This window comes from Bacteroidales bacterium (assembly GCA_035647615.1).
GTDB lineage: Bacteria > Bacteroidota > Bacteroidia > Bacteroidales > 4484-276 > SABY01.
Genome location: DASRND010000008.1, coordinates 1 through 115,343, shown reverse-complemented (window position 1 = coordinate 115,343; position 115,343 = coordinate 1). Strand labels below are relative to the sequence as shown.

At 46.4% G+C, this 115,343-nt stretch carries 93 protein-coding genes, 1 tRNA gene, 1 other RNA gene and 2 pseudogenes (1 of these 97 running past the window's edge); 51 read left to right on the top strand and 46 right to left on the bottom strand.

Annotated elements, in window-relative coordinates; translation table 11 throughout:
• The 3 genes from VFC92_04080 to VFC92_04070 form a co-directional block, all read right to left on the bottom strand.
• Positions 1-258, bottom strand: the 5' portion of a protein-coding gene (locus tag VFC92_04080) for a hypothetical protein (GenBank protein ID HZK07357.1). 159 nt of this gene lie to the left of the window's left edge; the window shows 258 of its 417 coding nt (coding positions 1-258); its start codon is at positions 256-258; the stop codon falls past the left edge of the window.
• Between the two features lie 625 nt (positions 259-883).
• On the bottom strand, positions 884-3,583 hold the full coding sequence (locus tag VFC92_04075; protein ID HZK07356.1) for an agmatine deiminase family protein: 2,700 nt from the start codon (positions 3,581-3,583) through the stop codon (positions 884-886).
• Positions 3,584-3,969: 386 nt separating this feature from the next.
• Positions 3,970-4,797 (bottom strand): TerB family tellurite resistance protein, encoded by an 828-nt coding sequence (locus VFC92_04070; GenBank protein ID HZK07355.1) that lies wholly within the window; start codon positions 4,795-4,797, stop codon positions 3,970-3,972.
• Positions 4,798-5,335: 538 nt separating this feature from the next.
• Between VFC92_04070 and VFC92_04065 the strand changes: the two genes are divergently transcribed.
• The 3 genes from VFC92_04065 to VFC92_04055 all read left to right on the top strand — a co-directional run bounded on the left by VFC92_04065 (position 5,336) and on the right by VFC92_04055 (position 12,054).
• Entirely contained in the window at positions 5,336-8,704 is a 3,369-nt protein-coding gene (locus tag VFC92_04065) for a methylmalonyl-CoA mutase family protein (GenBank protein ID HZK07354.1), read from the top strand.
• 509 nt (positions 8,705-9,213) lie between these two features.
• Positions 9,214-10,611, top strand: coding sequence for a T9SS type A sorting domain-containing protein (locus VFC92_04060; protein HZK07353.1), 1,398 nt, complete (start codon positions 9,214-9,216; stop codon positions 10,609-10,611).
• 36 nt (positions 10,612-10,647) lie between these two features.
• Positions 10,648-12,054, top strand: a complete 1,407-nt coding sequence (locus tag VFC92_04055; GenBank protein HZK07352.1) for a T9SS type A sorting domain-containing protein — start codon at positions 10,648-10,650, stop codon at positions 12,052-12,054.
• Positions 12,055-12,182: 128 nt separating this feature from the next.
• On the opposite strand, the gene VFC92_04050 is transcribed toward VFC92_04055, so the two are convergent.
• Positions 12,183-14,015 (bottom strand): DNA topoisomerase IV subunit B, encoded by a 1,833-nt coding sequence (locus VFC92_04050; protein HZK07351.1) that lies wholly within the window; start codon positions 14,013-14,015, stop codon positions 12,183-12,185.
• 345 nt (positions 14,016-14,360) lie between these two features.
• Between VFC92_04050 and VFC92_04045 the strand changes: the two genes are divergently transcribed.
• The 8 genes from VFC92_04045 to VFC92_04010 all read left to right on the top strand — a co-directional run bounded on the left by VFC92_04045 (position 14,361) and on the right by VFC92_04010 (position 22,463).
• Positions 14,361-14,978 carry a hypothetical protein gene (locus tag VFC92_04045; protein HZK07350.1) on the top strand — a complete coding sequence of 206 codons (618 nt, stop codon included), beginning with the start codon at positions 14,361-14,363 and terminating at the stop codon, positions 14,976-14,978.
• Position 14,979: 1 nt separating this feature from the next.
• Positions 14,980-15,831: a DUF2764 family protein gene (locus VFC92_04040; GenBank protein ID HZK07349.1), complete on the top strand. Its 852-nt coding sequence runs from the start codon at positions 14,980-14,982 to the stop codon at positions 15,829-15,831.
• Between the two features lie 41 nt (positions 15,832-15,872).
• A complete protein-coding gene (locus VFC92_04035; protein ID HZK07348.1) occupies positions 15,873-16,319 on the top strand; it encodes a DUF3332 domain-containing protein in 447 nt (148 codons plus the stop codon).
• A gap of 29 nt (positions 16,320-16,348) precedes the next feature.
• On the top strand, positions 16,349-18,115 hold the full coding sequence (locus VFC92_04030; protein HZK07347.1) for a V-type ATP synthase subunit A: 1,767 nt from the start codon (positions 16,349-16,351) through the stop codon (positions 18,113-18,115).
• A 35-nt stretch (positions 18,116-18,150) separates the two neighbouring features.
• A complete protein-coding gene (locus tag VFC92_04025) occupies positions 18,151-19,470 on the top strand; it encodes a V-type ATP synthase subunit B (protein ID HZK07346.1) in 1,320 nt (439 codons plus the stop codon).
• Positions 19,471-19,486: 16 nt separating this feature from the next.
• Positions 19,487-20,095 carry a V-type ATP synthase subunit D gene (locus tag VFC92_04020; protein HZK07345.1) on the top strand — a complete coding sequence of 203 codons (609 nt, stop codon included), beginning with the start codon at positions 19,487-19,489 and terminating at the stop codon, positions 20,093-20,095.
• An 8-nt stretch (positions 20,096-20,103) separates the two neighbouring features.
• Positions 20,104-21,930, top strand: a complete 1,827-nt coding sequence (locus tag VFC92_04015) for a hypothetical protein (GenBank protein HZK07344.1) — start codon at positions 20,104-20,106, stop codon at positions 21,928-21,930.
• Positions 21,931-22,001: 71 nt separating this feature from the next.
• Positions 22,002-22,463, top strand: a complete 462-nt coding sequence (locus tag VFC92_04010) for a V-type ATP synthase subunit K (protein HZK07343.1) — start codon at positions 22,002-22,004, stop codon at positions 22,461-22,463.
• 62 nt (positions 22,464-22,525) lie between these two features.
• On the opposite strand, the gene VFC92_04005 is transcribed toward VFC92_04010, so the two are convergent.
• Positions 22,526-24,046, bottom strand: coding sequence for an NAD(P)H-hydrate dehydratase (locus VFC92_04005; protein HZK07342.1), 1,521 nt, complete (start codon positions 24,044-24,046; stop codon positions 22,526-22,528).
• A 166-nt stretch (positions 24,047-24,212) separates the two neighbouring features.
• On the opposite strand from VFC92_04005, the gene VFC92_04000 reads away from it, so the two are divergent.
• Genes VFC92_04000 through VFC92_03990 form a run of 3 tightly spaced genes read left to right on the top strand, consistent with a single transcriptional unit; the run spans position 24,213 to position 28,754 of the window.
• Complete coding sequence (locus VFC92_04000; protein HZK07341.1) at positions 24,213-24,770, top strand: hypothetical protein; 558 nt, start codon at positions 24,213-24,215, stop codon at positions 24,768-24,770.
• Positions 24,767-25,651 (top strand): 4-hydroxy-tetrahydrodipicolinate synthase, encoded by an 885-nt coding sequence (gene dapA, locus VFC92_03995; GenBank protein ID HZK07340.1) that lies wholly within the window; start codon positions 24,767-24,769, stop codon positions 25,649-25,651. Before VFC92_04000 ends, dapA begins: the two co-directional genes overlap by 4 nt.
• Before the next feature lie 16 nt (positions 25,652-25,667).
• Positions 25,668-28,754, top strand: a complete 3,087-nt coding sequence (locus VFC92_03990; GenBank protein HZK07339.1) for a M14 family zinc carboxypeptidase — start codon at positions 25,668-25,670, stop codon at positions 28,752-28,754.
• A 202-nt stretch (positions 28,755-28,956) separates the two neighbouring features.
• Here VFC92_03990 and VFC92_03985 read toward each other — a convergent pair whose 3' ends face one another.
• Positions 28,957-29,883, bottom strand: a complete 927-nt coding sequence (locus VFC92_03985; GenBank protein ID HZK07338.1) for a DMT family transporter — start codon at positions 29,881-29,883, stop codon at positions 28,957-28,959.
• A 217-nt stretch (positions 29,884-30,100) separates the two neighbouring features.
• On the opposite strand from VFC92_03985, the gene VFC92_03980 reads away from it, so the two are divergent.
• Positions 30,101-30,358, top strand: a complete 258-nt coding sequence (locus VFC92_03980) for a hypothetical protein (GenBank protein HZK07337.1) — start codon at positions 30,101-30,103, stop codon at positions 30,356-30,358.
• Positions 30,359-30,463: 105 nt separating this feature from the next.
• Here VFC92_03980 and VFC92_03975 read toward each other — a convergent pair whose 3' ends face one another.
• Positions 30,464-31,492, bottom strand: a complete 1,029-nt coding sequence (locus VFC92_03975) for a DUF6340 family protein (protein ID HZK07336.1) — start codon at positions 31,490-31,492, stop codon at positions 30,464-30,466.
• A gap of 371 nt (positions 31,493-31,863) precedes the next feature.
• Between VFC92_03975 and VFC92_03970 the strand changes: the two are divergent.
• Both VFC92_03970 and VFC92_03965 read left to right on the top strand, forming a co-directional pair.
• Positions 31,864-32,298: pseudogene (locus tag VFC92_03970) on the top strand (flavin reductase family protein).
• 153 nt (positions 32,299-32,451) lie between these two features.
• Positions 32,452-32,613, top strand: coding sequence for a rubredoxin (locus tag VFC92_03965; GenBank protein ID HZK07335.1), 162 nt, complete (start codon positions 32,452-32,454; stop codon positions 32,611-32,613).
• A gap of 232 nt (positions 32,614-32,845) precedes the next feature.
• On the opposite strand, the gene VFC92_03960 is transcribed toward VFC92_03965, so the two are convergent.
• A complete protein-coding gene (locus tag VFC92_03960; GenBank protein ID HZK07334.1) occupies positions 32,846-33,556 on the bottom strand; it encodes a YceI family protein in 711 nt (236 codons plus the stop codon).
• 147 nt (positions 33,557-33,703) lie between these two features.
• On the opposite strand from VFC92_03960, the gene VFC92_03955 reads away from it, so the two are divergent.
• The 6 genes from VFC92_03955 to VFC92_03930 all read left to right on the top strand — a co-directional run bounded on the left by VFC92_03955 (position 33,704) and on the right by VFC92_03930 (position 39,972).
• The gene (locus VFC92_03955) at positions 33,704-33,907 is read left to right on the top strand and encodes a hypothetical protein (GenBank protein ID HZK07333.1); all 204 of its coding nucleotides are present in this window, start codon (positions 33,704-33,706) and stop codon (positions 33,905-33,907) included.
• A gap of 52 nt (positions 33,908-33,959) precedes the next feature.
• The gene (locus VFC92_03950; GenBank protein ID HZK07332.1) at positions 33,960-34,430 is read left to right on the top strand and encodes a GNAT family N-acetyltransferase; all 471 of its coding nucleotides are present in this window, start codon (positions 33,960-33,962) and stop codon (positions 34,428-34,430) included.
• Positions 34,431-34,454: 24 nt separating this feature from the next.
• Positions 34,455-35,606, top strand: a complete 1,152-nt coding sequence (alr, locus tag VFC92_03945) for an alanine racemase (GenBank protein ID HZK07331.1) — start codon at positions 34,455-34,457, stop codon at positions 35,604-35,606.
• Between the two features lie 131 nt (positions 35,607-35,737).
• Positions 35,738-36,808, top strand: a complete 1,071-nt coding sequence (locus tag VFC92_03940; GenBank protein HZK07330.1) for an alanine/ornithine racemase family PLP-dependent enzyme — start codon at positions 35,738-35,740, stop codon at positions 36,806-36,808.
• Positions 36,809-37,129: 321 nt separating this feature from the next.
• Positions 37,130-39,082, top strand: a complete 1,953-nt coding sequence (locus VFC92_03935) for a sulfatase-like hydrolase/transferase (GenBank protein HZK07329.1) — start codon at positions 37,130-37,132, stop codon at positions 39,080-39,082.
• On the top strand, positions 39,079-39,972 hold the full coding sequence (locus VFC92_03930; protein HZK07328.1) for a diacylglycerol kinase family protein: 894 nt from the start codon (positions 39,079-39,081) through the stop codon (positions 39,970-39,972). Before VFC92_03935 ends, VFC92_03930 begins: the two co-directional genes overlap by 4 nt.
• A gap of 98 nt (positions 39,973-40,070) precedes the next feature.
• Here the strand turns inward: VFC92_03930 and VFC92_03925 are convergent, their stop codons facing one another.
• Positions 40,071-40,547, bottom strand: a complete 477-nt coding sequence (locus VFC92_03925; protein HZK07327.1) for a PaaI family thioesterase — start codon at positions 40,545-40,547, stop codon at positions 40,071-40,073.
• Between the two features lie 218 nt (positions 40,548-40,765).
• Here VFC92_03925 and VFC92_03920 point away from each other — a divergent pair, with 218 nt between their 5' ends.
• On the top strand, positions 40,766-41,746 hold the full coding sequence (locus VFC92_03920) for an SDR family oxidoreductase (GenBank protein ID HZK07326.1): 981 nt from the start codon (positions 40,766-40,768) through the stop codon (positions 41,744-41,746).
• A 360-nt stretch (positions 41,747-42,106) separates the two neighbouring features.
• On the opposite strand, the gene VFC92_03915 is transcribed toward VFC92_03920, so the two are convergent.
• The 6 genes and pseudogenes from VFC92_03915 to mnmE all read right to left on the bottom strand — a co-directional run bounded on the left by VFC92_03915 (position 42,107) and on the right by mnmE (position 48,794).
• Positions 42,107-42,580 carry a GNAT family N-acetyltransferase gene (locus tag VFC92_03915; protein ID HZK07325.1) on the bottom strand — a complete coding sequence of 158 codons (474 nt, stop codon included), beginning with the start codon at positions 42,578-42,580 and terminating at the stop codon, positions 42,107-42,109.
• 172 nt (positions 42,581-42,752) lie between these two features.
• Positions 42,753-45,743 carry an FAD-linked oxidase C-terminal domain-containing protein gene (locus VFC92_03910; protein HZK07324.1) on the bottom strand — a complete coding sequence of 997 codons (2,991 nt, stop codon included), beginning with the start codon at positions 45,741-45,743 and terminating at the stop codon, positions 42,753-42,755.
• A 142-nt stretch (positions 45,744-45,885) separates the two neighbouring features.
• On the bottom strand, positions 45,886-46,560 hold the full coding sequence (locus VFC92_03905; protein HZK07323.1) for a phosphatase PAP2 family protein: 675 nt from the start codon (positions 46,558-46,560) through the stop codon (positions 45,886-45,888).
• Between the two features lie 58 nt (positions 46,561-46,618).
• Positions 46,619-46,831: pseudogene (locus VFC92_03900) on the bottom strand (ORF6N domain-containing protein).
• A 9-nt stretch (positions 46,832-46,840) separates the two neighbouring features.
• On the bottom strand, positions 46,841-47,344 hold the full coding sequence (locus VFC92_03895) for an ORF6N domain-containing protein (GenBank protein HZK07322.1): 504 nt from the start codon (positions 47,342-47,344) through the stop codon (positions 46,841-46,843).
• A 67-nt stretch (positions 47,345-47,411) separates the two neighbouring features.
• Complete coding sequence (gene mnmE, locus VFC92_03890; GenBank protein HZK07321.1) at positions 47,412-48,794, bottom strand: tRNA uridine-5-carboxymethylaminomethyl(34) synthesis GTPase MnmE; 1,383 nt, start codon at positions 48,792-48,794, stop codon at positions 47,412-47,414.
• A gap of 291 nt (positions 48,795-49,085) precedes the next feature.
• On the opposite strand from mnmE, the gene rpsF reads away from it, so the two are divergent.
• Genes rpsF through rplI form a run of 3 tightly spaced genes read left to right on the top strand, consistent with a single transcriptional unit; the run spans position 49,086 to position 50,208 of the window.
• Positions 49,086-49,448, top strand: a complete 363-nt coding sequence (gene rpsF / locus VFC92_03885; GenBank protein ID HZK07320.1) for a 30S ribosomal protein S6 — start codon at positions 49,086-49,088, stop codon at positions 49,446-49,448.
• 29 nt (positions 49,449-49,477) lie between these two features.
• Entirely contained in the window at positions 49,478-49,750 is a 273-nt protein-coding gene (rpsR, locus tag VFC92_03880; protein ID HZK07319.1) for a 30S ribosomal protein S18, read from the top strand.
• 11 nt (positions 49,751-49,761) lie between these two features.
• Positions 49,762-50,208 carry a 50S ribosomal protein L9 gene (rplI, locus tag VFC92_03875; protein HZK07318.1) on the top strand — a complete coding sequence of 149 codons (447 nt, stop codon included), beginning with the start codon at positions 49,762-49,764 and terminating at the stop codon, positions 50,206-50,208.
• A gap of 86 nt (positions 50,209-50,294) precedes the next feature.
• Here the strand turns inward: rplI and VFC92_03870 are convergent, their stop codons facing one another.
• The 5 genes from VFC92_03870 to VFC92_03850 form a co-directional block, all read right to left on the bottom strand.
• A complete protein-coding gene (locus VFC92_03870; protein ID HZK07317.1) occupies positions 50,295-51,308 on the bottom strand; it encodes an FAD:protein FMN transferase in 1,014 nt (337 codons plus the stop codon).
• Positions 51,309-51,644: 336 nt separating this feature from the next.
• Positions 51,645-52,688: a dehydrogenase gene (locus VFC92_03865; GenBank protein ID HZK07316.1), complete on the bottom strand. Its 1,044-nt coding sequence runs from the start codon at positions 52,686-52,688 to the stop codon at positions 51,645-51,647.
• A gap of 263 nt (positions 52,689-52,951) precedes the next feature.
• Positions 52,952-54,118 (bottom strand): glycosyltransferase, encoded by a 1,167-nt coding sequence (locus tag VFC92_03860; GenBank protein HZK07315.1) that lies wholly within the window; start codon positions 54,116-54,118, stop codon positions 52,952-52,954.
• Positions 54,108-55,070 carry a glycosyltransferase family 2 protein gene (locus VFC92_03855; GenBank protein HZK07314.1) on the bottom strand — a complete coding sequence of 321 codons (963 nt, stop codon included), beginning with the start codon at positions 55,068-55,070 and terminating at the stop codon, positions 54,108-54,110. The genes VFC92_03860 and VFC92_03855 overlap by 11 nt, the downstream gene beginning before the upstream one ends.
• Positions 55,071-55,076: 6 nt before the next feature.
• The gene (locus VFC92_03850; GenBank protein ID HZK07313.1) at positions 55,077-55,595 is read right to left on the bottom strand and encodes a DUF4199 domain-containing protein; all 519 of its coding nucleotides are present in this window, start codon (positions 55,593-55,595) and stop codon (positions 55,077-55,079) included.
• A gap of 340 nt (positions 55,596-55,935) precedes the next feature.
• On the opposite strand from VFC92_03850, the gene ffs reads away from it, so the two are divergent.
• An RNA gene (gene ffs, locus VFC92_03845) (signal recognition particle sRNA small type) lies at positions 55,936-56,035 on the top strand.
• An 87-nt stretch (positions 56,036-56,122) separates the two neighbouring features.
• Here ffs and folP read toward each other — a convergent pair.
• Positions 56,123-56,980, bottom strand: a complete 858-nt coding sequence (gene folP / locus VFC92_03840; GenBank protein HZK07312.1) for a dihydropteroate synthase — start codon at positions 56,978-56,980, stop codon at positions 56,123-56,125.
• A 104-nt stretch (positions 56,981-57,084) separates the two neighbouring features.
• Between folP and VFC92_03835 the strand changes: the two genes are divergently transcribed.
• From VFC92_03835 to VFC92_03825, 3 genes are all read left to right on the top strand, one after another.
• Positions 57,085-57,741: a hypothetical protein gene (locus VFC92_03835; protein HZK07311.1), complete on the top strand. Its 657-nt coding sequence runs from the start codon at positions 57,085-57,087 to the stop codon at positions 57,739-57,741.
• 144 nt (positions 57,742-57,885) lie between these two features.
• The gene (locus VFC92_03830; GenBank protein ID HZK07310.1) at positions 57,886-58,437 is read left to right on the top strand and encodes a DUF1599 domain-containing protein; all 552 of its coding nucleotides are present in this window, start codon (positions 57,886-57,888) and stop codon (positions 58,435-58,437) included.
• Positions 58,438-58,506: 69 nt separating this feature from the next.
• The gene (locus VFC92_03825; GenBank protein ID HZK07309.1) at positions 58,507-59,802 is read left to right on the top strand and encodes a BT_3928 family protein; all 1,296 of its coding nucleotides are present in this window, start codon (positions 58,507-58,509) and stop codon (positions 59,800-59,802) included.
• Between the two features lie 82 nt (positions 59,803-59,884).
• Here the strand turns inward: VFC92_03825 and VFC92_03820 are convergent, their stop codons facing one another.
• From VFC92_03820 to VFC92_03795, 6 genes are all read right to left on the bottom strand, one after another.
• Positions 59,885-60,943 carry an ABC transporter ATP-binding protein gene (locus VFC92_03820; protein HZK07308.1) on the bottom strand — a complete coding sequence of 353 codons (1,059 nt, stop codon included), beginning with the start codon at positions 60,941-60,943 and terminating at the stop codon, positions 59,885-59,887.
• Positions 60,930-61,733, bottom strand: coding sequence for an ABC transporter permease (locus VFC92_03815; protein HZK07307.1), 804 nt, complete (start codon positions 61,731-61,733; stop codon positions 60,930-60,932). Before VFC92_03815 ends, VFC92_03820 begins: the two co-directional genes overlap by 14 nt.
• Before the next feature lie 15 nt (positions 61,734-61,748).
• Positions 61,749-62,810, bottom strand: coding sequence for a hypothetical protein (locus tag VFC92_03810; protein ID HZK07306.1), 1,062 nt, complete (start codon positions 62,808-62,810; stop codon positions 61,749-61,751).
• Between the two features lie 233 nt (positions 62,811-63,043).
• Complete coding sequence (locus VFC92_03805; GenBank protein HZK07305.1) at positions 63,044-64,030, bottom strand: substrate-binding domain-containing protein; 987 nt, start codon at positions 64,028-64,030, stop codon at positions 63,044-63,046.
• Between the two features lie 144 nt (positions 64,031-64,174).
• The gene (locus VFC92_03800; GenBank protein HZK07304.1) at positions 64,175-65,470 is read right to left on the bottom strand and encodes a gliding motility-associated C-terminal domain-containing protein; all 1,296 of its coding nucleotides are present in this window, start codon (positions 65,468-65,470) and stop codon (positions 64,175-64,177) included.
• Positions 65,471-65,532: 62 nt separating this feature from the next.
• The gene (locus VFC92_03795) at positions 65,533-65,910 is read right to left on the bottom strand and encodes a CoA-binding protein (protein HZK07303.1); all 378 of its coding nucleotides are present in this window, start codon (positions 65,908-65,910) and stop codon (positions 65,533-65,535) included.
• A gap of 248 nt (positions 65,911-66,158) precedes the next feature.
• Between VFC92_03795 and clpB the strand changes: the two genes are divergently transcribed.
• Complete coding sequence (clpB, locus tag VFC92_03790) at positions 66,159-68,750, top strand: ATP-dependent chaperone ClpB (GenBank protein ID HZK07302.1); 2,592 nt, start codon at positions 66,159-66,161, stop codon at positions 68,748-68,750.
• 108 nt (positions 68,751-68,858) lie between these two features.
• Here clpB and VFC92_03785 read toward each other — a convergent pair whose 3' ends face one another.
• The gene (locus tag VFC92_03785; GenBank protein HZK07301.1) at positions 68,859-70,157 is read right to left on the bottom strand and encodes a T9SS type A sorting domain-containing protein; all 1,299 of its coding nucleotides are present in this window, start codon (positions 70,155-70,157) and stop codon (positions 68,859-68,861) included.
• A gap of 297 nt (positions 70,158-70,454) precedes the next feature.
• Here VFC92_03785 and VFC92_03780 point away from each other — a divergent pair, with 297 nt between their 5' ends.
• The 10 genes from VFC92_03780 to VFC92_03735 all read left to right on the top strand — a co-directional run bounded on the left by VFC92_03780 (position 70,455) and on the right by VFC92_03735 (position 83,581).
• Positions 70,455-71,543 carry an efflux RND transporter periplasmic adaptor subunit gene (locus VFC92_03780; GenBank protein HZK07300.1) on the top strand — a complete coding sequence of 363 codons (1,089 nt, stop codon included), beginning with the start codon at positions 70,455-70,457 and terminating at the stop codon, positions 71,541-71,543.
• An 11-nt stretch (positions 71,544-71,554) separates the two neighbouring features.
• A complete protein-coding gene (locus VFC92_03775; GenBank protein ID HZK07299.1) occupies positions 71,555-74,698 on the top strand; it encodes an efflux RND transporter permease subunit in 3,144 nt (1,047 codons plus the stop codon).
• A 35-nt stretch (positions 74,699-74,733) separates the two neighbouring features.
• Complete coding sequence (locus VFC92_03770; GenBank protein HZK07298.1) at positions 74,734-76,155, top strand: TolC family protein; 1,422 nt, start codon at positions 74,734-74,736, stop codon at positions 76,153-76,155.
• A gap of 59 nt (positions 76,156-76,214) precedes the next feature.
• Positions 76,215-77,027, top strand: a complete 813-nt coding sequence (locus VFC92_03765) for a LytTR family DNA-binding domain-containing protein (protein HZK07297.1) — start codon at positions 76,215-76,217, stop codon at positions 77,025-77,027.
• 13 nt (positions 77,028-77,040) lie between these two features.
• On the top strand, positions 77,041-78,087 hold the full coding sequence (locus VFC92_03760; protein ID HZK07296.1) for a histidine kinase: 1,047 nt from the start codon (positions 77,041-77,043) through the stop codon (positions 78,085-78,087).
• Between the two features lie 53 nt (positions 78,088-78,140).
• Positions 78,141-78,518, top strand: coding sequence for a co-chaperone GroES family protein (locus VFC92_03755; protein HZK07295.1), 378 nt, complete (start codon positions 78,141-78,143; stop codon positions 78,516-78,518).
• Positions 78,519-78,668: 150 nt separating this feature from the next.
• Complete coding sequence (locus VFC92_03750; protein ID HZK07294.1) at positions 78,669-79,832, top strand: ABC transporter substrate-binding protein; 1,164 nt, start codon at positions 78,669-78,671, stop codon at positions 79,830-79,832.
• Complete coding sequence (locus VFC92_03745; protein ID HZK07293.1) at positions 79,829-80,896, top strand: iron ABC transporter permease; 1,068 nt, start codon at positions 79,829-79,831, stop codon at positions 80,894-80,896. Before VFC92_03750 ends, VFC92_03745 begins: the two co-directional genes overlap by 4 nt.
• Positions 80,893-81,927: an ABC transporter ATP-binding protein gene (locus tag VFC92_03740; GenBank protein ID HZK07292.1), complete on the top strand. Its 1,035-nt coding sequence runs from the start codon at positions 80,893-80,895 to the stop codon at positions 81,925-81,927. The genes VFC92_03745 and VFC92_03740 overlap by 4 nt, the downstream gene beginning before the upstream one ends.
• Before the next feature lie 10 nt (positions 81,928-81,937).
• Entirely contained in the window at positions 81,938-83,581 is a 1,644-nt protein-coding gene (locus VFC92_03735; protein HZK07291.1) for an amidohydrolase, read from the top strand.
• A 276-nt stretch (positions 83,582-83,857) separates the two neighbouring features.
• On the opposite strand, the gene lysS is transcribed toward VFC92_03735, so the two are convergent.
• The 8 genes from lysS to VFC92_03695 all read right to left on the bottom strand — a co-directional run bounded on the left by lysS (position 83,858) and on the right by VFC92_03695 (position 91,966).
• A complete protein-coding gene (gene lysS / locus VFC92_03730) occupies positions 83,858-85,576 on the bottom strand; it encodes a lysine--tRNA ligase (protein HZK07290.1) in 1,719 nt (572 codons plus the stop codon).
• 87 nt (positions 85,577-85,663) lie between these two features.
• Positions 85,664-86,425 carry a patatin-like phospholipase family protein gene (locus tag VFC92_03725; GenBank protein HZK07289.1) on the bottom strand — a complete coding sequence of 254 codons (762 nt, stop codon included), beginning with the start codon at positions 86,423-86,425 and terminating at the stop codon, positions 85,664-85,666.
• Between the two features lie 201 nt (positions 86,426-86,626).
• The gene (locus VFC92_03720) at positions 86,627-87,040 is read right to left on the bottom strand and encodes a tetratricopeptide repeat protein (GenBank protein ID HZK07288.1); all 414 of its coding nucleotides are present in this window, start codon (positions 87,038-87,040) and stop codon (positions 86,627-86,629) included.
• 86 nt (positions 87,041-87,126) lie between these two features.
• The gene (locus VFC92_03715) at positions 87,127-87,948 is read right to left on the bottom strand and encodes a 3'-5' exonuclease (GenBank protein HZK07287.1); all 822 of its coding nucleotides are present in this window, start codon (positions 87,946-87,948) and stop codon (positions 87,127-87,129) included.
• A gap of 80 nt (positions 87,949-88,028) precedes the next feature.
• Positions 88,029-89,369, bottom strand: coding sequence for a dihydrolipoamide acetyltransferase family protein (locus VFC92_03710; GenBank protein HZK07286.1), 1,341 nt, complete (start codon positions 89,367-89,369; stop codon positions 88,029-88,031).
• A 423-nt stretch (positions 89,370-89,792) separates the two neighbouring features.
• On the bottom strand, positions 89,793-90,341 hold the full coding sequence (locus VFC92_03705) for a hypothetical protein (protein HZK07285.1): 549 nt from the start codon (positions 90,339-90,341) through the stop codon (positions 89,793-89,795).
• Between the two features lie 40 nt (positions 90,342-90,381).
• On the bottom strand, positions 90,382-90,948 hold the full coding sequence (locus VFC92_03700; protein ID HZK07284.1) for an exosortase/archaeosortase family protein: 567 nt from the start codon (positions 90,946-90,948) through the stop codon (positions 90,382-90,384).
• A 205-nt stretch (positions 90,949-91,153) separates the two neighbouring features.
• On the bottom strand, positions 91,154-91,966 hold the full coding sequence (locus VFC92_03695) for a hypothetical protein (GenBank protein ID HZK07283.1): 813 nt from the start codon (positions 91,964-91,966) through the stop codon (positions 91,154-91,156).
• 197 nt (positions 91,967-92,163) lie between these two features.
• Between VFC92_03695 and VFC92_03690 the strand changes: the two genes are divergently transcribed.
• Positions 92,164-92,349 (top strand): hypothetical protein, encoded by a 186-nt coding sequence (locus VFC92_03690; protein ID HZK07282.1) that lies wholly within the window; start codon positions 92,164-92,166, stop codon positions 92,347-92,349.
• Positions 92,350-92,475: 126 nt separating this feature from the next.
• Here VFC92_03690 and VFC92_03685 read toward each other — a convergent pair whose 3' ends face one another.
• Positions 92,476-94,542, bottom strand: coding sequence for a glycosyltransferase (locus VFC92_03685; GenBank protein ID HZK07281.1), 2,067 nt, complete (start codon positions 94,540-94,542; stop codon positions 92,476-92,478).
• 17 nt (positions 94,543-94,559) lie between these two features.
• On the opposite strand from VFC92_03685, the gene guaA reads away from it, so the two are divergent.
• Complete coding sequence (guaA, locus tag VFC92_03680) at positions 94,560-96,089, top strand: glutamine-hydrolyzing GMP synthase (GenBank protein ID HZK07280.1); 1,530 nt, start codon at positions 94,560-94,562, stop codon at positions 96,087-96,089.
• An 85-nt stretch (positions 96,090-96,174) separates the two neighbouring features.
• Positions 96,175-98,247 (top strand): LysM peptidoglycan-binding domain-containing protein, encoded by a 2,073-nt coding sequence (locus VFC92_03675; GenBank protein HZK07279.1) that lies wholly within the window; start codon positions 96,175-96,177, stop codon positions 98,245-98,247.
• A gap of 222 nt (positions 98,248-98,469) precedes the next feature.
• Here the strand turns inward: VFC92_03675 and VFC92_03670 are convergent, their stop codons facing one another.
• Positions 98,470-99,372 carry a lysophospholipid acyltransferase family protein gene (locus VFC92_03670; GenBank protein ID HZK07278.1) on the bottom strand — a complete coding sequence of 301 codons (903 nt, stop codon included), beginning with the start codon at positions 99,370-99,372 and terminating at the stop codon, positions 98,470-98,472.
• 163 nt (positions 99,373-99,535) lie between these two features.
• On the opposite strand from VFC92_03670, the gene VFC92_03665 reads away from it, so the two are divergent.
• Positions 99,536-100,765 (top strand): aldolase/citrate lyase family protein, encoded by a 1,230-nt coding sequence (locus VFC92_03665; GenBank protein HZK07277.1) that lies wholly within the window; start codon positions 99,536-99,538, stop codon positions 100,763-100,765.
• 68 nt (positions 100,766-100,833) lie between these two features.
• Positions 100,834-102,396, top strand: a complete 1,563-nt coding sequence (locus VFC92_03660) for a citrate lyase subunit alpha (GenBank protein ID HZK07276.1) — start codon at positions 100,834-100,836, stop codon at positions 102,394-102,396.
• Positions 102,397-102,731: 335 nt separating this feature from the next.
• On the opposite strand, the gene VFC92_03655 is transcribed toward VFC92_03660, so the two are convergent.
• From VFC92_03655 to VFC92_03625, 7 genes are all read right to left on the bottom strand, one after another.
• The gene (locus VFC92_03655) at positions 102,732-103,025 is read right to left on the bottom strand and encodes an RNA-binding protein (GenBank protein HZK07275.1); all 294 of its coding nucleotides are present in this window, start codon (positions 103,023-103,025) and stop codon (positions 102,732-102,734) included.
• A gap of 166 nt (positions 103,026-103,191) precedes the next feature.
• Entirely contained in the window at positions 103,192-104,760 is a 1,569-nt protein-coding gene (locus VFC92_03650) for a bifunctional GNAT family N-acetyltransferase/carbon-nitrogen hydrolase family protein (GenBank protein ID HZK07274.1), read from the bottom strand.
• A gap of 117 nt (positions 104,761-104,877) precedes the next feature.
• Complete coding sequence (locus VFC92_03645) at positions 104,878-105,798, bottom strand: cation diffusion facilitator family transporter (GenBank protein HZK07273.1); 921 nt, start codon at positions 105,796-105,798, stop codon at positions 104,878-104,880.
• Between the two features lie 59 nt (positions 105,799-105,857).
• Positions 105,858-106,265 carry a hydroxyisourate hydrolase gene (gene uraH, locus VFC92_03640; protein HZK07272.1) on the bottom strand — a complete coding sequence of 136 codons (408 nt, stop codon included), beginning with the start codon at positions 106,263-106,265 and terminating at the stop codon, positions 105,858-105,860.
• A 141-nt stretch (positions 106,266-106,406) separates the two neighbouring features.
• Complete coding sequence (locus VFC92_03635) at positions 106,407-108,272, bottom strand: Nramp family divalent metal transporter (GenBank protein ID HZK07271.1); 1,866 nt, start codon at positions 108,270-108,272, stop codon at positions 106,407-106,409.
• 61 nt (positions 108,273-108,333) lie between these two features.
• On the bottom strand, positions 108,334-108,837 hold the full coding sequence (locus VFC92_03630) for a thioredoxin family protein (protein HZK07270.1): 504 nt from the start codon (positions 108,835-108,837) through the stop codon (positions 108,334-108,336).
• Positions 108,838-108,854: 17 nt separating this feature from the next.
• Entirely contained in the window at positions 108,855-111,104 is a 2,250-nt protein-coding gene (locus tag VFC92_03625) for a TonB-dependent receptor (protein HZK07269.1), read from the bottom strand.
• A 187-nt stretch (positions 111,105-111,291) separates the two neighbouring features.
• Between VFC92_03625 and VFC92_03620 the strand changes: the two genes are divergently transcribed.
• On the top strand, positions 111,292-111,957 hold the full coding sequence (locus tag VFC92_03620) for a metal-dependent transcriptional regulator (GenBank protein HZK07268.1): 666 nt from the start codon (positions 111,292-111,294) through the stop codon (positions 111,955-111,957).
• Between the two features lie 108 nt (positions 111,958-112,065).
• Here VFC92_03620 and VFC92_03615 read toward each other — a convergent pair.
• Positions 112,066-112,139 (bottom strand) — tRNA-Arg (locus VFC92_03615).
• Between the two features lie 133 nt (positions 112,140-112,272).
• Between VFC92_03615 and VFC92_03610 the strand changes: the two genes are divergently transcribed.
• The 3 genes from VFC92_03610 to VFC92_03600 all read left to right on the top strand — a co-directional run bounded on the left by VFC92_03610 (position 112,273) and on the right by VFC92_03600 (position 115,193).
• Positions 112,273-113,577 carry a site-specific integrase gene (locus VFC92_03610; GenBank protein HZK07267.1) on the top strand — a complete coding sequence of 435 codons (1,305 nt, stop codon included), beginning with the start codon at positions 112,273-112,275 and terminating at the stop codon, positions 113,575-113,577.
• A gap of 321 nt (positions 113,578-113,898) precedes the next feature.
• On the top strand, positions 113,899-114,165 hold the full coding sequence (locus tag VFC92_03605; protein HZK07266.1) for a helix-turn-helix domain-containing protein: 267 nt from the start codon (positions 113,899-113,901) through the stop codon (positions 114,163-114,165).
• Positions 114,162-115,193: an AAA family ATPase gene (locus VFC92_03600; GenBank protein HZK07265.1), complete on the top strand. Its 1,032-nt coding sequence runs from the start codon at positions 114,162-114,164 to the stop codon at positions 115,191-115,193. Before VFC92_03605 ends, VFC92_03600 begins: the two co-directional genes overlap by 4 nt.
• The last annotated feature ends 150 nt before the right edge of the window (positions 115,194-115,343 follow it).

Sequence of the window (115,343 nt, the reverse complement as noted above, 5' to 3'; positions counted from 1 at the left end):
ATAGGCCGGATCTGATCCGGGGCCGGGAAAAGCAAAGTTTTGGATGAGTACCCGCGTGTCGTTCGAGGGATCGGCAACAATTAATGCTTCATAGTCGAGCCGCACACAGGATTCGTCGACCATCCATTTGCCAAGAAATTTTGTGCGGTCATTCGTCGGATTGTTGAGGTTCTCATCGTCGGTACAGCCTGCAAACTGAAGCACCATCAAAGCGAAGATTGCCATGACGATAGTCGTTATTTTTCGTTGTGTTTTCATGTTTTTAGGTATTAACAAAAAGATTGATAAATGCGATGTCAAAGATGACAAAAATTCGGCCATTGAAGAAGCCTGACTGAATTATTTTCACAAGATACCGCTCTTTACGTTTTGGTCTACTTGGAATTAAGTATGATTTCACAGAGTCACGGCTTGAGCTTGCCGAAAGGTAACACTGTGAAACTTATAAAAACAACACTTGCTCTGTGGTGGCTGTGGTGGCTGCGGTGGCTGCGGTGGCTGCGGTGGCTGAGCTTGTCGAAGCCAGCCTGTCGAAGCTCACAAAGAATAATTACACAGTGTTACTCTTTGTAAAACACGGTATTACACTATGAAATATTATTTTATAACAAACAAAAAAAACCTTCCGGACATACTGCCACGGAAGGTTTTTTTTCACTGGTGTCCGGTTAAAAACAATAGATTCTTCGCTGTGCTCAGAATGACAGTGGTTTGCGATGAATTGGGGGAGGGAGGGCTTAGTCGGAGGCGCAGCCTCCGACTAAGCCCTCCCAAGAACCCTAACAGCCTGTCATTCTGATCCGCCAACCGGCGGAGAAGAATCTATTTATGGAAAACTATGTTTGCCGGACAACAGTGGTTTTTTTTAAATGAATGCCGGACATTATTCCGTTTTTAATACTTTAAAGATTTCCTTTTTGCCATCTGAAGCTACTTCAACAAAATAAACTCCATTGGTAGCAATACCTGCAGAAGTGCGTGTATTCCATACCACTTTATTCTGCGAAAGCTCTTCCCTGGTAAACGTCTTAACAGTTTTACCATTAAAATCCAAAATGCGCACACTTTTGACGGCGCTGCTGTTGAGATCGATGGTGAGCCTGGAAGCAAAAGGATTGGGATAGCAACTGACGGATTTTGCAATCGGGTTATCGATGTTTATCATCAAATCCCAATCGATAGCAATATTCTGAATGACCACACCTTCAGAGGTGACGACGTTAAGATAATCATATACCATATTGACTTCCGGCATGATCACGTCTAACTTTACGTTGAACGTGAGTTGTTCCCCGGGCTGTATCGTATGGGGGAGCTCATCGGAGAGGTCTCTGATCGTCCAGTCGAGTTGACCCGAGCCGGTAATTTCCTCGATAGTGACCGAAGCACCCGAAGGATTGAATACGGTGGCAGTTACTCCTTCATAGAGTTGCTCTTCTTCAAGTATCCACAATGTGTCGGGCTGGCACACAGCATAGCCGGGCGCCAACACCTGAAGGGTGACAGGAATTATCAAGAGTGGGTGGATCGGGTCGTTGGAAGCAATATCCACGGAACCTTCATAAATTCCTGGCAACAAGTCGCCGGCATTGAAAGGTATAGAGATAGCAGCAATTTGTAGGGGACCTAAAGTTCCTTGTATCGGTCCTCCATAAATCCAGGGAAAAGTATTGACGTTGCTGGTGAAGGTGACCTCGATGTTGGTAGCCCGACAGCCGCCGTCGCCGTAGCTGTCTTCTATCCACATACGCCAGGTGCCGTCGCCCTGCTCATTCATAAAGTCAGAAACCATCTGCACGTAGTTGCCGCTTGGCTGTCCTGCTGCTACTACAGTATGGGTGCCTTGCGGCGACATCAGGTGCAGGCTGCCATCTTCGGGATGGTTGTCAGTAATCCAGTTATAACTTACTGTAACATCCTGTAGTATTTGGATTCCTTCTACTTGAAACTCTATCCAGCCAGACTCGTCCCAGGTGTTGTAATTGTAAGCTGTGGCCTGCGGACTGTCGGCAACTTCCACGGTCAAATCTTCAAACATTGCAGTGTTGGTGGTAAGGATGTAATTAAGAGGGATCTCACCGAGATTGATAATGTTTAGCGTTCTCTGGCAGGTGCCACCGGGAGGTAAAATTGCGCTGAGGCTATCCGGCGTCACACTTATTTGTGCAAAAGCCTGTTCATCCACAAAGAAAAAATGTGGGTCGGGTGCGCCGATAAAAGGATGTGTGATGCGGTTGTCGGCCTGATCAGCAGCGAAAAGATAGTATTCTATGAGGCTGCCCGAAGCAGCTTCAGGAATATCGCCACTCCACTGTTGTCCGCCGGTGTTGGTTATCGGTGTTGTTTCCCAGGCACCTTCGTTGGCACGATGAAAAATCAAAACCGAATCTGGATTTAGTTCGCTTCCGCTAAAAGCTTTTATTGTAGCATCGACGGTGTAGCTGTTTTGGTAAGGTAAGTTTCCCGAAAGCGGAACGTGGCGGATGTGTACCTGGTTGAGGTCTGCGAGGCCTTTGGTGCGGCAGTGCAAAGCATCGGTCGATTCCCAACTGCCCGTAAAACCCATCACTTCGTAGCCCGGCATGGCTTCCTGATAGCTGGCCAATGCCGCTGCATCCCATTGTGAATTCATAAAGGGCACATAAACGCGTTCGTTCAGAATCAAAGAATTGGAGTAGGGCTGATTGTTGGGTGTGTAAACCCTGTAAACCTCAAACGGTGTTCCGTATGAAGATATCTGTTGTGCAAAATAATCGGCAGCAGCTTCTATCGCATTGTATTGCGGATGGCTCGACGGCACCGAACGGATCATCACTTTGTTGACGTCGAGAAATTTCCCCCAGCAGTCGATGTGGTCGATGTAGGTATTGTTGGGATCATCCACCACATGGTACGTTTCGATACCAAGAAAATTCATAAAGATATCGTCGATTTGCTGGTGGGTGTATTGCGGATTTTCCTGCCATGTCAAATCTGTTGCGGCTGCGATGCCCATACCGTCGGACATATAGTTGCCACCACAGGTGCTGATGTTCATTGCAAAAAGGTTAACATCCATAAATTGCGCTACTTTGGCGGGAACTGCATTATCGTTGGGTCGGGGACGGTTGTAAGTAAAATCGACGATGCCCATCTCGTCGTTGCCATCAAAAACAAACCAGGGGCCGTAGTCGCGCGTCCAGTAGCTGTCGGAGGGAGCGATGATGAAATCGCAATTGTCCAGGTTGACGCCGTTCTGAATGTATTTGTTGGTGACGTAAGTTTGCAGGCTGTCATGGGCTATCAGTGTGGTCACCCCACATTTTTGCGACATAGCAGCTATCAGATTGTATGGGATTCCAAAGCTGTAGCGAATCAATACCGACTGCATTTTATCAAACTCGGCAATGTTGGTAACCGGTGCCGGTGGTGGGTCGGTAGCACGGGCGTCTTTCCCGATCAGATGCTTTAGTTTGGCCTCTTCCGGACCCATGTAGTGCTTCAGTGTGGCGGGTCTTTCTTTGTTTTGAGCTACTAAATTCTGTTGAACCATTACAAGCGGAAGCATCAGCAAGAGGAATGGCAGGAAGTAAAATCGTTTCATATAAAAATGAATTGTAGACTGTTAATTGTTAAAATTTGTTGCTGGCAAAATTAGGTAAAATATGGTTGTAGCTCGAAGCATTTGTGCGTTTGTGTTGGTTTTGAATAGCAGTTTGCAAAGAGCATGGCGCATGGCGCGGAGAGCAAGGTGTACAAAAAGTTTAGCATCTAATGTGAATGCTTTTGATTCTATTTCACGGGTGCCATGCGCCAAGCATTCAAAATCCGATAATCTGCGGTTCGATATTCAAATAATAATAGGATGCAGGGCTGTGAACCCACGGATAGGTTGCCAGCCCTGCAAGGAACCACGTGCTGTTTTCTTCACGCTATGCTCTTTGCTCTCCGCGCCATGCGCCATGCGCCAAGCGTCTTCCGCCTTGCGAACTATACAATCCCTCTCTCCTTACGCAGCTCGCTGTAGGCGTTGTTGAGTTCCTGGAATTTCCGTTTGGCGGCTTCCTGAATATCTTCGCCCAGATGTGCCACCTTGTCGGGATGATATTTCACAGCCATTTTGCGATAAGCTTTTTTGATCTCCTCATCGCTTGCGTCGGGGGTGATTTCAAGGATTGTAAAATTGCGATACTGATCCTTAACAAACATCGCCTTGATCGAGTCGAAATCGCTTTGGCTGATGCCCATGAGTTGGGCAATTCGCTGGATTACCTCTACTTCTTTAGGGTGACTATGGCCGTCGGCCTGAGCGATTCCAAACAGGAAGTGCAGCAGTTGCAATCGTGATGCCTGATCCATGAAGCGGCCTACCTGGCGTGCCACCGCCGAAAGATCATAATCAGTCTCTAAGATCCGGCGCAGCATTAGGATGTTTTGTTGCGTCACCTCTTCGCTGAACTGGCTGCGCAGGAAGCTGCGCACATACTCCAGCTCCGACTTCAACACGCGGTTGTCGGCCTTCATTACGGCGGCTGCCAGAATCATCAGACTCATCAGGAAGTCGCCGGTTTGTGTTTGTGGGCGTCCGTAAGTTTGCTGCCGGTAACCACCGGTCTGCGTGGAGGTTCCTTTACCGGGAGGTGGCAGCCAGCTTTCGGCGCCAGAGGTAGCACCGTCGAACATCGACCCAAATAAAAATCCTAACAAAGCGCCGATGGGGCCTCCCAAAGCCCAGCCCAGTCCACCGCCTATCCATTTTCCGTATTTTGCCATCTTAATTTTTATAATTTCGGTAACGGGCAAATGTAGGAAAATCATTTTTCTATCATCCGGGGTAAATTATTGTAAAGCTGCGAAAGCTCTGTAGCAAACAAATATTGGTAGAAAAAAACATCACCGGTAAGCAAGGCTCCGTAGGTGCGACACCTCGTTTTTATTGAGGTAAAATTAAAATTCAACAACCATAATGTCGCCTCCACGAGGCTATTAACCGGTTCGTTAATGGATTTCTACCATAATACCGCCTCTACGAGGCTGTTACCAACAAAAACCCATCACCGAGAATTTTAAAAGAAAAGCACCGTAGGAGCGACATTATGGTAGAACGGAATGTCCACGACAAACAAAGCTCCGTAGGAGCGACACCTCGTTTTTATTCAGTTTTGTAAAGACGTCCAATCTGGCGTCTCTAATTCAAATGGAACCAATTTTATTCAATATTGTAAAGACGTCCGATCTGGCGTCTTTTCTTCATGCGATTTGATTAATTACATTTTACCCATCCTGCATTCTGCCGACATTTCCTTTTTCAAATAAATTTATCTTTGTTCATTAATAACTTAAAAAACAACTTCAGATGCAACAATCCAAGACCTATAAACCCAAAAATAAAATCCGCATCGTTACAGCAGCTTCTTTGTTCGATGGACATGATGCCGCCATCAACGTTATGCGGCGCATCATCCAGGCTTCGGGTGCCGAGGTGATTCATCTCGGGCACGACCGCTCCGTGCAGGATATCGTAGACTGTGCCATTCAGGAAGATGCACAGGCAGTGGCCATCACTTCCTACCAGGGCGGCCACATGGAGTTTTTTAAATATATGTACGATCTTTTTAAAGAAAATGGTGCCGGTCATATCAAAATATTTGGCGGCGGCGGCGGTGTTATACTTCCCGAAGAAGCCGCTGAGCTACATGCTTATGGCATAACGCGCATCTATTCGCCCGACGAAGGACGCTCGATGGGCTTGCAGGGAATGATCAACGACCTGTTGCAAAAGTCGGATCATCCTACAGGAAAAAATGTGAAACCTGATATTGATAAAATCAAGCAGAAAGATGTGCTGCACATCTCGCAGGTTATTTCGGCTGTAGAAAACTTCCCGGAGAGCACCGTGAGTTTTCTTGAAGAAATCACGGCCGGATGCGACCAGACCACGCCTGTGCTGGGCATCACTGGCACTGGTGGTTCGGGCAAGTCGTCGCTTATCGATGAAATTGTACGGCGCTTTCTCGACGATTTCCCCGACAAAACCCTCGGCATCATCTCAGTCGATCCTTCCAAACGCAAGACCGGCGGTGCTCTGCTTGGCGACCGTATCCGCATGAACTCCATCAGCAATCCGCGCGTATATATGCGCTCCCTGGCCACGCGTCAAAGCAATCTCACACTTTCGCGCTATGTCCGCGACGCCGTTTGCATCTTGAAACTTGCCGGCTTCGATCTGATCTTCCTCGAAACTTCCGGCATCGGCCAAAGCGATACTTCAATTGTCGATCATAGCGATGTTTCGATGTACGTAATGACGCCCGAATATGGCGCAGCTACCCAGCTCGAAAAAATTGATATGCTCGATTTTGCCGACATCATCGCCCTCAATAAATTTGATAAACGCGGTGCCCCCGATGCTTTGCGCGATGTAAAAAAACAATACCAGCGCAACCACATGCGCTTCGACGAAAGTCCTGCCACCATGCCGGTTTACGGTTCTATTGCTTCTCAGTTCAACGATCCGGGCACCAACGAACTTTACCGCGCGTTGATGCACCTCATCGTCGAAAAGACTGGTGCTCCTTTGGAAACCAAAATGCAGGTAGGGCAGGAGATGTCGGAGAAAATCCACATCATCCCGCCGGCACGTGTACGCTATCTTTCTGAAATTTCGGAAACCGTTCGGCGGTATAATAAATGGGTCGAAAAGCAAGGCAACATTGCGCAACAGCTTTTTGCCTTTCACGAAAGCATTAGCATATTAAAACAAAAAGGTGATGAGGCTGCTGCCGAAAACCTTCAGAAGGTTTATGACGAAATCGATTTGAATCTCGATCCGCACAACAGAAAGGTTTTGGAAACATGGAGCGAAAAACGCAGGTTGTTGCGTGAAAAAATGTTCTGTTACACCGTTCGCGAAAGCGAAATATGCGTGGAGACGCACACCGAAACGCTGTCGCACCTGCAGGTGCCTAAAATTTCGCTGCCGCAATATACGGCGTGGGGCGATATTTTAAAATGGAACCTGCGCGAAAATGTGCCTGGCGAATTCCCTTTTGCTGCTGGCGTATTTCCGTTTAAGCGCGAGGGCGAAGACCCCACGCGCATGTTTGCCGGCGAAGGCGGTCCCGAACGCACCAACAAACGGTTTCATTACGTTTCGTTTGGCATGCCCGCGCGGCGGCTTTCTACGGCTTTCGATTCGGTGACGTTGTATGGCCACGATCCGGCACGACGCCCCGACATCTACGGAAAGGTTGGCAACTCGGGCGTTTCGATTTGCTGCCTCGACGATGCCAAGAAACTCTATTCGGGTTTTAATCTGGTGGATGCCAAAACCAGCGTCTCGATGACCATCAACGGGCCAGCGCCTACTTTGGTAGGATTTTTTATGAATGCCGCCATCGATCAGCAATGTGAAATTTATATCCGTAAAAACGGTATGGAAAAAGAGGTGGAAAAGAAAATCGCCGACCTTTATAAAAAACGTGGAACACAACGACCATCTTATCAGGGCGAACTGCCAGCAGGCAATGACGGACTGGGGCTGATGCTGCTTGGCATCACCGGCGACCAGGCACTTCCCGCCGAGGTTTATCAGCGCATCAAAAAAGATACAATAAGCCGTGTTCGCGGCACTGTGCAGGCCGACATACTCAAAGAAGACCAGGCACAAAACACCTGTATCCTCTCCACCGATTTTTCGCTCAAACTCATGGGCGACGTGCAGCAATATTTTATCGACAATAATGTACGCAATTTCTACTCGGTGAGTATTTCGGGCTACCATATCGCCGAAGCTGGCGCCAATCCCATCACACAACTGGCTTTTACGCTGGCCAATGGTTTTACTTACGTAGAATATTATGCCAGCCGCGGCATGGACTTCAACAAATTTGCACCTAATCTTTCGTTTTTCTTTTCTAATGGCATCGATGCCGAATATTCAGTGCTGGGCCGCGTGGCGCGTTTGATCTGGGCCAAAGCCATGAAGCTGAAATATGATGCAGACGATCGTTCGCAAAAGCTGAAATACCATATCCAGACGTCCGGTCGCTCGCTCCATGCGCAGGAAATAGATTTCAACGACATCCGCACCACGCTGCAGGCACTTTATGCGATCTACGACAACTGCAATTCGCTTCACACAAATGCTTTTGATGAAGCTATCACCACGCCTACCGAAGCTTCGGTGCGCCGTGCCATTGCTATACAAATGATCATCAATCACGAGTTGGGATTGGCCAAAAACCAAAACCCGTTGCAAGGTTCTTTCATCATCGAGGAACTTACGGAGCTGGTGGAAGAAGCTGTGCTGAGCGAGTTCGACCGCATCACCGAACGGGGAGGCGTGCTTGGCGCCATGGAAACCATGTACCAGCGCGGCAAGATTCAGGATGAGTCGCTTTATTACGAATCGATGAAGCACAGCGGCAAGTTGCCGATAATGGGCGTCAACACTTTCCTCTCTTCCACGGGTTCGCCAACGGTGCTGCCCGGCGAGGTAATCCGCGCCACCACCACCGAAAAAGAATATCAGATAATGATGCTCGAACAACTGCACAAAACCTGGCCGGCCGAAGCTGAGGAAAGCCTGAAGATGCTGCGGCAGCAGGCCATCGACAACCAAAATATGTTCGACGCGCTGATGGAAGTTACCAAACACGCTTCGCTGGGACAGATCACCGATGCACTTTTCAGAGTGGGAGGGCAGTACCGGAGAAATATGTAGCGAAGGGCGATTTACGATTGTTGATTTACGAATAACGATTAACAATTTTCGATTAACGAATGCCAAATGATATGGAATGTAGAGACGCACGGCCGTGCGTCTTGAAATGCAATTGAATGACAAAAATCGTAGTTTGAATTTTGAATTAAAGTCCAAAGGGGCGAAATCATTAGCATAGCGCACAGCGCTATGATAGTAATTGGCGAAATGAAGAAGCCCCAAAGGGGCGAAATCAATTTGGAATCGCGATTGACGAAGTATAACAGGCGCAGCCTGTAAAAATAGGCCGGACGAGGCGCAGCCTCGTCCAAACACCAGACATCAGCTACAGAGGTACAACCTCGTCCAAACGCCATAGCGGACAAATTTCAAAACACAATAAATCATATTTCAATTGACGCCAAATCTTTAATTGAAAAAAAACTCCCAGGTTTTTGTTTTTATATCCGATTTTTTTTTCCTTTGTATAGACTTTCCTTTTCAAAACAAAAACTTAAAAACTTAGCGCTATGAAAACATTATTAAAAGCCTTTTTCATCCTGCTGGTGATGCTGGTTTTTACCAACAAAGCAAAAAGCCAGTTTTTCGACGGGGTCGAACCGTTTGTCACGGATGATTACGATAAACAAAACGCTGTCTTGGGTTATGCTGCCGACTATTTAGGATGGCTGCTTGTGTACGAACAGCAAACCGATTCGGCTTCCACGGCCATTGCTTATTTGAGCTATCGGTCGCCCAATCCTCCCGTAACTTTGATAGCCGACGAGGGTGTGCATTACCGCAATCCGCAGTTGTATTATTCACACTACGGAAATCTCAATGATTCGACAGGGATTATTTTTTATGAAAAGGTTGTTGGCGAAACCACCGGACTTTATTACATAAAGCTGGCTCCCGATGGCGGACAATCTGCACCTTACGCATTAGCCACCGAGGGCAATACGAACAATCTGTTGGCTCTTTCATACAATGATAATTGGTTAGCCTATCATTCCAATGGGCACCTGCTGACTTTTTATGAAAAGCAAATTGGTGGCATACCTTCGTTTAGCACACCCGACACGATATTTACGGGTGAGATTACTGACATAAAAACCACTTTTGGCCAGCTTTTCTGGCTGGCGCGTCACGACGACTCCACCTCACTGATGATGTCGGGAAATTATAATCCATGGGCGGAACCCGTGGTGCTAAAGACAGAAAAGGAGATCAGCACGATAGGAGGGACTACTTTTATGCAAAATGCAGGATGGATTTCTTACACATACAAATCTGCCGAAAAGTGGCACATAAATAATATTTTACCATTGTGGGGTATGGTTGATGAATTCCAACTGGATTTTGAAAGCGACAGCATTTTCGATTATGATGCTTTTGCTACATGGATTGCTGTGAAAGGAGATAATCCTGACTTGTATTATTGTGCCTACATCAAAGACACAGCGGGAGCGCGCGAAGTGTTCCTCAATAATGCATATTGGGGTGGCAATGAGTATTTCCAACTGACCTTTTTAGGAACAGAATGTCGCAACCCGAAATTTTATCTGGGCGACCCGATTGATTATTCTTCGTGGTGGGGCTACATTGTTTGGGAAGCCTACGTGGATGGTCATTGGCAAATTTACCGATCAAGGGCGCCTTTTGTCTGGGGAGGCATCCATGAGCAGCAGCAGCCCGAAGGCGTTTCGGTTTCGCCCAATCCTGCCCGTGATTTTCTGCGCATCCAAAACAGCCAGGAGTTGGCGCTGGTTATTAAAATAATGGATATTAGTGGAAGGCTGATTTTTGAAACAGCGGGTGGTGACGCAGAGTTCTCAGTTGCTACAAGCCAATGGCCACGCGGCGTGTATATTTTGAGTGCTACCGCTGGAGCTAAACGACTTACGCAGAAGATTGTAGTGGAATAAGTAGGTTGATTTTTTAATCATAAAAACTTAAGACAAATGAAAACTTTATTACGAACCTTTACTTTCTTGCTGGTATTGCTGGCGTTTACCGACAATGCAAAAAGCCAGAACTTCGATGAACCCGTGCCCTTTTTCGTGAATGATTACGACAAACAAAATGCTGTAATGGGATACGCGGCGCAGGAATTAGGATATTTATTAATTTGGGAACAGCAAACCGATCCTGAATCTACAGCCATTGTTTATTGGAGGTATCTCTCCAACGATCCTCCCGTGACATTGATAGCCGACGAGGGAGTGCGTTACCAAAATCCTCAGCTGTACCATTCTTGGTGGTACTTTCCCCAAGATACGATTGGGGTAGTATTTTATGAAAAGGCTGTCGGAGAGAAAACTGATTTGTACTACATAAAAATTGCCTCTGATGGCGGTCAGTCATTACCGGTTCCATTTGCTACCGAAGGAAATGTTAATAACCTCTTCACTTACGCTTACTATGATAACTCTATTATGGCATACCATTCCAATGGACATGTGCTGACTTTTCACCCGATCAATAGTGGCGGAGATGTTTCTTTTAGCGTTCCGGATACGGTATTCACCGGTGAGATTACTGACATAGTCGTCCAGAAGGACCAGGTTTATTGGCTGTGGCCAAATAATGATTCTACCTCACTGATGATGTCATCAATGACCTATGGCTATAATTGGAGTGATCCACAAATATTAAAAACTGAGAAGGAGATTTCTACTCTGGGAGGAACCACTTTTGAAATGAATGATGGATGGGTTTCATTTACCTACAAAGCGGCCGAAAAATGGTACATTAATAATGTTCGCAGGTCGTGGGGTATGGATGATGAATATCAATTAGAGATAGAAAGTGACACCATTTTCGATTACGATGCTTTTTCCACATGGATAGCTGTGAAAGGCTATGATCCCGAACTCTACTATTGTGCTTTTATCCACGACACAGCAGGTGCGCGTGAGATTTTTATGAATAATATATATTTTGGCGGGAATGAATATTTTCAGCTTAGCAACTTAGGAACTGAATGCCGCAATCCGAAATTTTTCCTGGGTGAGTCTGGTGGGGATAATTTTAGTTGGGGGTATCTTATCTGGGAAGCATACACAGATGGCCATTGGCAGATTTACCGGTCAAGAGCACCTTTTGGTTGGAGCAGCATCCATGAGCAGCAGCAGCCCGAAGGCGTTTCCGTTTCGCCCAATCCTGCCCGAGATTTTCTGCGCATCCAAAACAGCCAGGAGTTGGAGCTGGATATTAAAATAATGGATATTACAGGGAAATTGATTTTGGAGATGACCGAAAAAGATGCTGAGATAACAATACCAACGAGCCGATGGCCACGTGGTGTTTATCTTCTGAATGTTGTCTCCGGTTCAAAAATGCTGACACAAAAAACCATTTTGGAATAAAGCAACGTTATCCATTCGTTAATCGGCAATCGTTAATTGTTAACCGGCAATAATTTCGTCCCGTTGGGGCGAAAACTCAATAAATGTTAGTCGGTCAAAAGTCGTCAATTTGCTCTAACCTCTCCCTTCTACATCACCTCCTCATATTTCAGATTATCGATGATAAAGCTCTGGCGGTCGGGGGTGTTTTTACCCATATAAAACGACAGCATGTCGCCCAACGGCTGACCTTTTTTTAGTATCACCGGATCGAGGCGCATAGAGCCGCCGATAAAGTGTTTGAACTCGTCGGGCGAAATCTCACCCAGCCCTTTGAAGCGGGTAATCTCAGGGTTAACCCCCAGCTTTTTGAGTGCCTGCACGCGCTCCTCTTCCGAGTAGCAATAGATGGTTTCTTTCTTGTTGCGCACCCTGAACAGCGGTGTTTGCAGGATGTACAGGTGGCCTGATTTCACCAGGTCGGGATAATACTGCAGGAAAAAGGTGAGCAGCAGCAGGCGGATGTGCATGCCGTCGACGTCGGCATCGGTGGCGACAACGATGTTGTTGTAGCGTAGATTTTCAAGGTCTTCGTCGATGTTGAGCGCAGCCTGCAGCAGGTTGAATTCCTCGTTTTGGTAAACGATCTTTTTGGTCATGCCGTAGGAGTTGAGCGGTTTTCCCTTGAGCGAGAATACCGCCTGGGTATTCACGTCGCGGCTTTTGGTAATGGAGCCGCTGGCCGAATCGCCCTCGGTGATAAAGAGCGTTGTTTCCAGGCGCCGGTCGTGGTTTTGGTTGTAATGCACCCGGCAGTCGCGCAGCTTTTTGTTGTGCAGACTGGCTTTCTTAACACTCTCCCGAGCCAGTTTTTTGATACCGGCGATGTCTTTACGTTCTTTCTCGCTGCTGAGGATTTTCTGTAAGATAGTCTCGGCGATTGCGGGATTCTTGTGAAGATAGTTGTCAAGGTTGCGTGTTACAATGTCCATCACGTAGTTGCGAACAGTTTGTCCGTCGGGCTCCAGGTATTGAGAGCCAAGCTTTGTCTTGGTTTGCGACTCAAATATAGGCTCCTGTACTTTGATGCTCAACGCAACCACGATGGAAGCTCGCACATCGCCGGGCTCGAAATCTTTTTTATAAAACTCGCGCATGGTTTTTACGATGGCTTCGCGGAAAGCAGCCTGGTGGGTGCCACCCTGCGTGGTATTTTGTCCGTTCACAAACGAATGGTATTCCTCACCATACTGATTGTTCATGTGGGTAAAGGCAAACTCCAGATCGTCCTCTTTGAGATGGATGATCGGATAGATCGCATCGCCATTTATGTTGCGTTCCAAAAGATCGTGCAGGCCATTTTTAGCAAAAAACCGTTCTCCATTGTAATAGATGCTCAGCCCGTTGTTGAGGAAAACATAGTTCCACAAGAGTTTCTCTACATATTCAGGAATAAAATGAAAGTTGCCGAAATATTTGGTGTCGGGCACAAAGGTGATGATGGTTCCGTCGCGCTCGGTGGTGTCGGCAAGTGGATCTTCCTTTGTTTTTACTCCGCCGCTAAATTCTACAATTTTGGTCTTGTTTTCGCGCACCGATTGGGCCATAAAAAACGACGATAGCGCATTTACCGCTTTGGCGCCCACGCCATTCAAACCTACCGATTTTTTAAAAACCTTGCTATCGTATTTGGCGCCGGTGTTGATTTTGGCTACACAATCCACCACCTTGCCGAGCGGTATGCCGCGCCCGTAGTCGCGGATGCTCACCTTGCGATCGTCGATGTTTACATCGATGCGCCGTCCGTTGCCCATCACAAATTCATCAATGGAGTTGTCGAGGATTTCTTTTATTAATACATAAATGCCATCGTCCTGCGAGGAGCCGTCGCCCAGCTTGCCAATGTACATGCCGGGGCGCGTTTGTATGTGCTCGTTCCATTCGAGCGAGCGTACCAGATCATCACTATATTCTACTGTCATCATTAATTTGTTTTCCTGCTAATTGTCCGGGAGGCAAAAATAAGTTAATAGCCTCCTGATTTGGGTGAAGCGGGGTGGTAAAGTTATCAAACACTGCGAGCACAATTTAACGATAAATCCGCTGCGGCCGCGTGTTTTCAGCTCTTTCAATTGCTTACAGAACGTTGATAATTTTATTTGTTTCAAAGAAGGCTATAATAATTTCTGATCGATCAGGTTAAAGTTGTGCTCCGATTTGTGTGATTCTATTTTTTTAGAATGCTTTAACTATAATAGGTCGATACAAATCATTTATCTTTGCGGACTTTTACAGCATTGTGTTAAGCAACTTTTAGCAAATAAACTATGAATGATAAACTGCAGGAACTAACAACACGTATTTACGACGAAGGTGTTGAAAAAGGAAAGAAAGAAGCAGCCGATCTTGTGGCTAAAGCCAAAAAAGAATCAGAAGAGATACTAAAAACAGCGCGTGCCGATGCTGAGAAGATTCTAGCTGATGCACGCCAATCTTCCGAAGAGCTTAAGAAAAATACCGATTCGGAGTTACAGATGACCACCCGGCAGGCTGTTACAAGCATCAAACAACGCATCACCGATTTGTTGGTCGACAAAGCTGTAAATGAGGCCATCGATCAGGCCTTTGATGACAAGGATTTTGTAAAAAATCTTTTGCTCAAAATGGCCGACAACTGGGATCAGATAGAGCAGCATGGAAAAGATATTACCGTATTTATGTCGAAAGAAGACCACAAACAGCTCGAAGGTGTCCTTACGAAGAAGGTGGCTGAAAAAGTGAAAGGTGGTGTGAACATCGACTTTGAAGAAGGTATCAAAAGCGGCTTTAAGCTTGGACCCAAAGATGGCAGCTATAAGATTAGCTTTACTGATGAGGATTTTAAATTATTCTTCAACCAATATCTCCGCCCGCGGACCCGTAAATTTTTTGACGAAATCAAATAGCATGCTTTTCAAACGCCATTATTATTACGAGGTTGCCGGGCTCCCTGATCTTTTTCTCGACGAAAACAGAGCCAAGGTGTCGGTAGAAGCTTTTAAAGAAGAGTTTCGCAAGACGCTGCATCCCGACGACTATGCGCTGATAGAAGTGCTGTTTTTGAAATACGACAATCAAAATCTGCTCAGCCTGCTGCTCAAAAACGACAAGCCGTGGCAAGAGATGGCCAACTATAGCCGCGACCTCCTCGAAGAAGAAATCCGCGAAAGCGATGACCGGATTCCGAATTACATGCGCGATTTTATTACGCAGTTTAAAAATGACGAACGCGACAATAATGAGATGCCTTGGGAAGCTGTTCTCGACAAGCATTTCTATGACCACCTGCTGTCGCTCAACAACGATTTTCTTCGCAAATACTATAGCTTCCTGCTCGATTTTACTAATGTAACCACAGCGATGGCTTTGCGCGAGCACGAGATGCCGCTGTCCAATCAGCTCATTGGCGACAATGTGGTGACGCAAAGTATACAGCGTAGCAGTGCACGCGATTTTGGCCTGATGCAGGACTTTGCAGAAACAGAAAAAATTCTGGCTGCCTGGCAAAGTGACACCATCACCGAGCGCGAGAAAAATCTCGATCTTTTAAAATGGCAGTGGATCGACGAACATACCTTCTTCGAATATTTTACCATCGAACGCCTGCTGGCTTTTATGCTTCAGCTAAGTATAGCCGAACGCTGGATGCGCCTTGATCCGGAGACCGGACGTAGCATGTTCGACCAGTTGCTCGACCGCCTTACACGCGATTATAAATTGCCCGACGAATTTAATTTGCAACAAATAAAACGTACCTGATCATCAACAATTTATTTCATTAATAAATTATTAAGGAAGATATGAAAAAGATAAAAGTACTACTACTGGCAGTCATTCTGCTGGGAACTACACTAACTCAACAAAGCTGCATCGGTTCGTTTCAGCTTACCAATAATCTCTACAACTGGAATATGGATATTGATGGCCGGTGGGGTTCCGAGCTGGTGTTTTTTGCCATGCTTGTGATTCCGGTTTACTCCGTTACTTTGCTCGCTGATGGTATTGTGCTCAACTCCATCGAGTTTTGGTCGGGTAGTAATCCGTTGGCAATGAATGCTGTCGAAAAACAAACACGCATCGTTAAAAACGGCGGCGACACTTATCAACTCACTGCTGAAAAGAATACGATTCATGTGCAGAAACTTAGCGGCGGCAACACCGGCGAAACCGGCGATTTTACGTGGGACGATCAATCTCAAAATTGGGAGTTCCAGTCTAACGGTCAGCACTTTGTGCTACAACAATAAGTATCTATTTATTCTCAAAATATTTTTAAATGACAAAAGGATCAGTATCCGGAATCATCTCCAATCTAGTAATTGTTACCGTTGACGGACCCGTGGCCCAAAATGAGATATGTTACATCATTCATGATAACGTGCGTCTGATGGCCGAGGTGATCAAGATAATGGGCAAAAAAGCCTATGTGCAGGTTTTTGAGAGTACACGCAACCTTAAGTTAGGCACGGTGGTGGAGTTCACGAGCCATATGCTCGAAGTGACTTTGGGTCCCGGAATTCTCTCCAAAAACTTCGACGGCCTGCAAAATGACCTCGATAAGATGGAAAGTGTTTTTCTGAATCGAGGCGAATACACCAATCCGCTCGAAGACGACAAGAAGTGGGAATTTAAACCGCTGGCACGCGTAGGCGATTTGGTAGAAGCAGGCTCCTGGCTGGGCGAAGTAAAAGAAAACTGGATGCCCCACAAGATCATGGTACCTTTTAAATTTGAAGGCAAATTTACCTTGAAAAGTGTGGCTGCTGCCGGAAGTTACACCATCCTTGATGTGGTAGCCATCCTCACCGATACCCAGGGCAAAACGCATGAGGTTCGCATGGCGCAGAAATGGCCTGTAAAAGTTCCCATCAGAGCTTACAAAGAAAAGCCCCGGCCCTTCCGTATGCTCGAAACCGGTGTCCGCTGCATCGACTCGCTCAATCCTATTGTGGAAGGAGGAACAGGTTTTACACCCGGCGCTTTCGGTACCGGCAAAACGGTGCTGCAACATGCTTTGAGCAAATATGCCGAGGCCGACATGATCGTGATGGCAGCTTGTGGTGAGCGTGCCAATGAGGTAGTGGAGGTTTTTACTGAATTTCCAGAGCTCATCGACCCACGTACCGGACGAACCCTTATGGAACGTACCACCATTATCGCCAACACTTCTAACATGCCCGTGGCCGCCCGCGAAGCATCGGTTTACACTGCCATGACCCTTGCCGAATATTACCGCGCGATGGGATTGAAGGTGCTGATGTTGGCCGACTCTACTTCACGCTGGGCACAGGCGCTGCGCGAAATGTCGAATCGCCTGGAAGAGTTGCCCGGTCAGGATGCTTATCCCATGGATTTGCCTGCCATTATTTCTAACTTCTACTCCCGCGCCGGATATGTGATTTTGCCAAACGACAAAACCGGAAGTATTACCTTTATTGGTACTGTGTCGCCGGCAGGTGGAAACCTGAAAGAACCTGTGACCGAATCGACCAAAAAAGTGGCGCGTTGTTTTTATGCTTTGTCGCAGTCGCGTGCCGATAGCAAACGCTATCCCGCTGTCGATCCCATCGAAAGCTACTCCAAGTATCTCGAATATGACGAGGTGATCGAATATCTGCACGACAATGTGGGCGAAGAATGGTTTGATCAGCTTCAATATGCGCGGAACCTGCTGGTGCGTGGCAAAGAGGCCTACGAACAAATCAATATCCTTGGCGACGATGGGGTGCCTATCGAATATCATATCCGCTTTTGGAAATCAGAAGTTTTCGATTTTGTGATTTTGCAACAGGATGCTTTCGACGAAGTGGATGCCCAAACACCTATCAAACGTCAGAAATATATGATGGATCTGGTGATCGGCATCTTGAAGGAGGATTACGAGTTTGATCATTTTGAGGAGGTCAACAGCTACTTCCGGAGTCTCATCAACATCCTGAAACAAATGAACTATACGAAGTTCGAGTCGGAGGAATTTGAGAAATTTCATAAACAACTCACCGAAGAACTCAAAAAATACCGCCCTGTCGCTGCGACAGCCTAATACAACTATTTTACAAAGCTCATTAATACATTATTATGCAAACAAAGGCTTTTCAAAAGATATACACCAGGATCGATCAGATTACCAAAGCTACCTGTGTGCTGCATGCCACCGGCGTAGGCAGCGAAGAGCTGGCCATGATTGGCGACAAGATGGCGCAGGTGGTAAAGATAATCGACGACAACGTTACACTGCAGGTTTTCGGTGGTACCGAGGGAATTCCAACCAATGCCGAAGTAACCTTTCTGGGCAAGGCGCCCACGCTCAAAGTGAGCGATGCCCTGGCCGGACGCTTTTTTAATGCATACGGCGATCCCATCGATGGTGGTCCGCGTGTGGAAGGCCGGGAGGTTGAGATCGGAGGCCCGTCGGTAAATCCCGTTCAGCGTAAAAAACCTAGCAACATGATCTTTACCGGTATCGCCGGCATCGACATGAACAACTCGCTGGTGTCGGGGCAGAAGATTCCTTTCTTTACTGACTCCGACCAGCCCTTCAACGTGGTGATGGCCATGGTTGCATTGCGCGCCAAGGCCGACAAGATCATCCTCGGCGGAATGGGGCTTACCAACGATGATTATTTATTTTATAAAAATGTATTCGACAATGCCGGTGCGCTCGACCGCATCATCAGCTTTGTGAATACCACCGACGACCCGCCGGTAGAGCGCCTGCTCATCCCAGACATGGCCCTCACGGCAGCCGAATATTTTGCTGTCGAAAAAAACGAAACCGTTTTGGTGTTGCTCACCGACATGACGCTTTTTGCCGACGCGCTGGCCATCGTTTCCAACAGGATGGACCAGATTCCCAGCAAGGACAGCATGCCCGGATCGCTCTACAGCGACTTGGCAAAAATTTACGAGAAAGCTGTACAACTGCCATCCGGTGGCTCCATTACCATCATTGCCGTGACAACGCTTTCGGGTGGCGACATTACGCATGCCATCCCCGACAACACCGGCTACATTACCGAAGGGCAGCTCTACCTGCGCCACGACAGCGATATTTCTAAAGTAATCATTGACCCGTTCCGCAGTTTGTCGCGGCTTAAACAAAACGTGATTGGTAAAGACACACGTAGCGACCATGGGCAGGTGATGAACGCTGCTATCAAGCTTTACGCTGAGGCTGCGAATGCCAAGACGAAGCTCGAAAATGGTTTCGACCTTACCGACTTCGATGAGCGGGCACTGGCTTTCGCCAAAAGATACGCCAACGACCTGCTGGCCATCGATGTGAATATTGGTGCCGAAGAGATGCTCGACAGAACCTGGGGCTTGTTTGCCGAATTTTTTGAACCCGCCGAGGTTGGCATCAAGCAGGAGTTCGTCAGTAAGTTCTGGCCATCCTGATAACAGTTTGTAAATTATGGCGATAAAATTTAATTATAACAAAACTTCTTTACAGGCACTTAACAAGCAGTTGAAGGTAAGGCTTAACGCATTGCCTACGCTTAAAAATAAGGAGTCGGCGTTGCGCGTTGAGGTGAAGAAAGCCCGTAACGAAGCTGACCGTTTGAACGAAGATCTGGAGAAGCGCAAACAGGAAGGCTCGGCGCTGCTGCGTATGTGGAGCGAATTTGAACCCGACCTGCTTGCCATAAAAGATGTTTCGCTTTCGGTGAAGAAAATTGCTGGTGTTAAAACGCCGGTACTAGAAAATATCGAATTCGAAATCCGGCCTTTCAGTATCTTCAGCAGCCCATCGTGGTTTCTGGAGGGTATCACCATATTAAAATCGATGGCACGTCTGGCGCTGGAGCGCGATGTTTTTGTACGCAAAACCGAGCTGCTCGACTTTGCCCGCAAAAAAACCACACAGAAAGTAAACCTTTACGAAAAGGTACAGATTCCGGGCTACGAAGAAGCCATCTTAAAGATAAAACGTTTTATGGAAGACGAAGAAAACCTCTCCAAAGCGGCACAAAAGATTGTAAAGACGCGCATGGAACAAAAACTTGAGGAGGCCATAGCATGATTCTTCCCATGAAAAAATATTCGATGCTGGTGCATCACGCCGACTTTGAGCAGTTCCTTGATGATCTGCAAAATCTCGGAATGGTGGATGTAGCCGATCGCGGTGTAGAACCCGACGCTGCAACACAGCAAAAGATTGAACTACTCAGGCAGTACGATCGTACCATTAAATTTCTATCGGCAAAGATTCAAGAAGGAGAAGGATCAACTGCAGATACCGATCTTTCGGCACAGGAAATCCTCGATAAAATATCTGCCATGCAAGTCGAAATCGACGACAACAGGCAGAAGGGAGCATCGCTCGAAAAGTTATACCGGATTTTGCGTCCCTGGGGCAATTTCGATCGTGCCATGTTCGACAAGCTCGAAGCCAACGGATTTAAACTCCGTTTTTATGTGGCGAATCAGCGAAAATACAAGCCGGAATGGGCTGAGCAATATAATCTTGAGGTAATCAGCGAAACCGATGGCCAGGTGTATTTCGTAATTGTAGATACCGGAAAGGAAGCTATCGAGATCGAGGCCGAAGAGGTGCGAACGCCCGAACGGGCAGCCTCCGGAGTTATAGCCGAGCGCGAAAAACTCGAAGAGCGCGCTACCGAAATCAGCAACTACTTTAGCAATTATGCAAGTGCTTTTGTACCCAAACTGACTGCTGCCCGCAACGAGCTGCTCGACCAGATCAACTTTAGCAATGTGGTGCAAAACAGCGCTTCCGAAGCCGACGATCAGTTGCGCATCCTGCAGGGCTGGGTGCCCAATCAAAAAGTTGTGGCTGTAGATGAATTTCTGAAACAGCACGACCTCTTTTTCCTTACGGAGAATCCTGTAAAAGGAGAGAAAGTTCCCATCCTGCTCAAAAACGGAAACTTCAGCAAGCTTTTCGAGCCTATCAGCAACCTTTATTCGCTGCCCAAATACGGCGAGATGGATCTCGTTCCATTTTTCGCACCTTTCTTTATGATGTTCTTTGGCTTCTGCTTAGGCGATGCCGGCTATGGGTTACTTTTCATTATCGGTGCTACCATTGCCAAACCCCGTGTGGGTGGGATGATGAAAAGAATTCTTACGCTCGCACAATGGCTTGGCGTGGCTACCATTATTTTTGGTGCCCTTACGGGAACCTTCTTTGGCCTCAACCTGATAGAGATGTACGACGAGGGCAGCGTTAGCTGGCTTGCAGGCGTGCGCGAATACATGCTCGAATCGGATAAGATGTTTTATCTCGCCCTGCTTTTGGGCGCCATCCAGATTCTCTATGGCATGGTCATCAAGGTCATCAACCTTACGCGGCAGTATGGTTTCCAATATGCGCTTTCTACTATAGGGTGGATATTGCTCATCATTGGCGGGGCGGTGCTTTTTATGGTTCATAGCGATAATAACCAGCAACTGTTCACCATATTACTATACATTTTGCTCGGCGTCAGTGGCATACTCATTCTTTTTATGAACAACCCCGGCAAAAATGTTTTTATCAATTTTGGTGGAGGACTATGGGATGTTTATTCGATGGTTACCGGTGTGATGGGCGACTTGCTGTCGTACATACGTCTGTTTGCATTGGGTGTTTCGAGCGGTATTTTGGGATATGTTTTTAACGACCTGGCCTCGCAAATGAGTGGCAGTATTCCGGTGGTGAGTCAAATCATCTTTTTGGTGATATTGCTCATTGGCCATGGCCTCAATATTTTCATGGCTTCGTTGGGTGCTTTTGTGCATCCGTTGCGTCTTACTTTCGTCGAATTTTATAAAAATGCAGGATTTCAAGGTGGCGGCAAGCCTTACAGGCCTTTTATGAAAAAGAAAGAGGCTGCAAGCGAAAACTTGATTTAATGATGGATTAGAATTAGCAATCAAAGATTTTTTAATAAATAAAACAACAAAACAAAAGGAGACAATTTATTATGGCATTACCATTAATTTTAACTTATGTGGGCCTGGCGCTGATGATTGCCCTTTCGGGGATAGGCAGTGCTTATGGTGTAACGATGGGAGGCAATGCTGCCATCGGCGCACTGAAGAAAAACGACGAAGCTTTCGGTAATTACATGCTGCTTAGCGCGTTGCCGGGTACGCAAGGTCTGTATGGCTTTGCAGGATTTTTTGTGATCAACAACCTGGGTATCATTAATGAAAGTATGACGATGTTGCAAGGTACCGCCATCTTTGGCGCTGGCGTTGCATTGGGTCTTGTAGCATTGCTCTCGGCCATTCGCCAGGGAAGCATCTGTGCCAACGGCATCGCCGGCATCGGATCAGGATATGATGTTTTTGGCAAAACGATGATTCTGGCAGTTTTCCCAGAATTGTATGCCATCGTTGCTTTTGCAGCTACTTTTATAATTGCTACGGGATTAGTGGCCTAATAAGACGAACGTTTTATTAAGCACATTCAGGACGTTTTGTGAAGCGTTGTTTCGGCAACATTTCACGAAGCGTCCTGTGTTTTTTTATAGGCCTTGCCCAAATATTTGGTAACGTCGCCGGCGATCATGGCCTGCATCGATAACTTCCTCGCAGCGATGTCGCCCGCCAATCCATGCAGATAAACGCCCAGCAGGCAAGCGTGTAATGTTGGGTAACATTGCGCCAGCAATCCCAGCAACACGCCTGTAAGCACGTCGCCGGTACCGCCGGTTCCCATGCCTGCGTTGCCGGTGCTATTGAAAAAGCAGCGTCCGTCGGGGGTGGAGATGCAGGTGTAACCGCCTTTTAACACCACAAAAACTTTGTTTTTTATCGAAAAATCACGTTGTATCTCGTGACGTTCAAAACCATTTTTTGTTTTCCCAATCAGCCGTTCAAATTCTTTTGGATGTGGTGTGAGAATACTCTCCGGGGGTAGAAAGGCCAACCAGGTCTTATTTTCCGAAAGGATATTTAAAGCATCGGCGTCGAGAAGCAGTGGCACCGGCGTGTTTTGGATCAGGAGCTTGAGTGCTTTTTGTGTTTCTGGCTTTTTTCCAAGACCCGGTCCGGCAGCGATGGCCTGATAGTTCTCCAGATGTTCGGGCAGCACAGTAAAATTGTGTTCATCAGCATCGATGCTGGTCATGCATTCCGGAAGAGCCGTTTGTATGATCTGGTAACCCGCCCCGGGGATGTGTGCCGTAACGAGACCTGCACCGGCACGCAAAGCAGCCTCTGCTGCCATCACCGCAGCGCCCATCTTTCCATAACCGCCGGCAATGAGCAAGCCGTGACCAAAAGTCCCTTTGTGTGCGAACTTATGACGTGGCATCAGCAAAGGCTGAATATCCGATTTTTGAATATAAAAATTGTTCGTCGGTGCAGATGCAATGAAATCTGCCGAAAGGCCAATATCAAAAATTCCCCACTGGCCAACATAACTTTCGTTTTCGGGATAGAAAAATGCCTGCTTTGGAAATTGAAATGACAAGGTGTAATCGGCGCGGACGATGGATGCATCTTTGGCAGTGGAAGGTTTATCGGCAAAGAGCCCCGAAGGCATATCGATGGCGATGATGATGGCGCCGCTCTCATTGATGTGGTGGATGAGTCTGGCTGTAAAGCCTTCGACAGGACGCGAAAGCCCGGAGCCAAAAATCGCATCAATCACCACCTCGTCGGGTGCAATTTCGGGAAAATTATTGCCGTCGCTTATCTCGCTAATGGCGACTTTCGGAATCTCTTGCAAACGCTCCAGATTGGTTGTAAAGTCGGCGGAGCTCTTGTCGGTAACGCGCACCAGATGCACCTGCACCTGATACCCTTTTTGGGCCAGAAGGCGCGCCACCACCAAACCATCACCGCCATTGTTGCCCGGCGCACAAAAAACGCGAATAGGATAACTGCAACCGACATGTTTTTTTATCCAGCGATAGCATTGGCGCGCGGCTCTTTCCATCAGATCGACGGAGGCAATAGGTTCGTTGGCAATGGTGTGGGCATCGGCATCACGGATTTTTTCGACAGGAAATATTTTCATGATAATGATAGCGTTATTAAACTTATTTTTTTGTAAAAATAGAAAAAGTGCGGATGACTTTCGGCAAGGTACCATCAATAATTTAAGAACACCGGCAAAATATCATTGTTAAAAGTATCTTTGCCTTCCTTAGTTTTTTACTTTTGATGTCCTATTTCTAGTTTTAATGAAAGAAATATTTTTCACACTCAAACAACGATTTATGCTTGCGCGCATTGGCCGCGAACAACGCAGCCGCAAGCCGGAGCCCAAAAATATCTCTCTTTCTGCCAGTAAATTCATCGGGCTGATCTTTGTGCTCGACGACGAGGAAAAATACAAAAGTGTGTTGCGGCTCAAGAAACAGCTCGAAGCCGAGGGCAAGCGTGTGAAAGTGATCGCTTATGTCCCTACGCGCGAGGTTCCTGATTATTACATGGCGCAGTTGCAGATGGACATCTTTTCGAAAAAAGCTGTCAATCTTCTTGGAGTTCCCGCCAATGAATTTGCAAAAGATTTCGTAAAAGAGCAATTTGACCTGCTCATCGATCTTTCGCTCACCGAGCATCTTCCACTTTATTACGTAGCCGGTTTTGGCAATGCGACGTTGCGTGCCGGAAAATATCGTCCTCACCTGCTTTCAGTTTACGATTTTATGATCAAAGCCAACGACCAGATGAGCTTTGACGAATTTATATCAGCGATGATGGAATATCTCGCGCTGCTCAATACATCAAAACCATGAAGAAAAATTTTACGGGAACGGGTGTCGCCCTTGTGACGCCTTTTCATAAATACGGCACCGTCGATTTCGGGTCGTTACAACAAGTTGTAGAACATACCATCACCAGCGGTGTGGATTATCTGGTGGTTCTGGGAACTACCGGCGAGTCGGTGACGCTGTCGGCTGACGAGAAAAATGCGGTGGTGGATTTCGTTATCGAAACCTGCAACCAGCGGGTGCCGATTGTAAAAGGGATAGGGGGCAATAATACACAGGATATTGTCGAAACCATCAAATCCAGCAGCTTCGAGGGCATCGATGCCATTCTTTCGGTATGTCCTTATTACAACAAACCACAGCAAAAGGGGCTTTACAACCATTTCAAAACCATTGCAAGTGTTTCGCCGGTGCCGATGATTTTGTACAATGTACCAGGACGAACCGGCTCTAATATGCAGGCAGAAACAACGTTGCAACTTGCCAACGATTTCAAAAATATTGTAGCTATCAAAGAGGCTTCCGCTAACTTTGAACAGATAACACAAATTATTAAAAACAAACCAAAGGGATTTCAGGTGATTTCGGGCGATGATGCGTTGACGCTTCCGCTGATAGCTTTGGGTGCCGAAGGTGTAATTTCGGTGGTGGCCAATGCTTTCCCCGCACAATTTTCGTCGATGGTAAATCTTTGTCTCAAAGGCGATTTTGTGGCTGCCCGCAAGGTTCACTACCAATTGTCCGACATCATAAGGACATTATTTGAAGATGGCAGCCCCGGAGGAATCAAGGCAGCGCTGCAAATCCTCAACCTGGCGCAAAACAACCTGCGACTTCCGGTGGTGAAAGTCAACAAGTCTGTTTATCTGCAGTTATCGAGCTTAATCAACGAATTTGTTTCATAAAAACCAAAATCAAAAAATGCTTAAAAGATTACCGATATTAATTTTCTCACTTTTCGTAACGCTGGGTTCTTTGTGGGCGCAGCAGGTAAATGTGAATGAGCTTTTTGGCAAACGCGGCGAAATCTATTTCAAATTTGAGAAATCCGACGCCGATCTGCAGCGCCTTTCGAGCCAGATCTCCATCGATGCTGTGCGGGGCGATGATGTTTTCGCTTACGCAAATAAGGAAGAATTTGCTGACTTTCTCAAAAGTGAGCTTTCTTTTGAAGTGTTGCCCAAGCCCGGCGAGCTGATCAAAAATCCGCGCATGCTCCACGATGTCAATATCAAAGCCATCGATGATTGGGATTTCTATCCTACTTACGAAGCTTACATCTCGATGATGAACCAATATGCCATCGAATATCCCGATTTGTGTCAGGTGTTTAGCATTGGGCAAACAACGCAGGGGCGCCAGTTGATGGTTGCTAAAATTTCTGATAATGTGGGCACACGAGAGGCTGAGCCGCAATTTCTTTACACCGGCACCATGCACGGCGACGAAACCGCTGGCTATATCATTCTGCTGCGTATGATCGATTATCTTCTCGAGAACTACGCTACCAATCCGGAGATTGCCGCTTTAGTAAATAATTCGGAGATTTGGATCAACCCCGCTGCCAATCCTGACGGCACGTATGCCGGTGGCAACAACACAGTTTACGGATCTACACGTTACAACGCCAACAATGTGGATCTCAACCGCAACTACCCCGATCCGAAAGATGGACCTCATCCCGACGGTAAAGCCTGGCAACCCGAAACAATCGCATTTATGCAAATGGCAGAAGAAAACAATTTTGTGATGTCGGCCAATACGCACGGCGGCTCTGAGGTGATCAACTATCCGTGGGATACCTGGTCGCGCCTGCATGCCGACGATGACTGGCTCTACTTTGTGAGCCGCGAATATGCTGACACGGTGCACGTTTATGCCCCCACCGGTTATCTCACTGCTCTCAACAACGGTGTCACCAACGGTTATCAATGGTATTCGATCACTGGTTCACGCCAGGATTACATGACTTATTTTCAGCAGTGTCGCGAACTAACGATGGAGCTATCAAACACAAAGCTGCTGTCGCCAAGCCAGCTTCCGGCGCACTGGAATTATAATTACAGATCAATGCTCAACTACATGCGTCAGGCAACTTATGGTGTAAATGGTACTGTGACGGATATGGTAACTGGCGATCCGCTGGCTGCCATGATTAGCATTGAAAACCATGATGCGGATAGCTCGATGGTTTTTACAAGTCCGGTCACAGGGTTTTATCAACGCCCGATTGAGGCCGGCAGTTATAATTTCACCTTTTCAGCACCGGGGCATTTTCCGCAGACCATCAACAATGTGCAGGTTTCGCGCTATGCAACGGTTAACCTTAATGTACAGCTCGATGCCGGCACGCTGATTCCCGACTTTTCGGCTTCGGCTACCTCCGTGTCGATGGGTAGCACGGTTAATTTTACGGATTTGTCGTATGGGAATCCTGTGAGCTGGAGCTGGACTTTTGAAGGTGGTCAGCCGGCCACTTCAACTGTAAAAAACCCACAAAATGTGCTTTACAGCCAAATAGGAAACTTTGACGTTTCTCTCACTGTGACAGATGCCGGTGGTAATAGTGAAACCATCGTCAAAGAAAATTATATCTCTGTTAATGCCGAATTTCTCATGGGCAATCAAACCATTACTACCTGCACCGGTTTGTTTTACGATTCTGGTGGTTCCAGTGGCAATTACGGGAATAACGAAGACTATACGATGACTTTTAAGCCGGAAACAGCAGGCAGCAACATCATCGTCGATTTTCTGGAATTTAGTGTTGAGCCTAATTCTTCATGCAGCTACGACTGGCTGAAGATTTACAACGGGATTTCTTCATCGGCACCGTTAATCGGTACCTACTGCGGAACCACCTCGCCGGGAACTATCGAAGCCAGCAATGCCGAAGGTGCGCTCACATTCGTTTTTCACAGCGATTACAGCGTAAACAAGCCAGGATGGAAAGCAGTAATCAGTTGTAGCGAGTTGCCACTGCTGCCAATTGCAGATTTTACTGCTGACAACACGCACATCTGGCTGGGTCAATCAGTTCAGTTCACGGATATGTCTGCCAATAATCCCACCTCCTGGAGTTGGACTTTTGAAGGCGGCACGCCAGCCACTTCTATAGCTCAGGATCCTTTGGTAACCTACAACTCACCAGGGTATTATGACGTAACACTGGTAGTTGTAAACGCCTACGGTACTGATACCAAGACCATCGAAAACTACATTTTCGTAGAAGAATTGCTGTTGCCGGTAGCCGACTTTGTTGCCGACAGCACGCACACCTGGCCGGGTCACACCGTTCAGTTCACGGATTTGACCATTAACAATCCGACCTCCTGGAACTGGACTTTTGAAGGCGGCACGCCGGCCACTTCTTCGGTTCAGAATCCTTTGATAACCTACAACTCACCGGGATATTACGACGTGACGCTGGTGGTTGAAAATGCCTATGGTACTGATACCAAAACCATCGTAGATTATATTTTTGTAGAAGAATTACTATTGCCGATAGCCGATTTTACTGCTGACAGCACGCACATCTGGCCGGGTCATTCGGTTCAGTTCACAGATCTGACCATTAATAATCCAATTGCCTGGAACTGGACTTTTGAAGGCGGTAGTCCCGGAACTTCCACCGCACAGCATCCACTGATCACTTATCTGGTGTCAGGCTATTACGACGTAACGCTGGTGGTTGAAAACGTGAATGGTACCGACACCAGGACTATTCAGAATTTTATCTTTGTAGATAGCAGTATCGGTTTCGCTGAATACAAAAAGAGTGTAATAAAGGTTTATCCCAACCCGGCAAACGATCTGATAAATATCAGGGCTGATGTACCTATCGTAGCAACAGAACTTACAGACCTGTCGGGCAGAAGCATTTCTTTTCATACTTTATCTGCCGATAATACCCAGTTGCAGGTTGGATCGATACAAAACGGAATCTATCTTTTGAAAATTTATACTGCCGACACCTGCTACACACGCAGGGTCATGTTGATGCATTAAAAAAAACGAAGTCTTGCTAAGGACTTTGTTGTTTCATATCATAGCCCTGGTGTAAAAGCCGGGGCTTTTTTATGACTGTGTGTTAGTAGAGGGGCAGTCTCATTAATCGGGATTACAAAAGCTTAAAATATGCAGGCACCTATCCGAGCTACCTTTTAAATACTCATTAGCGCAAACGCCAAAATTATTAATGAGACAACTTTTAATCGACTTTGACCTGCTGTACCCGTTTTCGGTTGAGATTGATGATGGCGAAGATCATCACTGCGGCGCTGATCCATTGCACTGCCGAGAGTATTGAATCATTAAAAATATAGTCGAAGATGATGGCTGAGATCGGGAATAATAATTCGCAGATGATGGCGATGATGGCTTTGATACGCTTAAGTCCGAAATAATAAAGGAAGATTGCTCCTGAGCCTGTGGTGATGGCGATGATAAAAAAGATAAGCCAGTTGAGTGGCGTGGTATTATAGATATCACTGTAGGTTCCCATTATTATTACCACCAGAAGCATGATTACGGAGGTAAAACCATACCGGAAAAAAGTGACAGTGGTAAAGTTGTAACGGTTCAGGATGCGCTTGCTGAAAACTGTGGAGCTTCCAAAAGAAAACGACGCCAGCAGTGCAAAGCCAGCTGCATAGATCGTGTTGATTCCACTTTCGATATTTGGGGCATGAAAACCGAAGGTGAGGGTATACCCTGCGGCTATGGCCACTGATGCCCAGATGATGTAGTATTTTCCGAGCCTTTCTTTCAAAAATATTGCGGCAAGCGCAATTCCAAAGATGGGCTGTAATTTTTGCAAGAGCACCACGATGGTAAGGTTCTGGAAGTTAACCAGAAATAAAGCCTTAACAATCGACAGCGTACCGATGGCCCCGCCAAAGAGCGCAACGAGAAACATGAAGATGAAATCGTCCTGCGAAAAGAGCTTCAGCGTGCGGTACTGCTTGTAAAGAAATAAATTCATGATAAGAAAAGGTACCAGATGCAGCACCAATACCACATAGGAAACGTTGAGGTTGTAGAGACTTGGAGTAAGCACTACGCCATCAAATCCCCACAAGATGGCTGATATGCTCACGGCAGTAGCTCCTAAAATTATACTTTTCTTTTCCGTCATCGTCCTTTTAAAAGTGGGCAAAATTAAGAAAATAATTTCGCCGGGAGGCACCCCTGTCCCTTACAGATATTAAGTTCTGTTATCGCAGCAGAGAATCACAATTCGTTTTACTGTTTTGTTGACAACTTTGTTGAAAATTTTGTTTTTTATCTTTTGCTGCAATCAAGGGAAAAGTGTTACTTTTAGCAACAGATTAATTCACGAAAACTCATTAGATATGGACATTAAGGAATTAAAGCCTACCGAAATTTTTTCGGGAACTGCATGGCAAGCTGATCAGATCAGAAACATGCTCATGGATAATGAAATCGAGGCTTACCTGGGCGATGAGATATGGGGGATGGATGCACCCAACGAAGAGTCGCAAAGTATAGGGGGGGGCGTAAGTGTGTATGTGGGCAAAGACGACCTGGGCGACGCCCGCGTGGTTGTCGACCGATATTACCAGAAGGATGCCTCCGATGATTATTCGTAATGCCGCATAGGAAGCAGGCACGAAGTTGTTTCACCAGCCATGACATCGAAGTTCCCACTTCGTTATCATGGCTTAAACTTTTGCAGATTATTTTAGTGGAGGCTGCTATTCCTGCTCTTCCATTTGCATGATAATATCTTTCTGCTGGTCGAGGCGCTGCTGCAGTAAGTGCAGATAGGTGCCGTTGAGCGTGTCGGGAAAAAACTCATAAGAAATTTTTGCCCAGTCAAGAGCAGATTCCAGCAATCCTTCCATTTCGCTGGCCACACCCAGATTAAACGACGCTATAGCGCGCAAGCTGTTGTCGGGCAGTGGCATAACTTTGCGCCACCATATCGCTGCATCTGTCCAGTTGTTATCTTTTGCTTCTTTGTATCCACGCCGGATGTAACGGTGGCCGCGTTGAAAGATCATCCGCTGGCTCTGCGCAAAATGTGGAGAGAGATACATTCCGTAATTGATGGCATTTTGTATTGCACTTTCGGTGAGAAGCTGCTGACTGACGGCCATGTTCTCACTGTCGGACATGTTGTAGGGATTTTTTATGGTCATGTACAGCGTATCCCGAATGGTTTTGTTGTCGATGAGTTTAGAGTTAAAAGGATCTATCAAAAGCCATTTGCCCACCATCACCACCGAAAATTCCCCGACATCGTTGCCCAAATTACCATAGTAAATATCATAGCTTACGATTTTGTCGAGAGAAAGCAGCAAAACTACCGCTTCTGCTCCGTTCTGGTTGCATAGCCTGCGGAGCTGACTTATGTGGAATTCAGTAAAATCAGTGGCATAGGCTGGCAGATGCAGGGTAACAGAATCAGGGTTTTCGATTTGGAAGCTCCCGACCATTTCTACCATCTCTTCGAGTGTATTTTTGGCGGCAGCAGCCAGAGCGTCGCTGCGGTTGGTGGAGTCGTAATACACCTGATCGAAAATGTTGTACAATGTACCGCGTTCTGCATCAGAATCGGAGGGTGTGTTGTGCACCAGAAGTAAGGTTTGGTATTGATCGGGAAGGAAAAGCTCGCCGGGTTCCAGCACGGTGATTGTAAAATACTCGTAGTTGCGACAGCCGGCCAACAATACCACAATCATCAGTAGACCAATTCCTGTTTTCGATATTTTACTTATCATGTCGCGGCAAGTTAATCTTTTGATGTGGGTTTTAACGTGCAATCTCCCGGAATGTTTTGCCAGACGTCGCCTCGGCTGCATATTTCAGGTCATAAGTTTGCGCTGCTTACCTGGCCAACACAATAATCTGATAAACTGACAAATTTTTCACTATCGTTCGGGTTAGCTTTTGGGGGTGGGCTTCACCTGTCTTTATCAATTCAATTGTAAAAAGACAGCAACAGGCAAAGCCTGTAAAACATAGACTGAACGAGGCACAGCCTCGTCCAAACCCCATCCAATTCAAATTACGAGTTTCCGACAACCCGACAACTTTTCCATTTTCTTTACTACTTTTACCGTCTAAAAATTAACGTTCAAAACACACCCAGATGAATTACGAAGCTTTTTTTAAACTTACCTACGGGCTTTATTTACTTACTTCAAAAGACGATGCCCGATTAAATGGCCACATTTCAAATACGGTTTTTCAGATTACTGCTGAGCCGCCACGCATTGCCGTAGCCACGCATGCCGATAACCTCACCACAGAATTTATTCGCAAAAGCAGGGTTTTTGCTGTGTCGGCGCTGCAGCAGGAGGTTACGCTCGATTTTTTGGGCAACTGGGGTTTCAAGAGCGGCCGCGATATTGATAAATTTGAAAATATCGGCCATAAGATTGGAAAAACAGGAGCTCCCATAGTCACAGAGAAATGTATTGCGTATTACGAATGCGAGGTGGAGCAGGAGGTGCGCATCGGGACGCATGTGCTTTTTATCGGACGTGTGATTGATCTGGATGTGATTGCCGGCGAGGAGTTGCCGCTTACCTACGCTTACTATCGGGATGTGATAAGAGGTGTTTCACCCGAAAAATCGCCGACATATCTGCGCGAAGAGAAACTTAAGCCCGAAACACTTCGCGAAAAACCATCGAAGCAGGACGAGCGACGCGCCAAAAAGGAGCCGGCGAAAGCGATGAAAAAATATCGTTGCACTGTCTGTGGTCACATCTACGATCCCGCCGAGGGAGATCCTCCTGCCGGCATTGCTCCCGGTACAGCCTTCGAAGATATCCCCGACAACTGGACATGCCCGATATGCGGCGTGACCAAAGAGGATTTTATCCCCTACGATTAGAGAGATGTTTGGTGTTCGTTGTTCTTTGTTCCCTTCGGCTATGCTCAGGGTAAATGTTGTTCCTTTCGACAGGCTGGTTTCGACAAGTTCAACCGCCACAACCACCAGAGGGCTGGCTGATGTTTAAAATCCAATATTAATATCCGAAAGATCGGGTGTCGTTAATAAAAAACCTCCTGCATCAGTTGCAGGAGGTTTTTGTTTTGAGGTTTTTTTTAAATCTTGCTAAATATTATTCGCCAGCCATTGCATAATCTTCTGCACGGGCTGTGAGTTTGATTGCGATGCCCATCTCATCGTTAATGAAATTATCTTTCAGATTGTTGAACAGGGTTTTGGAACCGTACTGTACGTTCCAGCGCACACGGTCCAGAAAAAACTGATTGGTCTCAGCGGTAATCATATCATCTACCAGCGCAATGTGTGCATTGAAAGTGATGCTGCGGGTGGTATCTTTCATGGTGAGGTTGCCGGTGATGGTATGGCTGGGGACAATGTCGCCGATTTCTTTTTTGCCGTTCATCATGGTGTTATCGAATTCGTTGACGTCGGTAATAACAAAAGTAGCCACAGGATATTTTTCAGTATCAAAAAAATCGCTTGAATTGAGGTGGCCGGTAAGCTTTGCGTTATCTTTTGCATCGGTAAGATCAATCACAGTGATAGATTTGAGGTCGATTACGAAGCGACCGCCGGTGAGGTTGCCATTTTCTACCGTGAGTATTCCATCCGTAATATTTACAGTTCCATGGTGCGTTCCGGTGGGTTTGTAGCCCTGCCATTCTAATGTGCTTTGCGTAGCATCCACGGCATAAGCTTTATCATAGCCTGCTTCTTTTACTTCCTTTGCATCGCTACTTTCGGTTTTCTGTCCGCCTGATGTGCATGAAGCAAGAATTCCCGCTGCAAGCATTAATGTGAAAAACATGTTTTTCATTGTCATAATTTCATTTTTTATTGTTGATTAATTTGTGACCAATAAACTTAAACAAGACAGCTTTGTTCAACAGTAGGAGGTTTTAATTCAAGCGCTTAAAGCAATTCTGTTTTAAAGATAATCCTCCGGCTTTGTATTTTAAGTTATAAAAAAATGAAAAATTTGACCCTTTTCCGAATTTTTGCATTAGTTTGGCCATCTAAAAAACAAAAAAGTAGGTTCTATTTGATCACATCTCAGCTCATCAACCCGATATTTTTAATTCTTTTCGCCAACAGCGAAACAATTCATCCAAACTTTCTTAGTGCTTACATTCTTCCGATGGCTTTGGTTGATCAGGCTTTTAATCAAACATGATTAAGCTGGAAACTAAACATTTTATTAATAAAATTTTAAAAACAACAAAATCATGAAAACGACCGAAAAAGTATTCAATCAGGTAAATCATGTTACCACCAAAGAGAAGCAAGATTTGGTTGATTTTCTTTACGAACACCTCGACGAGTATGGCGACAAAAAAGTAGACATCGCACGATGCATCGATTATGCAATGAATCCAAACCCTCTGGCTGGCGGTTTTATCGTAGAGGTGCTCCACAACGATAAAATTGTGGGTGCTTTGGTGATGAACAAAACCGGCATGTCGGGCTACATCCCTGAAAACATTTTGGTGTACATTGCTGTAAATTCGGCCTATCGCGGCCAGGGCATCGGACGCAAAATTATGGAGCGAAGCATGCAACTGGCAAAAGGCGACGTGGCCTTGCACGTGGAGAAGGACAATCCGGCTAATTTTCTTTATAAAAAGATGGGGTTTGTAAATCCCTATCTCGAAATGCGTTTTTATAGAGATGGCAAGCCTTCGCGCGATGATGTTTAATAAAACCAAAAATCAAAACCAACCATGCATTATCCTTCCGTAATAGAACTTAGTAAATCGGCATTGGAAAATAATTTTTCCTTTCTGCGTAATTTTTATGGCGAAGATGTGCGCATTTCATCGGTGGTAAAGGCCAACGCTTACGGGCATGGCATCAGTCAGTTTGTGCCTGTTGCCGAAGGTTGCGGCATCGATCACTTTTCTGTTTTTAGTCTTGATGAAGCCGTTCAGGTGCGCAACGCTCTCGAGAACCACGCCGATGTGATGGTGATGGGGTGGATAGACCCGGCCGACATCGAGATGGCTGTTGCCGACGAATATGAGTTTTACGTATTCGAACCCGAGGTGCTCCCATTGGCGCTTGAAGCCAGCAAAAAAACCGGCAAAAAAGCTAAGATTCATCTGGAGATAGAAACCGGCATGAATCGCACCGGACTAGCGCCTTTGGAGCTAAAAAAGAGTGTAAAAATCCTGAATCAAAATCCTGATAATTTTATTATTCGCGGCTTGTGCACTCATTATGCCGGCGCCGAAAGTATCTCCAATTATTACCGCATTCAGAAGCAATACAAGAGTTATAATCGCACCTACAAGTGGCTGGCGCGCCAGGGTATTGTTCCCGACATCATGCACACTGCTTGTTCGGCAGCATCGGTGGCTTATCCTAAAACACGCATGGACATGGTGCGCGTGGGCATTTTGCAGTATGGTTTCTGGCCCAGCCCCGAAACGTTTATTTATTACACCCATGGCAACCACACCAATCAAAACCCGCTTAGCCATGTTATTAGTTGGAAGAGCACTGTGATGACTATCAAGAGTGTGAAGTCGGGCGAGTTTGTAAGTTACGGAACCACTTACCTGGCTAAGCAAGACATGACCATCGCCATTATTCCTACCGGATATTCCACCGGTTACAGCCGGTCGCTCAGCAATCAGGGACGGGTACTCATTCATGGTCAGCGCGTGGGTGTGGTGGGAATGGTGAATATGAACATGCTCATTATCGATATCACAGGAATTGAAGAAGTGAAAATTGGAGATGAAGTAGTTTTTATTGGCGATCAAGGCGAACAGGATATTACGGTAGCCTCGTTTGTCGAGTTTAGCGATCAGCTTAATTATGAAGTGCTGGCGCGCTTGCCGCAGAATATTCCACGCGTGATTGTGGATTAGCTTTAAGAACATAAAAGATAAAAAGACAAAAGATAAAAGGCGAAAGGCAAATTATTTGTTTTTGATATTTGCTTTTTGAGCTTTCCCAAAAATTTACAATATTATCAATCATTTGATTAGACAATAAAAAAATGGCTCACATAGAATTAAACAGGAAAAACCTGAGGGAGAATTATACTTTTCTCAACAAAATGTTCAAAAAACACAAGATCGAGTGGGGGGTAGTGACCAAGGTTTTGTGTGGCAACAAACTTTTCATCAAAGAGGTGCTCGATCTTGGTGTGCGCGAAGCTCACGACTCGCGCATCAGCAATCTTAAGGCGTTAAAATCCATCGACCCGGGCGTGCAAACAGTTTACATAAAGCCGCCCGCCAAACGAGCTATTCCTTCTTTGGTAAAGTATGCCGACGTTAGTTTTAACACCAGTTTCGCCACCATCAAAATGATTTCGGATGAAGCAGGCAGACAAAACAAACTGCACAAGATTATCATCATGGTAGAAATGGGCGACTTGCGCGAGGGAGTTTTGGGCGACAACCTGATGAATTTTTATTCGCGTGTGTTTGAACTTCCCAATATCGAGATTATTGGCATCGGAGCCAACCTCAACTGCCTGAACGGAGTAATGCCCACGCACGACAAACTGATACAACTTAGTCTTTACGAACAATTGATAGAAGCTAAGTTTGATAAAAAAATCGAATGGGTTTCCGGCGGCTCCTCGGTTACCATTCCGTTGTTATTTAAAAAACTCATCCCGAAGGGCGTCAACCACATGCGCATTGGCGAAACACTTTTTCGCGGAGTCGATCTGTTTGAGGAAACTACCATACCGGGCATGCACAAGGATGTCTTTAAATTGCATGCCGAAATCATAGAGCTTTACAAAAAGCCGAAGGTGCCCATTGGTGAGATGGGGCTTAATGTTGCCGGCGAAACACCGGAAATTAACGAATCCGATTACGGAAAATCTTCCTATCGTGCCATTCTCGACATCGGATTGCTCGACATCGATCTGAGTAATCTGATACCCGATGATGAAACGCACGAATTTTCAGGCGCCAGCTCCGACATGATTGTATTAGATCTTGATAAAAATGAAAAAGGCTACAAAGTAGGCGACATCGTGTCGTTTGGCCTTACCTACATGGGCATTCTGGCCATTATGAATTCCAACTACATTACCAAAGCGGTGGTGTGAAGATAGAAATGAGCGGTGAGAGATGGGGAAGAAAAATCCAAATAATAAATTCCAGTAGACAAATAAATTCCAAAACTAATTTTCAATGACCAAAACCGTTACGGATATTTGGAGTTTGTTTGTTAGAATTTATTTGTGATTGTTTACTTTGACTGCTGGCGGATGTTTTGGTGTCGTTGTTTACACCGACTACCGGCGGTTGGGATTTGATGGATAAGCGCTATTGTTGGTTAAACGACTTATCCTGTTTGGCATTGGCTCGAAAAAGATCGACACTGATAAAAGCCGTACTTTTGTTCGCTTTATTGTTATTAGTAAGCTATGCCCGCAAAAAGAAACTCGAAAAACTCTTCTAAAGCCCGATACGACAACTATTTCCGTCCTGCGCTGCAGCTCCTGGCCATAGCCTTGCTTTTGTTGTGGCTTAGCCGGCTGATGTTCTATCTTTTCAATCTGCAGTATTTCTCACATTTGGGCGCCGGCGAGGTGTTGTGCATCCTGGTGTTTGGATTACGATTCGACCTGGCCACACTTTTCATGCTCAACGCCCCTTTTATCTTTATGATGACGCTGCCGCTTCCGGTGCGTAAATACAGGTTTTGGCGCTTTAGCGCAATGGCTTTGTTTCTGCTTGCAAACATTATCGGGCTGATGGTCAATATTGCCGACATCGTTTATTTCAGATTTACCTTTAAGCGGATGACCGCCGACATCTTTGGCTATGCCGCAAATGACATCTCTCTGCTGACGCTGCTGCCACAATTTTTTAAAGATTTTTGGGGCTACTTTTTACTTTTTGCTCTTTTTGTGGTAATTCTGATAATAGCTGTGGCACGGTTTAAAATTCGTCCACTAAAGCGAAAGTTTAATCCCTTTCAATTTTATGTGCTCCAGGTTATTGGCTTTTTAGTAGCCATGGCGCTTACGATCATAGGCGTCCGCGGAGGTTTGCAGCTAAAGCCCATCAATATTATTACCGCCGGCAAGGTTTCCGAAGCACGCAACGCCACCTTTGTACTTAATACACCATTTACCATCATCAAAACTTTGAACCAGCAAAGCCTTTCGCGTGCTGATTATTTTGATGAAATAACACTTCAGGAGATTTACACTCCGATCATTCAACCTACTCAGATCAAAGCTTTGTCAGGAGGTGATTCGTCTGTAAATCTTGTGGTGATCATCATGGAAAGTCTCTCCTCCGAACATGTGGGCGCCTTCAACAGACATCGCGAAGGTTATGATGGCTTTACGCCATTTCTCGACTCGCTGATGCAGCATGCAGTAGCTTTCCGCGGATTTGCTAACGGGAAACAATCTATCGAAGCTATCCCGGCCATACTTGCTTCGCTGCCCTCGCTGCTCGACAAGCCCTATATCAATTCGGCCTACGCAGCCAATAAATTCAATAGCCTGGCCGATTTGCTTGGCGCCGAAGGTTACCAGACTGCTTTTTATCATGGCGGTACCAATGGCACAATGGATTTTGATGGCTTTGCGCAAATGGCTGGTTTCGATAAATATTACGGGCGCACCGAATACAACAACGAAACCGACTTCGACGGGCAATGGGGCATTTTTGATGAGCCTTTTTTTAGCTATTTCGCTGATGGCCTCAGTGAGATGAAGTCTCCTTTTTTTGCTACCATCTTTTCCTTGTCGGCGCATCATCCATACACCATTCCCGAAAAATATAGCAATAAGTTTCCTGAAGGAAATCTTAAAATACAACAAACTGTAGCTTACGCAGATTTCGCTTTACGCAGATTTTTCGAAAAAGCAGAGCTTATGCCCTGGTATGGCAATACTTTGTTTGTAATCACCGCCGACCACACCTCAGAAGCCTGGCTGCCGGAATACAAAACCAAAACAGGTATGTACGAAATCCCGATCGCTTTCTATGCGCCAGGGTTTAAATTGCCCGGGTCTGCTACAATTGTAGCCGATCAGATCGACATCATGCCATCGGCGCTTGGCCTGCTCGGATACAACAAACCGTTTGTCGCTTTTGGACAAAATATTTTCGACAATACCGATGGTATGGCTTTGAATTATCTCAACGGGGTGTACCAATTGATAACCGATTCGCTTGTGCTCGAATTTGACGGCAGTAACAGCCTCTCGCTTTACAATTATCAGCGCGATGCTTTGCTACAGAAAAGTTTGCTAAGCACCAATCTTCGTGAAGCACACCGAATGGAACAAACCCTGAAAGCCGTCATCCAGCAATACAACAACCGGATGATTGATAACCAACTGACGATAAAGCTATGAACGAAAACCCCACGAAAATAAAAACGCTTTTCATCGTCAATCCTTTTTCAGGGGTAGGGCGTCACCGCAATTTTGCTCAGATGGTGAGCAAATCTCTGGATGCTTCTGTTTTCGATTTCAAGGTGGTTTACACCGAAGCAGTAGGCCATGCCAGCCAGCTAAGTGAGGAGGCGCGCGATAACGGCTACCAACTTATTGTTGCCGTAGGTGGCGATGGCACTGCGAATGAGGTGGCCACTCCACTCGTGGGCAGTGATGTAACGCTGGGCCTGGTTCCCTCTGGGTCGGGCAATGGCCTGGCACGACATCTCAAAATACCACTTGAAACCGAAAAAGCAATCTCTGTCCTCAATCATCAGAAAACACGCCGCATCGACACAGTGAAGGTCAACGACCGGCTTTTTCTTAGTATCGCCGGGGTAGGATTCGATGCTTATGTGGCCTTCAAGTTTGCAAGTAAGCGCCAGCGGGGTTTTCTTCAATATGCCCGCATCATATTACTTGCCTATTTTAAGTATCGCCCGGGGAAATATGTGCTGCATCTCAACGGCCAAAAGATTACCCGGAGTGCATTGTTTATCAGTTTTGCAAACAGCGACCAGTTTGGTTACAACACCAGCATAGCCCCGCAGGCACGTATCGACGATGGATTAATGGACATCAGCATCATGCGCAAAGCTCCTGCCTGGAGAGTCCCGTTTATGTTGATTTTATTTTTTATGAAAAAAATCGACCGTACCAAATATGTAGAGATGCTAAAAACCAAAGAGGTAATGGTAGAGCAAAAGAAAAAGCGCATCAACCTTGATGGAGAAACCGTAAAGATGGGGCAGGAATTGCATTTTGAGGTGATACCTGCATCGCTCAATGTGGCAGTTCCCAGGGTTTAATGGCTTCGCTTCCGATTTCCTACAAAGGATTTCAAATTAAAAATTACCAATCGAAAGCCCACCTTCTCATCTCTCACTTCTCCCCACTTACCTCTCCCTTACAACCAGCGTTGGAGCCATTTTTCGTCAACGGCCACCGCCACCACCTCGGCTTTCGCGCAGCGATGGCCACCGGCAAAAAGATCGGTGAGCACTGTTACACGGTTCCCGTCGATATTGCCAATGGTTGCACGTAGCGTAAGTTCGCCGCCAAGAGGCGTGGGGCGCAGGTAGCTAACATTGAGCGAAGCCGTTACGCAGCGAATAGCAGGTTCCGACCCCATCGGACGATCCTGGTTGCGATACAGTGCGGCGCTGGCGGTGCCGGTGCTGTGACAATCGAAGAGTGATGCGATCAACCCGCCGTAGACGTATCCCGGCATGGAGGTGTGATAGGGTTTTGGTGTAAATTTGGCTACAGCCACGTCGCCTTCCCAATAGCTCTTGAGTTGATGCCCATGTTCGTTGAGTCCGCCACATCCATAGCATTGGTTGAATTGGTCAGGGTAATAATCCTGAAAAGCTTTGTCGTTCATAACTGATTATTTTAGGACAAAAATAGAAAAATTGCGTTGCCGAAGAAGAGGTTGGAATGTTGAAGAAAGGGAATCTGACAACCTGATGACTTGACAACCCGACAATCCGACAACTTCTTTCCTTCCCACCAACTTCTTCCTTGTTTTAATGCTGTGGCATGTTTTTTAAGAAAAATTACCGACTTTTGTCGTTTTCGTAAAAACAATAATCTAAGCGGATGAAACTTTGTAACAAAAAACTTCTCATCACTGGTGGTGCCGGATTCATAGGGTCGAACCTCATCGAACGGTTTATCACCCAAGACAACAAAATCATCTGCCTCGACAATCTGGCCACTGGAAAGCTAGATAACATCCGTCCTTTTTCTGATCTTTCCAATTTCACCTTAATCGAAGGCGATATCCGCGACTATGCTACTTGTCGGAATGCTGTGGAAGGCGTGGATATAGTGCTGCATCAGGCTGCCATGGGATCGGTGCCACGCTCCATTGCCGATCCGGTTACAACCAACGATGTAAATATTGGCGGGTTTGTTAATATGCTCACCGCCACCAAAGAAACCGGGGTGAAACGTTTTGTCTATGCGGCCAGCTCGTCAACCTATGGCGATCATCCTGCGCTGCCCAAAAAAGAAGATCAGATTGGTCGCCCGCTCTCACCGTATGCCGTCACCAAATATGTAAATGAGCTTTATGCAAAAGTCTTTTCTGATTTATATGGCATTGAAACCATTGGTCTGCGGTATTTCAATGTTTTCGGTCGCCGGCAAGATCCGAATGGCGCCTATGCTGCTGCGATTCCAAAATTTATCAAGTCGCTCATAACCTATCAGTCGCCCTATATATATGGTGATGGTTTGCAGTCGCGCGATTTTACCTACATCGACAATGTGATTCAGGCAAACGAACTGGCAGCTACCGCTGTGCAAACGCCTGCTCTCAACACCGTTTACAACATTGCTTTTGGTGAAGCCACTACAGTAATCGAGCTTATCGAAACGCTAAAGGAATATCTGTCGGAATTTGATCCGCGAATAGCAAATGTTGATCCGGTGAAAGGCGAAAAACGTGTGGGCGACATCCTACACTCGTTGGCTTCTATCGATAGAGCGCACGATCTGCTCGGCTATCAGCCGGAATATGATTTGCGGAAAGGATTGAAGGAAGCCATCCGCTGGTATTGGGAGAATTTGCAATAGAGGAGGTTGTCAATTTATCAGATTATCATGTTGTCAAAGTTCCGTAGGAGGGACATTATGGTAGAACTAAGGTACAAATGATTGCCCCAAAGCTCTGTAGGAGCGACACCTTCAATAATCAAAATTCTAATGAAATATTGTTGGTTAAGGTGAAGAAGTTGGCGGGTTGTCGATATAGATTTCAAAATATCACTGGCGCACCTTCTGTCTGCTTTTTTTTAAAGCAATTGGATTAATAAAGCAGGTAAAGCCTGCAAAAATAGATGCAGCTCAGGCGGTGGTTGAGCGTAGTCGAAACCAGCCTAAACCTAACATAGGTTGTGTAGTTGTCCAGTTGGCAAATAAAGTAACACGACAGAATCAATAGGGAAGATCAGGTTTTATCCACTCAAACATTTTGTAATTTTCGCCATCCATGCCCATGGCTTTGTAAACACTAGCTGCACGGCCGTTGGAGTGGTGCATATATAAACGGATTCCTGAAACATCGGGCAGTTGCATCACCTGCTCCCTAATTTTTTGATACATCAATCTGAAAATTCCCTGCCGGCGATATTCAGGCAATACATACACCGACTGAAGCCACCACACCATGGCATTTCGCCAGTCGCTCCATTCGTAGGTGATGAGCAGGCAGCCAATAACTTTTTCTGCATTGGTTACCACGTAATATTTTCCGCGATGCGGGTGGTCGAAGATGGCAGTTACACCTCGTTGAAGTTTTTGGCGATCGAGTGCCAACTGTTCTGTTTCTATGGCCATCAGCAACTGAAATTCGATGATGGTTTCTTTGTCGTTTGCCAGGGCAGGTCTGAATCTTATTTCTGAATCCATGATTCCTTTGTTTTCGTTTTAAAAACCTTTATTCCATCAATTAAAATAATAGCGGGGACGAAGCGTTTGTAGTAATGTTAACGTAAGTTTAACTAAAATAAATTATTCACACTACTTGCCGACTCCCTGCCTTGCGCGGGGAGTTGTTTTTTTAGACAAGGTTTTTTTTCTTCTATCCGGCGGCTTCTCGTTTTTTTAGGTGCGTTTGTTTTCCGGGTTTTTTATCGCGCAAAGCCTCCCACAAAATATCTATCGGGTGATAAGCCGTGCGTCCCGTTCCATCTTTGATCTGATGGCGGCATGACGTTCCCGGCGCAGCAATGATCACCTCCGCAGGGGTGCTTCGAACGGCAGGAAACAAAACCAATTCTCCTACCTTCATCGAAACATCGTAATGTTCTTTTTCATAACCAAAGGAGCCGGCCATGCCACAGCAGCCCGATTTGATCTCTTCTACTTCGTAGTTTTCGGGCAGAGAAAGCATCACTTTGGTTGGCGCAGTGGATGCCAGTGATTTTTGATGACAATGCCCGTGTAGTTTTATAAGCTTCTTGTCGGTAGTGAACAAGGATTTATCAATGTTGCCGGCATCGATCTCCCGCTCCACAAATTCATCAAACATCAGGGCATTGAGAGCCAGTTTCTGTGCATCGGCTTTGAGCTCTTTGCCCACCAGGTCGGGATACTCGTCGCGGAAGGTAAGAATGCCCGAAGGTTCGATACCCACCAAAGGCATTTTATCATTAATAATCCCCGAAAGGGCTTTTACATTATGGATGGCCAGCTTGCGCGCCTGGCGCACCAGGCCTTTCGACAGAAATGTTCGTCCGCTGGAGCGATGCGGAACAACGTTAACGCGATAGCCCATCGCGGCAAGCAATTCAGCCGCTTTGATGCCTGTGAGCGTGTCGTTGTATTCTGTAAATTCATCTACAAATAAACATACCTCACCTTTGTAATCGGCAAGCTGGTTGAGCCGTGGCAAATTGTAACGCGCCCATTTGCGCAGCGTTATTCCGTAAAGCAAAGGGATGCTACGTTTTGGCGCAAAACCAAGCATTTGTTTTAACAAGCTTGAAACTGCCGGTTGGGTAAAGAAATAGTTGGTGATTTTTGGAAATAACATTCCCAGCTTGTTGAGCTGAGCGATGTAAGCGATGGCTCTGGTGCGAAACGGAATGCCATGCTGATCGTAATAATGTTGCAGAAACTCGGCTTTATAACGTGCAATATCCACACTCGACGGGCACTCTGACTTGCAGCCTTTGCAGGAGAGGCACAAATCCATCACATCATAAATTTCCTGATGATCGAAAGGATTTTTCTTGGGTGAGTTGGTAAGAAACTCCCGCAGGGTGTTAGCGCGAGCGCGTGTGGTGGTGTTTTCGTCGCGGGTGGCCATGTAGCTGGGGCACATCACCCCGCCAATGATTTCGCTCTTTCGGCAGTCGCCGGAGCCATTGCATTTTTCCACCGCCCGCATCATGCCCTGGTCATGTGAAAAGTCGAAGATGGTTTTGAGTTCACGTGTAGGTTTTCCCGGCTCATAACGAAGCGCGGTGCGCATAGAGGGTGTGTCGATGATTTTACCCGGATTGAATATGCCGTCGGGATCCCACAGTTTTTTTATCTGACGCATCAGCTCGTAATTATGCTTTCCCACCATCAGTGGGATAAACTCGCCACGCAGCCTTCCATCGCCATGTTCTCCGCTAAGGGAGCCGCGGTATTTTTTTACCAGGTGTGCTGTTTCCAGCGCTATAGTATAAAAAAGCTCGACATCTTCTGGTTTTTTCAGATCGAGCACCGGACGAAGGTGTAACTCGCCGGTGGCGATGTGCGCATGATAAACAGCTTGTAGATTATGCTTTTGCATGATTTTTTTAAACTCAGCGATATATGCCGGCAAAACGGCTGGATGCACCGCTGTGTCTTCGACCAGCGAAACGGGTTTGGCGTCGCCCGGTATGTTGGAAAGAAGACCAAGTCCGGCTTTGCGCAAATCCCAAACACGGCTGATGTCGGTTCCGAAAACGCGTGGAAAATGATAACCGTAGCCGGCAGCCCGCATTTCGGCTTCCATGCTGTCGGCGATGTCCATAATTTCCTGTTGACTCTCGCGTGCAAATTCGATGATGAGGATGGCAGCAGGATCGCCCTGCACGAAGAAACGGTTTTTGCTTTGCGCGATGTTGTCTTTGGTTTGTTTTAATATCACCTCATCCATGAGTTCGATGGCGCCGGGCTGGTGGCGCAATGCGATGAGGTTGGCCTGAAAGGCATCCTCGAGAGTTTCAAAGTGAACGCACACCAATCCTTTAACTTTGGGTGGCAGCGGAACAAGGTTGAGCTTTATTGAGGTGATAAAAGCCAGCGTCCCCTCCGATCCGGCCAGCAGCCGGCAAAAGTTGAATGGTTTACCGTTGGTGACAAAGGGTTGGCTATCAAGTAACAGGTCGAGGGCGTATCCGTTGTTTCGACGTTCGATGGCCGGATCAGGGAACTGTTGAACGATCTCTTTGCGGTTTTCTTCGTCGCCAAGTATTTCAGCAATCTGACGGTACAATGCACTTTCAAGGCTGTTGCCAGTGCGTTTTATTTGAAAAGTATCTTCATCAATTTCTCCAAAGGTGGCACTGCTTCCGTCACTTAGGATAACCTCGAGTTCGAGGGTGTGGTCGCGGGTGCTTCCGTAGAGTAGCGAGTGGGCGCCGCAGGAGTTGTTGCCCACCATGCCGCCCATTACGCAGCGGTTGGCTGTGGAGGTTTCTGGTCCGAAAAAAAGACCGTAGGGTTTCATTTCCAGGTTGAGCTCGTCGAGAACCACACCGGGTTCCACGCGCACCCATCGTTCGGCTGCATTTACCTCGATGATGCTATTCATGTAGCGGCTAATATCTACCACAATGCCATTGCCCACCACCTGCCCGGCCAGTGAGGTGCCGGCGCCACGAGGAATAAGCGGAGCTTTGTGCTGGCCGGCAAAGAGTATGATCTTACGTAAATCGGATTTGTTGCGCGGACGAATCACTGCCAATGGCAGCTCCCGGTAGGCCGAAGCATCCGTAGCATATTGGATACGGGTGGCGTTGTCGAGAAAAATGTCTCCATCGAGTGTAGCTTTTAGTTTTTTGAGCGATCGGCGCAATGTGGTCTTATCCATCTTACATTTCAATTTAGACTTCAAAAATACATATTTCGGCCATAGCCAAATCCTACCGCAAGTCGGGATGCGTGTGGAGCTATGTTTTATTGGTTTTGGGATGTGTTGTAAAAATCAATATTACAGCAAAAAGAAACACGCTTTATGGATTATTGGCAGGTTTCGATTTCGGTTCGTAGAGGAACGCGCTGATAAGCATCCACAGCATAAGGATGCCCAGTACGAAACCTGCGGTCACATCCGTAAACCAGTGTGCGCCCAGATAAATACGGGAGAATGGAACAGAAAATATTAATACCAGCGCGGCGGCAATCAATGTGTTGCGCAGCCATCGCACAAAATGCTGATTGCGTATCAACAGGAAAATCATAAAACCAAAAAAGACAACGTAAAAAGAGGTGTGGCCGCTGGGGAAACTCTGGAACTGCGCATCTTCAACAATTTTTACAAGGTCTTCGGTAGGGCGGGGGCGGTCGATCAGAATTTTTATCCCAAGCGTAACAGCCGATGCCAGCAAAGTAGCAATGGTAAACATAGCCTCCCGCCGTCGGCCGTTGATGGCGAAGATCAGCGCAATTCCAAAAACCATCGTGGCAGTCACAGGCGCTGTACCAAACCAACTGATTGCCTTCATCAAAAAGTCGAGGGTAGGATGATTGTTTTTTTGTATCGCTTCCGAAAACCACAGGTCGATAAAGGTGGTGGGGAGCAGTAGAACGACAAACGTTAAAATAAGAAAGACTGACAAAAGCAGGATGAGGAGGTATCGGGCCTTTTTGCGATCCTGAAGAAAAGTGAATAAAGCATTAAAATGCATGCAATTGTTTTTTGTGTTAAAAGCACCGATTAGATTGAAAAGGGATAAATTTTGCACCTTCCGGCAGCATATCACAAGTTGTGATAAGCTCTTGCCACTCGGTTTTATTAAGCTGAAACATAAAATCATCCGGGAAACGATCAATATTTCGTTTAAAAGTTTGCTTCAATGCTCTGTTTTCTACTCCGTAAAGCGCTGCAAGTTCAAAGTCCAGCATCACCTTTCGCCCTCGTAAATCGTAGATTTTGTTTTGGATAGTTTGAAGTTCCACTTTTTTGTTTTAATCCGTTTTGTATCCAATTCTTTTCCGTTGTTTTTGCTCGACATCCTGATGATCCTTTTGCAACAAATAGTCGATGGCTTGCGCTATGCCCGAAAACCTCCCTTCCAAATCGCGCAGTTGCATTGCAAGTTCTTTATAATTCAGCGCATATTCTTTAATCGCGATAAAAGCATCTACGATGGCAATATTTACTTCAATTGCTTTTTTGCTTCTCAGCACACTCGAAAGCATGGTTACACCGTGTTCGGTAAAAGCATAAGGAGTTACAGCAACATTTCTTTTACTCTGGTCAGATGCGGTCACAATTTGTGACCGGATACGCTCCCACTCAAAAGGCCTCAACCTAAACATAAATCTTTCAGGGAAACGGTCAGGATTTCTTTTTACTGCTTGATTCAGCACCTTTGTTTCTACTTCATAAAGCTCTGCCAGGTCAAAATCCAGCATTACCTTTTGCCCACGTATTTCATGAATCTTGTTTTGAATATTTTGTAATTCCATCGCCTTGTTTATTACCGCTCAAATATTCTTTTCAACTATAACGTCTCAATTGATTGCTTCGCGGTTGTTATTTTCCGATACAAAACTTCCCGAAGATATTACCCAAAATCTCGTCTGTTGTGATTTGCCCGGTGATGGTTCCCAGATGATGCAGGGCTTTGCGTATGTCGATGGCTACAAGGTCGGAGGGTACGTTGGTGTCGAATCCCTTGCGTATGTCGCCGATAGCTTGCAGCGATTTGCTTAAAGCTTCATAGTGACGGGCGTTGCTCACAATGGTGGTGTCGGCAAACTGCTGCGTATTTACCGATCGCAGCAGGCTATCGGAGATGAGATTTATATTTTCTTTGCGCTTGGCCGAAATAAAGATAGTTTCGAGTTCTACCAGGTCTTTAAATCCTTTGGGCATCTCGATGAGCATGTCTATTTTGTTTCCGATCAGAATGATGCGCTTGGAAGGATCTTCGATCAGATGGCGATGTTCTTCGAGCACCTCCTGCACTTCTTCGGCGGTGCTGGCTGCATCGAAAACGAAGAGGATGATGCTGGCTTCTTTGATACGTTGCAGCGTACGCTCAATCCCTATATTTTCGATGGCATCCATGGAGGGGCGCAGTCCGGCGGTGTCGATAAAACGAAAGGCAACTCCCTCGATGATAATGGTGTCTTCGATGCTGTCGCGGGTGGTACCGGGTATGTCGCTCACGATGGCTTTTTCTTCTTGTAGGATGGTGTTGAGTAGCGTTGACTTGCCCACGTTGGGTTTGCCGATGATGGCTACCGGTATCCCGTTTTTCAACACATTGCCTACTTTAAAACTTTTGAGTAGAATATTAATTTCAGCCTCAAGTCCGTCGAGGGTTTTCCCAATTTTGGTTCGATCGGCAAACTCTAGGTCTTCCTCTGCAAAATCAAGCTCCAGTTCTATCAGCGAGGCAAAGTCGAGCAGCTCCTGACGCAGTTGTTTTATCTTGTCGGAGAAGCCACCGCGCATCTGGTCCAATGCCAGGTCGTGCGCAAATTTAGAGCCGGAAGCTATCAGGTCGGCTACTGCCTCGGCTTGTGCCAAATCAAATTTGCCGTTGATAAACGCACGCATGGTAAATTCGCCTGCGTTGGCCATGCGTGCGCCGCGGCTGATGAGCAGTTCGATGATCTTTTGCTGGATGTAAGGAGAGCCGTGGCACGAAATCTCGATGGCATCGTCGCCGGTGTAGGAGTGGGGCTGGCGGAACAGACTCACCAGCACTTCGTCGATGATTCCCTCGTTGCCACTCAGGTTGCCCAAATGCAAAGTGTGGCTGGCGGCCGAGCTTACAGGAGCGCCGCTGCGTGGTTCAAAAACGCTATCGATGATGCTGAAAGATTCCGACCCCGACAGACGGATCATGGCTATGGCACCTACTCCCGCGGGAGTGGCAAGGGCGCAAATGGTATCGTTTGTATCCATGGCGATTGTTGTTGTTGGTTTGTATTAATCGAGCAAAGTTATAAATTTTGATACACTGCCGTAAATCCATCCGCCAATTACCGCCAATTAAGCGGATTGCCGCTAATTTTTCATCGTGTTAATTATCTTAATTCGTTTAATTCGTGGATGCTGGTTTGCTTTCAGAATGAATTCGAGGAGGTGTTTAAAAATGATGGAGAAAGGTTTTGCGTTTCTGTTAGAAATAAATTTCTATCTTTGCGCCCACTTTTAAAATAATTTTTTTAAACACTTAATCTAAACAAACACAAGATGTTAAATCAGTATGAAACCGTTTTCATTTTAACTCCCGTTTTGTCTGAAGATCAGATGAAGGAAGCGGTAAAGAAGTATCAGGACTACCTGACCAACAAAGGTGCTGAGCTGGTTCACGAGGAAAACTGGGGCATGCGCAAACTGGCGTATCCTATCCAGAAAAAATCTACCGGCTTTTATTATCTCTACGAATATAAAGCCGCAGGTGAGCTGATCGGCGAACTGGAGCTGGCGCTGAAACGCGACGAACGTGTGATGCGATTTCTCACCGTCAAACTCGACAAGCACGCTGTGGCCTACAACGAGAAAAAGCGCGTGAAAGCCAAGGAGGCTGTAGCTGAACCCGTTGAGGAAAATTAATCATTTAGAAACTTTAAATTCGTAAAACAATGGCACAAAAATCGTCTTCAGAAATAAAATACCTGACTCCCATTGCAGTAGATGTAAAAAAGAAAAAATATTGCCGCTTCAAAAAAGCCGGTATTAAATACATCGACTATAAAGATGCTGATTTTTTAATGAAATTCGTTAATGAGCAGGGCAAGATTCTGCCCCGCCGCATCACGGGCACATCCAACAAATTTCAAAAGAAAGTGTCGCAGGCCATCAAACGCGCCCGCCACCTTTCGCTGTTACCTTATGTTGCTGACTTATTAAAATAGGAGGGAAAACCATGGAAGTAATTTTGAAACAAGATATCGAGAAACTGGGCTACGAAAATGATACCGTAAAGGTAAAAGATGGTTTTGCCCGTAATTTTCTGATTCCAAAAGGCATGGCTATTATGGCCAATGCCACCAACAAAAAGGTGCTTGCCGAAGTGCAGCGCCAGAAATCTTTTAAAGAAGAGAAGCTGCGCACCGAAGCTCAGACTACTGCCAAGCTGCTCGAAAAGGTTAACATCTCCATTGGCGCCAAAGCCGGAACTTCCGGTAAAATATTTGGCTCTGTCAATGCCATCCAGATTGCCGACGCCCTGGCCGAAAAAGGCTTTGAGGTCGACCGTAGGAAGATCGTCGTTGATGGCGATGCGATTAAAGAACTTGGCGAATACACCGCTAAAGTAAATCTCTACAAAGACATCAAAGGCGAGGTAAAATTTACTGTGGTAGCTGAATAATCACGATTCACCCTTTTGATAAAATAAAAAAAGCCACCGCATTCAGTTGCAGTGGCTTTTTTGTTGATGGAAAATAGAGGTTTCATCTACTGTTGGTTGATGATATTTCGCAGCCTTTCGGTGGCCCAGGTTTGGTAGTTGCCGTCGGCATCTGAATAGATAAAGTAGGCTTCCAGCTCCGGATGTTGCGAAAGAAAGGCACGGGCTTTTTCGAGACCCATCACCATAAAAGCGGTGGCGTAGCCGTCGGCAATGGCAGCGCTGTCGGCAATTACAGTTGCTGAGAGCAGCGGGTGTTGCACGGGATAGCCGGTGGCTGGATCGATGGTGTGCGAATAACGTACTCCTCCTTTTTCATAGAATTTTCGGTAGTTACCCGAGGTTGCCAGGGCGCGATTGATGAGTGTTACAGTGGCTTCGAGCACTTGTGGTGCGTCGGCTTCAGGCGCTGGTTTTTCGATTCCCACCACCCAGGGCACGCCGCCGGGCTTGCTGCCACGTGTTACTATCTCACCGCCTATTTCTACAAGATAATTTTTGATGCCGTTGGCGGAAAGAAAACCGCCCAGCCAATCGACAGAATATCCTTTTGCAATGGCGTTGTAGTCGATTTGAATATCAGGATTGTCTTTTACTATTTTATTACCCGCCAGCTTCACCTGACGGTAGCCCACCAATGGCAGCAGGCTGTCGACCACATGTGCGTCCATTTCTGTTCTGTCGCGAAACCCAAATCCCCAGGCATTGACTAATGGCCCCACAGTGATGTCGAAAGCTCCGTTGGTTGCTTCGGAAATACGCTGCGATTGTTTAAAAATATTGATAAAGTCGGCACCAGCCTCCACAGCGCTGTCGTTGTTGTTGATACGCGAAATGATGGAATTTTCTTCCCAAATAGATGCAATAAGATTGAAAGCATCGAGTAGTGAATCTATCACAGGTTTGGTCACCGGCGTGTCGGTGGCGTAATAAATTACTCTGTAGGTTGTGCCCTGAGCCTCGCCGGTGATAAGTGTTTTTTTTGGGGATTCGGCAGGCCGGCATGCTGGCAAGCATAGCAAAAGCCCGGAGAGAAGAATGATGATGGGGAATTTATTCATAATATAAAATTAGAAAATACCAATGGCTGCAAAATTAAACAATCTTATGGGTAGTGCTGATTTCATCACGACTAATCCGTTGGAATACTAAATGGGCGTAAACGCTCTACAAGAAAGAATTGTGCGATTGCGTTTGGTTCCCAGCCACGAATGGCTGGGCTACGGAGCTGGAGATGCGCCGGTGCCGGAAGAAAAAGTCACCCCGTGAATAACACCAGTCTATGGAAGTCTGTTTTGGTTTCCGTTTTACGCTACGAAAGTGAGCTCCCTTCCCCGCGTCAGGAAAGGGTGGGGGATGGGGCTATTAAAAAATGAAAATCCCAGAGTTATGGTTCCTCAAATACTCCACGTAGTAAGTCCGCCGGTAGTAAATTCATAACGTTTTACCTGGCCTCCAAATGTCTGGAGTGCTTTTACTACCTGTGCGCGACTGTTTCCCGGGCAATAAAAAATCATAAATCCACCACCACCGGCGCCTGAGATTTTGCCTCCGGTAGCACCTGCTTTACATGCCGCATCATATATTTCATCGATGGCAGCATTGGTGATGTTATCCGCCATCAGTTTTTTATGTTTCCATCCAAAATCGAGAATTTCTCCCAGTTTGTCAAGTTCACCTTTAAGCAATGCCTCTTTCATCATCACCGCCTGCCGGCGCAACTGGTGCATGGCTTCTATCGAAACAGTTTCGTTATTAACCACGTTGCGCTGCTGTGCTTCGATGATTACCGACGAAAGTCGGCTGGTGCCGGTATAATAAAGCACCAGATTGTTGGAGAGTTCGTGCAGATAAGCGGTGCGGATGCGCAATGGGTTGACGATCACTTTATCGTTGGCCGAAAACTCCATAAAATTCACGCCGCCAAAAGTAGCAGCATATTGATCCTGTCGTCCGCCGGCGATGGCAAGGTCGTTTCGTTCGATGTCGGTGGCCAGCTTTGCCAGGTCGTATTCGCCCAGCGGTAGCCGCAGCCATTCAGCGAAAGCGCCCAATATCGTAACCACCAGCGTAGAACTCGTTCCCAGTCCCGATCCTGCCGGAGCATCCACGTAAGTGGTGAGGGTAAATGATAAAGGTTTCAGGTCAAAATCGCGGATCACGCGGTTATAGACGCCTTTGAGAAGGTCGAGCTGCCCGTCGAGTGGGAGCAGAGGCTGACTGTCGAAGGTGAGCACTTCCTCTTTGTCGATGGCGTGCAGCACTATTTTGCCGTCGTTGCGCGGTTGCAGGGTAGCATAAGCGTACAGGCTGATAGTTGCGTTGAGGATGGCGCCGCCATAAAGTTCACAATAGGGAGCTACATCGGTGCCACCGCCAGCAAGGCCCAGCCGCAGCGGCGATTTACTCCTGTAATATTTGTAGTGCTCTGATTTCTTCATTATTATTAAAAACAAAAGCTGTGAGTGAAACTCCCAAATAAATCTCAATCTTGAAATCTCAATAACCAGGTTTCGACTGATTTCGAAATACTGGCTTCGACACGGTGGCTGAGCTGGCTTCGACAAGCTCAGCCACCAGATCCAGCTCAACCAGCGGCAATACTATGGAAATGATTGTCTAATTTGGATTTTGATTTTTGGGATTTATTTGTCATTTGAGATTTGTTTTTTTGTTATAAAAACATCTACTTTATAGACAATCACTATCCATTCCTGGCTTCAGCAGCTGCTACTTCGTCGATGGCTTCGAGCATCCGCTCCCACGAGAATTTTAGTTTTTCTATTTTTAAATTTGCCACAAACTCGGCTTCTTTATTTTCTTCAAAAAACCGGGCAATAGCTTGCGCAATATCTTTTACATCCGGCTCCACCACAAAACCGGTAATGCCATCGGGCACCATCTCCGAAAGCCCGCCAACATTGGTGGTGATCATGGGTTTTTCGAAATGATAGGCCACCTGCGTCACGCCACTTTGTGTGGCATCTTTGTAAGGCTGCACCACCAAATCGGCAGCATTGAAATAATCGGCCACAACCTCATTAGGAATAAATTCGGTAGCCAGAATCACACGCGGCTCAAGCTGATGTTTCCGGATGATGTCGTGATAAGGTTTGGCTTCCGCATAAAATTCGCCGGCTACAATCAGGCGGGCGTTGGTGCGAATCACCTCTGGCAATGCCATTGCTTCGAGCAAAAGATCGAGACCTTTGTAATCGCGGATAAATCCAAAAAATAATAGGTAGCGCCCATCAGCAGGCAGTTTCAGCCGCTCTCTTGCGATTGCTTTGGTTTGCAATGCTCCAAAGTTGTCGTAGAGTGGGTGCGGACAATATCTCCGTGGTTTTTTGTTGTCGGCTTTCGCCAGATCGCTCAGCACCTGCCGCGACATGGTTACAAAGCCGTGGATGGGTTTGATGAAATATTTAGAAAACAATTTGTCGCCCGGTCGCCGCTCATGCGGGATATAGTTGTCGACGATGGCAACAATGCGGGAGTGGCGATTGCGCTTGACGATGCGGCTGATGGTTCCCAGGCATGGCCCCATAAATGGAATCCAATAGCGCAGCACCAATAAATCGGGGCGGCGTTTTTTTATCAGTCTGCCAACTTTTATCCAGTTCAGCGGATTGATGGAGTTTACCAGTACTTCGATGTGCAGGTCGACGGGTGGCGCTTCGGTAGAATATTGTGTGGTACCGGGGAATAAAAATTTAGGATACTGCAACGAAAAGGTGATGATGGTAGCCTGGTCGCCGTTCTGCTGATAAGCGCGTGCCAGACGCTCGTTGTAGGTGGCGATGCCGCCGCCACGCAGCGGATAAGCCGACCCCAGGATAATGATATTTCGCTGGCGCGGATTATTTTTCAAGATTCTCTATGTTTTTGATGCCGACACGTTTTTCGATGATATAGGAGTTGCGCCGTGTTGAGGTACGCGCGATCATCTCCGCTACAAATCCCGCCACAAATACCTGCATTCCCATCACCATGGCCAGCAGTCCAAAATAAAACAAGGGGCGTTCGGTCATGCGATATTCCAGCCAGACAAATTTAGCCACCGTAAGATACACGGCGATGATAAACCCGATGATAAACAGCAGCGTGCCTAAAACGCCAAAAAAGTGCATGGGTCTTTTGGCAAATTTAGAAACGAAGGTGAGGGTGACCAGATCCAGAAATCCTTTGATGAGCCGCCCGGCGCCAAATTTCGATTTTCCGTATTTGCGTGCCTGGTGCTGGACCACCTTTTCGGTGATGCGGCCAAAGCCTGCCCATTTGGCGATGACCGGAATATAGCGGTGCATCTCACCATAAATTTCGATGGTTTTCACCACATCGCGGTGATAGGCTTTTAGTCCGCAGTTGAAATCGTGAAGTTTTATTTTTGAGATGCGGCGGGTGGTCCAGTTGAAAAATTTCGATGGCCAGCGTTTCCCGATGGGATCATGGCGCACTTTTTTCCAACCCGACACCACATCGTATTTGTCTTCTTTTATCATACGATAAAGCTCAGGAATCTCATCGGGGCTGTCCTGCAGGTCGGCGTCCATGGTGATGACCACTTCGCCTTGCGAGGCTCTAAATCCCAGATGCAGTGCCGCAGACTTGCCGTAGTTTCGCCTGAACTTGATGCCACGCACCGTGTTGTATTCGCGTTGCAGCCCTTCGATGACCTGCCAACTGCCGTCACTGCTGCCATCATCCACAAAGAGCACTTCATAACTTAGCGCGGCTTTTTCGGCCACAGCGGCTATCCATTGCGTAAGCTCAGGCAGCGATTCTTCTTCGTTGTAAACGGGTACGACTATCGAAACGTCCATAGAAAATTAAAAAGGTTGTGGTTCTTTTTTTACAAAAGCAGCCAATACTGTCGACAAAACCAGGCCTATAAAAAGATTACCTACAAAAGCCCAGATGGCCATCATCCAGGGAGTCATCATCATCTTAGTCATTTTCATGGTCATGTCCAGTGTCTCGTCGGTAATATCCGGCTGCATCTGCAGCACGTTTTCTTCGGCTGCGCTTACCATCTTAGCTATTTCGCCTGGAGCTACCAATCCATAAAATAAAATTACATAAGCTGCCATGACGAACGATGAGAACAGGATGACCAAAAAGCCGGTAGAAAAAGCCTGCCCATAGCCAAGTAAACCCTCGTTGTATTTGTCGCGCCACTGAATCATGGCGTAGAGCAGATAACCGATGAGAATGGCATAGCTGAGATACTGTAATTTGCTGCTCGACATGTCGAGAAGATAAAGCAACAGGCTGAAAACAATAAGAATAACGCCAAGAATTGCACCATGCATCAGCGTGAAATTTGTTTTAGACATTTTGTCGTTCATTGTTGAAACGTTATTTGGTTATTGTGCAAATGTACACAGGAAACCAATAGCAGGCGGAAAAAGTTTTAGAAGAAGCAGGGCGCAGGGCGCGTGGCGCAAAGAAAGAACGCACGGCGCGTGGCGCATGACGCATGGCGAATGGCGCAAGACGCAAAGAAAAAACGCATGGTGCGTGGCGCAAAGAAAAAACGCAAGGTGCGTGGTGGAAAGAATATATGTTGGTTACATGGCAAAGAGTGCTTGTTGCCGACTAAAGGCTGCGAACCGTCGGCTTCTTTCAAATTAGATTTTAAAGAAAAACTTTTTTGGCTGTTGAGATGGAAGTATTATCTTTGCCGCGGGGTAAGTCCTGTGCGACCAGCTCCTGCTGAACTCCCCCAGGGTCGGAAGGCAGCAAGGGTAGGCGGTTGAAGCGGTGCGACACAGGTAGCTTACCCTTTTTTTTGTGCCCGGTTTTCGGGAAAAAAAGGAAGTTGTCAGGTTATCAGGTTATAGGAAAAAACGCATTCGAAGACCGGCATAAATAGTTAGGATCCCTCTCCATTTTCGCGATAAGCGCAATAAAGTTTTATCGTTTCCACCGCTTCTTTTACATCATGCACACGCAGCAGACTTGCGCCATTCATCAGCGCCAGCATATTCACCGCCGTGGTGCCGTTTAGAGCGGTATCCGGTGTGGTGCCCAAAATTTTGTTAATCATCGATTTGCGCGAAACGCCTGCCACCACCGGAAAGCCATGTCGTGCAAACTGCCTCAGGCCGTGTAGCAGCTGGTAGTTATGCGCCACTCTTTTTCCAAAGCCGAAACCGGGATCGAGCAAAATGTTTTCTTCGACACCTTTATTTTTTAAAAGGGTAAGCTGTCGCTGAAAAAAATCATCAATTTCATTAACAACATTATTGTACTTGGGATTAATCTGCATGGTGGCCGGCGTACCCTGAATGTGCATCATGATATAGGGTGTGTGATGTGCGGCCACAACTTTAAAAATTTCAGGATCGAGCTGTCCGCCGGAGATATCGTTGATGATGTCGGCACCTTCGGCGATGGCGCAACGCGCTGTTTCGCTGCGGTATGTATCGATAGAGATCACTACCTGCGGGAATTGACGCCGCAATCGGGGGAGAATATTTTTCAACCGTGCCCATTCTTCATCAATACTTACTTCACTTGCGGCAGGACGGGTAGAGAAGGCGCCCAAATCGAGTACATCGGCTCCTTCGGTAATCATGTTTTCGGCAAGGCGTAAAAGATCGTCTGAACTGCTGTGGTAGCCGCCGTCGTAAAAGGAATCCGGTGTAAAATTGAGTATGCCCATTACGCGTGGCTGCTCAAAAGTAAGCTTTTCAAATGTCCATTTGTCTGATACAAGCAAGGATTTCATTAGTTTTGCACGGCTTAAAAATTATAAATCGTTAACATGCCATCAAAATAAAGCAATTTATCTTTGATCACTTTTTTGGAAACAAACACTAAAAACATACAGCAATGAAAAGAAAAATGATTTTTGGGATGATTTGTACAGCAATCTTCATCCTGCTGCAAATACCCGTTGCAGCTCAGCAAACGGATAGAGATCTTTCGCGTGAAGAAATGTCGGTGCAGCGTGCCCACGACAAGGTTATCCGCTCCGAGGCTTCTGTGGCGCGTGCCAGTGAAATTATTGCACAAGGTGATAGCCTCCTGGCTGCTGGTGAACAAATGATTACAGAGGCGAAAGGAGAGATTAAAACAGCAAAAGACAACCTGGCAAACGTCAACAGAAAATATAGCTCTGAGAAGAAAGGCCTCGAAAAAGACACGAAAACCAAGGACCGTATTCAGCGCGACAAGGCACGGAGTAGTATCCGCGATATCGACGGACAATATCGCCTCGACAAACGCGCCGCCGATGAGCAACTGAAAGCGGCCATCAGAAAATATGAACAGGGAAAAAGTAACATCGTCAAAGGCAAAGAAAAAATAAAAGCAGGCAAAGCGAAACTCAAACCCGCCGAAAAAAGCCTGGCTGAAGCCAAAAAGGCGCTGATCGCATTAGAAGGCGAGTCTCTTCAGAAAGATAAGGACGAGGTGGAAGCCGATGATGACAGCACCGATATAGATGTAAAAGGTAAAAAAGACAAGAAGAAAAGAAAAGAACGTTAAACAGGGTTTCTCTTGAAATGTGAAGTTATTCATTAGAAAAATTCCAAATTACAAGTTCCAAAAGACAAATTCCAAAAGAGAAAAGAGACCTGGAATTTGAATTTTGGAATTTAACCATCAGAAAGATATTAATAAGAAGAAATAATGCATAATACCGATCTACAGTTTGAAGCTGCCATAGCCCAGTGTCGCGAAGTTTTTGATAAAAAAATGAAAGACTATGGCAGCGCCTGGCGCATTCTGCGAACTACTTCGCTCACCGATCAGATTTACATCAAAGCTAACCGCATCCGAAGCATCGAAGAAAAGGCGGTACAAAAAATCGACGAACAGGCACGCGATGAGTTTATCGGCATCGCCAACTACTCTGTTATGGCGCTGATTCAACTTGCAAGCGGCGGGCAATTCCACGAGCTTGCTCACGACGAGGCGCTGGCGCTTTACAACCAGCACATCTACGCTGCCAAAGCGCTGATGAATGACAAAAACCACGACTACGACGAGGCTTGGCGCAACATGCGCATCTCGTCCTACACCGACATTATCCTGATGAAATTATTGCGCGTAAAACAAATCGAGGACAACCAGGGCAAGACGCTTGTTTCCGAAGGCCTCGAAGCCAACTATGCCGATATTATCAATTATGCGCTTTTTGCCCTCATCAAAATTGCCGAGGACGAGAGCAGCACTTTATAGTTCCGAAGTCTGTTGTTGCACAGGCTTATTTTGTTATTAATAAAAAAATAAACTTTCGATTTCTGTTCCATGATCAAATCAAAACTTAAAACCGTTACCGGGTGGGCCATTTTGGCGCTCACGCTTTTTTCAGCGATTCTCATCAATTTTTTCGTTGGTTACAACCTGCCATTTTTGGTGTTGTTGCTTTTCATCATTATTTTGGTTTTGCGTTACCGCAAAATTTTCGACAAGAACATGCTCGTCGCGGGGCGCATCTTTTTAGGATTTTTATTTTTATTTTCGGGCTTCTCCAAAGGCGTCGATCCGATGGGCACTGCCTATCGCATTGAGGATTATTTTATCGCCTATGGCGTCGACTGGATGATGCCTGCGGCGGTTTTCTTTTCGTTTTTGCTCAACACGGGCGAACTGCTCCTGGGGGGCTTGTTGCTTTTCAACGTAAAGCCGCGTCTTACCGCCTGGCTCGTGTTGCTGATGATGAGCGTCTTTACCATCATTACCTTCAACGATGCGCTCAACAATCCGGTGCCCGACTGCGGCTGCTTTGGCGACGCATTGATCATGAGCAACTGGCAGACCTTTTACAAAAACATCGTCATTATGGTGCTGGTGCTGCTGGTTTTTACCAACCGAAACCGCCTGCGCATCAGCTATCGCAATGCCACCGAATGGACACTGGCTGTGGGGCTGGCGGCACTATTTATCACCTTTCAGTACCTCAACCACATCAATCTGCCCATGATGGACTTCCGCCCCTGGAAAATCGGTAACCGCCTCTACGTGGAAGATCCGCTACCCGTAAAATATTATCTCACTTATCGTGATACCGAAACCGGTGAAATGAAGGAGTATATTTCGCCTGATTATCCTTACAGCGACTCTGCATGGATGGCCCGATGGGAGTTTGTGGGCCAGCGCATAGAGGATCCAAACCGTTTGCCGGGAATGGACCTGGCCATTATCAATTTTGCCGGCGAAGACGTTACGGGCGACTACCTCCAGGATCCCGATTATCATTTTATCGTTGTGGCTTGGGATTTAGATATCGCCGACGAAATGGCTTTTCAGCAAATACACGAGCTCTATGAGGCTGCCGAGGAAAATGGGTACAGCTTTATCGTTCTCACTTCCACATTGCCTAACAATATCCAGCAGTTTCTCGAGGCACAAGGCATCCCATTCGATATCCCGTTTTTTAATGCCGACGACATCACGCTCAAAACGATAATCCGGGCCAATCCCGGACTGGTACTCGTGAAAGATGGACAGGTAATAGATAAGTGGCACCACAACCACCTCCCCACCTGGCACGAACTTAATCATGAATATCTTCATCAGAGTGAAGCCGAAACGACGCATTAATAACTTCACGCTGCATTCTTAAAATATCTTTAATAAAAATGATTTTGGAGGATGAGTTGGCTATCCAATTTTGGAATTAGTTTTAATGATACTCCGCATCAATCACTCTCACAGCCTCCTGCGGTATTCCTACCCATACTGTTTTGTCGATTTGCTGTGATGATGGATCTGAAAGGGTTTCATCGATAATTACTGAGATTTGAATGCCAATGTCTATCAGGAGCTCCTTGCCAAGCGGCGAGCGGAACACATCCAGAATTTTTCCCTCAAAAATATTGTCGCTGTCAAGTGTAGGTTTTACATTGGAATAGAGGATTTTCCGTGCATCGATGAGTATCGAAACCAACGATTGGCGTATTAAATCATTTTTTAGCTGTAGCTCAATTTTATCTTCTATCCGTAAACTTTTCCCATTAAAAACCTGTGCCTTAAAGAAATTTTTATGTCCGCAAAACCGGGCGATGAACTTGTCTGCCGGGCGTGAAAGCATTGCTTCGGGTGTGGCGGTGTGCAGCAGCCGCCCCTCGTGCATCACAGCCATGCGGTCAGCCAGCGAGTAGGCCTCTTCAAAGTCGTGGGTGACGTGCATAATGGTGAGTCCGCTGCGGTGCAACGCCCGAAGGTGTCGTTTCAGCAGATCTTTTTGCAGACTATCTATTCCTGTGAGCGGCTCGTCGAGCAGAATGATCTTAGGATCGGAAGCCAGCGTGCGTGCCAACAGAACGCGCTGAGTTTCGCCACCTGAGAGGGTTGTTACAGAACGATGCAGCAGATCATCGAGCAGAAAGCGACTGCTCAATTCGCTGAGTTTACTTTTTATTTGCCGTTCATTATTGATATTTAGCCGCAGCGCAAACTCAATATTACGGCGCACCGAAAGATGAGGAAAGAGCGTATTGTCCTGAAACACCAATCCAATTCTACGCTGACGCAGAGGCTTGTGACTGATGTCGGTACCATCGAGTTTTACCGTACCGTTGCATCGGCTGCGATAGATTCCGGTAATGGATTCGAGCAATATCGACTTCCCCGATCCCGACGGACCAGCCAGGACGAAATATTCACCTTTATTAATTTTGATATTAATATCGCGCAAAGCGAAATCGCCAAGCTGCACAGAGAGATTTTTAACTTCTAACAAAGCGACTCCTCTCTTTTACCAGCATGCGCAGTAGCACGAAAAACAGCAGGCATATTCCTACAAAAATCACGGCTACCGGTCGGGCATAGTTAAGCCCAAAAGCGCCAAAGCGTTCATAAATGAGTACTGGCGTTATCATGGGATGGTAGGCGATGATGACCACCGCGCCAAACTCGCTCATGCCGCGGGCAAACATCATGATAAGCCCTGAAAGGATGCTTCGCCACGCCAGTGGAAGGGTAATCCTGAAAAATACCTGTCGGGGTTTTGCCCCCAGATTTTGAGCAGCATGTTCCAGCCGCTCCGGCACCTCGGCAAAGCCATCGCGGGCAGCGTTGATAAGAAATGGCAGGCTTACAAAAGCCATGGCCACCATGATGCCTGCCGGATGTCCCACCAGATCGAAACCCAGCGCTCCGGCAGCTTTTCCGGGCAGTGACTGGCGCGAAATAATCCCAAGTATGGCAATACCGGCAGCTGAGTGTGGGATAACTACGGGCAGATCGATCAGTCCCTGTACCAGCCTTTTTAGTTTGAAATTGCGCCGGGCCAGCACATAGGCCAGCGGGACAGCGCCAAACGCCATCACAACAGTGGCTGCCATAGAAGTGGCAAGGGTGAGCCAGATGCTGTCGGTAACTTCCCGGTCGTGAAGCGCTTTGGAGAGCGAATCAGGCGACGAATGGATGAGCATGTTCACCAGCGGCGCCAGAATAAAAAGAAGCACCAAACCTCCCAGCAGTATGAGCCACAGCTCAAAGCCTTCGAGTTGGCGCCTCTTTTTTATCATAATAAAAATGTTGTCTTACAAATGTTCGAACCAGATACTGATGATCGATTTGATGGCGCGGTCAGAAAAGAAGTCGCCGGCCGGAAAGAGCCTGAATGCCCCGCCATCGAGTTTTTTGGGAGCATGGATGAGCAGCACCTCCGATTGATCGTTGCGGTTGAAAACTTCTGAAAAGGTATAGACGCCACGGAAGCCATCGCGTGCAGCAACAATGATGTAGGCCTGCTGTATATTTTTGGCGTTGATAGGCCATTGATCAGCAAGTACGCTTTTCAGCGGAGCGCCGGTAAATGGCGTGGTGCTGTGGATGCCGCGACCCCGACCATAAAAAATAGCTTCGAAGTTGACCAGATCAACGTCGGAAGGCAGGGTCTTGATGGTTTTGGTCTTGGCACCATCAACATACACGTCGAATTGTTCGGAATACATCGGCGACATACCTTGTTCGACTTCAAATTCGCGGGTGGCAGAGTGTACCGTTATTTTGGAAGGGCTTTCGATGTTGCGCGAGGTGAGCAGATCGGCTCCGGCAACCATTTTGGCTTTTTCGGGCAGTGGCCACAGGTCGTGGGTCTTGGAGGGTACGATGCGCATCACGTCGGTAGCCAACATGATGTCGTGCAGATGTGTGGGGTAATAAATTTCGCCCCAGCTAAAAACTGCACTTTCGCCGCGATCGTTGGAAACCACCACGTAAAGATCGATGATGGGAGGGAAGGCTTCCTGATTGGCTTTTTGCGGATAATGCGCATTGATGATATCAAAAAGTGAATAGCCATCGTAGCGGTAAGCGCCTACAAAACAGTTGCCTGTATCGGAAGGAAGCGTTTCTTTTACAATAATAGTGCGCTTTGGCAACATCGAAAAGTCGATGGTTCCGGGATTAGCGATCTCGCCGGTAATTTCTACTGTGTTGGTTTGCAGCGAATGCAAATCTTCGTTGTCGTAAAAATTGTTGGTTGCGTCGGTGGTGTCGCGCTGATGCTGCGGGGCATTGGCTGCAGACTGTTGTTGTGTGTTTTGATTCTGGCAGCCAAAAAGAGCCACGGCTGCAATCAGTAATAGGATTTTCTTCATACTTTTTTATGATTTAGATGTAAATAAATTCGATTAGCACAGCGGTGCATATCAGTTGGCAAAGAAAGTAATTTTTGTGGCAGTGATGTTGGATGAAAGACATTAAAGAATATACACTGGCAAAGAAGATGGCATCCAAAAGGTTTGGATGAGGCTCTGCCTGGTCTGTTTTATTTTTACAGGCTCTGCCTGTTTTTAAACTTGAAAGTATTCAGAATATTTAGGTGGGTTGATCATGCAGGCGGCAGCACATATTTCTTTAAAACTTCCGGAATTAGCTCATAACCCGATGCCGGCGAAGGAACTACGGAGGGCTGACCGGCCTCTTCCATGAGGCGCATGCCTTTGGCAGCATCCAGGAAAAAGTCGAGAAAATCAATAGCGAGTTCCCGACTGGGTGCATTTTCGGGGATGGTCAAGCCATAAATCATAGGCTCGCCATGTTGGGTGATTTTTGTTCCCGGCTCCGAGCCGATAATATCAACGCTCGCAGTTTTATACCAGTCAGCCAGCGTGGGTTTTTTAAGATTTATCGAATCGGGCAGCAGCAAATAACCAAGATTGTGCTGCACCGCCACCGAGCGATAAATAAAAATATAATCTACCGTGTGGGTTTCGAGTAATGCAATCAGATCGGTTTCTTTGGGCCGTATGTAACGCTGGTCTTTGTTGAGGAGGTTTTGCCGTAAGCCTGGCACATCAAGCGCGCGTTCAGCCAAATCCAATACAAGCACAGTTCGATAACCGCACGGGTCGGAGTCGGGATCGGAGCGTCCATAGCGCACCTTGTCGTTGGCCAGCACTCGTGGCCAGTTGGTGGCGCTGATGGTGTCGGCAGCATCGCTGGCGTAAACTATTGCCATTTCGTTGGCAGCGAAGCGAATGTTCCAGCTGCTGTAATCAGGAATCATCAGCTTGTCGATGATTGCATAATCGGCTGAAAGCAGGATGTCGCAGTCGCGGTGTAAATCCGTTATCTTACGAATGCTCGCCACACTTCCGGCAGCTTCTGTGAGAAACTTCACATCCGGATGTTCCTGCTGGTAAGCTTCGGTAATTTGTTTAACAGGAACGCTAAGGCTCCCGGCATGAAAAATCACGATTTGCTGCCGGTTTGCTCCATTTTGACAACCAGACAAAAACATGAAAATTACGACTAAAAGAAATAATTGATGAATTTTCTTTTGTTGCCAAAGGCGAGCTGCTTTTTTACTAATCATAAGAAAGGGTTTAGTGCAAGTTCCAAATTCCAATATCCAAATTCCAAATAACAATTCTAAAAATCACAAACTCCGGGCGGTTTGAATCATTGGAATTTGAATATTGAGATTTATTTGACTTTTGACTTTTGGAATTTCAATCCTCTATCTCAGCACGGTGATGGTTCCGTTGAAGGTTTCGGTACGGAAATATCCTTTGGCTTCGAGCACATAAAAGTACACACCCTCAGTCAGATTGGGTGCATCCCAGTCGCTCTGGTAGTTGGAGGATGAATAAACTTTCTTACCCAACCGATTGAAAATTTTCAAATCAGTAGAAATGTAATGTTCTAAATTTTCGATTACAAAAAACTGATTGAAAGGATCGCCATTGGGTGTGATTACTTCCGGGATATCCAGCTTTGTTTCCAGAATGTTGACGGTCATCGACACCGAGTCGATGCATTCGTTTTGCGTGGTGTATTTCAGCCAGATATCGTAATCGCGCACCTGATTGAAAACCTTGCGGGGATTTTCCTCTTTGGTGTAGGTGCTGTCGCCGAAGTTCCAGCTCCAGTCGATAACCTGAATACTGTCGATGGATTTATTGTCAAAAGAAAAGTTCACCACCGGATTTTCGATATAGATTTCATCGTCGGGATCGCGCACAATTTCCACTTCAGGCATATCATACACTTCCACTTTGATGGCTGTATCGCGCATGCAGAGATATTGGTCGGTAACTTCGATGGTGTATTCAGATTCGCAAAGGCTGAAAGCGATAGAGTCACGCTGAACTGGTCTGGCGTTAGGCCAAAGATAGCTGTAGGGAGGCAGTCCGCCCGCCACAATTACCTGCAACTGCCCTTTGCAGGTGCCTGGGCATCCTTTATTGATCTGATTCACTTCGACAAAGCGCATGCGCGGATAGAGCCAGATTTGCACGCTGTCGGTGCAAACGATGGTGTTGGCGCTGTCGCTGATTTGTACGTAAATGGTGGTGGTGTCGTTTTCGGGAATCACGTCCACGCAAGCGAGTGTGCTGAAAGGGATAAAAAGCTCCGGGTCATTCGATGTCCATTTATACATGAGCGTGTCGGGAACCACACAGAGCGTTACCGGCTCAGTGTAACAGGTGAGAATGGTATCCACCATGTCGATGTAGGCATTTTGCATGATCACGAAAGTGGAATCTTCCACCACCGTCATGTCAGGGCGGGTGCAGAGCACGCTGAATTTTCCGGATTGCCTGGCAATGATCGTTTGCGTTTGTTCGTCGGTGTTCCACAGATAACTGATAAACCCTCCGCCGGCATCGAGTAGCACGCTATCAGCCATGCATGCGCGGGTTGTATCGGCAAGCTGTGGCTCCTGCGCCACGGCAATATTGGAAACATGCAGCAGCATCAATAGAATGATTCCGATGATCAAAAAAGTTCTGTTTATGCCTTGTGATGCCATGCTTCTTGTGCTACTTTAAGTCGCGAAAATAAGGTTTATTCTGCAACTGCAAATTCGCCATGCTAATACAAACCTAAGGAAAGCATCACCAGCGTGCAGCTTTCCTCCACCTCGATGCCTTGCTGGAGGGCCAGCTCCTTAAAGGTTTCATTTTCTGCACCTGGATTGAAAATGATGCGCTTCGGCGAAATAGTTTTCAGGATGTAATCGTAGTACTGTGGCTGATTGGCCATTCCCACATACATCGTTACAGTGTCGATGTGCGCAACATCCGGAAAGCCGGTGAGAATCTCCGTTTCGCCGATCATTCCAGCTCGCAGTCCGAGGGCTACCACGGGGTGCCCGGCAGCATTAAGTTTGTTGACGGCTATATTCGAATAGCGTTCGGGACGCATACTGGCGCCAATTACCAGCGTCTTTTTTTTGTTTGCTATGCTCATAGGTGCAAAATTTTTAATCAAGAGAATGATTTCCTGCCCAAAATATTGTAAACGACTGCAAAAATTTCAGGTTCGATGTTTTTTTAATGATCTTCATTTTGAGCTATTTCTATTTTAATAATTAATAAAATAGACAAAAAGACATTTGAAATCAATAGGTTAGCTGACATCTTTGCATCAAAATCCCGATTTTGCCTGGTGGCCGGATGTTTGATTGTTACTTTTCTCAACAAAAAAATTAACAACCTATGAACCTTAATAATTTCACTTTAAAAGCTCAGGAGGTCGTACAGAAAGCACAGGAGATTGCGCAGGCATCGCAGCATCCGCAAATCGAGACTGCGCATCTGCTCAAAGGCCTTCTGTTGATTGACGAAAATGTGATTCCATTTCTGCTAAAGAAAATGGATGTAGATATGAATGCATTGACTGCCGACCTCGACCGGCTGTTGCTGACGTATGCGCGGCAAACCGGCGGGCAGGTCTATCTTTCGGCCGATGCCAATACCGCTTTGCAAAAGGCGCTGTCGTACCTCAAAGATTTCGGTGATGAGTTTGTAAGCATCGAACATGTATTGCTGGGTATCCTTTCGGTAAATGATAAAACCGCTGATCTGCTCAATCAGTATGGTGTAAATCGCAAGAATCTGCCGGAAGCTATCAAAACTTTGCGCAAAGGGCAAACTGTGCAAACACAAAATGCCGAAGACACCTACAACGCATTGAATCGTTACGCACTAAATCTGAACGAGTTGGCTGCCAGCGGCAAGCTCGATCCTGTGATTGGTCGTGATGAGGAGATACGGCGTATCCTACAGATTCTTTCGCGACGCACCAAAAACAACCCGATTATCATTGGTGAACCGGGTGTGGGAAAAACGGCTATTGCCGAAGGCATCGCTCACCGGATCATCAATGGCGACGTCCCTGAAAATCTGAAATCAAAACAGATTTTTTCGCTCGACATGGGCGCTTTGATTGCCGGTGCCAAGTACAAAGGCGAATTTGAAGAGCGGCTCAAGAGCGTCATCAAAGAGGTGTCGGATTCCGCTGGCGAAATCATGCTCTTTATCGACGAGATACATACTTTAGTGGGTGCCGGCGGTGGCGAAGGTGCCATGGATGCCGCCAACATTCTGAAGCCGGCACTCGCACGTGGCGAGCTGCGCGCCATCGGGGCTACCACGCTTAAAGAGTATCAGAAATATTTTGAAAAAGACAAAGCCCTCGAACGCCGTTTCCAGATCGTTATGGTGAATGAACCCGACACGCTCGACGCCATCTCTATCTTGCGCGGACTCAAAGAACGCTACGAAACGCACCACCACGTGCGGATTAAAGACGATGCCATCATTGCTGCTGTGGAGCTATCGCAAAGGTATATTACCGATCGCTTTCTTCCCGACAAGGCCATCGACCTCATTGATGAGGCTGCCGCCAAATTGCGTCTCGAGATCAACTCGCTGCCCGAAGAACTCGATGAGATCGAGCGCCGCATCCGTCATCTGGAGATTGAGCGCGAAGCCATCAAACGCGAAAAAGATAAGGAAAAGCTCAATCAGTTGCAGGAAGACATTGCCAACCTCAGCGAGCAGCGCAACGCTTTACGCGCCAGGTGGCAGAGCGAGAAAGAGGTGGTGGAAGCCATTCAAAGCCGCAAGAAAGACATCGAAGAGTTGCGCCAGCAAGCCGACCGCGCCGAGCGGGAAGGCGACTTCGGCAAAGTGGCCGAGATTCGTTACGGCAAGATTAAAGCGAACGAAGATGAACTCGAAAAACTGAAAGCCCGCCTTAGCAGCGTGCAAGGTGACAGTCCCATGATAAAAGAGGAGGTTGACAGCGAGGATATCGCCGATATCGTCTCGCGGTGGACAGGCATTCCGGTGAGCCGGATGTTGCAAAGTGAACGCGAAAAACTGCTGCATCTCGAAAGTAAGCTGCACCAGCGCGTGGTGGGGCAGGAGGAAGGCATCACTGCCGTTGCCGACGCCATACGCCGCAGCCGCGCCGGGTTGCAGGATAGCCGCCGTCCGATAGGCTCTTTCATATTTTTGGGAACCACCGGCGTCGGGAAAACCGAGTTGGCAAAAGCATTGGCCGAGTTTCTGTTTAATGATGAGAATTCTATGATCCGCATCGATATGTCGGAGTATCAGGAGCGCCACACCGTTTCGCGACTCATCGGCGCCCCTCCAGGATATGTGGGCTACGAAGAGAGCGGCCAGCTTACCGAAGCCGTGCGTCGCAAACCTTATTCGGTGATTCTGCTCGATGAAATCGAAAAAGCACATCCCGACGTTTTCAACATCCTGCTGCAAGTGCTCGACGATGGCAGGCTTACCGATAACAAAGGAAGGCTGGTAGATTTTAAAAATACCATCATCATTATGACCTCCAACATTGGCTCGCATCTAATACAGGAAATGCTTGGCGTAGAAAATGACAGCGACGACGAACAGAAGTTTGAAGCCGCCCGCCGGGAGGTTTTTGAGTTGTTAAAGCGCACCATCCGCCCGGAGTTTCTCAACCGCATAGATGAGATCATCATGTTCCGCCCGCTCTCGGAAAAACAAATACGCGAGATTGTCGATTTGCAAATTCACATGTTGCAGAAACAGCTCGACAAAAACGGAATTCATCTGGAACTAACGCCTGCCGCTTTGGATTGGATAGGCCATGCTGGTTTCGATCCGCAATATGGCGCTCGTCCGGTAAAGCGTGTCATCCAGCGCAACCTGATGAACGAGCTTTCCAAAATGATCCTGGCCGGCCGCGTTACCCGCGACGACACCATTAGGATAGATGCAAAGCAAGGAGAGCTGACTTTTGAAAACGCATAAAAGTCTGCTGATAAATAGAAAATAAAAAGAGCGAACCGGCTTTGGTTCGCTCTTTTTTTTTGTGCTGCTTGTAATAGCATTGTAATCCAGAGATTTTTGTCCGGGTTTTTATAGGATCACTAATTTTGACTTTGTCTGCTTTCCCGACACATCTTCAAGGCTGATAAAATAGATGCCCGGGCGCCACGTCGAAGCATCAATTTGTAATGACTGCCGGTCGTGATCAATCGCTTTGGAGAATATCACACTTCCGCGGCTGTCGAAAACTTTGATTGTAGCTTCTATCCCTGTGCCCGGTCGACCAACCCAAAAACTTTCCTTTGCCGGGTTGGGCGTAACTACCAATTCTGCCAGATTACCCGCCGGCTGCTCGTCGATGCCTACCCAGCCGCCGTTGGTGGTTTTGAACAATTGATTGTAGTAAGAATAAAATCCGGTATTTGCGCTAAGCATTTGCAGATGCAGGGAGCGGTCGATATAAAATGGATCAAAAGGAATTTTTAGTTGTGCTGTCCAGCTTTGCCAGGCATCGGCGGTAAAGGCGAGATTCAATGTGTCGATCATCGTTCCAAATCCCGACGTTATCACTACACCATAGGCCTCCTGTCGCGAAAGTAAATCGACGGTGACAAGTGATATCGGTTGGGTTTCCCAGGTCAAGCCTTCGTCCATCGAATAAAACACCTCATCCCATGTATGGGCGTAAAGGCAAGTGCCATCCAAGCTTAAGCCTATTTTTTGGAACATTTTATTGTCGCTGAGCTGCAACACCTGCGCCCATGTGCTACCCTGGTCATCGCTTCGCAGCAATGTGCCTGTATATTGTGGAAAAGGCGGATTGTTGTCGGATATCTCAAAGCTTGCCAACACTACCTCGTCGTTGAGGCAGAAGATGTGATCGAAGTAGCCTTCCAGTTCGGTGAAATAAACCTGCTCTGCGGATTGATCCGGGCCAATCCCTCCTAATTTGTAGATAGCCTGGCCTGTGATTGAACTTTCTATATCAAAAGCCGCACAAAACCCCAGATTACTGTTGAAATAATCTACTGCCTGCGGAAAAAAGATATTGGGGCTTACCTCATTCCACGATGCGCCACTATTGGTACTTACCATAAAACTTGAATTACCCCAATTGTTTGCCAATGCAAGATAATTGTTGTTGCCAAAGACAAAAAAGTCAGCCATGGATGCCGTTTGATTTGGGTAAATAATTTGCTCCCAGCTTTGCCCTCCGTCCTGGGTCATCTTGATGAACCCATCATTGGCTAATAACACCCCTGTTTGTTCGTCGAAAAACTTGATGTTATTTAGTAAAAAAACGTCTGTTGTTGAATAAATTTCCTGCCATTGTGCTGATAGCACAACCGGAAAAATCATTACAATAATAAAGTAGATTGATTTTTTCATGGCACTAATATTTTTGAGTTTTATTAAAAAAATGACCACTTTTTAAATTTCGATCCCATGCACCAAATTTACAAAAATAATCCTCACCCGTTAATTGATTCCGGCAATTGATCTATTTTCTTTACCACTGAATTTTCATTTGGGCGTGATGCGCTTTTTCCAGGAGTAGTTTCCTGCATTTCACTCCTCAATTTGAGCATTTCGGTATTTTAGATGCTTGATTCCCCGGCTGTTTTGTTGGATCAATCTATTTTTGTAGATTAATGATTTTAAAAAGAGTTACAAAAAATGAGCAAAATGAATTATACAACTTCAAAGCTGCAAAGCTTCTTTCATGTGATTGGTATCGCACTGATTCTGGCAGTGTTAACATCCTGTGGGGAGCACAAAAACGCCAATTCGTGCGATTACGTCAAGTATGTAAAAACGGCCTGGGTGCATCAGGACTCGCTGCCTGAGCAAAAACAGTTTCCGGCGACTGTAAAAGAAAATCAAAAAATTAACCTTGCTTTTCGTGTGGCCGGCCCCATCCGCAAAATTCTTGTTAAGGAAGGGGATTATGTGAAAAAAGGGCAGTTGATTGCTGAAATGGATTCCCGCGATTATGAAGTGCAAAAAGCCGCTGCACAAGCACAGACAGAACAATTGCGCTCGGAGTATGCACGTGTGGAGCAATTGCACCAGCGAAACAGTGTTTCCGACAACGACTACGAAAAAATGAAGGCGGGCAAAGAGATGGCCGAAGCGAACTTAAAAAACGCCAACGACCAGTTGAACGACACCAGGCTGTACGCACCATTTACGGGTTATGTTTCCGAGGTGATGTTCGACGACGGCGCAATGGTAAATCACGGAACACCCATTGCTACGCTGGTCGACGTGAGCAAGCTCCGGGTAGAACTGAATGTGCCGCCCTCCATGTTTTTGAAAAGAGACGCCATTACTAAAATTGAATGTTTGCAGGAAGATATCCCCGGAAAAACCTTTGCATTCACCATGGATAATTACAGCATCAATGCCAACAACAACGGCTTGTATACGATTTACCTGCATCACGAGCCTGAGGCCAATTCGCTGTTATCGCCCGGAATGAATGTATCGGTAAATGTATATTATGCTGTGCCCTATACTTCCCAGGTGAGCCTTCCGGCGAGTGCAGTGTTCGAGAAAGACAACCAAAACTATGTTTGGCTTGTAGAAAACAACACAATTCACAGCAGGAAAATAGTGCTGAGCAAGCAGATCAGGGATGGACATCTGCAGGTGTCCGAAGGTCTTAAAGCGGGCGATCAGGTGGTGATTGGCGGCCTCAACCTTCTGTCGGAAAACGACACGGTGGAGGTGGTGGCTCCCGCGAGCAAATCAAATGTTGGTAATCTGTTGTAAAAAAACTCATCATGTATATATCCGAATACGTTTTTAAGAAAAAGAATATTTTTTATTTTCTTTTGGTAGCCATCGTCTTAGGTGGAATTTATTCATATCAAAGACTTGGCAAGCTCGAAGATCCTGAGATTGCGGTGATGATGGCGAATGTGGTAACGGTGTATCCGGGTGCCACGGCGCACCAGGTGGAAATGGAGGTTACCAATGTTTTGGAAAATGAGATTTCGGCGTTGGCCGACATCAACAAAATAAATTCACGCTCCGAGGCCAATGTATCTATAATACAGGTGGAGCTTAAGATGAACGTGCCGCAAGATGAAATTCCACAGCGCTGGGAGTTCCTGCGCCGAAAACTGGAGCTGGCCATGCTTAGGTTGCCCGAGGGCGTGCAAAAACCCATAGTGATGGACGATATGGGCGATGTGTACGGGATGTTTTATGCCATGGTGGCCGACGAGGGTTTTTCTTATCAGGAAATGAGTGATTATGCGGCTTTCATCCGCAAAAACATGCTCGAAGTAAAAGGTGTGCGTAAGGTTACCGTGTATGGCGAACAGTTGCCCGAAATACACATCACCCTCTCACCCGACAAGATGAGTGAGATGGGGGTTATGCCGTTACAGATATTTTCGGCATTAAGCGATTATACCAAAGTGGTGTATGCCGGCAATTTGGAGTCGGGAACAGAGCAATTGCGTGTTAAAGTCGATGGACAAGCCACTACCGTTGAGGATATCCGCAACATCCTGATTACTGCCATTGGCGGCTCTTCATTTAATCTGGGCGATATTGCCAATGTGGAAATGGCTTACAATGAGCCTTTGCGAAATACTTTTTATTATAATAACCAAAAAGCATTGGCCATCGGTCTTTCGATGGAGAGTGGCGATAACATCCTGAAAGTTGGCAAAAGGGTAGAGGAGAAGCTGGCAGAATTGTGCGGGCAAATCCCTACGGGTATTACTTTCGAGAAGGTGTTTTTTCAGCCCGAAAAGGTTAATGAAGCCATCACAGGTTTTATGTGGAACCTCGTTGTTTCTGTTATAATCGTAATTGTGGTACTAATGTTTACCATGGGTTTCCGCGGTGGAGTTATTATAGGCAGTGGTTTGGTGCTAACGATTCTGGCTACCTTTCCGTTGTTGCTTGCTGCCGATGGAACCCTTCAGCGTATTTCGCTGGGAGCTTTTATTGTGGCCATGGGGATGCTTGTGGATAATGCCATTGTGGTTTTAGATGGTATCTTAAAAGAAAGAGATAAAGGCCTCCATGGAAAAACGGCTTATACCAAATCTGCCAAGCAAACGGCCATACCGCTTCTGGGCGCTACCACCATTGCCATAGTTGCATTCTTTCCCGTTTATCTTTCGCCCGACACAGCGGGAACGTATATTCGTGATCTCTTCATTGTTTTGGCTATTTCCCTGGCAGTAAGCTGGGTGCTGGCATTGACCCAGGTTCCTTTGTTTTCTGCCATTTTTTTAAAAAATAAACGCAATAAAAAGGGACAGAAAAGTGTGGATACCTATGATAAACCCATTTACCGCCGTCTGACCCGCATTTTGGAATGGGGCATGCACCACCGGATATTTATTGTGCTCTCCACTTTTGTGCTTTTCTTTGTTGCTATGCTCATGATTACAAGAGTCGATCAGACTTTCTTTCCAGACTTTAAATACGACCAATGTTACGTCGAATACACACTGCCCAGAGGCAGTACGGCCGATCAGGTGAACCAAGATTTAAAAGAAATCACCGATTATGTTAATACTTTCAGTGAAGTGACAATGGTGGCGAGCAGCCATGGAATGACACCCATGCGCTATATGCTGGTGCGCCCTATGATGACTGAGAATGCGGATAATTATGGCGAACTCATCATTAACTTCACCGACTTCAAAACGATGATGAAAATGCGTCCGGTGTTGGCCGAATATATCCACACCAATTATCCCGAAGCAATGAGCCGCATTCGCAAATACAACATATCTGTACTGTCGTCGCACACGGTGGAAGCGCAGTTTACCGGACCTGACCCGGCAGTATTAAAACAGTTGAGCGACAAAGCACAGCACTACATGTTGCAAAATAAAAATGTAGACAAATACACCGTTTGCAGCGATTGGGAGCCCAAAGCAAAATCTCTCACGGCCATATACAATCCGCTGTCTGCCAACAAAGCCATGATCACGCGCAATGATATCAGCATTGCCATACTCGCCGCAACCGACGGTTTGCCGATCGCAAAAGTTTATCAGGGTGAAACGCCCTTGCAGCTGCGACTGATGGTGAGAGAAGCCAATGGAAAAAGAATCGAAAATCTGAACGATATACCGGTGTGGGGGACTTTACCCAATTTAAACGGGGTTATGAATAACACCACCATGCAGAAAATAGCCACTGGCGCACTTAGCCCCGATGATATGATCAACTCAGCAATCACTGCCGTTCCTTTAAGCACAGTTACCCGTGATGTTGCTATGGACTGGGAAGAGCCGGTGGTACGGCGTGTAAATGGGAAAAGAGTAATCCAGGCGCAATGCGAACCGATGGATGGTGTTGGGCCAGCGCAGGTTCAGGCAGAGCTTGATGAGGCTATGCAAAGCATAGAGGTGCCACCAGGCTATAGTTTTAAATGGGTGGGAGAATCGGAATTAAAAGTTGATGCGCTGAAGGGGATCGTCAGCTATCTGCCTCTGGCGGCGGGTATAATCGTGCTGGTGCTGTTGCTTTTGTTCAACGATTACCGCCGTCCGATTATCATTATCCTGTGCCTGCCACTGTCGTTTATTGGTATTATTCCGGGTTTGTTACTCACCGGCCAGCCCCTTTCATTTGTGGCCATTATCGGCGCCATTGGATTATCGGGTATGATCATCAAAAATGCCATTGTGCTGCTCGACGAAATTCAGTTGCTCATGAAGCAAAGCCCCACGGCCTACCGGGCTGTGGTAGATGCTACCATTTCGAGGGTGCGTCCGGTAATCATGGCTTCGCTTACCACCATCCTCGGCATGCTTCCGCTGCTCACCGACCCCATGTATCAGGCCATGGCTGTAACAATTATTTCAGGTCTGCTGGTAGGAACACTCATCACGCTGGTGTTTGTTCCCTTGCTCTATTCTGTTTTTTATCGTGTAAAAATCAACAGTTAGTGATGCAGACCAATTTTATTAAAAATGTAATGAATATGAAAAACACAACCTCAATACTGCTTGTCTTCCTGCTATTTTTATCCAATTTTTTGATAGCACAGCAAACGCTGGTGCTGAGCCGGGAAGAATGCAGGACAATGGCCATCGAAAATAGTGAAACACTGAAGATTGCCGACGAAACAATTTACAAAGCACAAGGTGAGAGAATGGCTGCAAAAGCGGCGCGTTTTCCTCACATTTCGCTCACTGGTACAGGCTTGTATTCAAAGCAGGAAATTCACGAAGAGCTTATACTGCCTACTTTGGTTTTAGACCCGTTGGCCGGCGGGCTGGTGCCCAATGTTGCTATCAATCCATTTACCGGCAAGCCTCTCATTGGCCCGGATGGCAATCCGGTTTTCAATCTCTATGGCTATCTTCCACTCGATATCACAATGTATGGAACTGCCCTGGCCAATTTAGCGGCAGAGCAACCCATCTATACCGGAGGCAAGATTGCTGCCGGCAACAGAATGGCAAGCATCGGCGAAAATATGGCAGGGAAGAACAGAATGCTGCAACAGGCCGAACTTATCTACGCCACCGACCAGGCCTATTATCAGTACCTTTCGGTGAAGGAAAAAGTAAAGCTGGCCGAAGATTACAAAAAGCTGCTGGAGGAACTTGCTACAGTGGTGGAAGGCAGCTACGACATAGGCATGGTCAGCCGCAACGAGCTGCTGAAAGTGCAGGTGAAATACAATGAAGCTGCACTGCAGGCACAGAAAGCCAAAACCGGGCTGGCTTTATCGCAAATGGCTTTGTGCCGCATCATAGGCGTAGATTTGAACACACAACTGCAAATTCACGACAGCATCACAAACGTGCGTTTCAATTCGGATTCCCTGATTGATGTGCGTGCCGGCAACCGCCTCGAATATCAGCTAATGCAAAGCCAGGTAGATATGGCTGAGCAAAACATAAAAATGGTTCGTGGCGAATACCTTCCTACGGTGGGCGTTTCGGTGGGCTACAATTATCTGGTGATGGGACTGAAAGACATGGACAATTACGATCAGCATGGCATTAATGCCCTGGCCAGCGTCAACATTCCCATTATTACCTTTGGCGAAAGAAAAGGTAAAATAAAATCGGCCAAAGCGGATTATAACACCAAACAGCTGGAGCTACAGCAAGCCACCAACTATTTGCAGCTCGAAATAGAACAGGCACGACTCAACTATGCCGATGCCTGGGCGCGCGTAGAAATGGCCCATACTGCGCTGGAGCAGGTCAACGAAAATATGCGCATTAGCGACGACAACTATCAGGTGGGTATGGAAACCATTGTAAATGTGCTCGAAGCAAAAGCTGAATGGCAAAATGCTTACAGCAATAAAATTGATGCGCTTACCAATTTTAAAATCCACGAAAGCAACTTTTTGCGGGTATCCAATCGGTTGGTGTGTGATGAGTGATGAGAAGTGTTTTTGAGCACATTCGCTCAAAAGTATAGTTTTGTTTTACTAAAAATATCATGAATAATAATTCCGAACCTGCCATCAGGGTTTTAATAGTAGAGGACGAAGCGCCTAACAGTCGCATGTTGCGTGAATTGATTGATGAATTGCGTCCGCATTGGAAGGTAGAAGCCATACTCGAAAGTGTGCTGGAGAGCGTGACCTGGTTAAAATCAAATTCAGCCCCCGACATCATCCTCATGGATATCCAGCTTTCCGATGGCATTTGTTTTTCTATTTTCGATCAGGTGGCACTGCCGCCGTCGTGCCGGATTATTTTTACCACTGCTTACGACGAATATGCCATCCGGGCATTTAAAGTGAACAGCATCGACTATCTGCTGAAACCCATCGAAAAAACCGAACTTGAGGCAGCCATTATAAAGTACGAAGAGCTTTTATCGGAATTTCAATCCGGGAGAAGTGAGGCTTTTCATGTTCAGGAGAAATACGACCAGCTTGTCAAAAATATCCTTTCCGGAAAAAAAGAATACCGCACACGATTTCTGGTTGCCGGAGTCAACACCTGGCAAACCATCGAAACCAAAACGATAGCCTACATCTACAGCGAAAATAAGCTCACCTTTGCCGTCGATTTTAATGGCGAAGAATACACTTTGGATTACACCCTGGAGCAGTTGGAATCAGAGTTGAACCCGGTGGAGTTTTACAGGGCAAATCGCAAAACCATTCTCCACATCGATGCTGTAGTAAAGATTTATAATGACCTGGGCGGAAAGTTAAAAGTAGCGACGAAGCCTGCGCCTGATTTTGAAATACCGGTAAGCCGCCTAAAGGCCACTGAGTTTAAAATTTGGATGGGGAAATAAGAAAACAACGAATATGTTTGATGAAAAACGACTTCAGTTTTTAATCGACCTGAGCTCATACAAGCCGCGGTATGTCTTCATCAGGCTATTGATCATCACTGTGGTTTCGATTATCCTGATTCACGTTTCCCAACTGCTGGCCGATGAGCCTCCGATTCACGACAAATTACAGACACTCGCCTATTTTATTGCTGCAATTGCATTCAACAGCATTATGGAGCTCAACCTTTTGCTAATGCGCATACTCAACCGAATCGAACGCTATAAATGGAACATTTACCTGCAGGCCATTAGCGTCATTGGGCTTTCGATGTTATTGATATTTGTTTGGTTTCAAATTGCACGAAAAGTTTTTGGTGATGAAAATATTTTGGATCATGGCATCACCCAAATTGTACTGATTACAGGCCTTTTGATTCTAATAATCCATTTACTCATCATCATTATAACCCATCTTGGAAAAGAGTGGATTAACAACCGCAAAGAAATCGACGAGCTGAAACAGGCCAAATTAATAAGCGATTACAACTCATTAAAAGACCGGCTCAATCCACATTTTATGTTCAACAACCTGAGTGTCTTAAAATCGATGATCCGCTTTAACCCGCACGAAGCCGAAACTTTCACACAAAATTTCACCAATGTTTACCGCTATGTGTTGAAGAGCCACGAAGAAAAAACCGTGAGCCTGCAGGAGGAGCTGCGATTTATCGAGTCGTACATTGCTCTGCACAAAGAGCGCATCGGTGAGGGTTTGCAAGTTGTAATAGATGTGGATGAAGCCCTACTACAACGGGCAATCCTGCCCATGAGCCTCCAGCTATTGGTCGAAAACGCCATCAAACACAACATCGCTAACAAGCAGAATCCGCTGAAAATTGAAATAGTTGCCGGCCAGCAAAGCCTTTTCGTAAAAAACAACCGCAACCACAAAGCCAGCACTTATTCAACAAATACCGGATTGCAAACCCTGCAAAGCCAATACAAACTCATCGCCGACGAGCAGATCAAAATAGAAGCCCCGCCCGAATACTATAAAGTTACCCTGCCTTTGTTGTAAACCGGAATCGTTACTTTTGCATTTTACTAAATGATAAAACTTCATTTTCTGAAATGGCAAAGAGTGTTGATATTAGCCGGCTCATCGTGGTTGGCGACCGGGTGTTGATAAAACCTAAATCGCAGACCAACAAGTCGCGCGGCGGCCTTTACCTCCCGGCGGGTTACACCGAGAAGGAGGAGGTACAAAGCGGCTACGTCATTCGCACCGGTCCGGGCTATCCCATTCCAACGCCTGCCGAGGATACCGACGAACCCTGGAAGCATACCGGCGAAAAAACCCGTTACATCCCGTTGCAGGCCAAAGAAGGCGACCTGGCTATTTTTATGCAAAAAGGCGCTGTAGAGATCGTGTACCATGGCGAAAAGTATTTCATCGTCCCACAACATTCCATCCTGCTGCTCGAACGCGACGAAGAGTTGTTCGATTGACCAAGGTCTTTAGTTTAAATAAAGACTTTGCAATTCGTTGTTAAATTTCAATTTTTAAATAACAAGATTCAAATAAATCTCAATATCGAAAAGTCAATGACCAAAACCGCTACAACATTTGAAATTTGTTTTTTGAGATTTATTTGTCATTTGTCATTTGTCATTTGGAACCTTATTAATAGCTTTCGCAAAATATCGCTGTCACTGCTTTTGCTGCTTTTGCTGGCAGGTTGTGGTGATGAACAATCCAAAGATTCTTTTACTGAATTTACTGCCGTCGGCGCGGCTACAATCAATCCGGTGATAGCCACAGGTTTTCGTATCACGAACGGGGAAAATGAGCAGTTGCTCGAAATATTTACTCCCGCCGACACGCTGCATCCTGTGGCGCGGTTTTATCTGGTGGATAGTGTCCATGCCGCCAATCGTTATGCTGACGGTGCAACGTTGGTGGTGCCGCTGCAGCGAATGGTTTGTCTTTCGGCTACCCATCTCTCGTTGCTCGACGCGCTGGATAAGATGGAAACGCTTGTAGGAGTGGCTGGTGCCGATTATGTGGTTTCTGAAAAGTTTAAAGAGCGATTGGCTAATGGGAAAATCAAAGAGATCGGTATTGCTGGTCGTTATCAGCTCGAAACGTTGATGGAGCTGTCGCCACAAATTGTAATGGTGTCGCCGCAGGCAGGGCAGGCTTATGAGCCGCTAACCAACGCCGGGCTAACGGTGGTTCCTAATGGCGACTTTCTGGAAAACCATCCGCTGGGACGTGCCGAATGGATTAAGATGATGGGCGCTCTTACCGGCACAGAAAAACGCTCCGTTTCTATTTTTGATTCAATAAGCCATTCTTATAATTTTTTGAAAAAACTTGCTGCCAATGCCCCAGATCGGCCCACAGTACTTGCCGGAAAACAATACGGTGGTTTCTGGAATCTCCCCGGTGGCAATAGTTATGTGGCGCAAATGCTGCTCGATGCCGGTGCGCACTACCTCTGGAGCGACGACAAAAATTCCGGCGGCCTGATGCTCGATTTCGAGGCGGTTTACAACAGAGGCCTCAGCGCTGACTATTGGCGCTTGCTTGTTTATTCTGATACCATTTACACCTACGATTTGCTTGAACGCGAAGATCAGCGTTACAAAAATTTTGTGGCCTTCAAAAAACAGCAGGTGCTGGTGTGCAATACCCGTGCGACGGCTTATTACCAACAAGGGCTTTTGCAGCCCCACATTCTGCTGGCCGACTACATCCACATCTTTCATCCTGAGCTGCTTCCCGATCACAAAAATGAATACTATCATCTGATGCCATGACGCCCGTTTCCGCTACATATCAGATTCATCCGCACAATACTACTTTCAAGCTGCTGTTGCTAAGCCTGCTCGTTCTCGTTTTTTTTGTGCTGAATATCGTCGTTGGATCGGTGATGATACCGCCGGGCGAAATTGTGCGAATATTAATGGGACATTCCGCCACGCATCCGGCCTGGGAGGGAATTGTTCTGAGTGCGCGGTTGCCACAGGCACTCACGGCTATGTTTGCCGGCGCTGCTTTGGGAATAGCCGGATTAATCATGCAAACACTTTTTCGCAATCCGCTGGCAGGCCCGTCGGTGCTTGGGATAAGTTCCGGTGCCAGTCTGGGCGTAGCTGTGATGATGCTCTTTATTACGATGCCCGCCGGCAAGTTTATCTCCATCAGCCACGTCACGGGAAACTTCGGCGTGGTGGTAGCTGCCTTTGCAGGGGCTTTTGGTGTGTTGCTGCTCATCATGGCTTTGGCCGCCCGCTTTCGCAGTCCGGCCACTATTCTCATCATCGGCATTATGATCGCCTATGCCGTTACGGCCATCGTGGGCATTTTGCAGTTTTATAGTCTAAAAGAAGATTTGCAGGCCTTTGTGATCTGGGGTCTGGGCAGCTTTGCCAACGTTTCGTGGCAGCAACTTACTTTCTTTATTCCTTTATTAATAATAGGAATTGTGTTGGCTTTGCTAATGATAAAATCGCTCAATGCCCTGCTGCTCGGCGAAAACTACGCTCGCAACCTGGGCGTCAATACCCGCCGTATTTCGCTGCTTGCAATTTTCACTTCCGGGCTGCTGATTGCTGTTGTTACGGCTTATTGCGGCCCGATAGCTTTTCTGGGGCTTGCAGTTCCACATTTCAGTCGTGCATTGTTGCGTTCCTCCGACCACCTGCTGGTGATGCCCGGTACACTGCTTTCGGGCATGGCGCTAGCCTTGTTTTGTAATCTCATCGCGCGTCTTCCGGGTTTTGACGGCGCGCTGCCCATAAATGCTATCACTTCACTCATCGGCGCACCAGTGGTGGTTTGGATCATTCTGCGCCGTAACTCAATTTCCGTTTCACAATGATGAACGCCAGTCTGCATACCAGCGATCTTTCCATTGGTTACAAATTGAGTGGTGGCGCGGTTAATTTGTTACATCAGCAAATCAATCTGCAGTTGCACGCCGGAGAAGTGACAGGCTTATTAGGACCCAATGGCTCCGGCAAAAGTACCCTCATCCGAACTTTGGCAGGATTTCAAAAACCTTTGGCAGGAAAAGTTTTTTTTGATAATGTCGATTTAAATATTCTCACCGCAGCACAATTAGCGCGACGCGTAAGTGTAGTCCTTACGGGGCAGGTGGACATTGCCAATACCAATGTATTTTCGATGGTGGCCTATGGACGAACGCCTTACACCGGTTTCCTCGGGCGTTTGCAAACGGAAGATCGTATGATCGTAGATCAGTCGCTGGAACAAGTTGGGATTAAAAATCTTGCACATCGAAAATTTGATGAGCTAAGCGATGGCGAAAAACAAAAAGTGATGATCGCCAAATCACTGGCACAGCAAACACCTTTGATATTTTTGGATGAACCCACTGCATTTCTGGATTTTCCGGCAAGGGTGGAGATATTAAAACTTCTTCGGCAGGCTGCACGAAACGCCGGCAAAGCAATTTTGCTTTCTACACACGACCTGAATCTGGCCATCCGCTTTGCCGACAATATCTGGATGATGGGAAAAGAAAAGCCTATCGCCATCGGTACTCCGGAAGACATGGTTTTGAAAAACGAATTTGGAAATTATTTTGATAATCCACAGGTAACTTTCGACAAGCTTTCTGGAACCTTTACCTTCGACACCGAAAAGATTGGTGAGGTAACTCTATCCGGGGCTGGGCTGCATCGCATCTGGCTCCAAAAGGCGCTTGAGCGCAAAGGCTACCGCCTGGTGCAGGAGCCAAAATCAGGCTGCTGTATCTCTATTTCTGAAAAGCAACAATTCGTTGTTAATTTTATTGATAAGGAATGGGTTGCTAAAGATATTTCAGCGGTTTTGGGAATTTTAAGTAAATTAGATTTGTCCTCTAAAAATAGAGCATCAACAACATAATTATTCGTTTATGAAAAACATCATTATTCCTGTATTAATCCTTTTGATAACTTTAATAAATGCTTGCAAACCAATGGACAAAGCCGATCTGATCATTACGGGTGCTGTCATTTATACCGTCGACAGCAACTTCACCACCGCCGAAGCCATGGCCATCGCCAATGGGAAAATTCTGGCTGTGGGAAGCCACGACGAAATCACCTCCAACTTCTCCGCTGATTTGGTCTACGACCTGGGTGGGAAAGCAGTTTACCCCGGACTTATCGATGCGCATTGCCACTTTCTTGGATATGGATTGGGGCGCTTGAAGCGTGCTGATCTCAAAGAAACCCGCTCGATGGAGGAAGTGGTGGAACGCGTGCAGCAGCATCATCAGAAAAACCCTTCGTTGTATTGGATCGAAGGTCGCGGCTGGGATCAGAATGATTGGGCCGACAAGCAATTTCCGGATCGTGCAAAGTTGGACGAACTTTTCCCGGACAATCCGGTGATGCTTACCCGTATCGATGGGCATGCCGCGCTGGTCAACAGCAAAGCAATGGTGTTGGCGGGAATCAGTGCGACAACAAAAATTGAAGGTGGCGACATAATTCTCCGTAACGGGCAGCCCACCGGTATCCTCATCGACAACGCTATGGAACTTGTTAAAAAAGTGATTCCTGAGGCCGCAACAGAAGAAATTATCAGGGCATTGCTGTTGGCGCAGGAAGATTGTTTTGCTGTGGGTCTTACAAGCGTGCACGATGCCGGACTGGAAATGCAGCAGGTACAAATCATCGATTCGTTGCAACATGCCGGAAAACTGAAAATGCGCATCAATGCGATGCTTTCGCTCACACAGGAAAATCTGGATACTTACGTGGATGGCGGGCCATACATAACCGATCGGCTGAGCGTACGCAGCATAAAACTTTATGCCGACGGAGCTTTGGGCTCACGCGGTGCGCTGCTCATCGACGAATACAGCGACGATCCGGGCAACCGTGGCATCATGCTCACCCGTCCCGATACCATCCGTAGCATTTGCCAGCAGGCAATCGACAATGGTTATCAAGTTTGCACCCATGCTATTGGTGACGCGGCCAACCGCATGATGCTGCACCTTTATGGCGATCCTCTGCAAGGACCCAACGACCTGCGATGGCGCATCGAGCACGCACAAATTATTGCGCCAGAAGATTTTGATCTTTTTGGAGAATACAGCATTGTTCCTTCGGTACAGCCAACCCACGCCACCTCCGACATGTATTGGGCTGCCGACAGGGTGGGGCAGGAGCGGGTAAAAGGCGCTTATGCCTATAAGCAATTACTCAATCAGTCGGGATGGATTCCGCTGGGAACGGACTTTCCAATTGAGCAAATCAACCCGATGCTGACATTTTTTGCAGCCACCGCACGACAGGATGTCGAAGGTTATCCCGAAGGAGGTTTTCAAACTGAAAATGCGCTTACGCGAGAAGAGACCTTGCGCGGCATGACAATATGGGCAGCACGCGCCGCTTTTGAAGAAAACAAAAAAGGCAGCCTCGAACCTGGAAAAGTAGCCGACTTTGTGGTGCTCGACGCCGACATCATGAATATTCCGCTACCAGAGGTGCCAAAAGTAAAAGTTATAAAAACCTTCGTTGGCGGACAGGAGGTTTACAGCAGGTAGAAATATTGGAAGGTTTAAATTTATATTTTCAGACCACGTACATTGTTAATGATTGACTTGAAATACAATTATCAAAAACATTCCAATTTTTATTTTCGTTATTCATTCTGATTATGAAAAAATTAATCATTCTTCTGTTTTTCGCCAGCCTTGTTTTACAAGGGTCTACACAAAGCTATAGATTCAAAAATGGATTCAAAATTTGAATCCATTAATTCGAGGATTAGCATGCTTTACTGGGGTTTTGCCATTTTGATTAATTCCTCACCTCATCCATCAGCCCTTTTGCCAGACCTCAATTTCTTCGAGCGTTGGAGCGGGTATTTCCAGTTTATTCTTCTTACGATAAACACTTAACTTTTGCTGAATGAGCGCAGGTTTGGCCTGACGTAGTTCGTCGGGTGACGCGATGCCAGCCGGTATGATGTTTTGTGCCCATTGCTCCGGCACGCCCATACGTGTAAAATCATCGCTTTGGGGAACTACTTTTTTCTTTTCGGGACGCATGTGCGGAAAAAACAGCACGTCTTGTATGGAGTTTTGGTTCGTCATCACCATCGCCAGCCGGTCGATGCCTACGCCCAGCCCTGCCGTTGGCGGCATGCCATATTCGAGTGCGCGCAAAAAGTCTTCGTCCAGCAGCATCGACTCTTCGTCGCCACGTTTACCCAGCTCAATCTGGTCTTCAAAACGCTGGCGCTGATCGATGGGATCGTTGAGTTCGCTGAAAGAATTGCACAGCTCCTTGCCATTTACAATGGCCTCAAAACGTTCGACGAGTCCCGGTTTGCTGCGATGCTTCTTAGCCAGCGGCGACATCTCTATCGGATAGTCGGTGATAAAAGTTGGCTGGATAAGCTTTGATTCACACAGAGCGCCAAACATCTCGTCTATAATTTTGCCTTTGCCCATGGTGGCATCCAGTGGGATGTTGAGTTTGTTGGCGGCATCTGCCAATTGCTGCTCGTCCATCTCCGAAATATCCACACCCGAAAAATGTTGGATGGCTTCAAACATTGTGAAGCGTTTCCAGGGTCGTTTGAAGTCGATTTGGTTGTCGCCCACCTGCACTGCGGTGGTGCCGTGCAAATCCAAAGCGATTTTTTCCACCATCTCTTCCACCAGGTTCATCATCCATTCGTAATCCTTATAGGCTACATAAAGTTCTACCTGTGTAAACTCCGGGTTATGAAAACGGCTCATGCCTTCGTTGCGGAAGTCTTTGGAAAATTCATAAACACCATCAAAGCCACCTACGATCAAGCGTTTCAGATATAGCTCGTTGGCGATGCGTAGATAGAGTTTCATGTCGAGCGTATTGTGGTGCGTAGTGAAAGGCCGTGCCGCAGCACCGCCATACAAAGGCTGTAAAATGGGTGTTTCCACCTCCAGGTAACCTTTCTCGTTGAGGAACTCGCGGATGGAGTTCACCATCTTTGAGCGCTTCACGAAGGTTTCTTTTACATGCGGGTTTACGATCAGGTCCACGTAGCGGCGTCGATAGCGCATATCGGGATCGGTGAAGGCATCAAAAATTTTGTCATCTTTCTCCTTCACCACCGGCAGCGGTCGAAGCGATTTGGCCAGAATCACAAGTTCATGCGCTTCTATGGTTGTTTCGCCCATCTTGGTGGTAAACACACGACCGCTCACGCCAATGATATCGCCGATGTCGAGCAGTTGTTTAAATACATGGTTATAAAAAGATTTGTCCTCGCCCGTGCAGATATTATCGCGCTTCACGTAGCACTGGATGCGGCCGGTAGCATCCTGCAGCTCCACAAAAGAGGCAGCACCCATGATGCGGCGGCTCATGATGCGGCCAGCCAGGTGCACATCGTCATAAGTTTTTTTGTCCGGATAGTTTTCGTGTATCTCACTGGCGGTAACGTTTACCGGAAATTCCTGTGCCGGATAAGCATCGATTCCCAATTGTGTGAGCTCGGCAAGCGATTGCCTGCGTATCTGTTCCTGTTCTGATAGATTCTGTGCCATAAGTTTTTAAAAATTTAGGCAAAGATAGAATAACTTCAGCGAGCAGGAAGCCCCGCCGTTGGCACAAATGCTAACGAAAATCGTGGTTTATCGCAGCTTCCCTTCCTCAAGCAGTCGTTTGGTTTCTTTATATCCAATCTGCACGATCTCGTCGATGGCCTGAAAGTCGAACAGGCTGAACTGCGCCAGTTCCGGAGGATCGATCACATAGCGAAATTTCTTCAGGTTGGGTTTTTCATTTTCATAAATGGCCAGGCTGTAGGTGCGTTCGGCCACATCCTTAATCGCTGTCGAGTCATATTCGCTTCTGATGTGATTTACATGGCTGGCGATAGTCCGGCGGCAAAGTTTGGGCAACGGACCAACCGGTTGGTTGTCGGTAACGCCGCCATCCACATACAGGTCACCGTTCATTTCGACAGGTTTAAAAATCAACGGAATTGCAGCCGAAGCGGCCACCGCCACCGCCAGGGAGCCGCTGCTGATAATTTCTGTAATTCCGCGGCTGAAGTTGGTCACCGAAATATACAAGGGTATCTGTAGCTCTTCAAAAGTTTTGATGCCCAACACTTCCTCCAGTTCTTCGGCCAGCTTATCGCTCGAAAGCATGCCTCCGTGTGGCGGAAGCTTCCAGGTGAAAAAGCTGAGCATGCTTGCCTTTTTAAAAAACTCAGGCATCTCCTGCGGAGTAATGCCGGCAGCAAACAACGCCCCAATAATAGCACCCATGCTGGCACCCGCCACCACCTGCGGTCGAATACCCGCCTCTGTGAGCGCCTGCAGTACGCCGATATGTGCAAGCCCGCGTGCCGAGCCTCCGCTAAGGGATATGCCGTACTTTTTTTTCATTAATTAGTTCCCGATAAATTTTAAGTCATATTCAAATTTGCCAGTTTTTATCGCTCCGGATTTTTAAGGTTTTACCATCAATTGGCCTTGATTCTAAACCAATCCTTGTAAAATAACGGGGAAATCAAGCTTTAGCATTATTGTAGTACCTATGATTTTATCCATTGGCAAAGCTACCAAAATCACATGATGATTGATATCTTACCGAAAGATACTGCGCAGCATCAGGATGGAAGTTTTTCCGGGGTCAAGTTTGCGGGCTTTGTTCAGGTCGAGGAGCGCCTGGTAATAACTGCCGCTGGCCTGATGCGACCGCCCGCGGTAGTAGTAGGCGTCGGAATAATTTTTTTGATAATGAAGCGCCACCGAAAAATCGTTGATGGCTTCCTGATATTTTTCTAAGCAGTAGTGGTTGTATCCGCGCAAAAACCAGGCGCTGCTCATGGTAGGCTCCAGATGCAACGCGCGGTTGCAGAGTTCTACGGACGCATCATATTGGTTTTGGCCGTTAAGCTCGATGGCTGCTTTCAGATATTCGCCGGCTTTGTCCTGTGCTGATGTCGCGGTTAGTGCGGCGACGCATAGTATCACGGCAATCAATCCACGTTTTATCATACTTGCTGAATATTATTTTTTTATTAAAAATAAAATGCTGTTTGATAATATTGACGAGCAGCCACACGAAAAGTTACCAAAAGAGTTTATTTCACAGCCGTCCCTTTGTTGAAACTTCTGAGCTTGATGGCTGTAATCACTTTCTTGGTGGAGAGTGGAAAATCCCCTTTCATCATCCAGTCGTAGTAGGAAGACTCACGCGCAAAAACCTCTTCGACACTTTTTCCTTTGTGTTTGCCAAAATTAAAAGTTTCGATCTTCTCATCGTCGTAGATGATGTGCCCAATGAGGTCGGCATTGTTGTGCTGCTCCGAAAACTCGCTCAACGCCCCGATGTCGTTTACCACAGGTTCCGTAATCTTCCCGTTTTTTTCTTCGTATTTGGTGCCGTGGTATTTGTCGAGCTGCGACTTAAGGATTTCGTAGGTAGCCATCGCGTCGGCTTCTGCCGAATGGTTGTTGGTGAGTTCCTGATTGCAGTAAAACCGGTAGGCAGCTTTCAGGGTGCGGGGTTCCATCTTGTGAAAGATATTTTGCACATCCACAAAGCGGCGTCCGCTGAGGTCGAAGTCCACGTCGGCGCGCAGAAATTCTTCCATGAGCAGGGGGATGTCAAACCGGTTGGAGTTGTAGCCAGCCAGGTCGGCATTACCAAAAAACTGCGCCAGCTCGTGGGCGAGCTCCTTAAAGGTAGGCGAATCTTTCACATCCTCATCGCTGATGCCGTGTATTTCGGTAGTAAATGCCGGGATAGGAATGGTGGGATTAACTTTGTGCGTCAGGATTTTCTGACTGCCGTCGGGCATGATTTTCACAATGCTGATTTCGACGATGCGATCCGTTGCTACTTTGATGCCGGTGGTCTCCAGATCGAAAAAGGCAATGGGTTTGTTGAGTTTTAATTCCATGATCTTTTATAAAAAAAAGCTGCCACCATCGTTGTTCTACAACCCCGGGGCAGCTTTTGTATTATTATTTTAATAATTTTCTAAATGCTCATAGTTTCATCGAAGCCTTCAAGGGCGTCGCGCAGGCTTCGCAGGTACATGCCGGCGAGTGCGCCATCTACCACGCGGTGGTCGTAAGCCATCGACAGGATCATAATCTGGCGAATAGCGATGACGTCACCCTGGGCGGTTTCGAGCACCACCGGGCGTTTTTTGATGGCGCCCAGACCAAGAATAGCCAGTTGTGGCTGGTTGATGATGGGCGTGCCGGTGAGGCTCTCGAAACTGCCGAAGTTGGTGACAGTAAAGGTTCCGCCCTGAATTTCGTCGGGATTGAGTTTGTTGTTGCGGGCGCGGTCGGCCAGGTCGTTTACGCGCTTGGCCATGCCGATCATGTTCAGCTCGTCCGCGTCTTTTATCACCGGAACTATCAGGTTGCCGTTGGGCAGCGCGGTGGCCATTCCAATGTTGATACGTTTACGTTTGATGATGCGGGTTCCGTCGAGCGAAGCATTTATCATCGGATAGTCGCGAAGCACACGTGCAGTGGCTTCGATAAATATAGGCGTGTAGGTGATCTTTTGTCCTTCGCGTCTCTGGAAGTCATCTTTCACACTGTTGCGCCAGTTGACGATGTTGGTAACGTCCACTTCAATAAAGGAGGTGACGTGTGGCGAAACCTGCTTCGACATAACCATGTGGTCGGCGATGAGCTTGCGCATGCGGTCCATCTCTACGATTTCGTCGCCTTCGCTGGTAGTTACTTTTGGAGCTTCCATTTTGGGTGCTGCCGATGGAGCTGCTGATGCCTGGCTTTTGGCCGCTGGTGCTGGAGCTGCAGCAGTAGGAGCTTTCTGATTTTTCCTATCGTCGATGTATTGCAACAGGTCATCTTTGGTCACGCGGTCGTCTTTGCCGCTGCCTTTTATTTTTTCCAGTTCCGACAAAGCGACGTTTTCCTTTTTGGCAATGCTTTTTACCAATGGGGAATAAAACCGTGAAGCTGCCGAGAAGTCGCCTGGTTTTTCTTCTGTTGCGGCTTTCTCCTGTTCTACAGGCTGTTCCTTGTCTTCTTTAGGCTCTGCTGCATCCTTGGTTTCCGGGGTGGCTTCTACCTCGTCAGTCGGCTCCTCATCGTCGCCTTCCATTTCGATGATGGCAATTACTTTTCCTACCGGCACCACGTCGCCTTCGTTGTAGAGCAGCTCTTTCATGGTTCCTTCTACCGGCGATGGGATCTCTGAATCCACTTTGTCGGTAGCAATTTCAGCCAGTGAGTCATCCTCGGCAATGGTATCGCCGGGATTTTTAAGCCATTTGGTAATGGTAGCTTCTATAATACTCTCGCCCATTTTGGGCATAATAATTTCAAATTTGGCCATTTAATTTTTCATTAAAATAATAAAACCTAGTTTTTGGCTATTGAACAACGGGACTTTGCAAATGTTCAAGCCCGCCTCAGGCGCAAAAGTACACGAAAAGGCGCTGCTGACGCTGTTAAGTAATATTAAAACAGATTTCCGAACGATGACGGGAATCAACAATAATTTGGGGGTACGATAAATCATTTCTCATGGTTTTCCGGGCTGCCTGCTTGATGGGGATTTTACTTTTCGACAATCTTTATTTTTGTTTCCCGATGGAAATTGGAATCAAACTGTTTTCAGTGTGATGATGATATTCCAAAACTGAAACTTAATTGAATCCTGATCCTGGAAGTTATTGATAAAATTAAACACAGAAAAAAGAATAGCAAAGCCTTGAACCATATGATGAAGGGCGCTCGGTTTTGATCCCGATATCTGTCATTTTTTGGTTCGTTTTGGATGACCACTTTTAACAAAGACAGGATAAAGCATATAATCCTTGATGACGAACACCAGCGCTATGATGTAAAAGCTATCCATCATCATCGTGTAGATGTATTGCTGCACGTCGGAGTTGTAATAGTCCGTGAGCAGGATCATAAAAATAACCTGGATCAAAATAAACAAACCAAAATTGACAAGCATGGATTGCAGCGCATCTTTCCGTCTTAGCACAAGAAACAGGAATATTTGCCACGAAAGTATAATTACAAAGGGCTGCAACAGGCTTCCCGGTTCCTGAGGATAACTGGCTTTGCGTCCGTCGATACGGGTAAATATTTTAAACTGGTAGCCAGCTTCATATTCCGTTGTTTTTTCGATTTCAATGTGCGTATCTGCTTTCAAATTGCTGACGACGGCATTGGTGGTTCCAACGAGCACTTTTGCATAAGCAGTTTCAAGGCCGGCCTGCCATCCCACAAAGACAAGTAGCGAAATGAGCAGCAGCATAACGATTCTGCCCGGAGTAGAGGTTAAAATGGCCATGTTGTATTTTCTTAAGCTGGTTTGTAATTGGTTTTGTTTTTCACCTCTTTGCAATGCCTTTGTACCGCCAGGCCCAGATCAGGAAAACCATAAAACCAAATAGGATGTTCCAAAAATAGTCGTGGATAAAATGAAACCATTCTGCTGACTGATTTCCTATGAATCCCATGGTGACAAAACGCAGGTTATTCAAAATAAAAACTGCACTTAGAAAGATTACCAAAGTGAGTATTCTTTGGCTCCAACTTACGGGCGAGAGCAAGCTGAGGTAAAAAACGAAGATGTAAAAATTGTAGGCGGTACACTCCATCACGATTTGCATGGTGTAACCATCAACGGTAATGTTTGGGAAGCTGCGGCTCTCGACAGGGATAAACAACAGCTTTCCGAATGCAAGCGCCGAGTCAAGCGTGAAGCTGATAAAAAACTGCGCCACGCCGTCCCTGATTGCGGGCAGATGCAGGATGGTGAGCGTGACCAACCACAGCAGCACGGCCAGAAGCAAAGGCATAAAACTACGCCAGAATTTTTTGATATGCTGCTTCTTTGCCAGCTTTTCGTGTGCGCCCGCTTGTTGTTTCTGTTTTTTCGTTCGTTTTTCCGACATGCCGGCAGGTTTCAGTTTCTTAAAAGTTCAGAATTATCGTAGTAATAAAAAGTTTAAAAAAGATTATCCGCACCCTTACATCTGGCTAATCGCGGCCAAAAATAAAATATTTCCACGGATGCCGAAGGTTTCAAAATCAAAACTTGCAAGCACAAAAAAAGCCGCTCCCTGCGAAGCGGCTTTTACCAATCATCTTTTCAGTTTTTTAAAATATGGACCTTCTGAAGCGAACCACCAGAAAGGTAACCATCAGCAACAAGCCGAAACCCAAAGCCCAGTTGGTGAGGGGAACAGAAGGTGCCACGGCTTCAAAAAGATTTTCAAACAATTGCTGCCTGTTTGCTGCTGGTGGGGTGTCAGTAAGATAGCCCAAAATGATGGTTTTACCTACATTACCCCTCACAATGGCAGCATCACCATTCGCAAAGGTTGCCAGTACCTCTGCACCTCCGGTAGTGGTAAGCCCTGTGCTAAATACAGTCCAACTATGTTTAACCAGAGTAATAGGGTTTGGAAGGTTCGTTTCAATCGAAGGATCAAGATTCATAATTGTTTGATTTTCATTACCCATGAAGCTGGCTTGAAAAAGAATGGCAAAGTCATTGTCGCTCTGCCAGTCATTGAAAACGACAGCTCCTCCTCCGGCAATATAATTGGTAAGCGCGGATAGTAAACCTGGTTTCCAGCTTCCCCAAGGATCGTTCTGATTAAAGCCAACAGCTAAACCATAACTACCGGAATTCAGCTTACTACTGAAATCATACCAATCGGTTGCAACTTTAACTGTGTAGCCCAGGCTGACCAATGCTTCAGGTATCTTTCCGTCTTGGACTTCAAAATCAATGAAAAGAAGTGCATCCTGGGCACCCTTTACTGAAGATGGAATGACCTGGCCATAATACTTTGCAAACGCATTGGTTGAGCCTTGCGGTCCATTTTTTTCGTTAGCAAATAAGGTCGCAGCATAAACCATAAAAAGCACTACTACCAGTGAAATTTTTAATACTCTTTTTTTCATAATTTTAGATTTTTAATAAATAAATGAGAACGTTAAGTTAATTTGAATCGGCAATGATAATCCTACCCTGGGTAGAAACAAAGCAATTGTTGACGTTCTAAAGCCTAGAACTACAATTTCATTTTTAAAGCGCGAGTTTCCAGTCACTTCAGATTTGCCGTTTTAATACTAAAACCCTTACAACAACGAACAGGCTGATGAACGTGGCTTATTCCGTGCTTTTCAATGGTATTTTAGGAGCAGAATCTGCCTTCTGCGACTTATTACACCGAAGAAATGAAATATCGGAAAAAGCCTGGCTCGCCTTTGTGGTGGTGGCTGCGATTGCTGTGGTGGCTGCGGTGGCTGAGCTTGTCGAAGGAAATATCGGAACAACGAATTAATTACACAGTGTTACTCTGTGTAAAACCCAGTGTTACACTGTGAAGCTTTAAATTCCAATGAACTTGAGCGTAGCCCCGGCCCTTCGGGGAAATCTCGGGAGTTTTGATATTCGGAAAGAAAACAATCTAACTCCCCAACTTCCTATATCCTTTTGTAATAATGTCGAGGTCGGTTTTTACTTTGTAGTCGCGGGCGTAGAGCAGGTTGAGCCGCTCCAGCGTTTCGTTGCTCAGGTTATCGATGGCCAGTGCATTGGCCGGGTTGAGCACGCCGCGCTTAATCCCGGGAAGGCGGGCGTTTTTGTCGTTGGCGGTAGGGCAATATCCCACCCAGGTTTTGCGTGCAAAAAGCACCATAACAATGTTGGCGAGGAAATGTGCCGGGCGCTTCACCATAAAAACCAAAATGGGCAGCGCGGAGATCATCACCAGACTTATCATCACATCGAGCAGGCGTTTGTTGCGCCGGTTGGGGTAGGTGCCGATAGGATTGATCTCCATGGTGTAGAGGTCGCCGGCCGTATTTATAGAGTTGCTGCCGATGAGTGAAAGGCTTTCGGGCGGCGCTATTTTAAACTCTACCTGCAGCGATTGCAGCTCAGTCATTTTATCGATGATGCTGCGCGACGTGATGCTTTTGGCGCAGAAGATAATCTCGTTGATTTTATAAATGTTGGCAATATCCTCAATCTCAGCTATCGAGCCGGTAAAGGCACTGTCGGTGGTGGGTTGCGGGCTCACCAATCCGATAAAAGCCGGCTGCATCTCGATGGTGCTGAGCAGCTTTGCCACACGTTCGGCTTCGTCGCTGTCGCCCACCACCAGGTAGCGTTTGTTGTGGGTAAGGCCGACCTTGAAATCCTGAAATCCAAGCATTCTAAATATCAGTCGCGTTCCCGTCATGGCAATATATCCCCACAAGGCGCCCAGAAGAATCACCGCCCGCGAAAACCGCATCGACTCATCCAGCAGGCTGTAGATGACGAGGATGGCCACCGTGCCGGCAAAGAGTCCTTTGAAAATCCTGAAAAAGTTGATGGGCTTGTCGTAGCCGCCCGACATATAAACCGAGATGAGCCACACAACGATGTAAGCCGGCAGCGCCACCAGCAGGAATTCTGGCGGGTAGTCGCCACCCTCTTTAAAAACCACCGAATGCGCCCAGTAGTTTTGTATAAAATAGATGCCCGCATAGATCACCACCGCGTCGAGCAGCGGCAGCATGATATTTTTGAGCATGCGCCGCAGTATCGAAAGGAAGGCCCGGAAATAGATGGCCATGTTGATGAGCAGCGAGAAAAGCCAGGCATTTTTCTGTGAGAAATGCTGGCGCGCAAAAATGATCATCGCTTTGTAAAACACCAGCACGTAGTTGATGCTGCTTTTTTTGGTGCTCTCGCCCTTATAATGAATGATGCGCGTATGCGGAAAATAGTAGTTGCGAAAGCTACCCTTCGTGATGCGGTACGACAGGTCGATGTCTTCGCCATACATAAAGTACGACTCGTCGAGCAGCCCCACCTTGTCGAGGGTGGTGCGCCGCAGCAGCATGAAGGCGCCGGAAAGCACATCCACACTATGTACCTCGTCGTTGCTGAGATAGGTAAGATGATATTGGCCGAAAGTTTTGGAGCGCGGAAACAAGGCTGCCAGGCCAAAGATTTTGTAAAAGGCAACTGCCGGTGTGGGAAGCCCGCGTTTGCTTTCGGGCAGGAACTTTCCTTTGCCGTCCACCATTTTTACACCCAGCCCGCCGGCGTCGGGATGATCATCCATAAAAGCAGTGATCTTTTCGAAAGTGTCGTCTTCCACCACCGTGTCGGGGTTGAGCAGCAGGATGTATTCGCCTTTTGCCTGTCGGATGGCCTGGTTGTTGGCTTTGGCAAAACCAACGTTTTGCTGGTTGTCGATAAGTATTACCTGCGGAAATTTCTCTCTGACCATCTGCACTGAGCCGTCCACCGAGCGATTATCCACAACAAAAACCTCCGTCTCCACATGCTCCGAGGCTTTGAAAACAGAGTGCAGGCATTGCTCAAGAAAATATTTTACGTTGTAATTAACAACTACTATCGACAGCTTCATCCGGCGCGGTTCCCTTGTATTTTGATTAGAGGGGCAAAGATAAAAACAAACGCCGAACAGGAGTTCTTTTTCGGTGGCAACCTTTTTTTGCACGCTACGATGGTGCATTTTTCTACTTTTGCTGCATGCAACAGAAAATACTTATTCTTGATTTCGGATCGCAATACACACAGCTCATCGCGCGGCGTGTGCGCGAGCTGAACGTTTATTGCGAGATTTTTCCTTACAACAAAATTCCAGACCTTGCCGGGGTTGCTGGGGTGATTCTTTCCGGTAGCCCACGCTCGGTGAACGATGCCGATGCTCCGGCGCCCAATCTGGAGGATATCCGTCAAAAGAATATCCCGATTTTGGGAGTTTGCTACGGCGCACAATGGATGGCGCTAAAGGCTGGTGGCTCGGTGCAGCCCACGGCAACCCGCGAATATGGCCGCGCCAATCTGATAAATATCGACAAGCAAAATAAATTGCTGCATGGCATTACTGCAGGTAGTCAGGTGTGGATGTCGCATGGCGATACCATCCTGAAACTTCCCGATCAGTTCAAAGTTATTGCTGGCACGCACGACGTGGCTGTGGCCGGATATCAGATTGGTAACACGCCGGTGTTTGGCATTCAGTTTCACCCCGAAGTTTATCATTCTACCGAAGGCATGACGCTATTGCGCAATTTTGTAATCGACATCTGTGGCTGTGCGCCCGACTGGACGCCGGCATCATTTGCGGAAGCGACTATAAAAGAGTTGCGCCAGAAACTTGGCAAAGACAAAGTGGTGTTGGGATTGTCGGGCGGCGTGGATTCGTCGGTGGCGGCCATATTGCTGCACAACGCCATTGGCACACAGTTGCATTGCATATTTGTAGATAACGGATTGCTTCGCAAAAACGAATTTGTGACGGTGCTCGAAGCATATCGGGGCATGGGATTGAACGTAAAAGGCGTGGATGCTGCCGATCGTTTTATGGCCGCTTTGCGCGGATTGAGCGATCCGGAAGAAAAACGCAAAGCCATCGGCGGCACTTTTATCGAAGTGTTCGACGACGAAGCGCATAAAATTCAGGATGTGAAATGGCTGGCGCAGGGCACTATCTATCCCGACGTAATCGAATCGGTGTCAGTAAACGGGCCTTCGGCAACTATAAAATCGCACCATAATGTGGGCGGGCTTCCTGACTTTATGAAACTCAAAGTGGTGGAGCCGCTAAATACACTTTTTAAAGACGAGGTGCGCAGGGTAGGAGCGGAGCTTGGATTGAAGCCGGAGATTTTGCACCGGCATCCCTTTCCGGGGCCTGGGCTGGGTATCCGCATTCTGGGCGAGGTAACTCCCGAACGTGTCCGTGTGCTGCAGGAAGTCGATCATATCTTTATCGAATCCTTACGCTCGCATCAGCTTTATGAAAAAGTGTGGCAGGCGCTGGCGGTGTTGCTTCCCGTGCAGTCGGTGGGCGTGATGGGCGACGAACGCACCTACGAAAATGTGGTGGCGTTGCGTGCCGTCCAATCTACCGATGGCATGACTGCCGACTGGTCGCAGTTGCCTTATGATTTTTTAGCCAAAGTTTCCAACGACATTATTAATAAGGTAAAAGGGGTAAACCGCGTGGTGTACGATATCAGCTCTAAACCTCCCGCCACCATCGAATGGGAATGATTTCGCGCAAAGCGGAAAATAATTATCTGCGAAAGCAGTTTCTGTTTTTGATTATTAAATGGTTGTTTATAAAAAAATATTCTTTATGAAGCTGTCACAGGTTGCTGTAATGTTGCTCGTCATGCTGCTTCCCGCTGCTGCGATGGCGCAAAACGGGCAGGAGGTCGTTCGTTCTAATGTATCGGAGACCATCAACGGCACAGAATATTATCTGCACAAGGTAAAACAGGGCGAAACGCTTAGCGCAATTTCAAGGGCTTATCACGTTACGCTCGACGTCATCCGCAACAGCAACTTTGGCATCGGCGATGGCTTGCAGCCGGGGCAGATTATAAAAATTCCGGTTTCACCGACGCCCAAACCACAGGACGAAGCGCCAACAAGTATCCGGTATCATCGCGTGGCTGCCAGAGAAACCATTTACAGCCTCACGCGTCAGTACAATGTGAGCGAGGAAGCTTTGCGCAAAGCCAACGACGGGCTAACTGGCGGGCTGATGACGGGAGCTGTGATAAAAATACCGCTGCCGGAAACGGAAATTTTGCTGCAACAGGAAAAACCTGAAAAGAATTATTTCGAATACCAGGCCAAAAGCAAAGAATCTGTTTATCCGCTGGCATTGCGCTACCGTGTAAGCGTGGATAGCATATTTGCTTACAACCCTGGCCTGGACGATAATTTGCAAAGCGGACAGATCATCCGAATTCCTAAAACACCTACGCTTGCCAACTTTGTGACGCATCAAATACAACGCAACCAGTCGGTAAATAAGCTGGCGCGCAAATACGAAATCGACGCCGACGCCATCCGCCAGATAAATCCCTACATCGCGCGTCGGTTGCAGGAGGGACAAGTACTTCGCATACCGCTGCCCTTTATCAAAACAGAAAAAGAGCCGGCAATAGACAGTCTGGCGATGCTCGAACTGGAGCGCCTTAAACACGAAGCTGCCACCATGTCGCAGGAGCAAAGCTGCCACCAGATGCGCATGATGGGTGATTACAAAGTAGCGCTGCTGCTGCCGTTTGATTTTGCCACAGTGGATTCTGTGATGGCCTCCCCGGCTAGCTACATCGACGATCCTAACCCACGTTTTTTAAAACCTTTTGCTTTTATCGAGTTTTACGAAGGCTTTTTGATGGCAATCGATTCGCTCGAAAAAGTGGGGCTAAATGTTGAGGTTTTTGTGTACGACGCTCCCAACAGCGTGGCAGCAACGCAAAAGATTATCGACAATCCGGAGCTTCGGCAAATGGATCTTATTATTGGGCCTGTGTATAGCAAAAGTTTTGAGATGATGGCAGATTTTGCGCATGAGCACCAGATTCCGCTTGTCAATCCTTTTTCGGTGCGCGAAGAAGTTACCATGGGCAATCCTCACGTTTTTCAGGTGCAGCCGGTGCAGTCCGATCAGGTAGAGGCGCTTACGGATTATCTGAACCTCCATTTTCCGAAAGCGCAAATATTTCTTACCAAACACAACGAATACCGCGACCAGCAGGGCTTCGGAAATATTAAATCATATTTCAGCCAGCATCTTGCGCCCCGTCCTTCGGGCGGTGAGCTTTTCTATTCGTTCTTTTATAATAGCGACAACATGAACGTTTTTAAAAAGCAAGCTGCTGTGAATAATGATAACGTTGTGGTGGCTTTTACTACCAACAAAGTTTATATTATGGAGCTGCTGCGGGCGCTCAACGAAATGCGCAACCAATACAACATTACGTTGATAGGAATGCCCGACTGGCTGGCTATCGAAGGGCTGGATATGGAGTACCTCAACAACCTGGATGTACATTATCTGGCCAAAGAGTATGTGGATATGCACGACAAGGTGGATCGGGAATTTGCCAAAAGTTTCCAGCAGCAATACAATGCTGAGCCTGGTGAATTCGCCTGGTCGGGATACAACACAGGCATTTATTTTATGAGCGCGCTGATGAAATATGGCAGCAGTTTTATGCCTTGTATTCGCTACTTCGATATGGAGCTGCTCAACATGGGCTACGACTTCGAGGCTGATGGTAACAATGGATTCCGCAACAAAAACTGGAAGGTTGTCAGGATGAGCAATTACCGTTTGCTGGATGTTTCGACGCCTTTGCCACGCTACGATTTCTCCCGCCCGGTTGAGCCGTGGCTCAATTCAGAGAGGTAGAAAGAACACTGGTTAAGACTCCATTTAGTAAATCATCCCCTTTATTTTTAATTGTTGAATTTCCTGATTGTATTACAAAAAGGGAAATGCCGGATTACGCTCTTCGTCTCATTTTTCTTTACTTCAAAATTCATTTTCGCACGCGCGGAATTCTGTGGTTCGATATTCCTCTTAGCTCTTCGCGCCATGCGCCCTACTCTATGTGCCCAGCGCCATTCCTACCTACTTATCACTCTCATCTTCCTCCCTGATTCTAAACCTATCCATTTTCCATCGTTTGTGCGACCAGAGCCAGTTGCCGGGATCGTGGCGGATAATCTCTTCGAGGCGGTGTGCATAAGCCTGCGTGATAGATTCGGGCGGCGCACTTTGCGGATTCCCTTCGAGCAGCGAGAGCTCCAAAGTATAAAACCCACGTTTTACACGCTGGATGTCGGCAAAGATTACCGGGAGGTTGTGCTGCTTTGCGTGCTTTTCAGGACCATTGAGGAAAGCGGTTTTTTGTCCAAAGAAATCTACCCAGATGGCTCTGTCGGGTTTAGAGGGGCTTTGGTCGGCAGCCATGATAAAGATAGAATCGGTGTCACGTAATTCATCAAAGGTGCGGCTCGTAGCATGTGTAGAAGCCAGCAAAGTTCCGGTACGGGAGCGGTTGCTCCGGATGCGCCGGTCGAGATAAGGGTTGCTGAGTGGCGTGTAAAAAGCCACAAACTGAAAATCTCTTTTTTGCACTGCCGGCGCCAGCGCTCCCCATTCCCAGTTGCCGTAATGACAGGGCGTAGCTATGAATGATTTGGATGTTTCAGAAAGCTGATCAAGAAGTTCGGGATTCAGGACACGATGCCGCCGCACCAACTGCCGCTTACTCATCGTAAATACTTTAAACCCTTCCACCATCACATCCGTAAGGTTTTTGTAGGCCGCCGTGGTGAGGTCATCTATCTCATCCGCTGACCTGTCGAGGAAACAGCGGCGCAGGTTGCTTTGGATAACAGATTTGCGGTAACCGAAGACGTGTTGCAGAAAAAAACGCACGACATCCGAAAAAATGTAGAGCACCCGAAAAGGTAAAAGACTTATTAAGATGATAAAAAACCAGGCGATGCCAGTAAGGATGAGATTCATGGCGCGAAAGTAAACGTATATTTCTTTTGACTGTACATTTATTAACGTTCGCCGAGTTTTTATCCATTCTGAGTTGTTTTACCACTATTTTAGAATAAATTTGCCGGCATACCCTTACATTTTTTTATTAATAAAAACAGAAATAAACACAGGGAGGTGAAAATTGGAGAATACCGCTACTGCCGGAAATAAAGGCAAAAGAGTACGTTCGGATTGTCATGTTACCATCCGGCTTACCAACTCAGGGGGCATCGATATCGAGCTCACCAGCAAAGTAAAATTTATGTTTGGCGCCGACATCACGTGCCGCATCCATGAGGTGCTTCATTTTTTTGATATCGAAAATGCGCATGTGGTGATGGAAGACAGTGGCGCCCTTCCATTCGTCATGGCTGCCCGACTCGAAGCTGCCGTAAAAAAACTTGTGACGAGCGAAAAGTCATTTCTTACCGAATACCTCGAAACCAATCGCTACGAAACCACCAAAGACCGCAATCGTTTTTCGAGGCTTTATCTGCCGGGTAATACACCCAGTCTGATGGTCAATGCCGGATTGCATCGACCCGACGGCCTCATCCTCGACCTGGAAGATGCGGTGGCTTTTGATAAAAAACACGAAGCCCGTTTCCTGGTGCGTAACGCCCTGAGGAGTCTCAACCTTTACGGCGCTGAAAAGATGGTGCGCATCAATCAGATTCCTGCCGGCCTCGAGGATTTGGATTATATCGTCCCACATGGTGTAAACCTGATCCTGGTACCCAAATGCGAAAGTGCCGAACAAATTCTGGCTGTCAACCGCCGCATTGCTGAGCTGAATAAGCTACACAATCTCAGCGCACCAATATGGCTCATGCCGATCATCGAAAGCGCGCTCGGCGTTATTAAATCGTATGAAATAGCTTCGTCTGCCGACAACATCGTGGCGATGGCCATCGGCCTCGAAGATTATACCGCCGACCTGGGCGTGCGCCGCACCAACGAAGCGACCGAATCGTTTTTTGCCCGCACTATGCTCGTCAACGCTTGTAAAGCTGCCCGCATCCAGGCCATCGATTCGGTGTTCTCTGATGTTGCTGATATGGAGGCTTTGCGTATAAATGTTCTTACCAGCAAAAGCCTTGGTTTTGATGGAATGGGATGCATCCACCCGCGTCAGATCAGAGTAATTCATGAAAATTTTGCACCCAACGAGGCTGAGATCGAAAGAGCCAAAAAAATTGTCAACGCCTTCATGGATGCCAGCGAAAAAGGACTTGGAGTGGTTTCGTTGGGAACGAAAATGATAGATGCCCCGGTGGTAAAGCGCGCACAGAAAGTCATCAATCTGGCCATCAGCCTGCAACTCATCAGTGCCGACTGGCGCAACGAGTTTCTTAAGCCGGCTGCAGAATAATTTTATTAAAGAAAAAGACCCGGAGTTAATCCCGGATTTTTATTTAAAATTTTAGCAAAACTGAAAAGATGAAAAAATACGATAAACTGGTTACCAATGCTGCCGGACGCGTGGTACCAACCTTTTTCAACGGCAAAGAACATACACCCTATATGGGTGTAGGAAAATACAAACCTACGGGTCGGAAATATGCACCACCCATCGCCACCTGCGCCGACTATCCGGACGATGGCGATAAGCGTGTGCCCACAATCAAGGATGCGCTGATACGCGCCGGAATCCGCGATGGGATGACCATCTCATCGCACCACCATTTTCGCAACGGCGACCTGATCGCAATGCAGGTTTTTGATGCAGCGCACGAGCTGGGCATCAAAGATCTGGTATGGTTTCCGTCGGCATCGTTTCCTTGTCAGGAAAAGATGATTCAATATCTCGAAGATGGCACAGTGCAGCGCATCGAAGGCAGCATGAACGGACCATTGGGCAAGTTTACCAGCGAAGGCGGTATGCGCGGCATGAGCGTGTTGCGCTCGCACGGCGGACGCTACCAGGCAGTGCAGGATGGCGACGTGCACATAGATATTTCCATCATTGCCGCTCCCACAGCGGATCCTTTCGGCAACGCCACCGGCGACCGCGGCCCCGCAGCCTGCGGACTGCTGGGATTTGCACTGGCTGATTCGCAATACGCTGACCGCGTTATCGTGGTCACCGACAACATCGTTCCTTTCCCGTGCATTCCGTGGCAGATTCATGGCAACTATGTCGATTTTGTGGTGGAGGTAGATAAAGTTGGCTTGCCCGAACGCATTATCTCCGGAACTACTGAGATCACCAAAAGCCCCGACAGGCTCCTGATAGCTGAGATGACCGCACAGTTTTGCGACGAGGCAGGCATCGTTCGTGATGGATTTTCGTACCAGGCCGGAGCCGGCGGCACTTCGCTCTCTATCGGAATTTATTTTGAACAGATGTTGCGTGAACGCAAAATTAAAGCGCGTTTTATTCGAGCCGGCAGCAACAAATACCCGGTAAAAATGCTCGAAGACGGGCTGGTGGATTATATCCTCGACGGCCAAACCTTCGACCTGGAGGGAGTGCGCTCCATGCGCGAAAATCCGGGCCATGTCAACACAAGCCCATTTACCAGCTACAACTACCACGGCAAAGGCAACTTTGCTTCGATGATTGATGTGGTGGTACTCGGCGCCACGGAAGTGGATGTGGACTTTAATGCCAACGTGGTGACCCACTCCGACGGCTATCTGCTGCACGGCATCGGTGGCTGGCAAAACTGTCTCTTCAGCAAATGCACCATCCTGCCAATCCCGCTTTTCCGCGACCGCATGCCGGTAATCGTCGACAAGGTTACAACCTTATGCGGCCCCGGCGAACTTATCGACGTGATCGTTACCGAACGCGGCATTGCCATCAACCCGCTACGAAAGGATCTGATAGAGAAACTTAAGGATTCGAAACTTCCTATTAAGACCATCGATGAGCTTAAAGAAGAAGCTGAAACAATTTGCGGTAAGCCCGAAAAACCCCAGCTTTCTGATGAGATTATTTCAGTGATAAAATGGGTTGACGGAACCGTGATTGACTCCGTAAGAAAAGTAATCATTTAAGGATATTTACATTAAAATACAGATGAAGCCTCCGGAAATTTCGGAGGCTTTTTTATTGAAAATAAGGTTTTAAAACAGAAATGGAATTATAAAAAGTTTCTGTGTACAGAAACTTTTGCTTCTATTTTCTGACCATCTTAAACCTAACCGTAAGTTTTAGATGTTTGATATTCTGTGTCCCGTTCCGCTTTTTATCTTTATTTTATGTAATCCATTACAGAAAATGTCAGGATTACTTGTAATCCATTACATAAAACATTGGATTTTTATATTAAAAGAAAAAGCGAACCTTCCACTAAAGGAAGATTCGCTTTTTTGTGTTTTCCACACCTGAATTAGTACCTGTCATCGCGAGGAGGACGACGGTTGCTAAAGCGTGGCGCTTGCGGTTTTTCTTCCGAAACTTTCACTACCAGATTTCGGCCTTCTACTTCAGCCTCATTGAGCTGGCCGATGGCTTCGCTGGCTTCGTCGTCGTTTTTCATCTCAACAAAACCAAAACCTTTGGAGCGGCCGGTAGCTTTGTCGGTGATAATGCGGGCAGATTCCACCTGGCCATAGGCTTCGAAAAGCTCACGAAGAGAATCTTCGCGGTACCTGAAACTCAGGTTAGCAACAAAAATGTTCATAATAACTTTTGGTAAAAAATAAATAAAAAAAGGACAACAAACAGAAGATGAAAGAGGCGCTTGAATCATAGGTGTTTGGCTACAACTATGGCCGGAACCAGCTTTACATTATTTTTCTGCGGCAGCAAAATTAAACAAAAACATATCTGCTGGTTAAAAACATTTTTTAAAGCAACTTATACCCAGGATTTTTGCGGGAGACGCACCTATTTTTCTTCCATACAACTTCATAGAGGTCTTTGCGACGGTCTTTGAGCGTATGGACGGTGCCGTTGTGGTGCAAGTCTTTGAGTAGGTTCAGATCCACGTCCACAATCAGCGTCATCTCGGTGTTGGGTGTTGCCTCGCTTTTGATAGCGTTGGTGGGAAATGCAAAATCGGAAGGCGTGAATACCGCCGACTGCGCATACTGGATATCCATGTTGTTGACACGCGGCAGGTTGCCCACACATCCGGCAATGGCCACGTAACATTCGTTTTCGACAGCTCGCGCCTGTGCACAACGACGCACGCGGCTGTAGCCATTTTGTGTGTCGGTGAGAAACGGAACAAAAAGTATCTGCATTCCTTGATCGGCATAGATGCGGATAAGCTCCGGAAACTCCACGTCGTAGCAGATGGCGATGCCAATTTTTCCGCTGTCGGTATCGAACACGCGGATGTCGCTGCCGCCCGACATTCCCCAGGTCTCCGATTCGTTGGGGGTAATGTGTACTTTTTTAAACGATTCCCAGGAGCCATCGCGCCGGCAGAGGTATGAGATGTTGTAGAGTTTATCGTTTTCCATCACAGGCATGCTTCCGGTGATGATATTTACGTTGTAGCTGATAGAAAAATCGACAAATTTCTGGCGCAGTGGCTCGGTATATTCGGCCAGCTTGCGGATGGCTGCGGCTTCGCCCAAGTGGTTGAACCCCGACATGAGCGGTGCGTTGAAAAACTCAGGAAAAAGGATGAAGTCGGCATGATAACCGCTAACGGCATCGATAAAAAATTCGCTTTGTTCGAGCAGGTGATCAAAGGTGGCGAAATTACGCATCTGCCATTGAACCAGACCGAGGCGCACCACGGGATGCATTTTGTTGATCAGGGTTTCTTTTTCCTGATAATAAATATTGTTCCATTCGAGCAGCGTGGCGAATTCCATCGATTGCTCATCGTCGGCCAGGTAGTTTTTCAGGATTTTTTTTACATGAAAATTGTTCGACAACTGAAAGGTAAGCGCCGGATCGTAGATTTCTTTATTGCTCACCTTATTAATGTATTGCCGCGGGTTCAATTCGTCGGCATATTTGCTATAGTTGGGAATGCGACCTCCCGCCATAATAGAGCGAAGGTTCAGATTCTCACAAAGCTCCTTGCGCACGTCGTAGAGGCGGCGTCCAAGCCGCATGCCGCGGTAGTCGGGGTGCACAAATAGTTCGATTCCATAAAGCACATCGCCGTCAGGATCGTGTGTGGTAAAAGTATCGTTGGCGGTAATCTGGTGGTAAGTATGGTTGTCGCCAAACCTGGAATAATCGATGATGATGGACAAGGCAAGCGCTACCACTTTATTATTTACAGCAATGCAAAGTTGTCCTTCCGGAAACACATCGAGCAGCCGGCTTATGTCGCGGCGTTCCCAATAATCATCAGTGGAGTCGGAGTATGCCTCCTCCATTGCTTGGCGCAAATCGTGGTAATCTTCGAGTTTCAGGTGGCGGGCTTCAATAATCAATTCTTTACTCAGCATGGGGTCTCTTTATCAATAAAAAAAATCTGTGAATGCAAAACAAACACAGCTGCTGTGATATTGTTTGGGCGTTAGATATGGTATTACGGCAACCTGATAATGTAATAGAATTGGTTTTTAGGGTTTCAGCTCTTCCGATAAAGTTCCGGCTTCGATGTAAATGCGCTTAATTTCGGGATAGCTTCGGTGGATGTTGTCTTCGAGGCGTTGAATGGTTTCGGTAAGTTCGCTGCTGCTTAGCTTGTGTACAAATTGAACATCCAGCGCAAGCAAGACGTCGTTGGGCGCCATGTGCATGGTTAGCGGGCGACGCAATGTGTCCACATTTTTATCTTGTTTTACAATTTTTATAATGTCATCGATAATGTATGGCTGCATGCTTTCACCAATCAGCAGATTCCGGCTTTCGATGGTGAGAAGCACCGCCACAAAAGCCAGCAACAAACCGATAATGATGGAAGCCAGACCATCGGCAAGTGGGAAATTGTAATGACTGCCAACAAACACGCCTGCTGCTGCGATGACCAGACCGCCCAGGGCGGCCGCATCTTCATAAATCACAACAAAATGACTTGGGTCTTTGCTGAGGTGGAGCCTTTTCAGGAAACTGCCTTTGACACTAATATCTTTATTAAAACTACGAACAGCTATTAAAAACGAGGCGCCTTCGAACAGGATAGCTCCGCCCAGCACGGCATAGTTCCAAACCAGATTGGTGATTTGCTGGGGATGCTGTATGTGCTTGATGCCTTCATAAATAGACATGCCGCCACCCAAGCCAAAAATGAGAATTGACACGATCAGCGACCAGAAATAAATCTCTTTGCCATGCCCGAAAGGATGCGCATGGTCAGGCGGCTTTTGGCTGCGGCGCAGGCCCAATAGCAAAAGCAGCTGATTGGTCGAATCCACCGTACTGTGAATTCCTTCGGAAAGCATGGCCGAGCTGCCTGTGAAACTTGCTGCCACAAACTTCATTGCAGCAATGGCGATATTTGCCGCAAGGGCACCATAAATCGAGATGTTCTTGTGTGCCATGTTCTGCTATTTTATTACACAAATTGTTTCTGTATTCCTGCGGCTGCTTATGATTTCGATCAATTTCCCCTGTAGGTAGAATATCCAAAGGCAGATAGCGTGATGGGCACATGGTAGTGGTTGGTGTCGCTAATTTCGAAAACTACCTCAATGAAGGGATAAAAGGTTTTGATGTCATTTTTTTTGAAGTAGTCGCTGGTGAGAAAGATCAATTTATAAATGCCCTGGTTTGCATTTTCGGTGCTCAGGAAGTCGTTGATTCTTCCATTTTTATCAGTTCTCTTTTCATCAACAAACGACCAGATGTTGGTTTGCTCATTTAGTTTTTCCAGTCTAATACTAACATCCCTTGCGGGTTGCCCTGTGGTTATGTCAAGAATGTGGCTGGATAACTGATGATTCTGTGCCTGGGCAAAAGCGATTGTAAAGGTCAGGATAAAAGCCAGAGTAAAGGTTAGATGCTTCATTTTGATGCTTTATATAAATAAATAGGAATTAGTAGAAATATGTTCAAATTTCCAACTGTTTCAACAGAACACAAGGCAATGTTGTTTTGGTTGCTGTGGTATTATTCTGCGTGTTATCTTCCGTGGGTCAAAGAAGTTTTATCAATTGATAATAAGAACCGGGATTTTTATTTTGTGTCTCACCGCCTCCACAGTGGTGCCAAAGATGAGGTCTTTCATTCCTTTGTGTCCATGGGCGCCCATCACCAGCAGGTCGATATCTTTAGCAGCCACAATTTTGGCAATTTCAAGAGGCGGGTTTCCAAAACCTATCTCTATGCCGGCGTCGTAACCCATTTCGATAAGTTTGTCCTGGTATAGCTTCAGGTTTGCCTCATCCTGTTGCGTTTCATGATCCTGGCTGTTGGTTCCCAGGTAGTGGGCTGCAGCACTTTCCACCACATGTATCAGCGTATAACTGGCCGACTTATCGCCTTGCTTTAAAGCATTTTGGATGACCTTCTGGTCATTGCCCGAAAAATCGATGGTGATACCAATGTGGACATAATTTTTTAGGCGCATGCTTTCAGAAAATGTTTTGGCCACTCCATGAGGTACATGGGTTCCGGTTTCTTTGGCTTTCGCCAAAAAAGGATGAATGAAAACATACACCAAAAGCGCCAGACAAGCCACGGCTAGAGGGACTACGATAAGATAAATTAATAATCCGTGGTTGGCAGATTGTTTTATCCAGGTATTAATTTCATCAATTACCAGTTGGATGTTCAAATAAACAATGATGGCAGCGGTAAGCCACGCCAAAACCTTTACCCACGGCTTGATGGCGAAACCTTTCATCAATTTTTTGTCGGAGTTGAAATGGATCAGCGGGATGACAGCGAAGCCAAGTTGAAGGCTTAGCACCACCTGGCTTAGAACCAGTAGCTGTCCCAACGCTTCACTCCCAAAATGAATGAGTGTAAACAACGCTGGTAAGATGGCCAGGAGACGCGTGATCAATCGCCGGAGCCACGGTTGAATTCTCAGATTGAGATGTCCTTCCATTACAATTTGCCCGGCGAGTGTACCTGTGATAGTAGAGCTTTGCCCGGCTGCAATAAGTGCCACAGCAAAAAAGGCAGGCGCTGCTTTGCCAAACAGATTTTCCAGCAACTCAGAAGCATCCTGGATTTCGGCTACATTAAAATATCCATTAACATAAAAAGCGGCTGCCGCCAGAACCAATATGGCTGCATTAACAAAAAAAGCAAGATTGAGTGCAATGAATGTGTCGATGAAATTGAACTTGATGGCCGCCCGTAATCCTTTAAAGGTACGGTCGATTTTTCGGGTTTGGACCAATGAAGAATGCAGATACAGATTGTGCGGCATCACCGTGGCGCCAATGATTCCTATGGCAATATAAAGAGATTGCCCGCTTAGCTCCGATGGAACGAGCCCTTTCACCACATCGCCATAAACAGGGCTAACGATAAGCATTTCGGCTACAAAAGAGATCCCGATAATCGACACCATCGAAATGATAAAAAGCTCCATGGTGCGCATCCCCTTTTTGAGCAAAAATAACAGAAGAATAGTATCCAAAGCAGTGATGCTCACACCCCAGATAAGTGGAAGTCCAAATAACAAACTAAGCCCGATGGCCATGCCTACAATCTCGGCGAGGTCGCAGGCGGCAATGGCTATTTCGGCTAAAATGTATAAGGGAATGTTTGCCCATTTGGGATATGCGTGTTTGGATGCCTGCGCCAGATCGAGCCCCCTGACGATGCCAAGCCTTGCACTCAACGACTGCAGGATCAGCGCCATGAGATTGGACATTAGCAGCACCCATATCAATTTATAGCCAAACGCCGAGCCGCCGGCAATATCGGTGGCCCAGTTGCCCGGATCCATGTAGCCCACACTTACCAGATAAGCAGGCCCCAAAAATGCCAGAATCTTGCGCCAGCCTTTTTTGTCGGTGCGCACTGTCGAATGTACCTCGCTTAACGATTCTGAGTGCATAAGTTTTTAAAAAAAAGAATTTTAATGAAACCTGCGAAATTGTAGCGATTTTCTACTCAGCTCATTCGTTTTGTAATATCCCGGTCATTTGTTCAGCATTCAGATATTGAAAATAACGTGCGGTGGCTTCAAACTTTTCATTCATCAGCACCAGGGCAGGCAACGAAAAGGGCTTGTCGCTCCGGCTCGCCATCAGCAAAGCAATCTGATGCACAGGGTTGCGCTTCTTAATCCTTTCGTTCACAAAAATCTGATCGCCAAAAGTAATCGTATCGTGGGTTTCTACATTCATTTTCACCGCATAATAATCTCTGTTTAGAATGGCGGCAACCGTTGTATCCTGAAAAGCAACTTTCTCCATTTTGCGACAGGAAGCACACCAGTCAGCATAAAAGTGAATAAAAACCTTTTTAGGCTTCACTTTCAGCGAGTCATCGAGTTGCTCAAAAGTAAGCCAGCGCACCGAATTGGATTGCTGTGCAAAAACATCATGGCTTCCCAAAAATATGAGCAGCCACAGCGCCATAAAAATGATGTTTATTTTATTAAAAGCTAAATTAATCATGTGCTAAAAAGCCTTTGCTACAATGATTTAAGGCGCAAGCCTACAAAAAAAGTTCTTGGCATACCCGGCCCATAGACGTAATTGCTATCCCGGTTTTTGCTCACATCGAAGTCGTCCTGATAAGAATCGAAAATATTTTTGACCCCACCAAAAAGTTCTAGGCCGGTTTTTAGTTTTTCCCAGGCAAAGGTATGTCCCACTCTTACTCCAACCTCGGTAAATGCAGGTGTTGTGAAGTAAACATCTTCGCCCTGGCCGGTGCCTTCGCCACCAACGTGTGCTATTTCCATAGTTCCGGTGTAAATGATGTTGGTGCTAGCCGACCAGTACTTTGTAGGTGTGTAAGTTAACACAGCAAAACCATATTCGTTGGGTGTGCGCAAAAACTCACGGCGAGCAGGCAGATATTCGATGTTTTTCACAGCCTCGTCGTACAAGCTCGATTGGATGGTGAAGCCTGCACTGACCTCAATAATATAATCAAAATTTGCCCTGGCCTCTATAGTGATTCCCTTTACGGTCGCACCTTTGCCGTTTCTTTTTTCAAAACGTTCGCCAAATTCATCTTCTCCTAAAGGGAACTGAAAAAATGCGTCATTTAAAGTAGTATAAAACCCTTCCAGCGTAAAGCCTGCAATAAAGTTCCGGGTTGCTTTGTCGTAATTCAACGAAGCGGTAAAGCTGTTAGAACGTTCTTCTTTTAAATCGTCAGCCAGCGTTATGCGAGAAACTCCGCCGCCGGCAAAAGCGATGTGCAAATCAGCATCAAAAGCCTGAGGAGCCCTAAATCCGGTGCCCCAGCCTAATCTGAACTGTGTGTTTTCTTTTAGTTTATACAAAACCGATAGCCTCGGGCTAACAATTACTTTGTCGAGAAGATTGTGCTTGTCGAGCCTGGCGCCGGCGAGTAAATTTAGCTGAGGGATGATGTCCCAATCATGCTGAGCGAAAATTCCTAAATCTGTTGTCGTCTGATCGATGAGGTAGTTGTAGGGTTTGATCTCATCAAAAACATTGTCGTACACATATTCCGCTCCGACGGTCAAGACGGCCCTTCCACCTATAAAATTATCAAAAAGGCTATTGAGCTGCACGCCACCCTGATGGGTAATTACATCGGAAACGCCATAAGGCGGATCGGCTACAAACGCTGCAAACTCATCCTCATCATCGGGAGTAATCCCTGTGTAGTGCACACGATCGGTTTTTTGCCCACCGTAGTAAACGGAGAAAGTGTTCTTATTGTCGTTAAAATCGATTTGATAATCAAAGCTACCCATCAATACATTGTGGGTTCTTTCTTCTGATTGCTGTGCAAGATAAGCAGGACCTTCAACCATTTCGCCACCGTAACGATATTCGTAAATACTACTCAGACTCAACGATAGCTTTTGATTTTCGGAGGGCAGATAAAACAGATTGGCGCCAAAAGAATTGTCTTTTAGCTTTGGAAGTTCCGAGAAATTGTCGCCATTGGCATCATAAGCCTGCCTGTTTCTATTGTTAACAAAAAAAGTAGCGCCTGCATTTTCTTTTTTGTTAATCAGCGTAGCATTGGCAGATATAATATTGTCAGAAGCTTCACCCTTTATGCTTTGGTATGTGTTGGTGATGTTGTAACTGTTTTCCCGCGGGATGCTAGTGATTATATTTACTGTGCCGCCGATAGCGCTCGAACCATACAAAGCAGAAACGCCTCCACGCACCACTTCGATGCGTTCGATCATATTGGCCGGTATTTGCTCCAGGCCATAAAGACCGGTCAATGGGCTGAAAATTGGACGACTATTTATCAATATCTGTGAGTACCCGCCCTGCAGCCCATTAATCCGGAGCTGACTGTAGTTACAGGTCTGGCAGTCGGTTTCCACTCGTAAGCCAGGCTGCAGTTTCAGACCTTCGGATAAGTTGACGGCCACCACCTGGTCAAGTTGTTTACTGTCGATCAGATTTACAATAACCGGCGAATCGGTAAGCCTTTTGGATGTTCGGGTGCCGGTTACCACCACTTCGTCGAGGTGGTGGTGCTCTTCTCTTAATGTTACTTCCATATTAATCTCCCCACCTGACGGCACATCCACCTCTGTATTATAAATTTTAAAACCCAAAGAACTTACGCTAAGCGACTGTCTGCCTGCTGGTACTTCCTTCAATGTGAAACGGCCATTTGCATCTGCGGAAACACCTATTTGTGTATCCATTATTTGTACGCTGGCAAAGGGAATTGGCTCGCTGTTTCTGTTTGAAGTAATTTTTCCGGTTATCATCCCGGTCTGGGCAAAGACTGGCGAACATCCAATTATTGTTATGATAGTGAGTAATATTATCCTTTTCATCGAGAGGCTATTTTGTTTGTTTCATCTGCTATTAGAGCTGCAAAAATAATATGTTTGATTAATCTAACATAATTATTAACAACTTTTTGTATTTTTGTCCGCACAAATGAAAAAGAGAATGGCTTCACATACAGAGGAAAATTACCTGAAAGCTATTATGAACCTGGCGGACGTGGAAGGCGAGGTAAGTATTTCCGGGCTTAGCGCCTTACTTCAGGTGAGCAAGCCTACGGCCAACAGCATGATAAAAAACCTTGAAAGGCAAGGGCTAGTCAATTATGAGAAATACAAACCCCTTTCGCTTACCCAAAAGGGAAAAACAGCGGCTGCCCTGGTAGTGCGCAAGCACCGCCTTACAGAGAGGTTCCTGGTCGAAAGAATGGGATTTGGCTGGGAAGAGGTGCATGAGATTGCAGAACAGGTGGAGCATATCAATTCCGTCAAATTTTTTGAACGAATGGATGAACTTTTGGGATATCCGGGTATCGACCCGCACGGATCACCAATCCCCGACAGCACAGGGCAACTGGCAGAACAGCATTATAAACCGCTGAGCACAGGCAAGCCTGGCGACAAACTAATCCTGAAAGCTCTGATGCATTCCAACAGAGATTTTTTAGAATTTTTGAATAGCCGCAATTTAAAGCTGGGAACGGCTCTTGAAGTTATTTCCAAAGAAGCTTTCGACGGAACCATGGTGGTGTGCTACGAAAATTATCCCTCAGAAACACTCAGCGTGAGTGTGTGCGAGCGTCTTTTGGTGGAAAAGATGGGAGAGGGGTGAGGATGCAGTTGACGCAAGACGCTTCGGCAGCCAGCGGGATCGAATTAAATAGTTTTTATTCCTAAATAAAAAAAGCAGCTACATTTTATTTGTAACTGCTTCTTCGTTTGGTGACTCCGCAGGGATTCGAACCCCGAACCTCCTGATCCGTAGTCAGTAAATTCACTATTTGTTTATTAGTCATTACTCTATTAATACATTGATATTGAGTTGTTAAAAAGATTTATTTTATTGTTGTTTCGTGTTCAATAGTGTTTATTTATTACTTTTGTGTGCGGAACTGTGTGCGGAATTGGCTACTAAATCTTTTAACTTATGAAAAACAAAAAAGCAATTTTTTCGATTTATCTCGAAACCCGGGATCCAAAAGTAGATAACTTCATTCCTGTAAAAGTGCGCGTGAGTTACAAACGCAAACGGAAATACTTTGCAATTCGTCCGCAGGAAATAAATAAAATTTTGGAGCAAAAGGGTATTGGTGAGTTTATTTATGAAGGTTTTGGCGAGTTTGCGATCAGCCCAGACGTTATAAAAAAAACGTTTAAGGATAAACCAGGTGGAAAATTTAGGCTTTTAAAAGATACGCTCGAAGGTATTCGAAGTGATGCAGAACAAAAGGCGGAAACTCTGACGTTTTTCAGCCTTGAAAATTACCAGGATATTTACTGGAAGGTTAAGACCGAAACGGATAGCGACCTTCTGAAAAATTATGAGCTATACATTTTAAAACTGAAGGATGAAAAGCGAGAAAGCACAGCACAGGCTTACCAATGTTCATTCATATCTTTAAAGAAGTTTTACCAAAAAAAGAAACTACCATACGGAAACTTGACGGTGGAATTTTTAAACAGATATGAAAATTGGATGACAGAGGAACAGGGAAACGGACTTACTACCGTTGGGATTTACATGCGACAATTAAGAACAATATTTAACCAAAGACCTGAAAGCTTAAAAGAAATACCTTCACCATTTGGAGAAAAGAAATATGAAATACCAAAAGGGAAAGGTCGCAAAATCGCATTAAGTTTTGATGAACTTAGAAAGGTAATGGAATATTCACCCAAACCCGAATTTGAGGAACTTTATTATGATTCTTGGATACTTCAATATTTTTTGAATGGTATCAATGTGACCGACTTGCTTCTGTTACGCTACAAAAACATGCAAAATGGATTTATGGAATTTGTAAGGCATAAAACCCGAAGAACCAAAAAACAGCAGGAACCTATCAGGATTCCAATTTCACCGGCGACGCAAAAAATCATTAATAAATATTGTCAGAAAAAGCAAAATGAAGAAACGCTTATCTTTAATATTTTAAATGATGAAATGACTGAATTACAAAAACTTAAAGCCATTAAATACCATGCTTCGATGACATCAAAAACGATGAAAAGGATTGCCGCCAAATTAGAGCTTGATAACGATATTGCAAGTAAAATTTCATCTTATTCAAGCCGACATACTTTTGCCAGCGTACTAATGAAAAAGAATGCACCAGTAAGCTACATTCAAAAACAGTTGGGTCATGTAAGCCTGGATACAACAGCCAGCTATTTAGGTAGTTTTGAGGATGAACACTTGCAGGAATGGCAAAATAAATTGACTGAATTTTAAGCGAAAAGCGGACAAATGTTAAAAATATAGTTAATAAAAGTTAATAAAGTGGGTACAAACCCCCCCTTAATTTGGAGCAACGCTTATTGAAACGTTAAATAATACGTTAAATTAAGTTAAATAACCCGTGACAAAACCCCCCTAAATTTGGGATTGATTTTAATTATAAAACATTGATGTTTAATTACTTGTAATTAATTTGTTTATCTATTTATTACTAATGTATTGACAAACAGGCATTAATGATGCTCTTTTTTTTGTCCTTTTTTATTATTCCGTTTCGCCGCTCCTTTGTCGCAGATAATTTTAAAACGCGACAAAATGCAAAACATCTTAATTCAAATTAACAGAACCGATCTTAAAGACCTGGTGACGTCGGCCATTAGCGACTATTTCGCTAACAACGGCCATCCTGCGGCAAAGGAAACTATCTTAATGACCATTGCAGAAGCTGCCAGTTTTCTGAATTGCGCCATCCCAACGATTTATGCCAAAGTGAGCAAACGCCAAATTCCTTTCCACAAGCAAGGGAAAAGACTGTATTTCAATAAAAAAGAGTTGATCGACTGGATACAGCAGCCCAAATGAGTAAGTTAGCAACCAACACAGCAGCCACCAGGCCAATGTTTATTAACATGCCAGTTATCCGAACGGCTAAACAACGACTTGAAGCCGCCCGGAATTTGCCGCCGATTAAGAAGCTATTTGGTGAAATCTGGCAAAACGGTGAACTCCATTTGCTTTTTGCTGATACCGGCGCAGGCAAATCAATAATGGCCGTACAAATTGCAGATGCCATATCAAAAGGTTTGAAGGCACTCCCGTTGCTCGAAAATGAAAATGAACCGTCCATTGTTTTGTACCATGATTATGAGTTAAGCGACCGGCAATTTTTTCAAAGATATTCAGACGAAGCCGGAAACACTTTTGATTTTTCCGAAAATTTGAGAATTGATAATGTAGATTTTGCTTTGATGATGTCGGAAAATCCCGAAATACAGTTTGTTGAACTTTTGCAGGAAAAAATAAAAAGCGATGTCGAAGGGTCAAAATTAGCGTATCCCGGAAAGGATATTGTTTTAATCGTCGATAACATTTCCTATTTGCACACACAAAGCACAATCGACCAACAAATTGCCTTGTCGATTATGCGTTTTCTCGATGGCCTCAAACGTGAATTTGGAATTTCTATCCTGGTAGTTGCGCACACGCCGAAAATTGATTTAAACACGCCTCTACACCTAAACCACCTCGCAGGAAGCAAAGCATTGTCAAACTTTGCTGATGGTGTTTCTGCCATTGGTAAATCCAATGCTGGCATAAATTTCCGGTACTTAAAACAGGTTAAACCATCTCGCAACGGGCAGATGGTATATGACCGTGATAATGTCATAGCCCTGGAGCTTGTAAAACAGGATTGTTCTTTACACTTTATTTTTTCCGGCGTCGGGCCTGAAACAGATCACCTATCATTGCCGGAATCCACAACCAAAGACGATCGCAAAATGCAGGCACTCGAAATGCACGGACTCGGCAAATCCTTGCAGGAAATTTCTGAATCTCTAAACGTGGGAAAAACGACCGTACACCGCTGGATTAAAAATGCAAAAGGATGAAAAAGCAAATAGCCACCGGAACGAATGGAACGAATGGAACGATCGGAACGAATGGAACGATCGGAACAAACGGAACGATGGAACGAATTTTTAAATCTTTTACAAAGTGGAACGACCGGAACGCTCTGTTACTATCTGTATATCAATTAT

Excerpts from the sequence above, each read along its gene's own strand:
- VFC92_04075 (HZK07356.1), bottom strand. The coding sequence starts at position 3,583 with ATGAAACGATTTTACTTCCTGCCATTCCTCTTGCTGATGCTTCCGCTT.
- VFC92_04070 (HZK07355.1), bottom strand. The coding sequence starts at position 4,797 with ATGATTTTCCTACATTTGCCCGTTACCGAAATTATAAAAATTAAGATG.
- VFC92_04065 (HZK07354.1), top strand. The coding sequence starts at position 5,336 with ATGCAACAATCCAAGACCTATAAACCCAAAAATAAAATCCGCATCGTT.
- VFC92_04060 (HZK07353.1), top strand. The coding sequence starts at position 9,214 with ATGAAAACATTATTAAAAGCCTTTTTCATCCTGCTGGTGATGCTGGTT.
- VFC92_04055 (HZK07352.1), top strand. The coding sequence starts at position 10,648 with ATGAAAACTTTATTACGAACCTTTACTTTCTTGCTGGTATTGCTGGCG.
- VFC92_04050 (HZK07351.1), bottom strand. The coding sequence starts at position 14,015 with ATGACAGTAGAATATAGTGATGATCTGGTACGCTCGCTCGAATGGAAC.
- VFC92_04045 (HZK07350.1), top strand. The coding sequence starts at position 14,361 with ATGAATGATAAACTGCAGGAACTAACAACACGTATTTACGACGAAGGT.
- VFC92_04040 (HZK07349.1), top strand. The coding sequence starts at position 14,980 with ATGCTTTTCAAACGCCATTATTATTACGAGGTTGCCGGGCTCCCTGAT.
- VFC92_04035 (HZK07348.1), top strand. The coding sequence starts at position 15,873 with ATGAAAAAGATAAAAGTACTACTACTGGCAGTCATTCTGCTGGGAACT.
- VFC92_04030 (HZK07347.1), top strand. The coding sequence starts at position 16,349 with ATGACAAAAGGATCAGTATCCGGAATCATCTCCAATCTAGTAATTGTT.
- VFC92_04025 (HZK07346.1), top strand. The coding sequence starts at position 18,151 with ATGCAAACAAAGGCTTTTCAAAAGATATACACCAGGATCGATCAGATT.
- VFC92_04020 (HZK07345.1), top strand. The coding sequence starts at position 19,487 with ATGGCGATAAAATTTAATTATAACAAAACTTCTTTACAGGCACTTAAC.
- VFC92_04015 (HZK07344.1), top strand. The coding sequence starts at position 20,104 with ATGAAAAAATATTCGATGCTGGTGCATCACGCCGACTTTGAGCAGTTC.
- VFC92_04010 (HZK07343.1), top strand. The coding sequence starts at position 22,002 with ATGGCATTACCATTAATTTTAACTTATGTGGGCCTGGCGCTGATGATT.
- VFC92_04005 (HZK07342.1), bottom strand. The coding sequence starts at position 24,046 with ATGAAAATATTTCCTGTCGAAAAAATCCGTGATGCCGATGCCCACACC.
- VFC92_04000 (HZK07341.1), top strand. The coding sequence starts at position 24,213 with ATGAAAGAAATATTTTTCACACTCAAACAACGATTTATGCTTGCGCGC.
- dapA (HZK07340.1), top strand. The coding sequence starts at position 24,767 with ATGAAGAAAAATTTTACGGGAACGGGTGTCGCCCTTGTGACGCCTTTT.
- VFC92_03990 (HZK07339.1), top strand. The coding sequence starts at position 25,668 with ATGCTTAAAAGATTACCGATATTAATTTTCTCACTTTTCGTAACGCTG.
- VFC92_03985 (HZK07338.1), bottom strand. The coding sequence starts at position 29,883 with ATGACGGAAAAGAAAAGTATAATTTTAGGAGCTACTGCCGTGAGCATA.
- VFC92_03980 (HZK07337.1), top strand. The coding sequence starts at position 30,101 with ATGGACATTAAGGAATTAAAGCCTACCGAAATTTTTTCGGGAACTGCA.
- VFC92_03975 (HZK07336.1), bottom strand. The coding sequence starts at position 31,492 with ATGATAAGTAAAATATCGAAAACAGGAATTGGTCTACTGATGATTGTG.
- VFC92_03965 (HZK07335.1), top strand. The coding sequence starts at position 32,452 with ATGAAAAAATATCGTTGCACTGTCTGTGGTCACATCTACGATCCCGCC.
- VFC92_03960 (HZK07334.1), bottom strand. The coding sequence starts at position 33,556 with ATGACAATGAAAAACATGTTTTTCACATTAATGCTTGCAGCGGGAATT.
- VFC92_03955 (HZK07333.1), top strand. The coding sequence starts at position 33,704 with ATGAAAAATTTGACCCTTTTCCGAATTTTTGCATTAGTTTGGCCATCT.
- VFC92_03950 (HZK07332.1), top strand. The coding sequence starts at position 33,960 with ATGAAAACGACCGAAAAAGTATTCAATCAGGTAAATCATGTTACCACC.
- alr (HZK07331.1), top strand. The coding sequence starts at position 34,455 with ATGCATTATCCTTCCGTAATAGAACTTAGTAAATCGGCATTGGAAAAT.
- VFC92_03940 (HZK07330.1), top strand. The coding sequence starts at position 35,738 with ATGGCTCACATAGAATTAAACAGGAAAAACCTGAGGGAGAATTATACT.
- VFC92_03935 (HZK07329.1), top strand. The coding sequence starts at position 37,130 with ATGCCCGCAAAAAGAAACTCGAAAAACTCTTCTAAAGCCCGATACGAC.
- VFC92_03930 (HZK07328.1), top strand. The coding sequence starts at position 39,079 with ATGAACGAAAACCCCACGAAAATAAAAACGCTTTTCATCGTCAATCCT.
- VFC92_03925 (HZK07327.1), bottom strand. The coding sequence starts at position 40,547 with ATGAACGACAAAGCTTTTCAGGATTATTACCCTGACCAATTCAACCAA.
- VFC92_03920 (HZK07326.1), top strand. The coding sequence starts at position 40,766 with ATGAAACTTTGTAACAAAAAACTTCTCATCACTGGTGGTGCCGGATTC.
- VFC92_03915 (HZK07325.1), bottom strand. The coding sequence starts at position 42,580 with ATGGATTCAGAAATAAGATTCAGACCTGCCCTGGCAAACGACAAAGAA.
- VFC92_03910 (HZK07324.1), bottom strand. The coding sequence starts at position 45,743 with ATGGATAAGACCACATTGCGCCGATCGCTCAAAAAACTAAAAGCTACA.
- VFC92_03905 (HZK07323.1), bottom strand. The coding sequence starts at position 46,560 with ATGCATTTTAATGCTTTATTCACTTTTCTTCAGGATCGCAAAAAGGCC.
- VFC92_03895 (HZK07322.1), bottom strand. The coding sequence starts at position 47,344 with ATGGAATTACAAAATATTCAAAACAAGATTCATGAAATACGTGGGCAA.
- mnmE (HZK07321.1), bottom strand. The coding sequence starts at position 48,794 with ATGGATACAAACGATACCATTTGCGCCCTTGCCACTCCCGCGGGAGTA.
- rpsF (HZK07320.1), top strand. The coding sequence starts at position 49,086 with ATGTTAAATCAGTATGAAACCGTTTTCATTTTAACTCCCGTTTTGTCT.
- rpsR (HZK07319.1), top strand. The coding sequence starts at position 49,478 with ATGGCACAAAAATCGTCTTCAGAAATAAAATACCTGACTCCCATTGCA.
- rplI (HZK07318.1), top strand. The coding sequence starts at position 49,762 with ATGGAAGTAATTTTGAAACAAGATATCGAGAAACTGGGCTACGAAAAT.
- VFC92_03870 (HZK07317.1), bottom strand. The coding sequence starts at position 51,308 with ATGAATAAATTCCCCATCATCATTCTTCTCTCCGGGCTTTTGCTATGC.
- VFC92_03865 (HZK07316.1), bottom strand. The coding sequence starts at position 52,688 with ATGAAGAAATCAGAGCACTACAAATATTACAGGAGTAAATCGCCGCTG.
- VFC92_03855 (HZK07314.1), bottom strand. The coding sequence starts at position 55,070 with ATGGACGTTTCGATAGTCGTACCCGTTTACAACGAAGAAGAATCGCTG.
- VFC92_03850 (HZK07313.1), bottom strand. The coding sequence starts at position 55,595 with ATGAACGACAAAATGTCTAAAACAAATTTCACGCTGATGCATGGTGCA.
- folP (HZK07312.1), bottom strand. The coding sequence starts at position 56,980 with ATGAAATCCTTGCTTGTATCAGACAAATGGACATTTGAAAAGCTTACT.
- VFC92_03835 (HZK07311.1), top strand. The coding sequence starts at position 57,085 with ATGAAAAGAAAAATGATTTTTGGGATGATTTGTACAGCAATCTTCATC.
- VFC92_03830 (HZK07310.1), top strand. The coding sequence starts at position 57,886 with ATGCATAATACCGATCTACAGTTTGAAGCTGCCATAGCCCAGTGTCGC.
- VFC92_03825 (HZK07309.1), top strand. The coding sequence starts at position 58,507 with ATGATCAAATCAAAACTTAAAACCGTTACCGGGTGGGCCATTTTGGCG.
- VFC92_03815 (HZK07307.1), bottom strand. The coding sequence starts at position 61,733 with ATGATAAAAAAGAGGCGCCAACTCGAAGGCTTTGAGCTGTGGCTCATA.
- VFC92_03810 (HZK07306.1), bottom strand. The coding sequence starts at position 62,810 with ATGAAGAAAATCCTATTACTGATTGCAGCCGTGGCTCTTTTTGGCTGC.
- VFC92_03805 (HZK07305.1), bottom strand. The coding sequence starts at position 64,030 with ATGATTAGTAAAAAAGCAGCTCGCCTTTGGCAACAAAAGAAAATTCAT.
- VFC92_03800 (HZK07304.1), bottom strand. The coding sequence starts at position 65,470 with ATGGCATCACAAGGCATAAACAGAACTTTTTTGATCATCGGAATCATT.
- VFC92_03795 (HZK07303.1), bottom strand. The coding sequence starts at position 65,910 with ATGAGCATAGCAAACAAAAAAAAGACGCTGGTAATTGGCGCCAGTATG.
- clpB (HZK07302.1), top strand. The coding sequence starts at position 66,159 with ATGAACCTTAATAATTTCACTTTAAAAGCTCAGGAGGTCGTACAGAAA.
- VFC92_03785 (HZK07301.1), bottom strand. The coding sequence starts at position 70,157 with ATGAAAAAATCAATCTACTTTATTATTGTAATGATTTTTCCGGTTGTG.
- VFC92_03780 (HZK07300.1), top strand. The coding sequence starts at position 70,455 with ATGAATTATACAACTTCAAAGCTGCAAAGCTTCTTTCATGTGATTGGT.
- VFC92_03775 (HZK07299.1), top strand. The coding sequence starts at position 71,555 with ATGTATATATCCGAATACGTTTTTAAGAAAAAGAATATTTTTTATTTT.
- VFC92_03770 (HZK07298.1), top strand. The coding sequence starts at position 74,734 with ATGAAAAACACAACCTCAATACTGCTTGTCTTCCTGCTATTTTTATCC.
- VFC92_03765 (HZK07297.1), top strand. The coding sequence starts at position 76,215 with ATGAATAATAATTCCGAACCTGCCATCAGGGTTTTAATAGTAGAGGAC.
- VFC92_03760 (HZK07296.1), top strand. The coding sequence starts at position 77,041 with ATGTTTGATGAAAAACGACTTCAGTTTTTAATCGACCTGAGCTCATAC.
- VFC92_03755 (HZK07295.1), top strand. The coding sequence starts at position 78,141 with ATGGCAAAGAGTGTTGATATTAGCCGGCTCATCGTGGTTGGCGACCGG.
- VFC92_03745 (HZK07293.1), top strand. The coding sequence starts at position 79,829 with ATGACGCCCGTTTCCGCTACATATCAGATTCATCCGCACAATACTACT.
- VFC92_03740 (HZK07292.1), top strand. The coding sequence starts at position 80,893 with ATGATGAACGCCAGTCTGCATACCAGCGATCTTTCCATTGGTTACAAA.
- VFC92_03735 (HZK07291.1), top strand. The coding sequence starts at position 81,938 with ATGAAAAACATCATTATTCCTGTATTAATCCTTTTGATAACTTTAATA.
- lysS (HZK07290.1), bottom strand. The coding sequence starts at position 85,576 with ATGGCACAGAATCTATCAGAACAGGAACAGATACGCAGGCAATCGCTT.
- VFC92_03725 (HZK07289.1), bottom strand. The coding sequence starts at position 86,425 with ATGAAAAAAAAGTACGGCATATCCCTTAGCGGAGGCTCGGCACGCGGG.
- VFC92_03720 (HZK07288.1), bottom strand. The coding sequence starts at position 87,040 with ATGATAAAACGTGGATTGATTGCCGTGATACTATGCGTCGCCGCACTA.
- VFC92_03715 (HZK07287.1), bottom strand. The coding sequence starts at position 87,948 with ATGGAATTAAAACTCAACAAACCCATTGCCTTTTTCGATCTGGAGACC.
- VFC92_03710 (HZK07286.1), bottom strand. The coding sequence starts at position 89,369 with ATGGCCAAATTTGAAATTATTATGCCCAAAATGGGCGAGAGTATTATA.
- VFC92_03705 (HZK07285.1), bottom strand. The coding sequence starts at position 90,341 with ATGGCCATTTTAACCTCTACTCCGGGCAGAATCGTTATGCTGCTGCTC.
- VFC92_03700 (HZK07284.1), bottom strand. The coding sequence starts at position 90,948 with ATGTCGGAAAAACGAACGAAAAAACAGAAACAACAAGCGGGCGCACAC.
- VFC92_03695 (HZK07283.1), bottom strand. The coding sequence starts at position 91,966 with ATGAAAAAAAGAGTATTAAAAATTTCACTGGTAGTAGTGCTTTTTATG.
- VFC92_03690 (HZK07282.1), top strand. The coding sequence starts at position 92,164 with ATGAACGTGGCTTATTCCGTGCTTTTCAATGGTATTTTAGGAGCAGAA.
- VFC92_03685 (HZK07281.1), bottom strand. The coding sequence starts at position 94,542 with ATGCACCATCGTAGCGTGCAAAAAAAGGTTGCCACCGAAAAAGAACTC.
- guaA (HZK07280.1), top strand. The coding sequence starts at position 94,560 with ATGCAACAGAAAATACTTATTCTTGATTTCGGATCGCAATACACACAG.
- VFC92_03675 (HZK07279.1), top strand. The coding sequence starts at position 96,175 with ATGAAGCTGTCACAGGTTGCTGTAATGTTGCTCGTCATGCTGCTTCCC.
- VFC92_03670 (HZK07278.1), bottom strand. The coding sequence starts at position 99,372 with ATGAATCTCATCCTTACTGGCATCGCCTGGTTTTTTATCATCTTAATA.
- VFC92_03660 (HZK07276.1), top strand. The coding sequence starts at position 100,834 with ATGAAAAAATACGATAAACTGGTTACCAATGCTGCCGGACGCGTGGTA.
- VFC92_03655 (HZK07275.1), bottom strand. The coding sequence starts at position 103,025 with ATGAACATTTTTGTTGCTAACCTGAGTTTCAGGTACCGCGAAGATTCT.
- VFC92_03650 (HZK07274.1), bottom strand. The coding sequence starts at position 104,760 with ATGCTGAGTAAAGAATTGATTATTGAAGCCCGCCACCTGAAACTCGAA.
- VFC92_03645 (HZK07273.1), bottom strand. The coding sequence starts at position 105,798 with ATGGCACACAAGAACATCTCGATTTATGGTGCCCTTGCGGCAAATATC.
- uraH (HZK07272.1), bottom strand. The coding sequence starts at position 106,265 with ATGAAGCATCTAACCTTTACTCTGGCTTTTATCCTGACCTTTACAATC.
- VFC92_03635 (HZK07271.1), bottom strand. The coding sequence starts at position 108,272 with ATGCACTCAGAATCGTTAAGCGAGGTACATTCGACAGTGCGCACCGAC.
- VFC92_03630 (HZK07270.1), bottom strand. The coding sequence starts at position 108,837 with ATGATTAATTTAGCTTTTAATAAAATAAACATCATTTTTATGGCGCTG.
- VFC92_03625 (HZK07269.1), bottom strand. The coding sequence starts at position 111,104 with ATGATAACCGGAAAAATTACTTCAAACAGAAACAGCGAGCCAATTCCC.
- VFC92_03620 (HZK07268.1), top strand. The coding sequence starts at position 111,292 with ATGGCTTCACATACAGAGGAAAATTACCTGAAAGCTATTATGAACCTG.
- VFC92_03610 (HZK07267.1), top strand. The coding sequence starts at position 112,273 with ATGAAAAACAAAAAAGCAATTTTTTCGATTTATCTCGAAACCCGGGAT.
- VFC92_03605 (HZK07266.1), top strand. The coding sequence starts at position 113,899 with ATGCAAAACATCTTAATTCAAATTAACAGAACCGATCTTAAAGACCTG.
- VFC92_03600 (HZK07265.1), top strand. The coding sequence starts at position 114,162 with ATGAGTAAGTTAGCAACCAACACAGCAGCCACCAGGCCAATGTTTATT.